Source organism: Streptomyces prunicolor NBRC 13075, assembly GCF_000367365.1.
Lineage (GTDB): Bacteria > Actinomycetota > Actinomycetes > Streptomycetales > Streptomycetaceae > Streptomyces > Streptomyces prunicolor.
Genome location: NZ_BARF01000005.1, coordinates 1 through 107,349 on the forward strand (window position 1 = coordinate 1; position 107,349 = coordinate 107,349).

Below are 107,349 nucleotides of genomic sequence, written 5' to 3' on the forward strand. Positions count from 1 at the left end.
GCTCAACTCCCTTTCAGGAATGGAGTGTTGGGGGTGTGTCGCGTCACGCGGCGAGGGTGTCGGACCGGTGTCCGGCGGTAGTGAGGGTGTGCAGTGCGGCTACGGCCTGTTGCGGCATGACGCCGTTGCCCAGCGCTTTGAGCTGTGCGGAGCGGGACAGGCCGGGTACGTCGGTGACGTGTCCGGCGTCCAGGCCCATGAGCCATTCGACGAAGGGCGGGTTCAGCCGTCCCAGAGCGTCAGTTGGCCGGGGAGCGGGGCGTCCGAGGACGGCTTCCCAGCGCGTGACCGCCGGGGCGTAGGCGCCGAAGTCGGCAGGCTGGCCACTTCCGCAGCGAGGCACTTGCCGTGCGTTCCGGCTTCCTGCGACGGAGTCCGGCGTGTCTGCCGGTTCTCGTTCGCCGACGCGCGGGGAGTCGGCAGCAGTGCCCCGCTGAACGTCACGTCCGTCAGCGTCGGGGAACTGCTGCGGGGGTTCGGGGCTGTCGACTGGCGGGCGCCCTTGGAGTCCCCGACCACTGGTGTCGGCAGGAGGGAGACGACGTGGCGCAGGTTCATCCCGCCTTGCGCCGCGTGCCCCGGACCGGTGTTCTCCGATGTCGAGGGCGTCGGCAGCAGCGAGGTGACGGCCGTCGGAAGCTGCCCCCGCTGCCCGCCGCCCCGCCAGTCCCGCGCCGCCGGTGTCGGCAGGCCACGCAAGGACGAAGAGCCGTTTGCGCTGGTGGGCGGCGCCGAGGTCGGACGCGCGAAGAGTGCACCACTGCGCATCGAACCCGAGGGCGGCAAGGTCGGCGAGGACGGTGTCGAATCCGAGAGAAAGGTGCCCTGCGACGTTTTCAAAGACCGCGTAGCGGGGTCGTAGAACCCGAAGGGCATGGGCGATGTGGGGCCAGATGTGCCGGGCATCGGCGGTTCCCTTCCGTTTTCCGGCGGAGCTGAACGGCTGGCACGGATACCCGCCGATGTAGATGTCGACGGGTTCCACGTCGTGCCAGCCGAGGGCGGTGATGTCCCCGAGGTTGGGCACGCCCGGCTGGTGGTGGGCGAGGATGCGGGCGGCACCGGGGTCGTTGTCCGCCACCCACGCCAGCTCCCCGCCGAACACCTCCCGCACGGCCATGTCCAGCCCGCCGTAACCGGTGCACACCGAACCGATACGCAACGGGGTCATCACGGCGTCCCGACAGCGGCAACGCGCTCGGCAAGGATCGTGTCGCGCAGCATGCGGGCGTTGGCCGGTGAGGTGTGGATCTCGCGGCGGATGCCCTCTGCGGTCACCTTCGCGTCCGGCAGGTTGGCAGTCGCCTTGCGGGCCTCATCGAGCAACTCGGCTTCGGTGCGCCTGGGTTGGGGCGAGCGCGCCACGTTGGGAACCCGGCCGGTCGCCGCGCGGGGGCGGGTCGATGCCGCCGCGACCGTGCGCTGGGGAGTCGACCCGATCGGCTTGGCCGGGGCCGACCCGAGGGCGGGTACGGGCTTGAGCGGCAGAGTCGACTTCACGAAGCCGACCGGCACCGGATCGGGCATCCGGACCGGGTTCGCCACGGCGGGCGTGATGATCGGTGCGGGGGTCGATTCGGGCAGATCAGCCGTAGACCGTTTGATTACTGTCTCGGTAGATTCCTCCGCATTCACGATGGGAGCGGGAATCGGGGTGGGCTGGTGGTGCAGGACCTTCGCGACGAGATCGGAGCCGAAGTAGATCGACCCGACCGGCAGCGACGTGGCGAGCAGGACCAGGGCCCAGTTGGCGGGGTCCCAGTCGGCAAGCCGTCCCCAGTCGACCGTGGCCCCGTGCAGAGCGGGGACCAGGCCATGCACGTAGTTGAGGACCAGCGAGGCGCCCGTGTAGGTGCCCAGCACCCGCAGTGCGAACCTGCGGTCGTCGCCCGTGAGGACGAGGGTGGCGACCAGGGCCAGGGCCATCAGGCCGTCGACCACGAACGGGTAGAGGGTCGCGGCGGTGTGATCCGCCCCGATCGCGTTCGCGATATCCCGCAACGCGTTCCAGGACACCCGGAACGCCATCCCGACCACCGCGACCAACGCGGCGACGAGCAGCTTCCTGCCGTTGGAGTTCATCACGCCACCTCCTTGCCGGTGGTGCCGGGCCGTCCAGTGCGGCGCCCGGCGGTGGTCGTGCAGCCGGGCGTGGCGGCGGCGGGGTCGTACCAGCCGCCGCCGGCGCGTTTGGCCGTGTACATGGCCTCATCCGCAAGCCGCATCAGCAGCGACAACGCCACCGGACCCCCCTGAGGGGCATCGGGGAGAAGGTCGCTGGAGAGCGAGGCACCGATAGAGACACCGACCGACAGGTCGGTGCCCTCGAAATGGAACGGGGCGGTGATCGCGTCGTGCAGCGCGTCCAGCAGCCACGGCAGAGTGTGCGTGCCGGGCAGCGGGACAGCGGCCACGAACTCGTCTCCCCCCAGCCGTCCTACGACCGCGCCGGGATACGCGGACACGGCGTCGGTCAGGCTCGCGGCGGTGGCGCGGATCGCCGCGTCCCCCGCCGCGTGGCCGGCCGTGTCGTTGAGGGCCTTGAAGCCGTCCAGGTCGACCAGGACCACCGCCGTGTGCATCTGGCTGCCCAGAATCCGCAGGGCCCGCCGCTCGAACGCGGCACGGGTCCACAGACCCGACAGCGGGTCCCGGCGAGCCTGTGTGAGGCGGCGGCCCATCAGTAGTCCGTGAACGCCCCACCCGCAGGCCAGCGGGCCCGCCACCGAAACAGCCGTGAGCAGCCCGTTCATGCCGCACCCCCCACCGCGATCAGCACGGCGAGAACGAGCAGGGCGCCGCCGGCCTGGGTCAGGTCGACCGCGCGGCGCAGGCCCGTGTACTTGGCGACCGCCAGGCGGGACAGCCCCGCGATGTCGGCAGCAAGGTCGCCGGATACCGCGTCGGCGATCTGCTCGGAGGTGAGGGTGGCCCACAGTGGGAAGCCGTGCCGGCCGCTCAGGTTGGGGCGTACCGAGCGCAGCAGCAGTCCCGCCGCCGCGACCAGCAGCCCCATACCGAGCGCGCCAACTACCACGGCGGGCGGGGTGAGCGGGAGGGAACTGCCGATGGTCCAGGCGCCGGCCATCACTGCGCCGACGAACGCCAGCAGCAGCGCGGTCTTGTTGTCGGTCCGCGCGATCTCCGCCTTCACCTCAGCGTGCGCGGCGGTCAGGTTCTGGTCGGTGGTGGCGCTCATGCCACACCGCCCGACGTGCCCTCGGCACCCTGGTTGGCCAGCTCGCGGCGGGCGGTGAGCAGACGGCGCCGGGCACGGCGGATGCGCTGCTGGTCCAGCTCGCTCGGGGTGCGGTCCAAGGTGATGAGCTGCGCGTCGAGCAGGTCGAGGTCCGCCAGGATGACGGGCATCTCGATGTTGATCGCGTCCAGTTCCGCGTTGGTGGGCTCACCCCATTCGGCGAACGCGGTAACAACCTCGTGAACAGTGACGATGTGCTTCATTGGGTCGTGGTTCCTTCCACAGGTGGAACGGCCCGAACAGCGGCCCCGGGTCTAGCCACCCGGGGCCGCGCGCCGTTAATAGGGATGTAGATCTGTCAGGGGCGGGGCGGCTCGTCAGTCCTTGACGGTCACGTCGACGACCGCGACGTCCTTGTAGCCCTGGCACTCCAGGTCCTGGCTGATGACCTCGGGGTAGTGGTGGTGCGAGACCCAGTGGCTGACCGTGGTCTCACCGGTGCCGTGGCCCCTCTCGCCGGTCTTGGCGTCGGTGGCGAACGCAGAAAACTTGACCTTCGGCATGAGGTGGTCCTCTCATGTGGTGGAAGTGGAACCCTCCGGCTCCCCGCGCTCCCATCCGTACGACCACCGCAGGTGTGCGGGCCGGACGGATGGGAGAGGCAGCCGGCCGCGGCGTGTTCCTGCCGCGACGCCGAGAACGGACCGGATCAGAGGGTGGTGCGGCGCCGCCGGCCGGTCCGTACGGCGGCGCCCGGGTATGTCGTCGGCTCATGCCGACCTCCCGCAGGTTGCAGGGACACGGCTTTCACCTGCGCGCCGTTGCCACGGTGTGCAGGTCCCGAGCCGGTGAATCGGGTGCGTCATCGTCACTGCTCTGACGCCAGCAGGGCGGCGCGTATCAGGTGGCGCGCCCGGAGGTCGGTTCCCACCGATCCCCGGGGCGTTTCTCCAGAGCTGACACGCAGGGCGGGAAAGGTTCACCCGCCGCGAAGTGGCCGCCAACGGCCATCACCCGGGCCGTCGCGGGGACGGGGAGTTGAACCCCGTCGAACTTGAATCCCTATTGAATTCTCAACCAACTGACGCTGCCTTCGTACTCACCCCTGCGGGCTTTCCTCCGGGCGTTGACGCTGCTCCGAGCCGGTACGCCCGCCATCAATGCGGGCATACCGGGGCACGATGACCCTCGGTCGACGTTCCGACCGGCGGGCACATCCCTAAGGTTCCCTAGGGTTCCCTGCGGTGTCAAGCGGTAGGGTAGGGAACCGCAGGGAACTGGTGAGAGGGAGCAGGCGACATGGCAGGTCAGGCCGACAATCGGGCGCCGTACGCGAAAATTGCCGCCCACTACACGGAGTTGATCGAGTCCGGTGAGATGTCGCCCGGAGAACTTCTGCCGAGCATCAAGAACCTCTCGGAGAAGTGGGGCGTGAGCACCGCAACGGCTGAGAAGGCGCTGCGCAAGCTGCGCAACGAGGGTCTAGTCAGGGGTATTCACGGCATCGGGACGGAAGTCCTTGACCGGCCCTCTTCGATGTCCTCGGGATCTCAGCGCCAGGATCGGGGCCGCCGTACCGGATCAAGTTGGGGGTCAGGCGAAAGGTCCGACTCGCATCAGGCCGCCATCGTTCCTGCGCCCCCGGAGGTGGCCCAAGCTCTGGGCGTCGCCCCTCAGTCCGACGTAATCCGCCGATGCCGGGTGTACCGAGACCGGCACGGCATCGTGGCGCACAGTACGTCTTGGATTCCCGCTCAGTACGGGAGGCTGATCCCGCAACTGGCGAACAGCGAGCGGCTGAGCGGAGGAACATCCCTCCAGCTCATCGCAGAGGCAACGGGCCTCCCGATCAGTCATCGGATCGACAGTGCATCGGCGCGGCTACTGACTGCGGAGGATGCTCAGCTCTTGGAGCTGGACTCTGAGAACCCGCCGGCGGAACCCGTGGTCGTGATGACTGCGAAGTTCATCGACAGTGAGGGGAATGTCGTCGAGTACGGTGTCGACCTTGGAGGCCCTGGTCGTACCTGGCGGACGGAATCGGAGGTTTCCCAGTGAGGACCATGGACGACACGCTCATGAGCGTGCTCGAAGTCCGCATGGGCAACCTGCTTGCCGCTCGCCGTGACGGCTTGCTCACTCCTGAAGCTGAAGCCGAGATGACTGCCATCTCCCAGACTCTGACGAGACCGATGTTCCTGCGCCCACCGTTCTGTGTCCTGATGGCTGGACTCCCCGGCTCCGGCAAGACCACTCTTGCCCGTGTTCTCACTGATCGCGGGTTCGTGCGCCTGTGCCCGGATGAGGAGATGTACCGCCGCCATGGCGTGTATGGGGTGGACTTCCCACGAGGCACTTTCCCCACCCTTGAGCGTCCGGTGCTTGAGGACGTGGCGGCTGAACTTCGCGAACACCTCATGGCGGGGCGCGATGTTGTGGTTGATCACGGTTTTTGGACCCCGGATGACCGCACCCGGTGGCGAATCATCGCGACCGACGCAGGCGCAACTCCGGTACTCGTCTACCTCGAAGCAAGCCACGACGAACTCTGGTCAAGGATCAACAAGCGCAACGCGGACCATGAGCACGATCCCAATTCGGTCTACTTCTCGGAGAGCGACCTCCAGCGCTACCGCACCCGATTCGTGCCACCCGAGTCGGATGAACCGCACGTCACCTTCGATGGTGACCCTGCGACCCTGATTGCAGTGCTGGAAGAGGCCGACGAGTAGGGCCGTTTCCCCCAGGCGTCCCCCGGCGGTTGCGTTTTCTAGAGAAACCCCTGGTCACGGGCGACGAATGGAGCCCGCTGTAAATCTGCCGGCTTAGCCTACCCAGGTTCGAACCCTGGCGCCGCCACATGATCGAAGGGTCTGTGATCAGCAGCAATGCTGATCACAGACCCTTTCGTCGTTCCTGGAGCGTTCTCCGCGGCATTCCCTTGCCCCGCCGCCGGTCTTGACGTGCCCGTGCCACGGTCCTACTGTCGCGACACCGCGTTCATGTTGAAACACAAAGTTCATCTATATGAACACATGGGCGTGCGCCAACCGAGTCCACAGAGCAGACAGGAAGGCACCCCCCCATGCGCATGCGTACGCTGCTCACCTCCCTGGCCACCGTCGTCGCCGTCACCGGCGGCCTCGCCCTCACGGCCCCCGCCGCATCGGGCAGTACCGCCGTCGGCAACACCACCCACGCCGTCGCCGCACCCCTGGCGGACCCGACCGTCGCGCCCGGCGGGAACTTCGACCTGGGGGTGTGGCAGCTCCAGGAGCCGATCGGTTCCCCCGGCTCGCCCACGACGATCTCGTCGTCCCGGCTCCAGGGGGCCAACGGGTTCCAGGACTCGTACTTCTACACGGACACCCGCGACGGAGCGATGACCTTCTGGGCGCCGGAGAAGGGCGTCACCACCCCCAACTCGAACTACGCCCGCTCCGAACTGCGCGAGATGAACCGCAGCGGCAGCGCCGCCGACTGGTCGCTCAGCGGCACCCACACGATGAAGGCGACGCTACGGGTCGTATCCGTCACCTCGAACGTCTGCGTCGGCCAGATCCACCTCGGCAGCGGAGGCACGTCCACCAAGCCGCTGCTGGAGCTGTACTACCGGTCGAGCGGCGACATCGTCCTCGGCACGGAGAACTCGCCCTCCGGCGGCCAGACCCTGCACACCGTCGGCAACGTGTCGGTCGGCAAGACGTGGAGCTACACGATCGGCGTCTCGGGCGGGAACACCATCAACCTGACGGTCAACGGGAGCACCACGCACTACGCCATCCCGTCGTCCTTCAACGCCTACAAGCAGTACTTCAAGGCCGGTTCCTACAACCAGTCGTCCTCCGACAGCACCACCAAGGGCGCCCGCGTCGCCTTCTACGGACTCACCGTCGCCCACAGCTGAACGCGCCCGAGCGAGCCTCGACGGCCGACCCGGCCTGCGGCGGGGCAGACTGATCCCATGTCGTCCCGCCGCAGAAGCTGCCCCGAGTGCCGTCGTGAAATCGCCGTCGTGGCCGGCCGGTTCGCGCGGCACGACCCGCCCGGCGCGCGGGAGAGCGGGGACCTCGTGTCATGCCCCGGGTCCCGCCGCCAGGCGGAACTCGGGGCGGCACAGCCCGCGTTGGACGGGTACGTGGTCCCGGAGTTCCCCGGCCAGATGCCACTCTTCTGAACGGCGGCCCACCCCGCCGCCGGGGAACCCCAGTTGCTCAGCTCCTCAGTTCCCCGCCACCGACTTCACCGCCACCGACACCGGCGCGGACCCACCGATCAGTTCCAGCGTCAGGCCGGCCGTCGCCGGGGTCTCCACCAACTCCGCGAGTACGGCGGCCACATCGTCGCGCGGGATCGACCCGAGACCGGTGTGCGCCTCCAGCCGGACCAGCCCGGTGCCGGCGTCGTTCGTGAGTGAACCGGGGCGCAGAATCGTCCAGTCCAGGGCGTCCAGGCCCCGTACATGCGCGTCGGCCTCGCCCTTGGCCCGCAGATACACGTCGAAGACGCCGTCCCCGGAGTGCGTCGGATCCGCGCCCATCGAGGACACGACGACATGCCGTCGTACGCCCGCCAGGACCGCCGCGTCGGCGAACAGCACCGCCGAACCCCGGTCCACCGTGTCCTTGCGGGCCGTGCCGCTGTTCGGGCCCGCGCCCGCCGCGAAGACCGCCGCGTCCGCGCCCCGTAGCAGGGCCGCGACCTCCTCGACCGAGGCCGACTCCAGGTCGAGCAGCAGCGGTTCGGCGCCGGCCGCCCGTAGATCGTCGCTCTGTTCGGCGTTGCGGATGATGCCCGCGACCTCTTCACCGCGCGCGGCGAGCAGGCGCTCCAGCCGCAGCGCGATCTGACCATGACCTCCAGCGATGACAATGCGCATGCCTTCGACCGTACGCCCGGACGGCCGCACGCGCCGCACAACTTCAGCCGCGTCCCAGCGGCGCACACCCGCGAGGGACGCGCCGGGCGTGCGGACCCGAGCCGCAGCGCCTCAGGCGTACGCCCCGGCGCAACAGCAGCCGCTCACGACAACTCGCCCCGCCCCTGCCGGGGCAGCCCCAACTCCGAGCCCGCCGCCGTGTTGCAGTACTCCCGCACCGCGCTGGTCCGTGCCACCACGCGCCCCCGGTGCACCACGATCCGGCTGTACGCCAGCGAGAGCGCGCCCGCGAGCCGGTCGCCGCGCACCGCGAGCAGTTCGGCCGGAAATCCCGCCTCGACCCGCACCTCGGGCAGACCGAGCGCCGCGCGTGCAGACGAACTCACCGTGTCGTAGGCATCCTCGGGCCGCATCCCGTGCCGCGAGGCCAGCAGGTAGGCCGCCTCCAAGGGGTCCCCGCGGCCCACCGGGTTGGACACATCGCGCAGGGCGCCGCTGCCCGCGGCCACCTGGACGCCGGCCGAGCGCAGCAGTCGTACGGGAGCCGTGCCCCGGCGGTCGACGCCGCCGCAGCCGCCCTGCGGCAGACAGACCACCGTCACACCGGCCGCGGCCAGTTGGTCCGCGATCCGCGTGACCGTGTCCGCAGGCAGCCGCCCCAGGCCGCCGCACGGGCCGAGTGTCACCCCGGGGCGCATCCCGCCCGCGACCGCCGCCAGCCGGGCCAGGCGGGTCGGGTCGGCGGCGTCCGTGTGCAGGTCGACCGGGCAGCCGTGCTCGGCCGCGACCTCCAGGACGGCCTCCACGTACCCGGTCGGATCGGGGTCCAGATCTGGACAACCGCCCACTACGGAGGCACCCATTTTCAACGCGTCCCGCAGCATCGCGAGCCCGTCCGCCCCCGCCACCCCGGTCAGCAGCCGAGGCATCGCCACCGCCGTCAACTCCGCCAGCCCCCGCAGCGCCCGCCGCGCCCGCAGTACGGCGGCCAGCGCGCTCAGCCCCTGAACGTCCCCCACGCGCACGTGTGCCCGCTGCGCCGTGGCCCCGTGCCCGAGTTGCAGCAGCGCGGCCTCCGTGGCGCGGCGCTGGACGTCCTGGGGGTCGTAGGAGACCGGTCCGCCGTTCTCGGCCGACAGGGCGGTGTCACTGTGCGTGTGCGGCTCGGCCGGGGCCGGGAGGAGGAGGTAGCCGCTGAGGTCCACGCGCGCGCCGCACGCGCGCGTGGCGTCCGTCGCCAGGCTGCCGGCCGTGCCGACCGCCTCGATGCGCCCGCCGCCCAGCCGTACGTCCACGGTCCGGCCGTCGGTCAGCCGGGCCCCGCACAGCAGGAGCGCGGCCGGGTCGGCCGGTCCCGACGAGCCTGAGGAACCCGACGGGCCAGACGACGAATGGGACGGCTGGGGCTGGCTGTCGGGCATCGCGCTCCAGGGGCTCAGGGCTTCGCGGGCTCGGGGCTTCGGGGCTCAGGACTGGGGACCGCGCAAAGGGGCGCAAGATCACGCAGAGTGAGTCGAGCCTAGGGCGGTGATCCGCTCACGGCCGGGAGGAGCGCAATAGTCGTACCGGTGTGGTCCCCCATATGGGAGGGGCCCTTGAGGCCTCTGGGAGGGCCCTGGAAGCGGCTGGAGCGGTGCCGCGAAACGGATTTGGGCGAACGGCTGCGGAGCGTGTAATGTCTTCATCGCTCGCCCCAATAGCTCAGTCGGTAGAGCGTCTCCATGGTAAGGAGAAGGTCTACGGTTCGATTCCGTATTGGGGCTCTGGTGTGAAAGGTTCTCGTCGCAAGATGGGAACCGATCGCATCACAGCGGTGTAGCTCAGTCGGTAGAGCAAGCGGCTCATAATCGCTGTGTCACCGGTTCAAGTCCGGTCACCGCTACTGACAGTAGCCGATTGCGGGGTCGGTCCTTCGATCGGCTACTCTGTTATGCGTTCATAGTCCCATCCGTTCGTCAAGGAGCACTCCTGTGGCTGCCACCGACGTCCGCCCGAAGATCACGCTGGCCTGCGTGGAGTGCAAGGAGCGGAACTACATCACCAAGAAGAACCGGCGTAACGACCCGGACCGTCTTGAGATGAAGAAGCACTGCCCGCGTTGCAATGCGCACACCGCGCATCGCGAAACGCGATAAGAATCAGGCTCGTACACGAGGCCGTCCCCGAAGTCTGGGGGCGGCCTCGCGTCGTTCTCCACACAGCAGGCCACTCAGCAGCAGGCCACTCAGCAGCAGGCCACACGGCAGCAGGAACATCAGGAGGTACGGGCCATGGCGCTCGACCAGTCCTTCGTGGGGCGGACCTACCCGCCCACCGACCCCTACGAGGTGGGCCGGGAGAAGATCCGCGAGTTCGCGGAGGCGGTGGGCGACGCCAACCCGGCGTACACGGATCCGGAGGCCGCCAAGGCGCTCGGTCACCCCGATGTGATCGCCCCGCCGACCTTCGTCTTCTCCATCACGTTCAAGGCCGCCGGACAGGTCGTCCAGGACCCGCAGCTGGGCCTCGACTACACCCGGGTCGTGCACGGCGACCAGAAGTTCGTCTACGTCCGCCCGGTGCGCGCCGGCGACCGCCTCACCGTCACCTCCACGATCGAGGCGGTCAAGTCGATGGCGGGCAACGACATCCTGGACATCCGCGGCGAGGTCCACGACGAGGCCGGCGAGCACGTCGTGACCGCTTGGACCAAGCTTGTGGCCCGCGCGGCGGAGGAGAACTGACATGACGGCGAAGATCGCGTACGACGACGTCGAGGTCGGCACCGAGCTGCCGGCCCAGACCTTCCCCGTGACCCGCGCGGCCCTCGTCCAGTACGCGGGTGCCTCCGGGGACTTCAACCCGATCCACTGGAACGAGAAGTTCGCCAAGGGGGTCGGGCTCCCGGACGTCATCGCGCACGGCATGTTCACCATGGCCGAGGTGATCCGCGTGGTCACCGACTGGACCGGCGACCCGGGCGCGGTCGCCGAGTACGGCGTCCGCTTCACCAAGCCCGTCGTCGTCCCGAACGACGACCAGGGCGCGACCGTAGAGGTCAGCGCCAAGGTCGCCGCCAAGCTCGACGACAACACGGTCCGCGTGGACCTGGTGGCGATGAGCGCCGGGCAGAAGGTGCTCGGGATGTCGCGGGCGGTCGTACGACTGGCGTGAGCTGAGGTACGGGGCGTCCGCAATGGCGGGCGCCCCTTACGTGCGGGTCGGCCAGGGCCGATTCGGTCCCGGTCACTGGCAGTGACGCCGGCCAGTATCGGAGCCGTCCCGCCTGTGCGTCGCGTCACAGCGCGGAACGGCGTGCCACTCCCTGGAAGCCCGCCGCGCGGTACCCCTTGACGTAGTTAGTGATTGAGTACTAACTTTCTCGCATGGTCAGGATGAGCGCAGAAGAGAGGCGCGAAAGCGTCGTCCGCGCGGCGATCGCCGAGTTCGCGCAGCGGGGGTACTACGGCACCTCCACCGAGGCGATCGCCAAGCGGGTCGGTGTCTCGCAGCCGTATCTCTTCCGGCTCTTCCCGGGCAAGAAGGCGATCTTCGCGGCGGCCTCGCTGCGGTGCGTGGACGACGTGTGCCGGGCGCTGGAGGAGGCGGGCAAGGGGCTGGAGGGCGAGGAAGCCCTGCATGCCATGGCCGACGCCTATGTGCGGCTCATCACGGAGAATCCCGAGAAGCTCCAGATGCAGATGCAGACGTACATCACCGTGGCCGCCGCCGAGGCGGAGGGTGACCACGAGTTCGGCGAGGTCGTGCGGAACGGCTGGATGAAGCTCTGGGAGATCGTGCATCTGCCGCTCGGGGCGGACGTCGAGGAGACCACGACCTTCATGGCGTACGGAATGCTGATCAACACCCTTGCGGCCATGGGTTTTCCACCCGAGCACCGGGTCTGGGAAGGGCTGTATCCGGAGGCCCGGGTCACCGGTCGGCTGGAGAAGTCGTAGTAGCGGGCAAGGGGCGGATTCTGCGCCTTTTCCTGCCCGGCAAAGTTAGTCATCAATAACTAATCATCGGTACGAGCACCCTTTGGGGGAGCGATGTCACAACCAACCGCACGTCGCGGGGGAATGGTCTGGGCCCTCGTCATCACCAGCGTCGCCGGATTCATGGCGGCCCTGGACAACCTCGTCGTCACCACCGCCCTGCCGTCCATCCGCAAGGACCTCGGGGGCGCGCTGGGCGACCTGGAATGGACCGTGAGCGCCTACACGCTCACCTTCGCCGTCCTGCTGATGTTCGGCGCGGCACTCGGCGACCGGTTCGGGCGCCGCCGGCTCTTCCTCGTCGGCATCACCGTCTTCACCGTCGCCTCCGCCGCCGCGGCCATGGCGCCCGGGATCGAGTCCCTGATCGCGGCCCGCGCGGTCCAAGGCGTCGGCGCGGCGATCATGATGCCGCTGACGCTGACCCTGCTGACGGCGGCCGTGCCCGTCGCCAAGCGCGGGATGGCGTACGGCATATGGGGCGCGGTGAACGGACTCGCCGTCGCCTCCGGACCCCTCATCGGCGGCAGCCTCACCGAGCACATCTCCTGGCACTGGATCTTCTGGCTGAACGTCCCGCTCGGCCTGGCCCTGCTGCCGCTGGCCCGACTGCGCCTCTCCGAGTCGCACGGCACCGGCGCCCCGCTGGACTTCCCCGGCACCCTGCTCGTCAGCGGCGGCCTCTTCGGCATCGTCTACGGCCTGGTCCGCGGGCCCGCCGACGGCTGGACCAGCTCGCTCGTCCTCACCGGGCTGTTCGCGGGGAGCGCGCTGTTCGCCGGGTTCATCATCTACAGCGTCAACGCCAAGAACCCCATGCTCCCGATGCGGCTGTTCCGCTCCCGCGCCTTCTCCGGGATCAACGCGGCGAGCCTGCTGATGTTCCTCGGGATGTTCGGCTCGATCTTCCTGCTCAGCCAGTACATGCAGGGCGTCCTCGGCTACTCGCCCACCGAGGCGGGCCTGCGGATGCTCCCCTGGACCGGTATGCCGATGCTCGTCGCCCCCATCGCGGGCATCCTCTCCGACCGCATCGGCGGCCGCCCGGTCGTCGCCGCGGGCCTCTTCCTCCAGGCGGCCGGTCTCGGCTGGATGTCCTACGTAGTCACCACGAAAGTCTCCTACGGCGCTCAGCTCCCCGGTCTGATCCTCAGCGGCATCGGCATGGCCCTGTTCTTCGCGCCGGCCTCCAACCTGGTCATGTCCAGCGTCCGCCCCCAGGAGCAGGGCATCGCCTCCGGCGCCAACAACGCGCTCCGCGAGGTGGGCGGCGCCCTCGGCATCGCGATCATGGCGTCGATCTTCTCGGCCCAGGGCGGCTACCAGACCGCACAGACCTTCGTCGACGGCCTGAAGCCCGCGCTGGTCACCGGGGCCGCGGTGGTCGCCCTCGCCGGGGTCGCGACGCTGCTGATCCCGACGAAGCGGCGGGCGGCGGAGCTTGCGGCGACGTCTGGTTCGGCGGGGGCTTCGGACTCCGTCGGGGCTTCGGAGTCCGACTCGGTACTGGAGAACGCCGGTCGCTGAGCCGGACACCTGGCACGCACGCGTGGGGCCCCACCTTGCCGGTGGGGCCCACGCGCGTGTGCGGCTTCGCCGGTGGGGCTTCATGTGGGGCGGTGTCTGCCGTTGCCGGGGGGGAGCTTCACGCGTGCGTGGACTTGTCGTCGTTGGTGAGGCTCTACGCGTGCGGGCGTGCGGGCGTGCGGGCGTGCGGGCGTGCGGGCGTGCGGGCGTGCGGGCGTGCGGGCGTGCGGCTTCGGTGGCGTGGTCGGACGGATGCGTGTGCTCGGCTTTGTCGCGGGCGTCAAGGCCGTGGTGGTCAAGGAGTTGGCTGTGCGGGGGTGAGCGATCCGGACGAATGCCGGGGGCTCGCGCCGGATACGGCGAACGGTGCCGGAGGCGTTGGTCGCGCCGGTGCCGGTGCCGGTGCCGGCGCCGGTGCCAGTGCCAGTGCCAGTGCCGGAGGTGTGACCCGTGCCGGGTGGGATGCTGGTGCTGGACACGCCTCGCGCCGAAACCGCGGGCCACACCCCGCCGCCCCCGGCGTTGTCAGTCCCGTCTCGTACGCTTGGCCCCGTGCAGGAACTCCACGACGCTCCCCTCGCCCCCCTCACCACCTTCCGGCTGGGCGGTCCCGCGACCCGGTTGATCACCGCGAGCACCGACGCCGAGGTGATCGACGCCGTGCGCGCGGCCGACGATGCCGGGACGCCGTTGCTGGTCATCGGAGGCGGGTCGAACCTCGTCATCGGGGACAAGGGCTTCGAGGGCACCGCCCTGCGCATCGTCACACAGGGTTTCGAACTGGACGGCACGCGGCTGGAGTTGGCGGCCGGTGAGGTGTGGAGCGACGCCGTCGCCCGCACCGTGGAGGCCGGGCTCGCCGGGGTCGAGTGCCTCGCCGGGATCCCCGGGTCGGCCGGTGCGACCCCGATCCAGAACGTGGGGGCGTACGGCCAGGAGGTCTCCGCCACCATCACCGAGGTCGTCGCCTACGACCGCACCACCCGCGAGACGGTCACCCTCACCAACGAGGAGTGCGCCTTCTCCTACCGGCACAGCCGCTTCAAGGCCGACCCCGAGCGCTATGTAGTGCTGCGGGTCCGCTTCGAACTGGAAGACGCGGACGGCCTGTCGGCGCCGGTGAAGTACGCCGAGACGGCCCGTGTCCTCGGAGTCGAGCCCGGCGACCGGGTACCGCTCGCGAAGGCCCGCGAGACCGTCCTCGCGTTGCGCGCCGGCAAGGGCATGGTCCTGGACCCCGAGGACCACGACACCTGGTCGGCCGGTTCCTTCTTCACCAACCCGATCCTCACCGACGAGCAGTTCTCTGCGTTCCACGCGCGCGTGAAGGAGCGCCTCGGGGACAGCGTGGAGCCGCCCGCGTACCCGGCGGGGGAGGGGCACACCAAGACCTCCGCCGCCTGGCTGATCGACAAGGCCGGCTTCACCAAGGGGTACGGCAGCGGACCCGCCCGTATCTCCACCAAGCACACCCTCGCCCTCACCAACCGCGGCGCGGCGACCACCGAGGACCTGCTCACCCTCGCGCGCGAGGTCGTCGCCGGTGTGCACGGCACCTTCGGGATCACCCTGGTCAACGAACCGGTGACGGTCGGCGTCAGCCTCTAGGGACGTCCCGGACGCGAGTGCTGGTGCCTCCGTGACACCGTCTCTCGCCCGGCTCGCCAGTACGCCCCTCAGGGCAGGATGACGTCGATGATCTCCCGTACCCGTTCCGCGAGGTCCTTGCGGTCGTGCAGGACCCAGGAGATGTGCTGGCCACCGAAGAAGGCGGCGACCACGACCCGGGCCATCGCCTGGGGGTCGGAGGAGGCCGGGAGCTGGCCGTCGGACTGGGCCTGTGCCAGCAGGTCGGCGATGAGGTGCGTGTACTCGGTGAACGGCGTCGGCATGGCCGCCTCGACCAGGTGCCGCTCGATCTGCAGGCGTGCGCCCGCCTGGATCATCCGGTTGTCCCGGAACGCGGTCGCGGTCCGGATCAGCAGCTCGGCGACGGCGTCGAGCGGCGCGATCGGCTCGGTCCTGACCGTCTCGGCGATGGCCGGAAGCAGCGCGTAGAACTCCTCGGCGACCGCGACCGCCAGGGCCTCCTTGTTGGCGAAATGGAAGTAGACCGCTCCCTTGGTCACGCCGGCCAGTTCGGCGACGTCCAGGATCGTGACGGCGGGGAAGCCCGTGCCGGCGAAGGCCTCGGCGGCGGCGTTGAGGATCTGGTCCCGGGTGCGCGCGGCTCGTTCCTGCTTCAGCTCGCGGGGGCGGGAGGCAGCCCCGGCCGTGGGCCGGAGACCGGTGTTCTGGGTGCTCCTTCTCCGACCTGGAACTCGACTCGCTCGTGATGGTCGAGCTCTCGGTGATCCTGCAGCGGCAGTACGGCGTGCTCGTCCCCGAGGAGGAACTCGCCGACGCCCGGGACGTGAACGACATCGTGTCCCTGATGGAGGACCGGCGCACCGCGGCCGCCTAGCCGACCGACCCCGTCCCCGGGTGCGGCCGCCGACCGAGTCGGCGGCCGCACCCGTACGAGAAGGAGGAGCTCATGAACTCCCCGCAGACCACCTCACCGGCGACCGTCCCGACGACGGCCGACCGACTCGACCTGATCACCGTCTGCTCGCGGCTCGGGCACCACGTCGACTTCCGCGAATGGGACCGGCTGCCCGCCCTGTTCGCCCCGTCCGTACTCGTGCGCCACACCGGTTCCGACACCCCGGGCGAGCCCGTGCCGACACCCCGCGACGCCGTCGTGGCGCAGTGGCGCGAGGCCCGCGAGAGGGTGCTGGCCACCCATCACCTCGTGACCAACCACCTGGTGTCCGTGACCGGCGACACCGCCACGGCCACCGCCATGTTCCAGTCCACCCATGTCGTCCCCGGCGAGAGCGGCCCGCGTCGGCTGGCCCGAGGCGGCCGCTACGTCTACGGGTTCGCCCGCACCGCCACCGGCTGGCAGATCACCGCGATCACCATCGAGGTCCTCTGGGACGACCGCACCCTGGCATGACCGAACCCCGCCCGGCCGCGATGGCGCGGCTGGGCGGGGCCGGAGGACCGCCGGGCGGACGGACGGGGGAACGGACGCCCGCCCGACGGCCGGCCTCAGCCGGCGGTGGCCCGTCGGCCCGGCAGCAGGAACACGGCCGCCAGCGCGGACGCCGTGAGCAGCACCGCGGCCACGGCCAGGCTCACCCGCATCCCGTCGGTGAAGGACGCGCCGCTGCCGATCAGGGCCCCGAAGACGGCCACGGAGAGCGCGCCGCCGACCTGCCGGGCGGTGTTGAGCACACCCGCCGCCGTACCGGCACGGTCCGCCGGGACGCCGTCGAGCATCGTCGCGGTGAGCGGCGGCACCGCGAGCGCACCGGCGATGCCCAGCGGGATCACGGTGAGCGCCAGCAGCGCGGTGGGCGTGGCCCGGTCGACCGTCAGCAGCCCGAGCAGACCCAGCGCCGTACCGATCTGCCCGGCCACCAACGGCACCTTCGGTCCGAACCGGCGTGCGGCCCAGGCCGCCACGAACAGGTTGACCACCGCCACCAGTGCCGTCATGGGCACGAACATCAGCCCCGCGCTCAGCGCCGACTGCCCGCGGACCTGCTGGAAGAAGAGGCTCAGCACGAACACGATCCCGTAGAACACCGCGTTGATGGCGAAGCCCACCGCCACGCACACCGACACCGTGCGCGACCTGAACAGCGACAGCGGCACCATCGGCTGCTTCTGACGGGCCTCGACGACCAGGAAGACGACCGCCGCGGCCACCGCGACCAGCAGCGTCAGCAGCACGGCGGGCGAACCGAACCCGTGCGCCCCGCCGTCGATCACGCCGTACGTCAGGGCGCCCAGCGCGACCACACCGGCCAGCTGACCGGGCAGGTCCACCGGAGCGGGCCGACCGGCCGAGCGCGGCACCCGGGCCAGCAGCACCAGCGCGAGCACGCCCACCGGCAGATTGATGAAGAAGACCCCGCGCCAGCTCCACGCGCTGGTCAGCGCACCGCCCAGCACCGGCCCCAGCGCGCCCGCGATGGCACCTCCGGCGGTCCACACGGCGATGGCCCTGGCACGTGCGCCCGCCTCCGGGAACGCCTGCCGGACCAGTGCCAGCGAGGCCGGCATCATGACCGCGGCGGCGGCACCCTGCACCAGTCGCGCCACGACCAGCAGAGACAGCGACGGCGCAAGACCGCAGGCGGCCGACGCCAGTGTGAAGACCACCATCCCGCCGCCGAAGGCACGGCTCGCCCCGATCCGGTCGGACAGCGCCCCCGCGGACACCATCAGGGCGGCGAACATCAGCGTGTAGCCGTCCACCACCCACTGCAGTCCGGTCATGCCCCCGCTGAGGCTGTGACCGATGGCGGGCAGCGACACGTTGACGACGAGCGCGTCGAGCGCGATGACGAAGAAGCCCAGCAACGAGGCCACCAGGACCGTCGCCGGGCTGGCACCCCTGGGGCTGGCGGGCGCCGCCTGGCGGCGGGCCGGTGTGGTGACAGTGGACATCGGAGTCTCCCTGAGTCGGAAGGGGGCGGGTCGGACGGACCGGAAGGAGTGGCCCGACCGGACGTCCTCCACGCTGCCCGGGACGCCGGAAACCAGGAAGACCGCGCTCGTCCGGGACCCGACGAGGGGGGATCCGGCAGGTCCCCCTTCGACCTTCCACACGGCGCGGGGCCTTGCGAGACTGGGGGCATGAGCGATCAGGCGAACCAGTCGAGCCAGGCCAACGCGCTGGGGACGTTCCTGCGCGCCCGCCGCGCGGCCCTGCGTCCCGAACAGCTGGGACTGCCCGTCGGCACCAGCACCAGGCGGGCCCCGGGGCTGCGCCGTGAGGAACTGGCCGCGCTCGCCGGAGTGAGCGTCGACTACTACATCCGGCTGGAGCGCGGCAAGGACACCCGGCCGGGCCCCGCGGTCGTCAACGCCCTCGCCACCGTGCTGCGCCTGTCCGAGGAGGAGGTGGACCACCTGCACGGTCTCGTCGCCCAGAGCGCGACCGGTGCCACGCCGGCTGCCGCCCGCCCTGGTGTCTCCCGCTCCGTGCGCCCCGGTGTGAAACAGCTGATGGAGGGGCTGCGGCCGTTCCCCGCCTACGTCGTCAGCCGGACGAACGACCTGCTGGCCGCCAACCCCGCGGGGCTGCGGCTGCTGGCCGGCATGGAGAGCTGGCCCGCCCGGCGCCGCAACATCGTCCGGCACATGTTCCTGCACCCGGGCGCCCGCCGGCTGTACGTCGACTGGGAGCAGCTCGCCCCGGGCACGGTCGCCCACCTGCGCGCCATGTCGGCCGCGGATCCCGACTCCCCCGAACTGACCGAGCTGGTGGACGAGTTGATGGTCAAGAGCGAGGACTTCGCCCGTCTCTGGGAGCGGTACGAGGTCCGCTCGCGTGACGCGGGCAAGAAGCGCTTCCACCACCCGTCGGTCGGCTCCCTCACCCTCGGGTTTGAGGTGATGCACCTTTCCCATGCCGAGGGCCAGCGGCTCATCGCCTTCCACGCGGTGCCGGGCAGCGCCGATCACGACGCCGTGGTTCTGCTCGACATGGCGATGACCCCCGCCGAGTCGGCCTCCGTCGACACCTGACCGTCGGCAGGCCCGCTCAGTAGGCCACGCCCACCCCCTGTTTCACCGTCCGGGGATCGTCGGTCATCGCCAGCATCGCGTGGGCGACATCGGCCCGCGCGATGAACCGGCCCTTGTCCGGGAAGCCGCCCACGACCGTCCTGTACGTGCCCGTCACCGGCTTGTTCTGCAGGCGTGGCGGGCGGACGCTCGTCCAGTCGGTGGCGCCGGCGGCGAGGGCCGCCTCCATCTCGCGTAGGTCGTCGTAGACGTCCTTCAGGAGGGCCGAGATCAGCCCGCGCGCGGTGCGGTCGAGGAGCCCGGCGCCCTCCGGGTCCGGGCCGATCGGACCGGCGCTCACCACCAGCACCCGGCGCACCCCCTCCGCCTCCATGGCCGCCAGGACCGTCCGTGTGAGCCGGGTCGCGACCCCCGCGTCCTTGCGGCTGCGCGCCCCGAGCCCGGACAGGACCGCGTCCCGGCCCGCGACCGCCGGGCGCACCGCCTCCGGGTCGGTGAGGTCCGCGCGGAACACCTCGAGGCCCGCGCCCCGCACGGTCAGCCGCGCCGGGTCCCGTACGACCGCCGTGACCTCGTGGCCCGAGGCCAGCGCCTGGCGGACGATCTCCTGACCGATGCCTCCAGTGGCACCGAAAACGGTGAGCTTCATGGCGCACTCCTGTCGCTGAACGAGGTGGGTGAGCATTCACTCACCCCTGCCTCCCTCTAGAGTGGGTAAGCGCTCACCCACCCGTCAAGCCCGAACGGACCGGACATGGAATCCTTGGGCCCCATGCAGCAGAAACAGGCCGCGGAGCCCGCCGCGCAGAAACCCGCCAGGGTCCGCATCCTCGACGCCGCCCACGAGTTGATGCTCACCATCGGCCTGGCCAAGGCGACCACCAAGGAGATCGCGAAGGCAGCGGGCTGCTCCGAAGCCGCGCTCTACAAGTACTTCGCCGGCAAGGAGGAGCTGTTCATCCACGTCCTCATGGAACGGCTGCCCCAGCTGACCCCACTGCTGCGCAGCCTCGCCGCCGAACCCGGACGGCACTCCCTGGAGGACAACCTCACCGAGATCGCCCGCCAGGCGGCCCTCTTCTACGAGCAGAGCTTCCCGATCGCGGCCTCCTTGTACGCCGAGACCCAGCTCAAGCGCCGCCACGACGAGGCGCTGCGACAGCTCGGCTCGGGCCCCCACAAGCCGATCGAGGCCCTGGACGCCTATCTCCGCGCCGAACAGACCGCAGGCCGCGTCCGCCCCGACGCGGACACCTTCGCGGCCGCGTCCCTCCTCCTGGGCGCCTGCGCACAGCGCGCGTTCGCCTACGAGGCGGCGGAGAACGGCGTACGCCCGCCCGTCGACGAGTTCGCGTCCCGCCTGGCCCGGACGCTGCTGGGCGGAATCTCCGTTGCCGAGGACCCCTCCTGACCGGGACCCTTGACCTATGAGGCACCCCACATGGAGCTGAGACTCCGCCAGTTCAGACCCCGGATCGGCCCGCACGAACACCGTGTCGTCCAGCCCGGGCAACCCCTGCGCCACACCTCACTGCGCGACCCGGCGCCGTACGGGACGCTCCTGGGGGACCACGACGGGCTGAGCCGGCTGGCCGGGCTGTTCTCCTTCGCCGCGTACTCCCGGCACACCATCGTGCATGTCCCGCTGCGCGAGAGCGTGCCGCCCGACGAGGGGTGCGGGGAGCTGGTCGATCTGGTGGTGGCCCACCAGGAGGCGGGGCTACGGCCCTCCAAGTGGCCCGAGCTGCGGCGGTCGCTCGGGCGCGGTACACCGCTCACCGTGCGCACGGACGAGGCCCGTACCGAGCGCCACGCGCGCGCGTGGGAGGAGCGGCCGTACGCCCGCGGTCAGTTGCGGCACACCACGCACGCGCGTACGTACTTCCTCATCGGCGACCGTGACGTCCTCGCCACCGCCGCCACCCACTTCGCCTACGCGGCCGGCTGGGGGCCGCGGGAGAAACGGGTCGTCAAAGGGCACCCGGCGTATGTGACCTCCCTGAGCAGCGAACTGCTTCCCTACCCGCACGGCTCGCGCCGCCCCGAGGTCGCGATCTGCTTCAAGCCGTATGCGCCCTACGCGCACTTCAAGCGACCGGGGCACTGAGCCAGTCGTCGATGCCCGACAGCAGCTTGGTCTTCATGTCCTCTGGGGCCGCCGATCCGCGGACCGACTGCCGGGCCAGTTCGGCCAGTTCGCGGTCCGAGAAGCCGTGGTACCGGCGGGCGATCTCGTACTGGGCAGCCAGCCGGGAGCCGAACAGGAGCGGGTCGTCGGCGCCGAGCGCCAGCGGGACGCCCGCCTCGAAGAGGGTCCGCAGAGGCACGTCCTCGTGCTTCTCGTAGACGCCCAGCGCCACGTTCGACGCGGGGCACACCTCGCAGGTGATGCCCCGGTCGGCGAGCCGCTTCAGCAGCCGCGGGTCCTCCGCGGCGCGCACCCCGTGGCCGATCCGGGTCGCGTACAGGTCGTCCAGGCAGTCCCGCACCGAGGACGGGCCCGCCAGCTCGCCGCCGTGCGGTGCCGACAGCAGGCCGCCCTCCTGGGCGATCGCGAAGGCCCGGTCGAAGTCCCGTGCCATGCCCCGGCGTTCGTCGTTCGAGAGGCCGAAGCCGACCACGCCCTGGTCCGCGTACCGCACGGCCAGCCGGGCCAGCGTGCGCGCGTCCAGCGGGTGCTTCATCCGGTTCGCGGCCACCAGCACCCGCATCCCGAGCCCGGTCTCACGGGAGGTGGTCTCCACCGCGTCAAGGATGACCTCAAGGGCCGGGATCAGCCCGCCCAGGCGCGGTGCGTACGACGTCGGGTCCACCTGGATCTCCAGCCAGCCCGAGCCGTCCCTGACGTCCTCCTCGGCGGCCTCGCGGACCAGCCGCTGAATGTCCTCGGGCTCCCGCAGGCACGACCGCGCCGCGTCGTACAGCCGCTGGAAACGGAACCAGCCCCGCTCATCGGTCGCCCGCAGCTTCGGCGGCTCCCCACTGGTCAGCGCCTCGGTCAGGGCGTCGGGCAACCGCACCCCGTACTTGTCGGCGAGCTCCAGCACGGTGGTGGGCCGCATGGACCCGGTGAAGTGCAGGTGCAGATGGGCTTTCGGCAGTTCAGAGACATCACGTACGTGCTCCATCCGGGAATCCTGCCGTACGTTCCTGTCGTCCCGGTACCGCTTTCCCCGATCGTGGTCTTGCTCGCACAAAGCAGCGGGCCGCCTCCCCGGAGGGAAACGGCCCGCACACGCGCGTGGAGCACGAAAAACGTCAGCCCTTGGCCTCCGCCAGCAGCTTCTGGATACGGCTGACGCCCTCGACGAGGTCCTCGTCACCCAGGGCGTACGACAGCCGCAGGTAACCGGGGGTCCCGAAGGCCTCGCCCGGGACGACCGCGACCTCGGCCTCCTCCAGGATCAGCGCGGCCAGCTCGACCGAGTCCTGCGGGCGCTTGCCGCGGATCTCCTTGCCGAGCAGCTCCTTGACCGACGGGTAGACGTAGAACGCGCCCTCGGGCTCCGGGCAGAGCACGCCGTCGATCTCGTTGAGCATCCGCACGATCGTCTTGCGGCGCCGGTCGAAGGCCTCGCCCATCTTCGCGACGGCGTCCAGGTTGCCGGAGACGGCGGCCAGCGCGGCGACCTGGGCCACGTTCGAGACGTTCGAGGTGGCGTGCGACTGGAGGTTGGTCGCGGCCTTGACGACGTCCTTCGGGCCGATGATCCAGCCCACCCGCCAGCCGGTCATGGCGTACGTCTTGGCGACGCCGTTGACCACGATGCACTTGTCGCGCAGCTCGGGGAGGATCGCGGGCAGCGAGGTGAACTTCGCGTCGCCGTAGACGAGGTGCTCGTAGATCTCGTCCGTCATGACCCACAGGCCGTGCTCGACGGCCCAGCGGCCGATCGCCTCGGCCTCGGCCTCGCTGTAGACGGCGCCGGTCGGGTTGGACGGCGAGACGAAGAGGACGACCTTGGTGTTCTCGGTGCGGGCCGCCTCCAACTGCTCGACGGAGACGCGGTACCCGGTCGTCTCGTCGGCGACGACGTCCACCGGGACACCGCCCGCGAGCCGGATCGACTCCGGGTACGTCGTCCAGTACGGCGCCGGGACGATGACCTCGTCGCCCGGGTCGAGGATCGCGGCGAAGGCCTCGTAGATGGCCTGCTTGCCGCCGTTGGTGACCAGGATCTGCGAGGCGTCCACCTCGTAGCCCGAGTCGCGCAGCGTCTTCGCGGCGATCGCGGCCTTCAGCTCCGGCAGACCGCCGGCCGGGGTGTAGCGGTGGTACTTGGGGTTCGAGCAGGCCTCGATGGCGGCCTGGACGACATAGTCCGGAGTCGGGAAGTCCGGTTCACCGGCGCCGAAGCCGATCACCGGACGTCCGGCGGCCTTGAGGGCCTTGGCCTTGGCGTCCACGGCGAGGGTGGCGGACTCGGAGATCGCGCCGACTCGGGCGGAGACCCGGCGCTCGGTGGGAGGGGTTGAGGCGCTCATGGGGCCCATCGTTTCAGACCGGAAACGCGCCCGGCACACCGGTTTCACAGACTGAACAGGATCGGGCAAGCGTGGAACAACCGTCCGGATTCCCGCCCCGGCCTGGGCGATCTTCCTCCGGCAATCCCCGTACAGGCACTTTCTGTTCGACGACCGGCCCCGGAACACGTACACTCCTAGCTCGTTGGCCTTCAGCAGCCGCGCCCTATCTGGTGCACACCGAGCACCCGGGCGGATGCGGTACGTTGGGGACGTCACAAAGGGTCGTAGCTCAATTGGTAGAGCACCGGTCTCCAAAACCGGCGGTTGGGGGTTCAAGTCCCTCCGGCCCTGCTACACACACCTTCACCAGGATGTGTGCGCAGCGCATGTACGTATAGCAATGTATCGCCGTGCGGCTCAGACCGGGCGCGGCACGGCCACGACCCGGGAACAGGTGAGGATGAATGGCGGACGCCGTGGGCTCCATCGACATGCCTGATGCCCAGGACGAGGTGTCGGAGTCCAAGAAGAAGGCTCGCAAGGGCGGCAAGCGCGCCAAGAAGGGCCCGCTGAAGCGCCTCGGCATCTTCTACCGCCAGATCGTCGCGGAGCTCCGCAAGGTCGTCTGGCCGACGCGCAACCAGCTGACGACGTACACGACGGTGGTCATCGTCTTCGTCGTCATCATGATCGGTCTTGTGACCGTGATTGACTATGGACTCAATCACGCCGCGAAGTACGTCTTCGGCTGAGGCCGGAAGCGAAGGGCGCCCTGACCGGCGCCCCTTTCGCGTGTTCCACCCCCATGTATCCAGGAAGAAGCAGCCACGTGTCTGACCCGAACCTGAACGAGGCCGTCGAGCCGGACGAGTCCGTGGAAGACGAACTCGACATCGTCGAGGGCGCGGACGAGGACCTTGACGAGGTCGAGGCTGCAGACGCCGACGCGGGCGAGCCCGCCGAGGAAGCCGCCGTACACGTCGAGGACGAGGACGCGGAAGCGACCGAGGACCTCGACGACGAGGCCACGGCCGAGGACGACGAGGAAGAGGCCGAGCCGGCCGAACCCGTCGACCCCGTCGTCGCCCTGCGCGAGGAACTGCGTCTCCTGCCCGGCGAGTGGTACGTCATCCACACGTACGCCGGTTACGAGAACCGCGTGAAGACCAACCTGGAGCAGCGCGCCGTCTCGCTGAACGTCGAGGACTACATCTTCGCGGCCGAGGTGCCGCAAGAAGAGGTCGTCCAGATCAAGAACGGCGACCGCAAGACCATCAAGCAGAACAAGCTCCCGGGCTACGTCCTGGTCCGCATGGACCTGACGAACGAGTCCTGGGGCGTCGTCCGCAACACCCCCGGCGTCACCGGCTTCGTGGGCAACGCCTACGACCCGTACCCGCTGACCCTGGACGAGATCGTCAAGATGCTCGCCCCGGAGGCCGAGGAGAAGGCCGCGCGTGAGGCCGCCGAGGCCGAGGGCAAGCCGATGCCGCAGCGCAAGGTCGAGGTCCAGGTGCTGGACTTCGAGGTGGGCGACTCGGTCACCGTCACGGACGGGCCGTTCGCGACGCTGCAGGCGACCATCAACGAGATCAACGCCGACTCGAAGAAGGTCAAGGGTCTCGTCGAGATCTTCGGCCGTGAGACGCCCGTTGAGCTTTCGTTCGATCAGATTCAGAAGAACTAGTCGGCGATTCGTCGGCTGCGGGTGCGTTGGGGCTGGTCGCTCCCACGCGACGGAAGTCGCATATCGGCACAGCCCCGCGCCCCTAGGTGGGTCAGGTCAGGTAGGCCTTCAAGCGGGCCTCCTGACCTGCTTCGTTTTTGACCGCGCATCTATACCCGCTATCGTTGTGCGGTATGCCTGCGTTCGGGTGGTCCCTTGACGCAGGCAGGACCCGAATCGAAAGGACCCGGAGAGCAATGCCTCCCAAGAAGAAGAAGGTCACGGGGCTCATCAAGCTCCAGATCAACGCCGGTGCGGCGAACCCGGCCCCGCCGGTCGGCCCCGCGCTCGGTCAGCACGGCGTCAACATCATGGAGTTCTGCAAGGCCTACAACGCGGCGACCGAGTCGCAGCGTGGCTGGGTGATCCCGGTGGAGATCACGGTCTACGAAGACCGCTCCTTCACCTTCATCACCAAGACGCCGCCGGCCGCGAAGATGATCCTCAAGGCCGCGGGTGTCGAGAAGGGCTCGGGCGAGCCGCACAAGACCAAGGTCGCCAAGATCACCCAGGCACAGGTCCGTGAGATCGCCACGACCAAGCTTCCCGACCTGAACGCCAACGACCTTGACGCCGCGTCGAAGATCATCGCCGGCACCGCCCGTTCCATGGGCATCACGGTCGAGGGCTGACCTTCACCCCGTAGAAGTACCGTGGCGGGGCCTGCTCGGCCCGTACCACGACTCCTCAGACACACACAGGAGCAGTAGTGAGCAAGCGCAGCAAGTCTCTCCGCGCTGCGGACGCCAAGATCGACCGGGAGAAGCTCTACGCCCCGCTCGAGGCCGTCCGTCTCGCCAAGGAGACCTCCACCTCCAAGTTCGACGGCACCGTCGAGGTCGCCTTCCGTCTGGGTGTCGACCCGCGCAAGGCCGACCAGATGGTCCGTGGCACCGTGAACCTCCCGCACGGCACCGGCAAGACCGCCCGGGTCCTGGTCTTCGCGACCGGTGACCGTGCCGAGGCCGCGACCGCCGCCGGCGCCGACATCGTCGGTTCCGACGAACTCATCGACGAGGTGGCGAAGGGCCGGCTGGACTTCGACGCCGTCGTCGCCACCCCGGACCTCATGGGCAAGGTCGGCCGCCTGGGCCGCGTGCTCGGTCCCCGTGGTCTCATGCCGAACCCCAAGACCGGCACCGTGACGCCGGACGTGGTCAAGGCCGTCAACGAGATCAAGGGCGGCAAGATCGAGTTCCGCGTCGACAAGCACTCGAACCTGCACTTCATCATCGGCAAGTCGTCCTTCGACGACACCCAGCTGGTGGAGAACTACGGCGCGGCCCTGGACGAGATCCTCCGTCTGAAGCCGTCCGCCGCCAAGGGTCGCTACATCAAGAAGGCCGCGATCAGCACCACGATCGGCCCCGGCATTCCGCTCGACCCGAACCGCACCCGCAACCTCCTCGTCGAGGAGGACCCGGCCTCCGTCTGAGCCTCGCGCTCACTCCGGTAGCCGCGTCGCGTACGCGTCAGCACTTGGGCGAGCCCCGCAACCTTCGGGTTGCGGGGCTCGCCCCTTTTCGTACGGGGTGTCAGTGGGCTGCGCTAGCGTTCCTGGCAGGCACAGCAATGGCATAGGGGTGGGGACGGATGAAGAGCACGACCGTGCGCCGGGTGGGCCTCTCGATCGCGGTGGCGACCGCGCTGGCCTCGGTGGCCGCCTGTGACTCCATGGGGTCCTCCGAGGGGTCCGGCAAGGACGACAAGGCCGCGGGCAAGAGCGCGACCCTGGTGAGCTCCATAGCGGCCCTGCGCAGCGCCGAGCAGTCCACCGACAGGGCGGACTCCGCCAAGGTCGAGTCCTCCACCGTCCTGGGCTCGGTGATGTCCATGGACGCCAAGGGCAACCTCGCCTGGGACGACGGCATCACCGGCACCCTCACCATGACGTACACCGGCGGCACGGTGGCCCGGACGATGCGCGCGGCCGGCAACACATCGATGGAGGCCCGCTATCTGCCGGACGCCTACTACGCGAAGATGGGCGAGAAGTTCGCCGCGCAGGCGGGCGGCAGGCACTGGCTCAAGTACGACTACGACGACCTGGCCAAGCTCGGCGGCAGCTCCGGTGCGTACCTCAGGGACCAGATGCAGAACTCCACGCCGAACCAGTCGGTGAAGCTCCTGCTCGCCTCCGGGGACGTCGAGAAGGTCGGTACGGAGTCGGTGCGCGGCCGGCGGACCACGCACTACTCGGGCACGGTGAACGTCGCCGACCTCGCCACCAAGAACTCCAACCTCACCGCGAGCCAGCTCGCCGGCCTGAAGAAGCAGCTCACTGCGGCCGGCGTCGCCACGGAGCAGGTCGACATCTGGGTCGACGCCCAGAATCTGCTGGTCAAGAAGGTGGAGAAGGGCGCTATGTCGTCCGGCCGGTACAGCCAGACCGCCTACTACAGCGACTACGGCGTGAAGGTCGACGCGACCGTGCCCCCGGCGGACGACACCGAGGACTTCACGGCACTGCTGAAGAAGCAGGGCCTGACACCGGGCAGCGGCGACACGGCGACGGGGTCCGGCACGGGCTCCTGAGCCGGGCTCAACTCCGGTGCGGGGGACGGGGATTGGGAGGGGCACCTGTCGCTCTGCTGCTCACCGGTGGAGCCGTTGAGACGGTGGCGCCGCTGAGCCGTACGGGCGGATTTGCTTGGGAGTATGGGGGTCCCGTACTCTTCGGGAGAAGCCAAAGACCGCTGGTCGTTGCCGCGCCTGTCACAGGGTGTGGTGACCGAAGGATCCGCTGAACAGTGGACGACCCGCGCAGGTGAACTGGATGTGTTCCCGGGAACGTTGTTTCCGGTCGAGCTACGCCCCGTGCGCCTGCGCCGGGGTGTTTTTTCTGTCCCAGCCCCTTCTGAGCGGTCCTCATCACCCGGAAGGAGGCCGACGCTCTATGGCAAGGCCCGACAAGGCTGCCGCGGTAGCCGAGCTCGCGGACCAGTTCCGCGACTCGAACGCCGCCGTGCTGACCGAGTACCGGGGTCTCACCGTGGCGCAGCTCAAGACGCTGCGTCGTTCGCTCGGTGAGAACGCCCAGTACGCCGTGGTGAAGAACACGCTGACCAAGATTGCGGCCAACGAGGCCGGGATCTCTACGCTCGACGACCTGTTCAACGGTCCGACGGCGGTCGCCTTCATCACCGGTGACCCGGTGGAGTCGGCGAAGGGTCTTCGTGACTTCGCCAAGGACAACCCGAACCTCGTCATCAAGGGCGGTGTCCTTGACGGCAAGGCGCTGTCCGCCGACGAGATCAAGAAGCTCGCGGACCTCGAGTCCCGCGAGGTTCTGCTCTCCAAGCTGGCGGGTGCCTTCAAGGGCAAGCAGACTCAGGCTGCGCAGCTCTTCCAGGCGCTTCCGTCGAAGCTCGTCCGCACGGTGGACGCCCTTCGCGCCAAGCAAGAAGAGCAGGGCGGTGCCGAGTAATTCGGCTCGCAGCATGACCGCCGCCTGAGGCTCCGCGCCCAGGGCAACGGTCGTAGCGGGCCGAACGTACGCCCGCCAGACATGTACACACCGGCACCAGCCGAAATTAGTGGAAGGAAGCCATCGTGGCTCTCACCCAGGACGAACTGCTCGCCGAGTTCGAGACCATGACCCTCATCCAGCTTTCCGAGTTCGTGAAGGCGTTCGAGGAGAAGTTCGACGTCACCGCCGCCGCCGCGGTTGCCGCCGCCCCCGCGGGCCCGGCCGCTGCTGTCGAGGCCGAGGCCGAGCAGGACGAGTTCGACGTCATCCTCACGGGTGCCGGCGAGAAGAAGATCCAGGTCATCAAGGTCGTGCGTGAGCTGACCTCGCTGGGCCTGAAGGAGGCCAAGGACCTCGTGGACGGCGCCCCGAAGCCCGTCGTCGAGAAGGTCGCCAAGGACGTCGCCGAGAAGGCCGCCGAGTCCCTCAAGGCCGCCGGCGCCTCGGTCGAGGTCAAGTAACTCCGTCCAGGTCGTGAACGAGGTCCCAAGGACCTTGTAACGCCTGAGCACTGAAGAGCGATCATCCATCTGGGTGGTCGCTCTTCGGCGTTCCTGGGTCGGGTGAGCGGCAGCCTTGCGATCAGGGGTTCGCGGAGTATGGTGATCTTCTTCGTGCCTCCGAGCATCCCTGGTGGTATGTGGTGTGGGCCATGGAGGCCTTGACGAACCGCACGCAGCGCGCAATTCTCAGGACGCGTCGTCACAACGATCCGAATCCGAGGCATGGATCGGCGGCGAAGAGGGCAGTATCAACGCGTTGAGGACGTGAGCTTGCCGAGGGTGTTGAGCACGACGAGGGTCTCAAAAAAGCGGGGCTGGACATCAGTGCGCCAAGTGGCTACACTGACCCTTTGCGCTGCCTGTTAGCTGCTCCCTGCCCGTCACCAGGGGCATGCCCTCACTTGAGCATCGATGACCGGACCAACTCTGACCTGGCCTTTCCGGGCCGTCTCAGGAAGTCCATGTCTCTTTGCCCCTGAGAGGGGCCGGTACGCGCGTAGTGAGTCCGAGCCCTCGGAAGGACCCCCTCTTGGCCGCCTCGCGCACTGCCTCGACCGCGAATATGAACAACGGCGCCAGCACCGCCCCGCTGCGCATCTCCTTTGCAAAGATCAAGGAGCCCCTCGAGGTTCCCAACCTGCTCGCGTTGCAGACCGAGAGCTTCGACTGGCTGCTCGGCAACTCCGCCTGGCAGAGTCGGGTCGAGGCGGCTCTGGAGTCGGGTCAGGACGTCCCCACGAAGTCCGGTCTGGAGGAGATCTTCGAGGAGATCTCTCCGATCGAGGACTTCTCCGGGTCGATGTCGCTGACCTTCCGCGACCACCGTTTCGAACCTCCCAAGAACAGCATCGACGAGTGCAAGGAGCGCGACTTCACGTACGCCGCCCCGCTCTTCGTAACCGCTGAGTTCACCAACAACGAGACCGGCGAGATCAAGTCCCAGACGGTCTTCATGGGCGACTTCCCGCTCATGACCAACAAGGGCACCTTCGTCATCAACGGCACCGAGCGTGTCGTCGTGTCGCAGCTGGTCCGCTCGCCGGGCGTCTACTTCGACTCCTCGATCGACAAGACGTCCGACAAGGACATCTTCTCCACCAAGGTGATCCCGTCCCGGGGTGCCTGGCTGGAGATGGAGATCGACAAGCGCGACATGGTCGGTGTCCGCATCGACCGCAAGCGCAAGCAGTCCGTCACCGTCCTGCTCAAGGCTCTCGGTTGGACGACCGAGCAGATCCTGGAGGAGTTCGGCGAGTACGAGTCCATGCGCGCCACCCTGGAGAAGGACCACACCCAGGGCCAGGACGACGCGCTCCTCGACATCTACCGCAAGCTGCGTCCGGGCGAGCCCCCGACCCGCGAGGCCGCGCAGACGCTTCTTGAGAACCTCTACTTCAACCCGAAGCGCTACGACCTCGCCAAGGTCGGCCGCTACAAGGTGAACAAGAAGCTGGGCAGCGAGGCCCCGCTGGACGCCGGTGTGCTGACCGTCGAGGACATCATCTCGTCGATCAAGTACCTGGTGAAGCTGCACGCCGGTGAGACCGAGACGGTTGGTGACAACGGCACGACGATCGTCGTCGAGACCGACGACATCGACCACTTCGGCAACCGTCGTCTGCGCAACGTCGGCGAGCTCATCCAGAACCAGGTCCGTACGGGCCTGGCGCGTATGGAGCGAGTCGTCCGCGAGCGGATGACGACCCAGGACGTCGAGGCGATCACGCCGCAGACCCTGATCAACATCCGGCCGGTCGTCGCCTCCATCAAGGAGTTCTTCGGCACCAGCCAGCTGTCGCAGTTCATGGACCAGAACAACCCGCTGTCGGGTCTCACCCACAAGCGCCGTCTGTCGGCTCTTGGCCCGGGTGGTCTCTCCCGTGAGCGGGCCGGCTTCGAGGTCCGTGACGTGCACCCCTCGCACTACGGCCGCATGTGCCCGATCGAGACCCCTGAAGGCCCGAACATCGGCCTGATCGGCTCGCTCGCCTCCTACGGCCGGGTCAACGCGTTCGGTTTCGTCGAGACGCCGTACCGCCGGGTCACCGACGGTGTCGTCACCGACGAGGTCGACTACCTGACCGCCGACGAAGAGGACCGATTCGTCATCGCGCAGGCCAACGCGCCGCTCGGGGACGACTTCCGGTTCGAGGAGTCCCGCGTCCTGGTCCGCCGTCGTGGCGGAGAGGTCGACTACGTCCCCGGTGACGACGTCGACTACATGGACGTCTCCCCGCGCCAGATGGTGTCCGTCGCGACCGCGATGATCCCCTTCCTGGAGCACGACGACGCCAACCGTGCCCTCATGGGCGCGAACATGATGCGTCAGGCCGTGCCGCTGATTAAGTCCGAGGCGCCGCTGGTCGGCACCGGCATGGAGTACCGCTGTGCGGTCGACGCCGGTGACGTCCTGAAGTCGGAGAAGGACGGTGTGGTCCAGGAGGTCTCCGCGGACTACATCACCACCGCCAACGACGACGGCACGTACACGACGTACCGCCTCGCGAAGTTCTCCCGCTCCAACCAGGGCACGTCCGTCAACCAGAAGGTTGTCGTGGACGAGGGTTCCCGGATCGTCGCCAACCAGGTGTTGGCGGACGGCCCGGCGACCGAGAACGGCGAGATGGCGCTCGGCAAGAACCTGCTCGTGGCGTTCATGCCGTGGGAGGGTCACAACTACGAGGACGCGATCATCCTGTCGCAGCGCCTCGTACAGGACGACGTCCTCTCCTCGATCCACATCGAGGAGCACGAGGTCGACGCCCGTGACACCAAGCTCGGCCCCGAGGAGATCACCCGGGACATCCCGAACGTCTCCGAGGAGGTCCTCGCCGACCTCGACGAGCGCGGCATCATCCGTATCGGTGCCGAGGTCGTCGCCGGTGACATCCTCGTCGGCAAGGTCACGCCCAAGGGTGAGACCGAGCTGACCCCCGAGGAGCGCCTGCTCCGCGCGATCTTCGGTGAGAAGGCGCGCGAGGTGCGCGACACCTCGCTGAAGGTGCCGCACGGCGAGATCGGCAAGGTCATCGGCGTCCGCGTCTTCGACCGCGAGGAGGGCGACGAACTGCCGCCCGGCGTCAACCAGTTGGTCCGGGTGTATGTTGCGCAGAAGCGCAAGATCACCGACGGCGACAAGCTGGCCGGCCGGCACGGCAACAAGGGTGTTATTTCGAAGATCCTGCCCATCGAGGACATGCCGTTCCTCGAGGACGGGACTCCGGTCGACATCATCCTGAACCCGCTGGGTGTCCCGTCCCGAATGAACCCGGGACAGGTCCTGGAGATCCACCTCGGCTGGCTCGCCAGTCGCGGCTGGGACGTCTCCGGCTTCAGCGAGGACTGGGCGAAGCGCCTCCAGGTCATCGGCGCCGACCAGGTCGCTCCGGGTACCAACGTCGCGACCCCGGTCTTCGACGGTGCCCGCGAGGACGAGATCTCCGGTCTCTTCGAGGCCACGATCCCGAACCGCGACGGCGACCGCCTGGTCCAGGCCTCCGGAAAGGCCAACCTGTTCGACGGCCGCTCCGGCGAGCCGTTCCCGGAGCCGGTCTCGATCGGCTACATGTACATCCTGAAGCTGCACCACCTGGTCGACGACAAGCTGCACGCCCGTTCGACCGGTCCGTACTCGATGATCACCCAGCAGCCGCTGGGTGGTAAGGCGCAGTTCGGTGGTCAGCGCTTCGGCGAGATGGAGGTGTGGGCGCTTGAGGCTTATGGCGCCGCTTACGCCCTCCAGGAGCTGCTGACGATCAAGTCCGACGACGTGACCGGCCGCGTGAAGGTCTACGAGGCCATCGTCAAGGGCGAGAACATCCCCGAGCCCGGCATCCCCGAGTCCTTCAAGGTGCTCATCAAGGAGATGCAGTCGCTCTGCCTGAACGTGGAGGTGCTGTCCAGTGACGGTATGTCCATCGAGATGCGCGACACCGACGAGGATGTCTTCCGCGCGGCGGAAGAGCTCGGCATCGACCTGTCCCGGCGTGAGCCGAGCAGCGTCGAAGAGGTCTGACGGGAGTCCGGAGACCTGCGCCACGCAGGTCTCCGGCCCCAGGACCCCCGTATCAGACCCCAAGACTTACAACCCTGAGAGGGATTGACGCATAGTGCTCGACGTCAACTTCTTCGATGAGCTCCGGATCGGTCTGGCCACCGCTGACGACATCCGTCAGTGGAGCCACGGCGAGGTCAAGAAGCCTGAGACCATCAACTACCGCACGCTCAAGCCCGAAAAGGACGGACTCTTCTGCGAGAAGATCTTCGGTCCGACCCGGGACTGGGAGTGCTACTGCGGCAAGTACAAGCGCGTTCGCTTCAAGGGCATCATCTGTGAGCGCTGCGGCGTCGAGGTGACCCGCGCCAAGGTGCGCCGTGAGCGGATGGGCCACATCGAACTGGCCGCTCCTGTCACCCACATCTGGTACTTCAAGGGTGTTCCGTCGCGTCTGGGATACCTGCTCGACCTCGCCCCGAAGGACCTCGAGAAGGTCATCTACTTCGCGGCGTACATGATCACGTTCGTCGACGAAGAGCGCCGTACGCGTGACCTGCCCTCGCTGGAGGCGCATGTCTCCGTGGAGCGTCAGCAGGTCGAGAACCGGCGTGACTCCGACCTCGAGGCCCGCGCCAAGAAGCTCGAGACCGACCTGGCCGAGCTTGAGGCCGAGGGTGCCAAGGCCGACGTGCGCCGCAAGGTGCGCGAAGGTGCCGAGCGCGAGATGAAGCAGCTGCGCGACCGTGCGCAGCGCGAGATCGACCGCCTGGACGAGGTGTGGACCCGGTTCAAGAACCTCAAGGTCCAGGACCTCGAAGGTGACGAGCTCCTCTACCGCGAGCTGCGTGACCGCTTCGGCACGTACTTCGACGGTTCGATGGGTGCCGCGGCGCTGCAGAAGCGCCTGGAGTCCTTCGACCTGGACGAAGAGGCCGAGCGGCTTCGCGAGATCATCCGTACCGGCAAGGGCCAGAAGAAGACCCGTGCGCTGAAGCGGCTGAAGGTCGTGTCTGCGTTCCTGCAGACCTCCAACAGCCCCAAGGGCATGGTCCTCGACTGCGTCCCGGTCATCCCGCCGGACCTTCGCCCGATGGTGCAGCTGGACGGTGGCCGCTTCGCGACCTCCGACCTGAACGACCTGTACCGCCGTGTGATCAACCGCAACAACCGCCTGAAGCGACTCCTCGACCTCGGCGCCCCCGAGATCATCGTGAACAACGAGAAGCGCATGCTTCAGGAGGCCGTCGACGCGCTCTTCGACAACGGCCGTCGTGGCCGCCCGGTGACGGGCCCCGGCAACCGTCCGCTGAAGTCGCTGTCCGACATGCTCAAGGGCAAGCAGGGTCGCTTCCGTCAGAACCTGCTCGGCAAGCGTGTGGACTACTCCGCGCGTTCCGTGATCGTCGTCGGCCCGCAGCTGAAGCTGCACCAGTGCGGTCTGCCGAAGGCCATGGCGCTGGAGCTCTTCAAGCCGTTCGTGATGAAGCGCCTGGTGGACCTGAACCACGCGCAGAACATCAAGAGCGCCAAGCGGATGGTCGAGCGCGGCCGCACGGTCGTCTACGACGTCCTCGAAGAGGTCATCGCCGAGCACCCGGTTCTGCTGAACCGTGCGCCCACGCTGCACCGCCTCGGCATCCAGGCCTTCGAGCCGCAGCTGGTCGAGGGCAAGGCCATCCAGATCCACCCGCTCGTCTGCACCGCGTTCAACGCGGACTTCGACGGTGACCAGATGGCCGTACACCTGCCGCTCTCCGCGGAGGCGCAGGCCGAGGCCCGCATCCTGATGCTGTCCTCGAACAACATCCTGAAGCCGGCCGACGGTCGTCCCGTCACCATGCCGACCCAGGACATGGTGCTGGGTCTGTTCTTCCTCACCACCGACGGTGAACTCCGCGACGTCAAGGGCGAGGGCCGCGCGTTCGGCTCCACGGCCGAGGCGACGATGGCGTTCGACGGCGGCGAGCTGGCGCTCCAGTCGGCCGTGGACATCCGCTTCCCGGTGGGCACCATCCCGCCGCGTGGCTGGGTGCCGCCGGTCCGCGAGGAGGGCGAGCCCGAGTGGCAGCAGGGTGACACCTTCCGCCTGCGTACGACCCTGGGCCGCGCGCTCTTCAACGAGCTGCTGCCCGAGGACTACCCGTTCGTCGACTACTCGGTGGGCAAGAAGCAGCTCTCCGAGATCGTCAACGACCTGGCCGAGCGCTACCCCAAGGTCATCGTGGCGGCGACGCTCGACAACCTGAAGGCGGCCGGCTTCTTCTGGGCGACCCGTTCCGGCGTCACCGTGGCCGTCTCCGACATCGTCGTTCCCGAGGCGAAGATCGAGATCGTCAAGGGCTACGAGGCGCAGGACGAGAAGGTCCAGAAGCAGTACGAGCGCGGTCTGATCACCAAGGAAGAGCGCACGCAGGAGCTCATCGCGATCTGGACCAAGGCGACCAACGAGGTCGCCGAGGCGATGAACGCGAACTTCCCGAAGACCAACCCCATCTTCATGATGGTCGACTCGGGTGCCCGAGGAAACATGATGCAGATGCGTCAGATCGCGGGTATGCGTGGTCTGGTGTCGAACGCCAAGAACGAGACGATCCCGCGTCCGATCAAGGCCTCCTTCCGTGAGGGCCTGTCGGTGCTGGAGTACTTCATCTCGACTCACGGTGCTCGTAAGGGTCTGGCGGACACGGCTCTGCGTACCGCCGACTCGGGTTACCTCACCCGTCGTCTGGTCGACGTCTCCCAGGACGTCATCATCCGCGAGGAGGACTGCGGCACCGACCGCGGCCTCAAGCTGCACATCGCGGAGCGCGGCGCGGACGGTGTCCTGCGCAAGGCCGACAACGTCGAGACCAGCGTGTACGCCCGTGCGCTGGCCGAGGACATCACCGTCGACGGCAAGGTGCTGGCCCCGGCCAACACCGACCTCGGCGACGTCCTCATCGACGAGCTGGTCAAGCACGGCATCGAGACGGTCAAGACCCGCTCGGTCCTGACCTGCGAGTCCGCCGTCGGCACCTGCGCCATGTGCTACGGCCGCTCGCTGGCCACCGGCAAGCTGGTCGACATCGGTGAGGCGGTCGGCATCATCGCCGCCCAGTCCATCGGTGAGCCCGGTACCCAGCTGACGATGCGTACCTTCCACACCGGTGGTGTGGCCGGTGACGACATCACCCAGGGTCTGCCCCGTGTCGTCGAGCTCTTCGAGGCTCGTACGCCGAAGGGTGTCGCCCCGATCTCCGAGGCCCAGGGCCGCGTGCGGATCGAGGAGACCGAGAAGACCAAGAAGCTCGTCGTCACCCCGGACGACGGCAGCGACGAGACGGCGTTCCCGATCTCGAAGCGTGCCCGTCTCCTGGTCAGCGAGGGCGAGCACGTCGAGGTGGGCCAGAAGCTCACCGTGGGTGCCACCAACCCGCACGACGTGCTGCGCATCCTGGGTCAGCGTGCCGTCCAGGTCCACCTGGTCGGCGAGGTCCAGAAGGTCTACAACTCGCAGGGTGTGTCGATCCACGACAAGCACATCGAGATCATCATCCGGCAGATGCTCCGCCGCGTGACGATCATCGAGTCCGGCGACGCCGAGCTGCTGCCCGGCGAGCTGGTCGAGCGCTCGCGCTTCGAGCAGGAGAACCGTCGTGTGGTCCAGGAGGGCGGTCACCCGGCCTCCGGTCGTCCGCAGCTCATGGGTATCACCAAGGCCTCGCTGGCCACGGAGTCCTGGCTGTCGGCGGCGTCCTTCCAGGAGACGACCAGGGTCCTGACGGACGCGGCGATCAACGCCAAGTCCGACTCCCTGATCGGCCTCAAGGAGAACGTCATCATCGGTAAGCTCATCCCGGCCGGTACGGGCCTGTCCCGCTACCGCAACATCCGGGTCGAGCCGACCGAGGAAGCCAAGGCCGCGATGTACTCGGCCGTCGGCTACGACGACATCGACTACTCGCCGTTCGGCACGGGCTCCGGCCAGGCCGTCCCGCTGGAGGACTACGACTACGGTCCGTACAACCAGTAGGCGAGCAGCCTGAGTTGAACTGAAGGGCGGTCACCCCGTTTCGTACGGGGTGACCGCCCTTCGGCGTGTCAGCGCTTGCGTTCCAGATACGCCTGGAGGTGATGCATGCGCGTGTGGACGTCCGGGTGCGAGTCCAGTAATCGTAGGATCGCTCCTTCCTCGGTGATCGGGACACCTGCTGCCGCGGCGGCGGCCCGCGTGGTCTCCTCCCTGTCGTGCTCCTTGCGCAGGACGGCCAGGAGCTGGGCCGCGAAGCCGAGATGCGCGGCGTGCTCGTCGGCCCGCAGTTCCGACCGGCGGGAGACCGCAGCCACCAGGTACGGCGTGGCCAGCGGCAGGAGGATCAAGCCGTAGGTGGCGGTCGCCAGCGCGATCACGACCGCCACTGTTACGACGACCACCAGGGTCGTGGCGCCTGCCGAGAGGTGTTCGACGCGGGAGGCCAGCCTGAGCAGCAGGCGCCAGGCCTGCCGCGCGGGGAGCGCGTACCAGAAGGCGAGCAGAGAGGTCCAGGCATGGCCCCGGGTGTGATGGGCGAGCTCGTGGGCGAGTACGCCGCCGAGTTGGGCCGGGGTGAGGGCCCTCATCGAGTGGCTGGTGACACTGACTATGTGGCCGGCCGCTGCCAGGGCGTTGATCTCGTCGCTGTTCTCTATCCACAGCTGATACGCGGTCGCGTCGACGCCGGCACGGCCTGCCACCTCCTGCCAGACGGGCTTAAGCTTTTTGGCCTCCTCCGGGGAGGGGTAGCGCAGCCGAAGCAGTAGACGGGCCAGGAGGCGCTCGCTGGGCCGATGGAAGACCAGGATGCCGCTAAGCACCCAGCAGCCGAACGGCAGCCACCAGGGCAGGCCGCTCAGGACGTCGACGAGGTAGGACAGCACGAAGACCACGCCCAGGCTGCCCACCAGATGGGGGAGGTGCAGTGCGAGATGGCCGAGGGCGGTGGCGTCCACGCCCCGTTGCCGGGCGGCGATGTGGACGCGGCCGCGCCGGAGCGGTAAGTCCTCGTCCGGGCCCGGTGGGGAGGAGCCGGAGTCCTCCGGCCGCCACGGTTCCTCGGGTTCCTTGGATTTCCGCTGTTTCTCCGGTTCCCCGGCTTCGTACGGCAGAGACATGGCGTTCCTTCCGGGTGGGGACGAGGTGCGACGGGTGGAGCGGTTCAGGCCACGAGCAGTGATCCGGGGAGCAGTAGTGCCGCGCCGCCGAAGGCGATCAGGCCGGTGCGGATCCAGAAGTGCTTGCGGACGGTGATGCGGCTGGTCTCGGCGAGGGCGGCGCACAACGCCTGGGCGGGGGCGCGTTCCGTGTCCGCGAGGGCCGTGGCGAGTCGGTCGGTGCTGACGGCGCGCCGTATGTCACCGAAGTACGTGAGCGGCAGGCCGGGAGCCCAGCGGCTCCGGCGGTAGCGCGGCAACACGGCGAGCAGTAGGGCGAACAGCGAGGTGACCAGCAGCGCCGCTCCGGCCCACCACAGGAGGGCGGCCGGAGCCGGAAGCAGGGTGGGGCTCCAGCGGCGGTCGATCAGCACCGCGCTCAGCACACCCGTCGTGATGCCGAGCATGGCCACCAGGATCGAGGCTTTGGCGTCGGCGCGGGCGATCTCGCTGCGGAGGTCGGCGAGCAGTTGCGGGCCGGGGGCCGGCCACCGGCCGACCGGTTCCGTGCTCATGTGCCGGACTCCGGGCTATCTTTGCGCGGCAACTCGCCGTAGGACGGCGGAGGTTCGGCTGCCGGGGGAGTCTCCTTCGCGTGCAGGATGGCCGCCATGCGTTCGGCGATGAGCTGGTGGGGCTCTGCGAGTTGGTAGTCCTCCAGCCGTTTGCCGTCCAGCGCCTGGTCGATCAAGTGCAGTTGGTTCTTGACCAGTTCCGCCTCTTCGGTGCGGAGGTGTTCCATGACCACCTGGGTGTCCTCGGGGTGTGCGGCCAGGTGCAGGGCGAGGGCGGCCGTTCGGCTCCTGGCCAGTTGAGCGTCGTAGAACTCGATCTTCTCGGCCAGCCGTGCCGTCTCGAACCGGGCGCGGAGCGTGGCGGCCCGGTGTTCCGGCTCGGCGGCTTCCCAGTCGTGTCGGGCGGTCCGCAGGCGGGCCTGGTGCGAGCGTTCGGTGGCGTCGCGCCGTAGCCGTACGAAACAGGTGACCTCCAGACCCGCGGTCGCGCCGACGGGTGAGGCAGCCTCCACCGCGCTGCGTACGGCCTCCTCGGCGGCGGGGCTGTCCTCGATGGGGTGGCTCCGGCTCGCCGCGCGGAAGACGGGCAGGAGGCGGCGGCTGACGAGGCCGGGCACATCGCGCTCCTGGCTCGCGACGAACAGGTCCGGCCGTATGACGCGCCAGGTGATGTCGGCGGTGGCCTCGAACTCGGAGGCGTCGTCCCGACTGGGCAGGGGCACGTTCAGCCGGAAGGTGTGGGTGTCCGTGTTCACCTCGTACAGGGCCACGCAGCCTCGTACGGAGGTGGGCCGCTCGGGAGGCAGGAACGCCCGGTACGACCCCTTCCGGGTGACGAGGACCAGCGCGTGATCGACACGTCCCGTGAAGCGTCGGTTGCCGAGGCGGAAGCGGGGGAGCTGCCAGACGGTCCGGACGGGGTCCGCGTCGTCGTGACCCGGCATGGAGGGCTCGGGCCGCTGAAGGAACCAGTCGAGCCGTTCGTCCTGCGCGGCGTCCTCAGGCCGCTCGGCGTGCGCGGGCTGTGGGTCGGGGTGTTCCATGGTCGACCTCCTTGATGTGTTTCGGCTCTCCAGGTCTGGGGATCAGCGGGTGGTGATACGCGCCAGCAGCCGCTCCGCCACCGGCGAGGCGTGCTTCGTGGCGTCGCGGACCGTGCGCAGCAGATGGCTGATGCGCCGACGGTTGGTCGGCTGGGCGGCGAGGGCGGGCAGCAGCGAGGTGAGGGCCGCCTCGGACGCCGGGTCGGCGCCGGCCGTGAGCACCCAGCCGCGCAGAATGCGCAGGGCTTCGGACGTGCTCGCGCGATCGGTCAGCGCCGCCTCGAAGAACCCGACCAGGTGCCGGGCGATGGTGTCGTCGACGGCCGCGGCGGCCTCCGCGTACCAGTCGAGGACGATGGGGCGGCCGGTGTGCTCGTCGGACTGTTTGCAGGCCTGGAGGAAGGCGAGCAGCGCGTGTGCACGCAGCGCGCGGTCGTCGGCGAGGCGCTCGGCGAGGGCGCTCAGTACGGGATCCCGTACTGCGAGGAGCAGGAGTTCGAGTGCGTCGGCGAACTGGTGGGTCTCTTCCTTCGCGTACTCCGCGGCTTCCTCCTCGGTGTCCTCCGGATCGTCGTGGGGGCGCGGTCGGTGGATGGCGTCCAGCAGGGCGTCCAGGGCGCGTTCGTAGTGCACCGGGCCCAGCAGGCCGTACGCGCGGATGGCGGTCCAGCGGCGGCCTTCGAGCTCGCCGTAGTCCTCGGTGCACCAGTCGTGGAGGATCTTGAGGACGGTGGGCACCGACAGCAGCTGGGCCATGGTCAGTGCGTTGGCCGCCGTCAGCCATGAGCCGAAGTGGTCGTCGTCCGCCCACGGCTCGATGAGGAGCGCCATGGCCGACGACAGATCGGCCTGTGCGAGCAGAGCGGTCGCCGAGGCCGCCCGGGTCCGTACCAGGGGACGGCCGTCGTCCGCGAGATCCTGGATCCACTCGACAAGGGCCGGGCGTGCGGACGGATGGAGGTTCCACACCTGTTCCAGGAGGACCCGGGCCGTGTCCTCCTCCCGGAACTGGGCGAAGTACCTGCCGATGAGAGGACCCCACTCGGTGACCTCGGTGCCGACGTAGCCCCGGGCCTGGGCCAGGCCGAGCCGCTGTTCGCGGGAGCTGCCGAAGACCGGGATGACGGCCGGCTCGCGGGGGTTGGCCGTGCGCTGCAGCTCTGTGTAGAGCGTGTCGGCGCACTCGGCAGCGACCGCGTATGGGGCTTTGTCGAAGACGGCGAGCGAGATGAGGAAGGCCTTCTCGCGCAGGTGCCGCTCGCTGTCGGTGAGCCAGGCGGAGACCTGGGCCGCCACGGCCGCCTTGCCGTAGGCGGCGAGCGTCTCCTCGTTGGTCTCCCCGCGGTGGAGGGCGACGAGCTGCTCCGCGAACTGCTCGATCTCGCCCGGCTGTTGGTGCCGGGCGAGGAATTCCTTCACCGGGGCCAGCCCGCACAGCCCGGCCCACGCCTCCTCACCGGTGCGTGGGGTCACGTGGGAGCGCAGCATGTCCTCGGCCACCGGCGGCTCCCAGCGGACGTACGGTACGTCCTCCAGGGCCGCCGACGGCTCGACCGTTATCACCAGGTGGCCGTCGGCGTGTTCCAGGCGCTCGCGCAGGCCCAGCAGGTGCGGCTCGCGCAGGGGATGGCTTCGGCTGGTGGTCAGGTTGAGCAGCAGGTAACCGGCCGCCCCGTCCAACTGCTCGGGCAGGGCCGTGAGAGAGCCGGGCGGGTCGAGGATGCGCATGGGCGCGATGCCGAGGGCGCGGAGCAGCATCAGCGCGGCCGAGCGGCGGCCGGTGCCCCGGCCGCCGGACAGGACGACGACCCGGTCGCCGCGCTTTAGCCGGGCCAGCGCCTCGTCGAAGCTCGGGCAGCCGTGGAAGACCTGCGCCAGTTCGTCGGCCTCGTCCGTGCGCACCTCTCCGGAGAGGTGCTCGGAACGCTGGTACGGGAGGCCGAAGTTATAGTTCACGTTGCCCTTCACCAGGCCACCGGTGGGACCGTACTGGTCGCGGGCGATGTCCGTGGCGGTCCGGGCAAGCGGGGTGACGAACTCGGGGCCGTGGGCGATCAGGGCCCGGCGGGCGGCCCAGGCCTCCTGCCGCTGCTGTTCCTGAGCGTCGGCCGTCTCGTCCTGCTTCTTCTGCTCGCCGTCCGCGGGTGCTCCGCCGGCAGGTGCCGCGGTGCCCGCCGACGCCTCGTCCTGGCTCATGTGCGCTCGCCGCCTTCCGACCGGCCGAACGTGAAGTTGAGATCGCCTTGGGTCGTGCCGCCGCTGGGGCCGTAGTGGTCGCGTCCGACGTGGACCTCGTTGTGCTGGGCGGGCGGGAGTCCACCGGCCGCGTCCGGGAGCGCGGAGGCGCCTGTGGAGGAGCCGGGCGCGCGAGGCGTCCCGTGGACCCAAGCCACCGTCGGCCCTTCCTTCGTCTCCACCGTGATCCGGTGGAAGTCCTCCGGGCGGACACCCAGTGGGCCATTGCGTACGACCCCGTCGTAGACGCCGTCGGACGTGCACAGGACGCAGTCCTCGCCGCGGTCCTTCAGCGCGTCGCGCAGCGGATCGGAGTTCAGCAGCCGCACCGCGTGGTTGAGGTCCCGGCCGACCCAGCCGCCGAGCTCGTCGATGGCGACGTAGCCGGCGGAGAGCACGATGCGCAGCCGCATCCGCGTGCTGTCGGCGATCAGCCGGTTCTTGCTGTGCAGAAGCGCCGGGGTCTCCGTCAGGAGGGTCTTTGTCAGTGTCGGCACGGAGACCCCGGTGTCGATGAGTTCCATCACGGAGTCGCCGCGGTCCGCGCGCAGCCGGGACGTCTCGTCGACGTCGGCCGCGAGGAGTGTGGCGTCGACGACGTCGTAGAGAACTCGGCGCAGGTATGCCTGCTCCACGTTGTCGCGTTTGCCGAATTGTTCGATGTCGAAGAGAAGGATCGTTCGGTACACGGGGTCGGTCATGGTCGCCTCTCGCGAGTCGGACGGTTGCCCAGCACGATGGCGGGTCCGGGACGCGCGGCAGAGGACCGATGACACGGAGGAACTGTGACCGTGTGCACAGACGGCCACCTGACCTTGTGCGGTCGTACGGTCAGGTGGGGTGGCCGCCGACGATACGGCGCAGCACGTCGGGGCGGAGGACGACGATGCGACGGCGCTCGGTGGTGACGACCTTTCGGGTACGCAACTCCCTGAGCAGCCGGGCCACGGCCTCACGGGACGAGCCGACCGAGCCGGCGAACTCCTGCTGGCTGAGGCCGATGGTAAGTTCTATGCCCTCGTCGGTGCGGTGGCCGTGGGTACGGACGAGTTCGAGCAGAAGGACGGCCAGCCGCTCACGCACGGTGAGGGCCGCCCATTCGAGTCTGCGGCGATCGGTCGACCGTTGCCGGTCGGTGGCGAGGCCGAGCAGATGAAGTGCCACCCGGGGATGGTCGGCGAGGAAGTTGGTGAAACGACTCTGCTCGATGACCACGGCCTCGATCGGTTCCAGGGCGGTGACGGTCGCCGAGCGCTGGCGTCGGCTGAGGGCCGCGCCTTCGCCGACGATGTCACCCGGTCCGCGCAGGGCAAGGAGGGCCTCGTATCCGTTGGCGGCGATCGCCGTGACCTTGGTCCAGCCGTGCAGGATCAGCAGGACGTGGGCGGACGGTTCATCCTGGCGCAGGATGACGTTTCTCGCCTGATAGCGCAGCGGCCGGCCGACGGCGAGGAGACCGATCCGGTCGTCTTTCTCCAGCCGGGCGAGGAATGGCACCCGATCGTCGAAACCGTCGTCGTCCCACGCGTGCGTCTGGCCCCCGACCATCCCGCTGCCCCCGTGTTCACCTGCGCCGATGTCATTGGCTTCGCAACCAGTCAACCTACTTGAAGGGGACGTGCGGGAAACGAGCGACAACCGGCCATCGTGGCCGAATGGCCGTCCTCCGTCGTTGTGGGGGGAACCCGTGCCGTTTTCGGTGCGTTGGAGCATCATGGAGGCATTCGGTCTCCGGCGCCGGGGGAGGTGTTCCGTGTCGTACCCGACACCGTGGCAGGGGCAGTGGCCAGGACCGCACCAGCCGTCGCCGGCCCAGGCCGGGGCGTCGATGCTGGCCGCGACCGCGGACCGGGAGCGCGCGGTGGACGTGCTCCGGGCCGGTTTCGCCGAGGGCCGGCTGCGCGAGGACGAGCTGGAGAAGCGGGTCGCCCGGGCCTACGGCGCCCGTACGGTGGGCGAGTTGATGCTGCTGGTCGCCGATCTGCCCCAGGGCCCACAGGTGGCGCCCGTCCTCCAGGGGCCGCCGCCGGGTTTCCGGCCGGTGCCGCCGACGTTCCTGCCGCCCCGGGTGCCACCGACCAACGGCAAGGCGGTCGGCTCGCTGGTCTGCGGCCTCCTCATCGTGCCGACGCTGGGCCTCACCGGCATCCCCGCGGTGATCCTCGGCCACACCGCCCGCGCCGAGATACAGCGAACCGACGAGGGCGGCGACGGCCTCGCCCTGACCGGCCTGATCTTCGGCTGGCTCGCGGTGACGGGCTGGGCACTGATGCTGCTCCTGATGATCGCGGCGACGGCGAGCTCGACGTGACGCCTCCCGCTGAGGGTGACCGGGGGCTCCGGGCGAGGTCCCGGGCGAGGCCCTCGTCCGAGGGTGCCGGCCGAGGGCTCCAGTTGAGGGCGCCGTTCGAGGGTTCCAGCTGAGGGCGCTGCCCGAGGGCTCAGTCTGAGGGCCGGGTCTGAGGGTTCGGTCTGAGGGCCCCGCATCGCAGATCCGAGTGCCTCGCGCTGTGAGGCCGAGGAGCGCGTGTCGCAGCTCCGGGGGCTCCGCGATGCGGAAGTGAGACCTCCGTGCCGTAGGCCTGCCTCCTCTGTGCCGTGGGCCTGAGGGCTCCGTGCCGTAGACCTGCCTGCTCCGTGCCGTAGGCCCGAGTCCTCCGCGTTGCAGAGCCGAGGACCTCGCGCCGCAGGGATCCGAGTGCTCCGCGCTGTGGACCCGACGGCCCCGCGCACTGGATCCGAGTGCTCCGCGTCGTACGGCTGAAGGCCCCGTGCCGTGGATCTGAGGACCTCGTGTCGCAGCTCCGAGTCCTCCGCCCCGCGGATCCGGGAGCCCCGCCCCGTGGGAATCCCCCCCACCCCGCCCCTCCAGACCCACCCCTCCCCGCCGTAGATTCGAAGATCGCGGACGGGGCGTGGCTTCGGCATCTTGCGTGTCGAGCCGTGGGTGGCATCCATTTGTTTTGACCGCAGCGAATGAGGTAGGTACGCTCAGACCTTGTGCCTGGGGTGTGCCCTGGCTCTCGTGCGTGCCTTGAACCGCACTAAGGGAGTCGACACCGGCCACCGCGATCTGCGCCCCTTTTGCTTACCGGCGAAAGTCTGCGCGATCCGACACACCCGACCGCGTGGGTCGGCGATGTTCCAGGTTAGCTTCACCATCGGCACACAGAAACCGGAGAAGTAGTGCCTACGATCCAGCAGCTGGTCCGGAAGGGCCGGCAGGACAAGGTCGAGAAGAACAAGACGCCCGCACTCGAGGGTTCGCCCCAGCGTCGTGGCGTCTGCACGCGTGTGTTCACGACCACCCCGAAGAAGCCGAACTCGGCCCTGCGTAAGGTCGCGCGTGTGCGTCTGACCAGCGGGATCGAAGTCACCGCTTACATTCCGGGTGAGGGACACAACCTGCAGGAGCACTCCATCGTGCTCGTGCGTGGCGGTCGTGTGAAGGACCTGCCCGGTGTTCGCTACAAGATCATCCGCGGTTCGCTCGACACCCAGGGTGTCAAGAACCGCAAGCAGGCCCGCAGCCGCTACGGCGCCAAGAAGGAGAAGTAGAAAATGCCTCGTAAGGGCCCCGCCCCGAAGCGCCCGGTCATCATCGACCCGGTCTACGGTTCTCCTCTTGTCACCTCCCTGATCAACAAGGTGCTGCTGAACGGCAAGCGCTCCACCGCCGAGCGCATCGTGTACGGCGCCATGGAGGGCCTGCGCGAGAAGACCAGCAACGACCCGGTCATCACGCTGAAGCGCGCGCTGGAGAACATCAAGCCCACGCTTGAGGTCAAGTCCCGCCGAGTCGGCGGTGCGACGTACCAGGTTCCGATCGAGGTCAAGCCCGGTCGCGCCAACACGCTCGCGCTGCGCTGGCTGGTCGGTTACTCCCGCGCCCGTCGCGAGAAGACCATGACCGAGCGTCTGCTCAACGAGCTTCTGGACGCTTCGAACGGCCTCGGTGCGGCCGTCAAGAAGCGCGAGGACACCCACAAGATGGCCGAGTCCAACAAGGCCTTCGCGCACTACCGCTGGTAGTCGCTACCCACGACGAGACCGAGAGAAGACCGAAGCCTTATGGCTACCACTTCACTTGACCTGGCCAGGGTCCGCAACATCGGGATCATGGCTCACATCGACGCGGGCAAGACGACCACCACTGAGCGGATCCTCTTCTACACCGGCGTCAGCTACAAGATCGGTGAAGTCCACGACGGCGCCGCCACCATGGACTGGATGGAGCAGGAGCAGGAGCGTGGCATCACGATCACCTCTGCTGCCACCACCTGTCACTGGCCGCTTGAGGACGACGACTACACCATCAACATCATCGACACCCCGGGGCACGTCGACTTCACCGTCGAGGTGGAGCGTTCGCTGCGCGTCCTCGACGGTGCCGTCACGGTGTTCGACGGTGTCGCCGGTGTCGAGCCGCAGTCCGAGACGGTGTGGCGTCAGGCCGACCGTTACGGCGTGCCCCGCATCTGCTTCGTGAACAAGCTCGACCGGACCGGCGCGGAGTTCCACCGCTGCGTCGACATGATCAAGGACCGCCTCGGTGCGGTACCGCTGATCATGCAGCTTCCGATCGGCGCCGAGATGGACTTCAAGGGCGTTGTGGACCTGGTCCGCATGAAGGCGCTCGTGTGGTCCGCCGAGGCGGCGAAGGGCGAGATGTACGACGTCGTCGACATCCCGGCCACGCACGCCGAGGCCGCCGAGGAGTACCGCGGCAAGCTGGTCGAGGCCGTCGCGGAGAACGACGACGACATCATGGAGCTGTTCCTGGAGGGCATCGAGCCCACCGAGGAGCAGCTGTACGCCGCGATCCGTCGCGTCACCATCGAGACCGGCAAGTCCAACGGCATCACCGTCACCCCGGTGTTCTGTGGCACCGCGTTCAAGAACAAGGGCGTCCAGCCCTTGCTCGACGCGGTCGTGCGCTACCTGCCGACCCCCCTGGACGTCGAGGCCATCGAAGGCCACGACGTCAAGGACCCCGAGGTCGTCGTCAAGCGCAAGCCGTCCGTGGACGAGCCGCTGTCCGCGCTCGCGTTCAAGATCATGAGCGACCCGCACCTGGGCAAGCTCACCTTCGTCCGGGTCTACTCGGGCCGCCTGGAGACTGGCACCGCGGTGCTGAACTCCGTCAAGGGCAAGAAGGAGCGCATCGGCAAGATCTACCGCATGCACGCGAACAAGCGTGAGGAGATCGAGGCGGTGGGCGCCGGCGACATCGTCGCCGTCATGGGCCTGAAGCAGACCACCACCGGTGAGACGCTGTGCGACGACAAGAACCCGGTGATCCTGGAGTCCATGGACTTCCCGGCGCCGGTCATCCAGGTCGCCATCGAGCCCAAGTCCAAGGGTGACCAGGAGAAGCTGGGTATTGCCATCCAGCGTCTCGCGGAGGAGGACCCCTCCTTCCACGTTCACTCGGACGAGGAGACGGGCCAGACCATCCTCGGCGGTATGGGCGAGCTGCACCTCGAGGTGCTGGTCGACCGTATGAAGCGCGAGTTCAAGGTCGAGGCCAACGTCGGCAAGCCGCAGGTCGCGTACCGTGAGACGATCCGTAAGGCCGTCGAGCGCGTGGACTACACCCACAAGAAGCAGACCGGTGGTACCGGTCAGTTCGCCAAGGTGCAGATCGCGATCGAGCCGATCACCGAGTCGGACGGCCCGGCGTACGAGTTCGTGAACAAGGTCACCGGTGGCCGTATCCCGCGGGAGTACATCCCGTCGGTGGACGCCGGTGCGCAGGAGGCCATGCAGTTCGGCATCCTCGCCGGGTACGAGATGACGGGTGTCCGCATCACGCTGCTCGACGGTGCCTACCACGAGGTCGACTCGTCCGAGCTCGCCTTCAAGATCGCCGGATCGCAGGCCTTCAAGGAGGCCGCGCGCAAGGCGTCCCCCGTGCTCCTTGAGCCGATGATGGCCGTCGAGGTCACCACGCCCGAGGACTACATGGGTGAGGTCATCGGCGACATCAACTCCCGCCGTGGCCAGATCCAGGCCATGGAGGAGCGTGCCGGTGCGCGCGTCGTGAAGGGCCTCGTGCCCCTCTCGGAGATGTTCGGCTACGTCGGCGACCTCCGCAGCAAGACCTCGGGTCGCGCAAGCTACTCGATGCAGTTCGACTCCTACGCCGAGGTTCCCCGGAACGTCGCCGAGGAGATCATCGCGAAGGCCAAGGGCGAGTAACACACACCGTTTGCACGCTTTAGGCTTGACACCGACCGCCGGGGTTCACCCGGGAGGGCAGACCTCGGCGGGCGGCATCCCAGCAAAGATCACCTGGCGCCGATGAGTAAGGCGTACCAGAACCACTCCGCAGGAGGACCCCAGTGGCGAAGGCAAAGTTCGAGCGGACTAAGCCGCACGTCAACATCGGCACCATCGGTCACATCGACCACGGTAAGACGACCCTCACGGCCGCCATTACCAAGGTGCTGCACGACGCGTACCCGGACCTGAACGAGGCCTCGGCCTTCGACCAGATCGACAAGGCTCCTGAGGAGCGCCAGCGCGGTATCACGATCTCGATCGCGCACGTCGAGTACCAGACCGAGACGCGTCACTACGCCCACGTCGACTGCCCCGGTCACGCGGACTACATCAAGAACATGATCACGGGTGCCGCGCAGATGGACGGCGCGATCCTCGTGGTCGCGGCCACCGACGGCCCGATGCCGCAGACCAAGGAGCACGTGCTCCTGGCCCGCCAGGTCGGCGTTCCGTACATCGTCGTCGCCCTGAACAAGGCCGACATGGTGGACGACGAGGAGATCCTGGAGCTCGTCGAGCTCGAGGTCCGTGAGCTCCTCTCCGAGTACGAGTTCCCGGGCGACGACCTGCCGGTCGTCAAGGTCTCGGCGCTCAAGGCGCTCGAGGGCGACAAGGAGTGGGGCCAGACGGTCCTCGACCTGATGGCCGCCGTCGACGAGGCGATCCCGACCCCGCCGCGTGACACCGAGAAGCCGTTCCTCATGCCCGTCGAGGACGTCTTCACGATCACCGGTCGCGGTACGGTCGTCACCGGCCGTATCGAGCGTGGTGTCCTGAAGGTCAACGAGACCGTTGACATCATCGGCATCAAGCAGGAGAAGACCACCACCACGGTCACCGGCATCGAGATGTTCCGCAAGCTGCTCGACGAGGGTCAGGCGGGCGAGAACGTCGGCCTGCTCCTCCGTGGCATCAAGCGCGAGGACGTCGAGCGCGGCCAGGTCATCATCAAGCCCGGCTCGGTCACCCCGCACACGGAGTTCGAGGCCCAGGCGTACATCCTGTCCAAGGACGAGGGTGGCCGTCACACGCCGTTCTTCAACAACTACCGTCCCCAGTTCTACTTCCGCACCACGGACGTGACCGGCGTCGTGACCCTCCCCGAGGGCACCGAGATGGTCATGCCGGGCGACAACACTGAGATGACGGTTTCGCTCATCCAGCCCGTCGCCATGGAAGAGGGCCTGAAGTTCGCCATCCGCGAGGGTGGTCGCACGGTGGGCGCCGGCCAGGTCACCAAGATCAACAAGTAGTCTTGGCTGCTTGTCTTGGCTGATCCGACCGGTCTCTGACTGGTAGGTCTCGAAGGGGCCCGTACGACTTCGGTCGTACGGGCCCCTTTGTCGTTCCCGCTGCTCCCGGTCGGCTGTTACGAAACTATTCGGCGGGTACGACCCGTTGTCCCCTCCCTCCACTCGCCCCACCATTTGTCATGCCGCTGACCAAATTAGGTGTGGAGGGGTGTGCCATGTCTGCGTCCGTCAGTCGAAGGGCCGTTCTGGGGGCGGGAGTTGCCGCGGTGCCGGTGCTGGCGTCGAGGGCCCCGCGGCCCGTTGATGCCGGTGCGTACATCTCCTTCTCGCGTACGACGGGTGCGTTCCCCCTCGTCGGCGCACCGGTCGTGGTGGACCCTGACGATCACCCCGGAGTCGTACGGGTGGCAGGGGACTTGAGGGACGACATCGAACGCGTCACCGGCGTACGTCCTGGGAGCGCGCTCGCGCGTGAGGTGGTGCTGGTCGGGACGATCGGGCGCAGCGCGCTGATCGACGGGTTGGTGGCCGCCGGGAAGCTGGACGTGTCCGGGGTGCGGGGGCGTTGGGAGACCTCGCTGCAAACGGTGGTCGAGCGGCCGATGCCGGGGGTGGAGCGGGCGTTCGTCGTCGCGGGGAGCGACCCGCGCGGCACGATCTTCGGTGCGTACGACGTGTCGTACGGCATCGGGGTCTCGCCCTGGCACTGGTGGGACGATGTGCCGCCGACGCGGCGGGGCGAGGTGTGGGTGCTGCCGGGGCGGTACTCGCAGGGAACGCCGGTCGTGAAATACCGCGGCTTCTTCATCAACGACGAGAACCCGGCGCTCGGGACGTGGGCGCCGGAGTACTTCGGGCCGGGTAAGGCGCCGGGGTATCCGGGCGGCTTCAACGCGGACTTCTACGGCCGGGTCTTCGAGGTGCTGCTGCGGCTGAAGGGGAACTACCTCTGGCCGGCGGTGTGGGGGCGGGCCTTCGCGGAGGACGACCCGGAGAACCATTGGCGGGCCTCGGAGTACGGGGTTGTCATGGGCACGTCGCACGAGGCGCCGATGATGCGGGGGATCGAGGAGTGGAACCGGCATGCCGTGGCCGCCGTTCGGGACTCTTCGGGTGTGATCGTGACGCCGGGGCGTGATCCGTACGGCGGGACGGGGGAGTGGTCGTACCGGCTCAACTCCCCGGCGATACGCGCCTATTGGCGGGCCGGTGTGCAGCGGATGGTCGACCAGGGCTTCGAGGGTGTCGTCACGCTCGGCATGCGCGGGAACGGCGACACGAGCCTTCCGGACGGCGACGGCATCGAACTGATGCGGGAGATCATCGCGGCGCAGCGGCAGATCATCGAGGAGGTGACGGGGCGGCCGGCGGCGGAGACTCCGCAGGTGTGGACGTTGTACAAGGAGGTGCAGCGGTACTGGGACCGGGGGTTGAGGGCGCCGGACGACGTGACGGTCGTGCTGACCGATGACAACTGGGGGAACGTTCGCAAGCATCCCGATGCGGGGGATGGTGAGCGGGCTGGGGGCTACGGCCTGTACTACCACTTCGACTACGTGGGCGCCGGGCGGAACTACAAGTGGGTGGACACGGCGAACCTGCGGAACGTGTGGGAGCAGCTGCACGCGGCGTACGCGTACGGGAATCGGGGGTTGTGGGTCGCGAACGTGGGCGACCTGAAGGGGAACGAACTGCCGACCGAGTTCTTCCTCAACTACGCCTGGAATCCGGAGGGTTGGGACGCCGATGAGCTACCGCGATGGGAACTCCGTTACGCGCGGCAGAACTTCGGGGCGGGGCAGGCGCGGGAGATCGCTTCCGTGCTGGCGGCGTACGGGCAGTTGCAGGCGCGTCGCAAGCCGGAGTTGCTGAACCGGCGGATCAGTCTCGTGGACGGCCAGGTGGTCTACGACGATCAGCAGACGCCGTTCGCCTTCGGGCACCGGGAGTTGGAGCGGGTCACGGAGGAATGGCGGGAGCTGGGGCGACGGGCCGAGCGGATCGGGCAGCGGTTGCCGGCCGGGGTGCGGGACGCGTGGTTCGAACTCGTCGGGTACGAGGTGCAGGCCACCGCCAATCTGTACGGGTTGAGGTCGGCCGAGTTCACCAACCTGCTGTACGCGGCGCAGGGCCGGGCCGCGACGAACGACCTCGCGGATGCGGCGGAGGCGGGGTTGGCACGGGACTTCGCGCTGGCCGACCGTTTCAACTCGGCGGTGGCGGGCGGGAAATGGGCCGGTTTCCAGACGCAGCCGCACATCGACTACGGGGATGTGGAGCGGTACGGGCCGATTGCCGGGTGGCAGCAGCCGGAGAGGGACAACGTGGCGTTGCCGGATGTGTTGTTCCCGGCGGTGCGGCGGATTGGGGTGCCGGTGGGGGCGCGGTTGGGGGTGGCGGTCGATGGTGCGTCGGAGGCGGAGGCGGAGGCGGAGGCGGAGGCGGAGGTGTGGTGGCCGGGGGGTGCGTCTGGGGTGGCGGCCGTACTGCCTGCCTTCAGTCCGTATCAGACGCGGCCGCAGCAGTTCGTCGAGGTGTTCAACCGGGGGCGTACGGCCTTCGATTACCGGATCGAGACGTCGGTGCCGTGGTTGGTGGTGGATCGGCCGCGGGGGCGGGTCGAGCGGCAGGTTCGGGTGGAGGTGGGGGTGAACTGGGCTCGGGTGCCGGGGAGTTGGGGTGGTTCGGGTGCGCGGGGGACGCTGACGGTGTACGGGGCGGGGGAGTCGGTCACCGTTTCGTGTGTGGCTGAGGTGCCGTCGGGGCGGGGGCTGCGGGGGTTTGTGGAGGCGGGCGGTTACGTGGCGATCGACGCGGAGCACCACGACCGGGTGGTCGGCGGGTGGCGTCGTATCGACGGCATCGGGCGTGCGGGGCGTACGGGTCGTACGGGGCGTACCGGGGCGGGGATGACGCCGTGGCCGGTGACGCTGCCCAGGCAGACGCCGGGTGGGGTGAATTCACCGCGGTTGGAGTACGAGGTGAGTCTGGTGTCGGTGCCTTCCGGGGGTGAGGTGACGGTGTGGGCGTACCTGTCCCCTCGTAACCCTGCGTTGCCGACGGGCGGTCTGCGCTACGGCGTCTCCCTCGACGCCGGGCCGATCGAGACCGTCGACATCAACGTCGGTGCAGATGACGGGCTGTTGAACGCGGTGTGGGCCCGTAACACCTCCGACAACGTCAACGCGACGGCGACGAAACACTCCGTGACGAAGGCCGGGGTTCACCGGTTGAAGTTCTGGATGGTGGATCCGACGGTGGTGCTGCAGCGGCTCGTGATCGACACGGGGGGTCTGCCGGCGCTGTATCTGGGGCCGTTGGAGAGTCGGCGGGTGTAGCGAGGGGACTTCAGTGGGCGTGTGGAGCGGGCCGAGTGGGTCGAGTGGGTCGAGCGCGCTGCGGGTGTCGGATGTGGGGGGTGTGCCGGGCGAGTTGGGGGTTTCGGCGCCGAGGAAGGATCTTGCCTCCTCGCCGGGTGAGAAGCGGGCGGCGGCGCGGGCGATCGAGGATCACATCGAGCCCGGTACGCGTGCGGCGGGGCGTTGGGTGGACGACGAAAACGGTGCCGCTGTACGGGAGTTCGCCGCGAAGGACGGGGACGGCTGGGTCACTTCGGGGGCTCTGAAGAAGGCGCACGGGGCGTGGGCGGACCAGGTGAGGAACCTGATGGACCGGCTGGGTGCGGAGAAGGGCGCGTTGCGGAGTGGGAGCGCGGTGCTGACGAGTACGGATCTGGCGGCGGGGTCGAGGCTGCGGGAGCAGTCCGCGTTGGACACGCTCTGAGGGCAGTGGCTGGTTTGTTGGCTGGTTTGGCGGAGTCACCGGAGTTATTGGGGCAACTGGGCGCATGCCGACGTATCACGAGATCATGACCACCGACCTCGCCGCGCTGACCACGGCGGCCGAGCGCTGGGACGGAATGGCGGGCGAGTTCGAGAGGCAGGAGGCGGCGTACCGGCGGGATGTGCACGGCATCTCCATGAGTACGTCGTGGATCGGGCTCAGCGCCGACGCGGCGAACGCCCGCTTCGACGTCACGCTCAAGGAGTTCCAGTACGCGCAGACGGAGGCCAAGGGGATCGCGTCGTTGCTGCGGGACGCGCACGAGCGGTTCGTGGAGCTGCGGGGCCGGGTGGTGGCGGTGCGGTGGGAGGCGGTCCGGGCGGGCATGAAGGTGTCGGAGGCCGGGGTGGTGAGCCCGGGTTCGGGCCAGCCGGACACCCCCGGTGATCCTCACGCCGTACAGCCGTGGCAGGACCGGATCACCAAGGCGGTCCACGATGTGACGGACGCGGACGAGGGCGTCCGGATCGCGCTGGCGGGGGTCGTGATCGACTCCGAACTGCTGGCCGGCGGGCGGGGGTTCAACGGCAGGGCGATGGGTGACGTCGAAGCGTACGAGGCCGAGGAGACGGAGAGGTACCTGCGGAAGCTGGGCAGGGGCGGTGAGTTGACGGGCACTCAACTCGCCGAACTGCAACGATCGTTCCGTGACAACAGCGAGGACGAGGGGTTCTCGCGGATGGTCCTGGACGACCTGGGCCCCACCGGCACGATCAAGCTCACGAACGAACTGAACGACCGCATCCACGTCCAGGGTGGTGCGGGTGCGGGTACGTACTCGGCGATCGAGACGGGCCTGGCGAACGCGCTCGCCACGGCCACGAAGCACACGAAGTCGGACTGGTACCGGAAGTGGCGTGCGGGTATGCGGCACGCGGGTCTGGAGCACTTCGCCACGGATGCGCAGGGCCTCCACCTGGACAAGGCCGTCGGGTACCAGTCCCTCGTCACGCTGATGCAGAAGGGGCACGGGTACGCGCCGGGGGTGGTCGAGGATCTCACCGACGACATGATCGCGGCGGAGAAGAAACACCCCGGAGTCTGGCAGGTGAAGGGCGCGTACGCCGGGGCGCGTGGCGGTTGGTTCGCCAACGATCCCGTCGACGGGATGCTCGGCATCATGAGCCGTGACCCGGCGGAGGCAGCGCGCTATCTCCATTCCGACGCCCATATGAAGTACCTGATGAATGACCGCGACTGGAATGTCACCCTGAACGACGAGGGGACGTCGAAGGGCGGTCATTACGTACCCCGGTTGGACGGGGACGACCGGGTGGGATTCGGGGCGGCGTTGCAGGCGGGGGCCACGGGGATCGATCCTGCGCATCCGCATGGGGGTCGGGTGGGGGATCGGGCGACCAATGATGCGGTGTTCAAGTCGGCGCTCACATATTTGGCGGACAAGGGGGATGAGTTTCCGGCGTCGTTGAGGGAGCCGATGGCCAACGTGCTTGTTAATCATGGGGATGCGGTGCATGCGGCCATGAGTGAGGTCGACGTTGCCCATTCTCCCCTGGACCAGCGTCAGCTTTTCGAGGTTGCGAAGCAGGTGTCCAAGGATGAGGGGGCGTACGGCACGTTGAACGGGGGGATGAACCAGGCCATGGTGGCAGCAATTCACAACGACCACTCGAAATCGGCCGATTCCCTGAGTGGGGCCGGCCGGACCGTTGGATTTCTGGAGGAGGCCCGGGTTCAGGCTGCGGGGGATCCCAAGGTCGCGGAGTTCGAGACGAAGCCGTTCTTTGACAAGGCGATCAGCTATATCCCTGTGGGCAGTAGTGATGTGCAGGCAGGGTTTGACTATGTGACGGAGCAGTGGCTGGCGGACGAACAGAAGAGGCTCGACGACAAGCAGACCGAAGACAATGTCAAGGTCTACTACAGAAGGAACGGCCAGCTCATGGGTTTCTCGGACGAGTGGAGTAAGACGCATGAAGTCGCCCACGATTCCTACTTCAATCCACGGCAGGAAATTCGTCGATCCGCGAGTGACGGGATCACGAACGCCAAAGGTGTGTCCGGGGAACAGCCCAAGTGAACTCAATTATCCGAGCCGTTCTCATCGGCCTGTCCGCACTTGCTGTCGCGGTCTTCGCGGTGTCCTGCGACGACCCGGCCGACCACGAGATTCCGAAAGCCATTTGTGGTACGCATGTCGATCCCTCGGTGAGTCGTCCGTTGGTGACATCCGACGAGGACTTGCACGAGTTCAACCGTGTGGATCGTTCCGAAGCGATCACGGCCCCCTGCGTGTTGTTGTCCGGCCCCGACCCGGTCCTTGACTTCGGGTTCTCGTGGGACCCGAACGCGACTGACCTGATGTACCTGGCCCAGGGCGCTGGATCGGTCTCGCACGTGACGGATCCCCACGCCATCGACTTCACCTACAAGACGATCGTCGGCACTGATGGAGCCATCTCGACCACCCCCTGTAAAACGAACGGCGGCAAATACTTCACCCTCACCCTCCAAGTCCCCCAAATCGGCCTCATGGACCAGACCCACCGCAAGGACATCGAGAAGTTCATGCGGGCCTACTTCCCGGCGACGCTCAAGACCTTGGGGTGCAGGTGAGGTTGCCGCGGTGTGCGGCGAGTACATGAATGAGTACGAGCGCTCATGTGCCGCCCCGCGCCCTGCAGTTGGCTGGACGCATGTCGATCACACAGGGCACTTCGGTACGCGGTACATGGGTCGGGCCGCTGATGGCGACGGTCGTCACCCTGCCCGCCGCCCTCGTCGCCTACGTCATCGGCGGCCTCTCACCCATGGCCTGCGACGCCTGCGACGGAGCGGAGGCGGAGCGCTTCACCGGGAGGTTCGACACCGCCTTCACGTTCCTTCAGGTGGGGCTTCTGGCCTCCGTCGCGCTGTTGCTGGTCAGTTGGGGCCTGCCGCGGACCGAGGAGAACGTCACCCGGCGCCGCCTGTTCGCCGCTCTCGCACCCGGCACGGTCGTACTCTCGGTGATCCTCTTCGCGGGGATCGTCCCCTGGCCCAACTGACCGGTCCGTTTCGGCGTTCCCCCGCGCAGCCGCCCGAGTCGGCCCTGGCGTGGGTGTGTGGCTCCTCGAAACCTTCACCGGGTGTCAAGGCGGCATAAAGCCGACAAGTACGGAGTTGCTTTGCCTGCGCTTTGCTAGCGTCATACCAACTGATGTGGATACGGGGGAGGCGCTCACTCATGCCGTGGGACGAGTGGGAACAGCTCAAGGCCAAGCACACGCCGGTCGGTACGCAACTGAACAGCGTGCCCGACGGGGGTGGCACGTACGGGCCGTACGTCACGCCGAGCGAGACGGGCGATCTGAAGGTCGGGCACGACGATCTGGTCAAGATCGGCAAGGGTTCCCACGAGTTGTACAACCAGCTGTGGGACAGGGCGCGCGTCAGCATTCCCAGCAGTGACACCGCGGCGGGCAATCTGTCGCAGCAGGGGTTCGCCCTCGGGGGCGGTTTGCGGCATGTGTCCGATCGCTGGGGCGAGCAGTTGAAGTCGCTCATGGACGCCTGCGCTCAGATCTCGAACCATATGCAGACCACCAAGAAGGTGCATGCCGGCGACGAGCACTACATCCAACGCCAGATGAGCAGCATCGACACCCTGGATGCCGGTTTCGACGAGCGGGTCGGTGCGCCGGGGGCGAAGAACGACTACAGCAAGCAGGACAAGGGCGAAGGCGGCGGAGGGGGCGGAGGGTGACGGGACGGGAACGTCCGTCGGCTCATCGCTCGCATCTCGTTTGAGGACCGTTACCTGTGGATCTCGATACCCTGCGCTTCGCCAATTTCTCCGCCGTCGACGAGGCCGTCACCGACTGGTCGACACTCGTCAGCAATCTCGCGGACCTGAAGAAACAGGCGGAGGACGGCTTGCATCAGGCCGCCAACACCGCCAACTGGGCCGGGATGAACGCTCAGATCACGAAGGAGTTCATCGGCAAGACCGCCGGTGAGTTCACGGATGCCCACACCCAGGCGAGAACGATCCACCGCATTCTGAGTGACACGGTCGGTGAGCTGAAGCAGTATCAGAAAGATCTCAACGCGGCCATCGATCGCGGTCTGAAGAAGAACCTGACCGTGGTGGGCACCGGTGACGGACGTTTCACGGTCACCATGAACATCCATCCTGACCGGGCGGCGAAGGGCACCACCGTCCCGGACCATGACGAGAGCGACGTCACGGCACTGCGCGATGAGGTGCAGGAGATCCTCAGGAAGGCCGGCGAAAGCGACAGCTCCGCCGAGACCGTCCTCAAAGCCATCGCCGACCAGGCCACGACGGGCTTCGCCGACACCGACTACAAAGACCGTGACACCGCGGCGAACGCGGTCCGGGAAGCCGATGAGTTGGCGAAGCTGGCGAAGAAGGACCCGGACGAGCTCACGGTCCAGGAATTCGACCGTTTGAATGCCGGGCTGAAGGAATATCACGACGATCCACTGTTCGCGGAGCGCTTCGCCACCGACCTCGGGCCGAAGAAGACTCTGGAGTTCTGGGCCGGTGTCGCGGATCCGCAGGTGGCGCCCGATCTCACCCGGGAACGGCGCGAACAACTGGGTGAGTTGCAGAAGAACCTGAGTCTGACGCTGGCGACGGCGAGCCAGAGCGATGGGGCCGCGATGACGCAGTGGAAACGCGACGTGATCGAACTCGGTGACCAGCGGGTCGGTCATCGGGGCAACATCCTGGGCTTCCAGGTCATGAGCAACCTCATGCGCGCGGGCGACTACGACGACTCCTTCATGACCGAATACGGCGACCGACTCATGGCCACGGAGCGGAAGTTCACCGGCGACGGCAAGCACACCGCCTGGCAGCAGCTGGGATTCGACCCCTATCTCAACCGGATGGCCGGCGATACGGGGTGGGACCCGATGAGTGGATATCTGAAGGGACTCTCCAACAGCCCGGATGCCGCCACCGAGTTCTTCAACGACGACTTCATCCCGAAGGACGACGACCGCAAGGAGGCCGTCTCCAACTTCAAGTACCTTTTCGAAGAACGCCACTGGCCGGACGCGATGGAGAACGACTTCAGCGGCGACGGCAGCGACGACGGGCGGAACAACCTCGCGTCGGCCCTGGAAGCCGCGACGACCGGGCACCCGGCCGGTGAAATCCCGACACTGGACACCCCGGCGCACGACAAGGAACAGGCCAGGCTCTTCAATGCCATCGTTTCCTCGGTGGGTGACGATCCGGAACGGCTCACCGAGCGCGACTACATGTCGGACAGCATGGGGCAGATGGCTTCCGAATATCTCCCGGACATCAACCGGGCCACGACCGACGTGAGCAGGGATTCGGAAGACTGGGACCAGATCCAGAAGCTCTATCCGATCGCCGGCACGGACTCCGGAGTCCACCATCGGGACGTGAGCAAGTTCCTTTTCGCCGTCGGCCAGAACTCCGCGGGATATGCCGCCGTCGAAGTCGGTCAAGAAGCCTACATGTCCAAGCTCATGGCGTATCACCTAGATCCGGATCTTCCGGCGGATCAGCGGTTCTCCCAGGACCAGGAGACCACCGTCAAGTACATCTCCGAGCGGACCGGTGAAGTGTCGGGCGTGCTGGGCCTCGGGCGGCAGGAGGAGGTGGCGAAACCGGGCGGCGACCAGGACGACGCCTACGACTACAGCATCTCGCAGCGGAAGAACTGGATCTCCGGCAGCGTCGGAACGGTCGTCGGCGTCGGGACGTCGTTCGTCGCGACACCCTGGGTCGGTGCGGCTGCCGGCGGTGCGGCGGGAACGGTCACCAGCGTGGTTCTGGAAAGGGTGTTCAAGGACGCCGAAGGGCATGCGCTTGCCGCTGCCGCCAATGAAATGGGAAATCGCTGGCAAGCGGGCCTGGCCCAGAACAACGAATACGTCGCCCTCGGCGCGCAGTCCGCGGCCGACAGATACCACTTGGCGAACTCCGACGACATAGGAACCTGGGCCCGAGAGGGTTCTCGTCAGGGTTACATCAACGCCCGCGCCATTTTGGACGGCCAAGCTCCCGGCAGCACGACCACTCCCTGACTTCCAACCAGTTGCGAGAACGCCATGAATCCGATCCTGACCCCTGGTCGCGGCCGTCGCGCAGTGGCTGCCACGGCACTGTCCGCACTCCTCATCGGGATCTCGGGCTGCTCCGAGCCCGAGCAGAAACGCGAGTACGCCACACCCAAGTCCCTGTGTGGCATCGCCGTCGACGCGGGAGAGCTCGCCGAGTTCCTTCCGGCCGGCAGGAGTGCTTCGACCAAGGAGACGGTCCACACCGCCACAGCCACACGATGCGCCGTGTCGGTGGACGGCAAGCGGATCGTCTACGCCGCTCAAGAGTGGTGGAACGACATGACCGTGCTCCAGTTCGCCCAGGGGCTGACTCAGGACAACCCGGAGCACCGGACGGACGACGGCCGTTTCGCCTACTCCGGCAACCAGGCGTTCGGCAAGACGGAGAACTGCCGTAGCAGCGAGCACGACGACCAGATCCTCTACACAGCCATCCAGGCCTCCGGCTCGGAGCACGAGGACGCGGCCGCGATGAAGAAACTGATCACCGCGTACACCAAGGAAGTTGAGCGCTCCCCGGCGTGCCGGTGAACACGGCGCGACCCGGCACTCGACAGAGGGAGGAGGCCGGGAGCTCGCGGACCGGGACGGTCTGTTCAACAACGACAAGAGCCACCTCCCCGACTTCGGCGGGCCGGCGACACCTACGAGACCGTCTCGGCGACGTAGAGGGAGCGGTCAACCGGGAGTTGGAGAAACAGGGCGAGTGGCGCAACTCCGTGGCCGGTGCCGCGATCGGCGTCGGGGTGGGAGTGGCTTCCGAGGTGCGGGACCTGACCTGGCAGGCGCAGTCCGTGTACCAGGCCGGTGGCAGCAAGAGCGACACCGACGACGCGCGGGGCTGGTGACATGCGGCGGCTCCTTGCCCTACCCCTCCTCATGGCACTGCTGCTCGGATCGGCGGCGTGCAGTTCCGACGGCACGAGGGACACCGGAACCGGCGACAGGACCCGGGAGACCTGCCAGGACCTGCTGGGCACGGCCGGTGAGAGGTGGGTCAAGGAGAGCAGCGCGCGGCAGACCGGGCTGGTGGACGTCAAGGACCTCAAGACCGCCAAGGCCGCCTTCTACGACGACGCCAGGTCATGGGATCCCGGCAGCAAGGCGGTCTCCTCCTTCCTGCCCTCCGAGCTGTGCCGCATCGTGGTCCAGGACCAGAAGCCGCACACCAGCCGCCTGTCGATCAGCTACGGCGCGTCCGTCTTCCCCTTCGACTCCCCGTTCGGCGAGAAGTCCGACGTGTCCGGCGCATCCGGTGCATCCGGCGAGGAGACCCTGGTGAGGGTCAACTCCGACGTCAAGCTGATGGTGCGGAAGAACAACGGCACCTACGACTACGCCGGCTACGTCAAGTGCCGGGTACCCGGCGCCCCCGCGACCCAGGAGACGGGTGTGCCGCTGGCGGGCTCCATGACCGACACCCTCACCGGCGACACGGGGACCGGACCCCACCTGCGGTACCTGCTGAACTCCGCCCGTGTGGTGGCGAAGGCATTCGCCTGCGGGAACAACCCCACGATCCCCACGAAGCTGCCCGCCACCTAGCCGCGGGTCATGGCGTGCACCGCCCGGTCGAACGCCGAGTCCCGCCCCTCCCCGAACTCCTCCTCCGTGAACACCGGCACCGACACCTCCGGCGGAATCCCCGTCCCGTCGAACGTGCGGCCCGAGTCGGTCAGGTACTCCTCGTTCGGGAGCCAGGCCGTCATGCCGTTGGGGAGCCTGCGTTCCATGACGTCGGAGAAGACACCCTGCGTGGGCTGCCCGATGCGGACCGTCCGGCCGGGGCGGTCGATCAGCGCCTGGGTGAAGGTCTCGCCCGCGCTCACCGTCGAGCCGCCGGTCAGCACGGCCACCGGTCCGGTGTAGCGCGGGGCGTGGGCCGGAAGCACCGGGACCGGCTCGGGGCGCGTGTGCCGGCTCGGGTCCTTCGGGTCGTTGCGGGCGCGCTTGGCGTAGGCGACGTGGGGGGTGTCGGTCAGACGTTCCGCGATGTGGATGCCGAGGGCGTCGGAACCGCCGCCGTTGACGCGCAGGTCGATGATCAGTCCGTGCAGCTGACGGGACCGTTCCGGCGTGAGGACGGTGTTCAACGCCCGGTCCAACTCGGCCAGTTGGGCCGCGTACGACGCCTTCTCGTCGGCCAGGTAACCACCGAAGCCGGAGATCCGCAGATAGCCGAGACGACCGCCGCCCGCCAGATCCGCGTACGTGATACGGCCGTTGGCGAAGTCCCGTCGGTAGGGGGCGCCCGCCAGATCCCGCGCCACGATGAACTTCTTGACCCTGGCGTCCAGTTGCTCGCCCGGCACCTCCGTGCCAGGACGGCCCTCGGCGAACACGCGGTCGCCGTCCTGCACCGCGACGTGGGCGTCGTACAGCGGACGCACCATCCTGCTGAAGATGTCGAACAGTTCCGCCCCGGTCGTGTCCTTGTGCACCTGCGGGCGGTACTCGTCCCGTACGGCGTGCCAGTCGATGCCCTTGGCCGCGAAGAACGGGTAGTTCTCCTCGTAGGACTGCCAGAAGACGTCGAAGGAGGCCGGCGGGTCCTTCGGGGCCGGACGGGTGCAGGCGGTCGGCAGGGCGGAGACGCGGACCAGCTTGCGGTGACCCACCGCGCTGGCCGCACCGAGCGTGGCGTGGTCGCGGTCGCGGGCGAGCCGTACGGTCAGGACGTCGCCGCCCGCCGTGTACGTCCCCGGGCCGGTCTGCCGTGCGGAGTCACCCCTGAGGCAGCTGACGGCGGTGGTCTGGTACTCCTGATACGTCCCGTGGCCGAGGGCGAGGACCGTGCCGTAGCCGTCCATGCGCCACAGGCCGTTCGTACTCGGCTCGGCACCGCCGGCGAAGGCGGCCGGTGCGGCTGCGCCGACGGCGAGAGTCAGGACGGTGGCGGTGGCGGCGGCGATACGCACGTTCGGTTCTCCCCGTGGTGTGGCTTTCGGTACCTGTTGCCCCACCACCGTGACCGACCGGACGCCACCCGAACCATCCGGCAAACCGGTGCGTCGGGGTGAGGCAAACCCCCCACCTCGTGACCCACGGCCTACGGATTCGCCCGGCATCCCGCCTCCGGCTGAGTACGGATACTCAGACGCCGTGGTGGCCGATGCGGATGAGGCGGGGGGTGCGGTGTCGCTACGGTACGTTTCGAACGTTGAGCGGTGCGATCGTGTGTTCGCATCGCTCAGTGGCATGCCGAGCGACACGGGGAGGGGCTACGCATGGCGTGGGAGGAGTGGGAGCAGCTCAAAACCGCGGCGGCTGAACGGAGTTCCGCCCGGATGCAGCTGAACCACGTACCGATGGACCCGGGCGGTTCCGGCGGCCAGCTGGTGTCGAACCGACGCGACTGGGCCAAGGCGGGGGACGACGTCGGCTCGCTCCGTGAGGACATCGGCAAGGCGTTCGGGAAGCTGACGGACGGGCAGAAGGGTCTCGGCGAAGACTCCGGCTGCGTGACCGCGGCGGCTCAGAAGGAGGTCTACGGCTCGTGGGAGACCTACGTCAAGAACGTCAGCGCGCGTTGCGGGAAGCTCTCGGGGCTGCTGGAGAAGGCGGGCAACGAGCAGCTGAAGACCGATGAGGCGGTCGAGGCCGAGCTCGGCAACCTGGAGGTCGAGTACGCGGACACCCCGGCTGTCGGCGGCCAGGACAAGGGGCGGTGACGAGTCGTCATGGATCTCGCGACACTCAAGACCCTGAAGCCGACCGAGTACTCGGAGGCGGCCGACGGATACCGCAGCACTTCCGACATGGCGAGCGCGGCCAAGGACCGCATCGAGAACCAGATCGCCGTGGCCATGAGGAACTCGCTGAAGGGCGAGGCCGCGACCGCGGCCGTCAAACAGCTGACGGAGCTGGGCAAGAACTTCCACTGCATCCAGGTCGAGTGCGGTCTTGTCAGTACGGCGCTGGAGGCGTTCTCGTACGAGATGGGCGCGGCCAGGAGCAAGCTCGACGCGGCGCTCGAAGGCGCGCGGGCGGCGAAGCTCACCGTGAACGCCGACGGTTCGATCACCTATCCGCCGGCGGGGGAGAAGGACCAGGACGGCAAGATCCCCGACGGCGGCACGGTGGGCGGCCTCACGGACGGCACGGCCTCCGCGATCGGTCGCCAGGCGGCCAACTTCGACCCCAATCCCCACCACCGCCTCGCACAGGACTACGCGGACCAGATCGCCGGTGCCCTCAAGGAAGCTACTGAGGCGGACGAGAAGTGGGCCCCGAAGCTGCGGGCGTTGAAGGCCGACGACGACCTGACCGTGTCCGACAAGGACTGGGCCGACGCGTCCTCGGACACGAAGGGCGTGACCGAGGCCGGCAAGAAGTACCTCGACTCGCTGCCCCAGCCGCCCAAGAACGGCAGTACGAAGGACAACGCGGAGTGGTGGAAGGGGCTCACCGCGGAGGAGCAGGCCGCGTGGATCTCCATGCGCCCCGACAGCGTGGGCGCGATTGACGGGCTGCCCGCCACGGTCCGGGACGAGGCGAACCGGACCGTGCTCGCCGAGGCGCACGGTGTCGCGCAGGGCGAGTACGACACCTGGCTGAAGCAGCACCCTGAACCCTCGCCGCGCTATCAGCCCTACATCGATCCCTACACCGGGACCATCATGAAGAGCATCAGCGTGGAGACGCAGGAGTGGAAGGACTGGGAAGAGTCCAGAAAGTCCGCCCATAAATCCCTCGACGGCATGAATGCGATTCAGACACGTTTCGACGCGACCGGCACCAACGGACTTCCCGATGCATACCTCCTGGGATTCAGCACCGAAGGAGACGGCCGCGCGATCGTCGCCAACGGAAACCCGGACACGGCGGATCACACAGCGGTATATGTTCCGGGTACGACGGCGGAGCTGGGAAATATTGACGGCAACATCAACCGGATGGTCAATGTCTGGCACGCAGCCGACGTCAAAGCTGCCGGGCAATCCGTTTCCACGATCACCTGGCTCGGCTACGACGCACCTGACAGCGTCGTCAAAGACGCACCGTTCGAACACTACGCATACGACGGTGCACCAGCACTCCGTAATTTCATGGACGGTCTTGACACGTCACATTCCGGAGATTCACCGGCGCACACCACAGTGATTGCGCATTCGTACGGAACGACCCTGGTCGGCGCAGCCGCAGAGACGGGGCATCTCAACGCCGATGACGTCGTGTTCGCCGGCAGCCCCGGCGTGAAGGTGTCCGGCGCCGATGCGATGGACGTGCCCAAGGGACACGTGTGGAACGAGGAGGCCGACGGGGACGTGGTGCCGGATCTCGGCCGCTGGGGCCACGGCGGGGACCGCTTCGTCATCCCCAGTGATCCGGAATTCGGTGCCAACCAGCTGACCACCGATACCGAAGGGCACAGTGGTTACTGGAATGAGAGCTCCCAGAGTCTGATGAACCAAGCCCTGGTGGTCGTCGGGAAGGGCGATGAGGTGGAACTGAAGCCGCCGCCCGATCCGTGGTCGCACATGAGGTAGGAAAGCCCCCGACTCAGCCCGACGAAGTAAGGCTCCCTGACGTGAAGACCAAACCGAGCGCTCTGGCGCTCGCCGTACCCCTTGCACTCACTACCCTCACGGGATGCAGCATGACTGACAACGAATCCGCCGACAAAACTCCGTCCGCTGGTACGAGCACGTCACGTGACGCCTCCGACGCGATGGAAAAGGTGTCCAGCGGTATTTACGACCTGATCGGTGTCAAGGGGAAGACGTCCGACAGCCGTCCGGGAGTCATGGACTGCTCGGGCAAGGATACGAAGACGTACTTCCGTATCTTCCACCCGTGGAGCTTTACCCCTGCCTCGGCAGGCGATCTCGACGAAGCGATGGAGCGGCTCAAGACGGAACTGCCGAAGCACGGGTGGAAGATCGTAGAATACGGGCCAGACACCAGCAAGAACAAGAACATCAAAATGACCGCTGACAACGACAAGAAGAAGGTCGGCGTAAACATCGTCAAAAGGTCGAAGTACGACCCTCCGATTCTGGACCTGACCGTCGTGTCCGGTTGCTACAAGGTCCCGGACGGAGAAGAGGTCGAACGCTTCTGAAGACCCAGACCTGACACGAGTCGTTGCCTGTCCCGTCCGGTTTTCCTCTCCCGGCACCGTATAGACGAATGGCATTTCTGATGAAGTGCGTGAAGATCGCGCCGGTTCTGATCGCTGTGGCTCTCACTACGGCGAGCTGCCAGGGTGGGGGATCGAAGGTCGCGGATTCGGCGAGCCCGAGCGAGGCGGTGAGTGGATCCTGCGACAAGTCCTTGAGCGCTCCGGTCAACGCGGCCATGAAGCGGCATCGCCTTCTGCGGAGCCTACAAAGGCTCGTCTGGACTGGATTCCGTGATGGTCAGCTACGACCTGCCTCAATCCACCCCCGAAAAAGGCAAGGCTGCCGAGATCTTTAAAGAATACCGAATGGGGAAGAAGGCCCTCGCCGGTGTCAAAGTCGGAGTTCTCTATTTCGAGTGCAGCAGCGGCAAGTTGGGCGGGAGTGCAGGAACGGCCGTTCTGATCCGGGGAGAAGTGCGGAGCCGGTACGAGGCGAGCGAATCAGCCGGTGCGGCACGCAAGGACAACCTGCACATCCTGCACGACTCGAGCCGCACGCTCGCGAGCCTGCTCGACTGCACGTCGGACTCCGGCCTTTCAAGCACCTTCAGCATGCCGTCGGAGGCGTAGTAGGCGGCTCGTGCGTCTCGCCCACCCGGGCAACCAGGTCCAGCCCCTCAGCCCCGAACTCCTCGTTCGGGAGCCAGGCCGCCATGACGTTCGGTAGGCGGCGGGTCAGGGTGTCCGAGAAGACGTCCTGGGTGGGCCGGCCGATGCGGAACGTCTCGCCGGGACGGCTCAAGGGCGAGGCGTACGAGCCGGGTTGGGAGGTGGATCCCGACGGTGAGTGGGGGCTCGCGGTCATTGCGACCGTGGGGCGGCAGTTGACTTCTGCGGGCGGCGGCGGGCCACTCAAGAGCAGCCACAGCAACGGCAGCCACAGCAACGGCAGCGAGGGTGACTTTTGCGTCGAGGCCGCCGCTGCCCCCTCGTACGCATCAGGAGGCTCCTTGAGCCGATCGCTCCTCCTCGATCTCTGCGGCCTGTTCCGCCAGGTACGCCCGTGCCGCCGCCTCCTGGTTCGCGCGTTCGCCAGGGGAGAGGCTGTCGTACTCGCGAAAGCTCTGGACCATGCGATTACCCAGTGCCTCCGCGTAGGCGGGGACCCGGGCGGCCTCGCGCAGGCCCGTCCGGCCGCTGAGGACCTCGCGGGCCAGCTCGCGCAGCGGATCGTCGGGAGCGCGGTCGTCGGCGAGTTTCTGAAGGGCCTTGCGAAGCGACCGGGCGCGGGCTTGATCGCCGCCGGTGATGTTCATCAAGTCCGCGTCGCCGATGCGTAGTTCGTCGGGCATGCGCATCCTTCTCGTAGCGGGGGGGTGTCGGGTGCTGGGCGCGGTGTCAGATCGACGGGTTCGGATGGTCGTACTCGCCGATCTTCGTGAACTCGGAGATCGTTCCGTAGAGGGTCGCGCCGATGGTCTCCACCACACCGACGGCGCCGTTCACGATGCCCTGCACGTTGCCGAGGGCCTGGGTGGCCTGGCCCCACAGACGGAGCATGTTGGCGATCTCCAGTGCCGCGAGGCCGTAGCCCACCGCCGCGCCGACGCCGGTCCACGACAGTGTGGTCGCGGCTGCCATCTCGACGGCCGTGATCAACAGGCCGTCGATGATGCCGCTCAGGTAGCCGTTGACGGCCTGGGCCGTGGAGTAGGCGGAGTGGGCCAGGTGGTCGTACTCCGTCCTCAGCTTGTCGAACTCGCCCCTGATCTCTTCGAGTTTCGCCGCGCAGGTGTGGAAGTACGTGTACGCCGCGTCGGCGGCACGGCCGTCCCACGCCCTGTCGAGCGTCCTGTTGCCGGACCTGATGTTGCCGGAGACCGCCTCGACGGCCTGGCCCAACTGGCCCCAGACATCACCGCACTTGGCGAACGACTCCCAGTCGCCGGCGAACCACTTGATCGCTTCGCCGAGCGGATTGAAGCCGAAGACCGCGCTGTACGCCTCTGTCAGCCAGTACGTCGGGCTCATCAGATCGCCGCAGCTGTTGAACGTGTCGAGGATCGGGCCCTGGGCGTACTCGTCCGGGGCGGACGGGGCCCTGAGCAGAGCTGTCGGTTCGATGACGTCGGCGAAGTCGGACATGGGGTTACTCGGCCGGGCGCTCGACGACGGGGTAGGTCGCGTCGACGCGTGCCGCCACGGCCAGGTCCGTGTGGGCGTAGTACTTCTTGTTGCGGTCCAGCTCCGAACTCGCCGCCCCCAAGACCTCCCACAGCCTGTCCATCGCCAGGTTGACCGTCTTCACCGTCGACGTGTGGGTTGTCAGGAAGAGGTTCAGCAGGCCCTGGTCCGAGGCGTCGACGTCGGTGTACCTGGTGCAGTGGGTCTTGAAATCCGCCGCGTCGAGTGCCGCGCGGCCCACCTGACGTGCGTATCCACTGAGGGCCCAAGGGCTCACCCTGAGGTTCATGCAGAGCCTTCCGTGCTCGTGGCCGTGTTGTCGCCTCTGCCAACTCCCGTAAGGGGGCGCGCGTTTCGCGATTCGCCGGAAGAAACCGGAAGGAATGAGCGAACGGGGCGATCTGTGTCAGTAAAGTGCCCGCCGTGACGAACCACGGGAGCCGGGCGAACAACCAGAACGGGGTCGGCCTGGACGACAGCACAGATGCGCCGGCCGCGGTCGACGACCGAGGTCGGAGCCTGTTCACCGGCCTCACCTGCATCTTCGTGACACTGCTCGCCGTAGGCCTGCTGGCGGTCCTCCGCCGGACCGCGACAGGCCAGGGGGAGGCGCCCGGCGGTCTTCAGGTGATCGCGGCCGTCATGGGGCTCGCGGTGGACGCGGTCGCGGTGTGGTTGGTCGTCCGGGCCCGGCGAGCCCAGAGCTGGGCGCCGCTGCTCGTCGCGTGCGGGAGCTGCGTGGGCTGGATGGGCATCATGGCTCTCGCGGGGAGGGTCTAGGTGTGCAGGCCGTCCAGGCATGTTGGTGACGGGGGCTGTCGTGTGCCGCGTCGTCGTCGCTCTGCTGCGCCCTGATCCGCCGGACAGGCCCTGGCCTCGGAGTTTCCGGCAGGTGTGCGTGGGCCTCGTGTCGGTGCCGATGGGCATGACCTGCGCGGAGTCATCAGGCTCGGCCTCGGGCACCTTGCGTCAGCCCCGGGGGCTCGCCGCGTGCGTGTGTTTGACCTGCGTCACTCCGGGGGTAATCTCTACGCCCCGATTGGCCAGCCCCCTGCCCCATATGGCAGACTGTCCGAGTTGCTCGGTCGAGTGTTGATGCTGCGCGCCTCCCGTCGGGAGGACCGGAAGCGAGTCCCACGGTACTCGTCGTCCCAACTGCCTCACGGCAGCGCTGGGGCGGACGTACGGGAATCTTTCGGGAAGTGTCAGTGCGGCGCCGGCCAGGCACCCGGTGGGCTTCTTCGCCCTCGGCTTGCGGTTCCGGAAGGGCCGTGCTTTCCCAGTAGGGAAGTTCCGAACCTTGGGACTTCTGTGTCGGTGAGAGCGCGACACACCCGACCGCGTGGGTCGGAGGAATCGAAGCGAGCAGGAGGGCTTACCGGGGTGCAGAGCGTTACTAGAGACAGGACTACTGAGTAGCCATGGCGGGACAGAAGATCCGCATCCGGCTCAAGGCCTACGACCACGAGGTCATCGATTCCTCGGCGAAGAAGATCGTCGAGACGGTGACGCGCACTGGTGCGTCGGTCGCGGGCCCGGTGCCGCTGCCCACTGAGAAGAACGTGTACTGCGTCATCAAGTCGCCGCACAAGTACAAGGACTCGCGCGAGCACTTCGAGATGCGCACGCACAAGCGCCTGATCGACATCCTCGACCCCACCCCCAAGACCGTTGACTCTCTGATGCGACTCGACCTCCCGGCCGGTGTCGACATCGAGATCAAGCTCTAGGGGCCGGTGAGCTGAAGATGGCTAAGCAGATCAAGGGCATCCTGGGCGAGAAGCTCGGCATGACGCAGGTGTGGGACGAGAACAACCGTGTTGTTCCGGTCACCGTCGTCAAGGCCGGACCCAACGTCGTGACCCAGGTCCGTACGAATGACTCCGACGGCTACGAGTCGGTCCAGATCGCCTTCGGCGAGATCGACCCGCGCAAGGTGAACAAGCCCCTCAAGGGCCACTTCGCCAAGGCCGATGTCACGCCGCGTCGCCACCTCGTCGAGATCCGCACCGCGGCCGCCTCCGAGTACACGCTCGGCCAGGAGATCACCGCTGAGGTGTTCGAGGCCGGCGTCAAGGTCGACGTGACCGGCAAGAGCAAGGGCAAGGGCTTCGCCGGTGTCATGAAGCGTCACAACTTCCATGGCCTCGGCGCCGGCCACGGTGTCCAGCGCAAGCACCGCTCTCCCGGCTCCATCGGTGGCTGCGCCACCCCTGGCCGTGTCTTCAAGGGCATGCGCATGGCGGGCCGTATGGGCAATGAGCGGGTCACCACCCAGAACCTGACCGTTCACGCCGTTGACGCGGAGAAGGGACTGCTCCTCATCAAGGGAGCCATCCCGGGTCCGAACGGCGGCCTCGTCCTGGTCCGTACCGCGGCCAAGGGGGCCTGAGGACTATGAGCACCATTGACATTCAGTCGCCCTCCGGCGACACCGCCGGGACTGTAGAGCTCCCGGCCGAGATCTTCGACGTAGAGAAGATCAGCATCCCGCTGCTTCACCAGGTCGTCGTCGCACAGCTGGCCGCCGCCCGTCAGGGCACGCACAAGGTCAAGCGTCGTGGCGAGGTCCGCGGTGGTGGTAAGAAGCCGTACCGCCAGAAGGGCACCGGCCGCGCCCGTCAGGGTTCGACCCGCGCCCCGCAGTTCGCCGGCGGTGGCGTCGTCCACGGCCCCACGCCGCGCGACTACTCGCAGCGGACCCCGAAGAAGATGAAGGCCGCGGCCCTGCGCCACGCCCTCACCGACCGGGCCCGCAACGCTCGCATCCACGTCATCACCGGCGTGATCGAGGGCGAGACCCCCTCCACCAAGGCCGCCAAGAGCTTCCTCGGCAAGGTCAGCGAGCGCAAGAACGTGCTCCTGGTCATCGAGCGCTCCGACGAGGCCGCGCTGCTTTCCGCGCGCAACCTGCCCCAGGTCCACATCCTGGAGCCGGGCCAGCTGAACACGTACGACGTTCTCGTCTCGGACGACGTGGTCTTCACCCAGGCCGCTTTCGAGTCCTTCGTGTCTGGCCCCCAGGCCGCTGACACCGAAGGGAGCGAAGCCTGATGGCTACGCGTCACCCGAGCATTGCCTCCAAGGCCGCCAAGGCCAAGAAGGTCGCGCGCATCGCCAAGGCGAAGCGCCACGAGACCGAGGGCAAGAACACTGTCGAGACGCCGATCAGCAAGTCGTTCACGGACCCCCGTGACGTGCTGCTGAAGCCGGTCGTCTCGGAGAAGAGCTACGCGCTCCTCGACGAGGGCAAGTACACCTTCATCGTGGCCCCGGGCGCCAACAAGACCCAGATCAAGCAGGCCGTCCAGGCGGTCTTCGAGGTCAAGGTCACCGGGGTCAACACGATCAACCGCCAGGGCAAGCGCAAGCGCACCAAGACCGGTTTCGGTCAGCGCGCGGGCTCCAAGCGCGCGATCGTGACCCTCGCTGAGGGCGACCGTATCGACATCTTCGGCGGTCCGGCCGCGTAAGCGGGTCGGATCGTCCGATATCGGACGAGGACTGAGAAATGGGAATCCGCAAGTACAAGCCGACTACGCCGGGCCGCCGTGGCTCCAGCGTCGCCGACTTCGTCGAGGTCACGCGGTCCACGCCGGAGAAGTCGCTGGTTCGCCCCCTGCACAGCAAGGGCGGCCGTAACAATTCCGGTCGTGTGACCGTTCGCCACCAGGGTGGCGGACACAAGCGCGCCTACCGCGTCATCGACTTCCGTCGCCATGACAAGGACGGCGTGCCGGCGAAGGTCGCGCACATCGAGTACGACCCCAACCGCACCGCGCGCATCGCGCTGCTGCACTACGCGGACGGCGAGAAGCGCTACATCCTCGCCCCGCGCAACCTGCAGCAGGGTGACCGCGTGGAGAACGGTCCCGGGGCCGACATCAAGCCGGGCAACAACCTGGCGCTCCGCAACATCCCGGTCGGTACCACGATCCACGCGATCGAGCTCCGTCCGGGTGGCGGCGCCAAGTTCGCCCGCTCCGCCGGTGCCTCCGTGCAGCTGCTGGCGAAGGAGGGCACGATGGCCCACCTTCGTATGCCCTCCGGTGAGATCCGCCTGGTCGACCAGCGCTGCCGCGCCACGGTCGGCGAGGTCGGCAACGCCGAGCAGAGCAACATCAACTGGGGCAAGGCAGGCCGCAAGCGCTGGCTGGGCGTTCGCCCGTCCGTCCGCGGTGTTGCGATGAACCCGGTCGACCACCCGCACGGTGGTGGTGAGGGCAAGACCTCCGGTGGTCGCCACCCGGTCAGCCCGTGGGGTCAGAAGGAGGGTCGTACTCGCTCGCCGAAGAAGGCATCGAGCAAGTACATCGTCCGCCGCCGCAAGACGAACAAGAAGCGCTAGGAGCGGGTTTAGATGCCGCGCAGTCTCAAGAAGGGGCCCTTCGTCGACGGCCACCTCATCAAGAAGGTGGACGTACAGAACGAGGCCGGCTCCAAGAACGTCATCAAGACCTGGTCCCGCCGCTCGATGATCGTCCCGGCCATGCTCGGCCACACGATCGCGGTGCACAACGGCAAGACCCACATCCCGGTGTTTGTCACCGAGTCGATGGTCGGCCACAAGCTCGGCGAGTTCTCGCCGACGCGCACCTTCCGGGGTCACGTCAAGGACGACCGGAAGTCGAAGCGCCGCTAGCGCGGGGTGACCGACCATGACAAACACTGAAGGGACAACCATGGAAGCCAGGGCCCAGGCGCGGTACATCCGCGTCACGCCCATGAAGGCCCGCCGAGTGGTGGACCTCATCCGTGGCATGGACGCCACGGAGGCTCAGGCGGTCCTGCGTTTCGCCCCGCAGGCCGCGAGCGTGCCGGTCGGCAAGGTGCTTGACAGCGCCATTGCCAACGCCGCACACAACTACGACCACACCGACGCCGGCAGCCTCGTCATTTCCGAGGCGTACGTCGACGAGGGTCCGACCCTGAAGCGGTTCCGGCCGCGTGCCCAGGGCCGCGCCTACCGGATCCGCAAGCGGACCAGCCACATCACCGTGGTCGTCAGCAGCAAGGAAGGAACCCGGTAATGGGCCAGAAGGTTAACCCGCACGGGTTCCGGCTCGGCATCACCACGGACTTCAAGTCCCGGTGGTACGCCGACAAGCTGTACAAGGACTACGTCAAGGAAGACGTCGCCATCCGTCGGATGATGACGTCCGGCATGGAGCGCGCCGGCATCTCGAAGGTTGAGATCGAGCGCACCCGTGACCGCGTCCGCGTGGACATCCACACGGCACGTCCGGGCATCGTCATCGGCCGCCGTGGCGCCGAGGCCGACCGCATCCGCGGCGACCTCGAGAAGCTCACGGGCAAGCAGGTCCAGCTGAACATCCTCGAGGTCAAGAACCCCGAGACGGATGCCCAGCTGGTCGCCCAGGCCGTCGCCGAGCAGCTCTCCTCCCGCGTCTCCTTCCGTCGGGCCATGCGTAAGAGCATGCAGTCCGCCATGAAGGCCGGCGCCAAGGGCATCAAGATCCAGTGCGGCGGTCGCCTCGGCGGCGCCGAGATGTCCCGCTCGGAGTTCTACCGCGAGGGCCGCGTGCCCCTGCACACGCTCCGCGCGAACGTGGACTACGGCTTCTTCGAGGCCAAGACGACCTTCGGCCGTATCGGTGTGAAGGTCTGGATCTACAAGGGCGACGTCAAGAACATCGCCGAGGTCCGCGCCGAGAACGCCGCTGCCCGTGCGGGTAACCGCCCGGCGCGCGGTGGCGCGGGTGGCGGCGGCGACCGCCCCGCCCGCGGCGGTGGCCGTGGTGGCGAGCGTGGCGGCCGCGGCCGCAAGCCGCAGCAGCAGTCCGCGCCGGCTGCCGAGGCCCCCAAGGCCGAGGCTCCCGCCGCCGCTGCCGCGCCGGCTGAGGCTGCGTCCTCTTCTACTGGCGGAACGGAGGCCTGACCGAAATGCTGATCCCCCGTAGGGTCAAGCACCGCAAGCAGCACCACCCCAAGCGTCGTGGTCAGGCCAAGGGCGGTACGCAGGTTTCGTTCGGCGAGTACGGCATTCAGGCCCTCACGCCGGCGTACGTGACGAACCGCCAGATCGAGGCCGCCCGTATCGCGATGACCCGCCACATCAAGCGTGGCGGCAAGGTCTGGATCAACATCTACCCGGACCGCCCGCTCACGAAGAAGCCTGCCGAGACCCGCATGGGTTCCGGTAAGGGTTCTCCCGAGTGGTGGATCGCGAACGTGCACCCGGGCCGGGTCATGTTCGAGCTGTCCTACCCCAACGAGAAGATCGCCCGTGAGGCCCTCACTCGCGCAGCGCACAAGCTGCCGATGAAGTGCCGGATCGTCAAGCGCGAGGCAGGTGAAGCGTGATGTCGGCCGGTACCAAGGCGTCCGAGCTGCGCGAACTGGGTGACGAGGAGCTTCTCAACAAGCTCCGCGAAGCCAAGGAAGAGCTGTTCAACCTCCGCTTCCAGGCGGCGACCGGTCAGCTCGAGAACCACGGTCGGCTCAAGGCCGTCCGGAAGGACATCGCGCGGATCTACACCCTGATGCGTGAGCGCGAGCTGGGCATCGAGACGGTGGAGAGCGCCTGATGAGCGAGAGCAACGTGACTGAAGAGCAGACCGCGAGCCGCGGCTTCCGCAAGACCCGTGAGGGTCTCGTCGTCAGCGACAAGATGGACAAGACCGTCGTCGTCGCCGTCGAGGACCGCGTGAAGCACGCGCTGTACGGCAAGGTCATCCGCCGTACGAACAAGCTCAAGGCCCACGACGAGCAGAACGCCGCCGGCGTCGGCGACCGCGTCCTCCTCATGGAGACGCGTCCGCTGTCCTCGACGAAGCGCTGGCGCATCGTCGAGATCCTCGAGAAGGCCAAGTAGGTAATTCCCGCAAGGGAATTCCAAGTAACGCAGCCTGCGGGCAATCCCGCAGGACAGTTCCGCCAGGCTCCAAGGGCCGTTCACTGAACGGCCCTTGGGGAACCGGCAGACGATCAGGAGATAGACGTGATCCAGCAGGAGTCGCGACTGCGTGTCGCCGACAACACTGGTGCGAAGGAAATCCTTTGCATCCGTGTGCTCGGTGGCTCCGGTCGCCGCTACGCGGGCATCGGTGACGTCATCGTCGCCACCGTCAAGGACGCGATCCCCGGTGGCAACGTGAAGAAGGGTGACGTCGTCAAGGCCGTCATCGTTCGCACCGTCAAGGAGCGCCGCCGTCCGGACGGCTCGTACATCCGCTTCGACGAGAACGCCGCCGTCATTCTGAAGAACGACGGCGACCCTCGTGGTACCCGCATCTTCGGCCCGGTCGGGCGCGAGCTGCGCGAGAAGAAGTTCATGAAGATCATCTCGCTGGCTCCGGAGGTGCTGTAAGCATGAAGATCAAGAAGGGTGACACGGTTCAGGTCATCACCGGCAAGGACAAGGGCAAGCAGGGCAAGGTCATTGCGGCCTACCCCCGCGAGGACCGCGTCCTGGTCGAGGGTGTCAACCGGGTCAAGAAGCACACCAAGGCCGGCCCCACCGCCAAGGGTTCGCAGGCCGGCGGCATCGTCACGACCGAGGCGCCCGTCCACGTCTCCAACGTCCAGCTGGTCGTTGAGAAGGACGGCAACAAGGTTGTCACGCGTGTCGGTTACCGCTTCGACGACGAGGGCAACAAGGTTCGCGTTGCCAAGCGGACGGGTGAGGACATCTGATGACTACCACCACCAGCCCGCGTCTCAAGACGAAGTACCGCGAGGAGATCGCGGGCAAGCTGCGTGAGGAGTTCTCCTACGAGAACGTCATGCAGATCCCCGGCCTCGTCAAGATCGTGGTGAACATGGGTGTCGGCGACGCCGCCCGTGACTCCAAGCTCATGGACGGTGCCGTCCGTGACCTGACCACGATCACCGGTCAGAAGCCGGCCATCACCAAGGCCCGCAAGTCCATCGCGCAGTTCAAGCTGCGCGAGGGTCAGCCGATCGGTGCCCACGTCACGCTCCGTGGCGACCGCATGTGGGAGTTCCTGGACCGCACCCTGTCGCTCGCGCTTCCGCGCATCCGCGACTTCCGCGGTCTGTCTCCCAAGCAGTTCGACGGTCGTGGCAACTACACCTTCGGTCTCACCGAGCAGGTCATGTTCCACGAGATCGACCAGGACAAGATCGACCGCGTCCGGGGTATGGACATCACCGTGGTGACCACGGCGACCAACGACGCCGAAGGCCGCGCCCTTCTCCGTCACCTCGGCTTCCCCTTCAAGGAGGCGTAAGCGAGATGGCGAAGAAGGCTCTGATTGCCAAGGCTGCTCGTAAGCCCAAGTTCGGAGTACGCGGCTACACGCGCTGCCAGCGCTGCGGCCGTCCGCACTCCGTGTACCGCAAGTTCGGCCTCTGCCGCGTGTGCCTTCGTGAGATGGCTCACCGTGGCGAGCTGCCGGGCGTGACCAAGAGCTCCTGGTAGTCCGGTACTTCCGGACTCCCGAAGCTCTCGGTAAGCAGAGGGCACGGTCAGGTGCCCACCCCTCCATGGCTTAGGCTAGGAGGGTTGGGCGCCTGATTGCCGCCCATACGACTTACTACGCCGTAGGTCCACCGCGCCGCACCCGCCCCGTCTCGGTTCAGGGAGAGGGATGGCGCACCAGGAAACCCCGGCGAGAGAGGCCGAAGGCCAATTCATGACCATGACTGATCCGATCGCAGACATGCTTACGCGTCTGCGGAACGCGAACTCGGCATACCACGACTCCGTGACGATGCCGGCATCGAAGATCAAGTCGCACATCGCGGAGATCCTCCAGCAGGAGGGCTTCATCACGGGCTGGAAGGTCGAGGACGCCGAGGTCGGCAAGAACCTCGTCCTCGAGCTGAAGTTCGGTCCGAACCGTGAGCGCTCCATCGCGGGCATCAAGCGGATCTCCAAGCCCGGTCTCCGGGTTTACGCGAAGTCCACCTCCCTGCCCAAGGTGCTCGGTGGCCTCGGCGTGGCGATCATCTCCACGTCGCACGGTCTCCTCACCGACAAGCAGGCCGGCAAGAAGGGCGTAGGCGGAGAAGTTCTCGCCTACGTCTGGTAGCGGAAAGGAATCGGAAGAAGCTATGTCGCGTATTGGCAAGCTCCCCATCACGGTTCCCGCCGGCGTGGACGTCACCATCGACGGCCGTACGGTCTCGGTCAAGGGCCCCAAGGGCTCGCTGACCCACACCGTCGCTGCGCCGATCGACATCGCCAAGGGTGAGGACGGCGTGCTCAGCGTCACCCGCCCCAACGACGAGCGTCAGAACAAGGCCCTGCACGGCCTGTCCCGCACGCTGGTGGCGAACATGATCACCGGCGTGACCGAGGGTTACGTGAAGAAGCTCGAAATCAGTGGTGTCGGTTACCGCGTCGCGGCCAAGGGTTCCACCCTTGAGTTCGCGCTCGGCTACAGCCACTCGATCACGGTCGAGGCGCCCGAGGGCATCTCGTTCAAGGTCGAGAACCCGACGCACTTCTCGGTCGAGGGCATCGACAAGCAGAAGGTCGGCGAGGTTGCGGCGAACATCCGCAAGCTGCGCAAGCCCGACCCGTACAAGGCCAAGGGCGTCAAGTACGAGGGCGAAGTCATCCGGCGCAAGGTCGGAAAGGCGGGTAAGTAAGCCATGGCATACGGTACGAAGATCGCTAAGGGCGACGCTTACAAGCGTGCTGCCATCAAGCGTCGTCACATCCGCATCCGGAAGCACATTTCCGGTACGGCTGAGCGTCCGCGCCTGGTCGTGACCCGCTCCAACCGCCACATCGTGGCCCAGGTCATCGACGACATCAAGGGTCACACCCTGGCGTCGGCGTCGACCCTGGACACCTCGATCCGCGGCGGCGAGAGCGACAAGTCCGCGCAGGCCAAGTCGGTCGGCGCCCTGGTCGCCGAGCGCGCCAAGGCCGCCGGTGTCGAGGCTGTCGTATTCGACCGCGGTGGCAATCAGTACGCGGGGCGCATCGCCGCCCTGGCGGACGCCGCCCGCGAAGCCGGACTGAAGTTCTAGTCGCTTCCGTAGCTAGCGGAAAGAGAGAGGTAATCCAATGGCTGGACCCCAGCGCCGTGGAAGCGGTGCCGGTGGCGGCGAGCGGCGGGACCGGAAGGGCCGTGACGGCGGCGCTGCTGCCGCCGAGAAGACCGCGTACGTTGAGCGCGTAGTCGCGATCAACCGCGTCGCCAAGGTTGTCAAGGGTGGTCGTCGCTTCAGCTTCACCGCGCTCGTCGTGGTGGGCGACGGTGACGGCACCGTCGGTGTCGGTTACGGCAAGGCCAAGGAGGTGCCGGCCGCGATCGCCAAGGGTGTTGAAGAGGCCAAGAAGCACTTCTTCAAGGTCCCCCGTATCCAGGGCACCATCCCGCACCCGATCACGGGCGAGAAGGCCGCGGGCGTCGTCCTGCTCAAGCCTGCTTCCCCCGGTACCGGCGTTATCGCCGGTGGCCCGGTGCGAGCTGTCCTGGAGTGCGCCGGCGTTCACGACATCCTGTCGAAGTCGCTCGGTTCGTCCAACGCGATCAACATCGTGCACGCGACCGTGGCGGCCCTCAAGGGCCTGCAGCGTCCCGAGGAGATCGCGGCCCGCCGCGGTCTGCCCCTCGAGGACGTTGCCCCCGCGGCTCTCCTTCGTGCACGTGCCGGGGCGGGTGCGTAATGGCTCGCCTCAAGGTCACGCAGACGAAGTCGTACATCGGCAGCAAGCAGAACCACCGTGACACGCTGCGGTCGCTTGGTCTCAAGGGGATCAACACCGTGGTCGTCAAGGAGGACCGCCCCGAGTTCCGCGGAATGGTGCACACCGTCCGCCACCTCGTGACGGTTGAGGAGGTCGACTGATCATGGCGGAGAACAACCCGCTCAAGATCCACAACCTCCGTCCCGCCCCGGGCGCCAAGACCGCCAAGACCCGTGTGGGTCGTGGTGAGGCGTCGAAGGGTAAGACGGCCGGTCGTGGAACCAAGGGTACGAAGGCCCGTTACCAGGTGCCGGAGCGCTTCGAGGGTGGCCAGATGCCCCTCCACATGCGTCTTCCGAAGCTCAAGGGCTTCCGCAACCCGTTCAAGACCGAGTTCCAGGTCGTGAACCTCGACAAGCTGGGCGCGCTGTACCCCGAGGGTGGCGAGGTCACCGTAGAGGGTCTCGTCGCCAAGGGTGCCGTTCGCAAGAACAGCCTCGTCAAGGTGCTCGGCCAGGGCGAGATCTCCGTGGCGCTGCAGGTTTCGGTTGACGCCGTCTCCGGCTCCGCCAAGGAGAAGATCACTGCCGCGGGCGGTACGGTCACCGAGCTCGTCTGACATTTCGGACCGAGCCTGACCAACGTCAGCAACGGCGGCCGGGGTTGGCCCTCTACAGAGGGTCGACCCCGGCCGTTTTTTCAGTAGTCGTGACTCATGGGACGTTCGATCGGTATCCCCTAGGGGCGTCGATGTAGGTAGGCTGTGCGGCTGGTACCCAGCGTCGTCTTGGCATGCCGTAATCTCGTTCCACAGGCCATCAACCACACTTAGTCGTCACCTCACGCGCGCACACGCGGGGGTCGCAGGAGGCACCGTGCTCACCGCGTTCGCCCGGGCGTTCAGGACACCCGACCTGCGCAAGAAGCTGCTCTTCACGCTCGCCATCATCGTGGTGTATCGAGTCGGTACGCACATCCCGATCCCGGGCGTCGATTACAAGAACGTCCAGACCTGTATCGACGTCTCGAACGGCAACCAGGGTCTGTTCGGTCTGGTCAACATGTTCAGCGGTGGCGCGCTGCTCCAGATCACGATCTTCGCGCTCGGCATCATGCCGTACATCACCGCGAGCATCATTCTGCAGCTGCTGACCGTCGTGATCCCACGCCTCGAAGCCCTCAAGAAGGAGGGCCAGGCCGGTACGGCGAAGATCACGCAGTACACGCGTTATCTGACGGTGGCCCTCGCCATCCTCCAGGGCACCGGTCTGGTGGCCACCGCCCGCAGCGGCGCCCTCTTCTCGGGCTGCCCGACGGCGAATCAGATCGTCCCGGACCAGTCGATCTTCACCACCATCACCATGGTGGTCTGCATGACCGCCGGCACCTGCGTCGTGATGTGGCTCGGCGAGCTCATCACCGACCGCGGCATCGGCAACGGCATGTCGATCCTCATGTTCATCTCGATCGCCGCGACCTTCCCGTCCGCGCTGTGGGCCATCAAGAAGCAGGGCACGCTGGCCGGCGGCTGGATCGAGTTCGGCACCGTCATCCTCGTCGGCCTGGTGATGGTCGGCCTCGTGGTCTTCGTCGAGCAGGCCCAGCGCCGCATCCCGGTCCAGTACGCGAAGCGCATGATCGGCCGCCGTTCCTACGGTGGTACGTCGACCTACATCCCGCTGAAGGTCAATCAGGCCGGTGTGATTCCGGTCATCTTCGCGTCGTCGCTGCTCTACATCCCGGCTCTGGTGGCTCAGTTCTCCGGCGGTACGTCCGGCTGGAAGACCTGGATCGAGACCAACCTGACCAAGGGCGACCACCCGATTTACCTGGTCAGCTACTTCCTCCTGATCGTTTTCTTCGCGTTCTTCTACGTGGCGATCTCGTTCAACCCCGAGGAAGTCGCCGACAACATGAAGAAGTATGGTGGCTTCATCCCGGGCATCCGGGCTGGCCGGCCCACCGCTGAGTACCTGAGTTACGTACTCAACCGGATCACCTGGCCGGGTTCGCTGTATCTGGGTCTGATCGCTCTCGTACCGACGATGGCGTTGGTCGGTTTCAACGCAAGCGGCAACTTCCCGTTCGGCGGGACCAGCATCCTGATCATCGTGGGTGTCGGTCTCGAGACGGTGAAGCAGATCGAGAGCCAGCTCCAGCAGCGCAATTACGAAGGGTTCCTCCGCTGATGCGAATCGTCCTCGTCGGGCCGCCGGGTGCCGGTAAGGGAACGCAGGCTGTGCGCCTCGCCAAGACGCTGCACATCCCGCACATCTCCACGGGCGACCTCTTCCGTGCCAACATCAGTCAGGCCACGGAACTCGGCAAACTGGCGAAGTCCTACATGGACGCGGGCAACCTGGTCCCGGACGAGGTCACCATCGCGATGGCCAAGGACCGCATGGAGCAGCCGGACGCCGTCAACGGCTTCCTGCTGGACGGTTTCCCGCGCAACGTGTCGCAGGCCGAGGCGCTGGACGAGCTGCTGAAGACCGAGGACATCAAGCTGGACGCGGTCCTCGACCTGGAGGTCTCCGAGGACGAGGTGGTCAAGCGCATCGCCGGCCGCCGCATCTGCCGCAAGGACTCCAGTCACGTCTTCCACGTGACGTACAGCCCGCCGAAGCAGGACGGCGTCTGTGACGTCTGCGGCGGCGAGCTCTACCAGCGCGACGACGACTCCGAGGACACGGTCCGCACCCGGCTGGAGGTCTACCACACGCAGACCGAGCCGATCATCGACTACTACAAGGCCCAGGGCCTGGTGGTCACGATCTCCTCGCTCGGTCCGGTGGACGAGATCACGCAGCGGGCGCTGGACGCGCTGCAGCGCGAGGACGAGAGCGCGAAGTAGTCAGCTGACAGATCCGGCCGCGGTGCCCGCAGGGGTGCCGCGGTCGTACTGTTGTGTACAGCCATTTTTGGTGCACGGCCGTTCTTTGTGTCGTACGGCCATTCCTTTGTGTCGCGGAAGACGGAGAGCGCAGGCCCCCATGGTGCAGATCAAGACCCCCGAGCAGATCGCCAAGATGCGCGAGGCGGGGCTGGTCGTCGCCGCGATCCACGCGGCCACGCGTGAGGCGGCCGTACCCGGCGCCAGCACGAAGGATCTGGACGAGGTCGCCCGCAAGGTCCTCGCGGACCACAACGCGAAGCCGAACTTCCTCGGCTACGGCGGCTTCCCGGCCACGATCTGCACCTCGGTGAACGAGGTCGTCGTGCACGGGATCCCGTCCGAGGAAGTGGTGCTGAAGGACGGCGACATCATCTCCATCGACTGCGGCGCGATCATCGACGGGTGGCACGGGGACGCGGCGTACACCGCGTTCGTGGGGTCGGGGCACTCCCCGGAGCTGCTTGAGCTGTCGCGGGTGACCGAGGGGTCGATGTGGGCCGGGATCGCTGCGATGAAGCTGGGCAATCGGCTTGTGGACATCTCCCGGGCGATCGAGACGTACATCCGGCGGCAGCCGAAGCCGGGTGGGGGTAAGTACGGGATCGTCGAGGACTACGGCGGTCACGGCATCGGTACCGAGATGCACATGGATCCTCACCTGCTGAACTACGTCGAGAAGCGGCGGGGTAAGGGGCCGAAGCTGGTGTCGGGGTTCTGCCTCGCCATCGAGCCGATGGTGTCGCTGGGTACCCCGAAGACCGAGGTTCTCTCGGATGACTGGACGGTCATCACTACGGACGGGACGTGGTCGTCCCACTGGGAGCACTCGGTTGCTCTGACGGAGGAGGGGCCGCTTGTGCTGACGGCTCCCGATGGTGGTAAGGCGAAGTTGGCTGAGTATGGGATCACGGCTGCGCCGGATCCGCTCGCGTAGTTCTTCGTCCGCGGGCCCGGTGGGGGCTGATCGCGCAGTTCCCCGCGCCCCTTTGGGGCGCGTCCCTCAAGGGCGATATATAGGGCCGCGTGCTTAATGATCTATGCCTCGGGGCATCCTTCCTCGATTCGTCTTTCCGAGTGGCCTGACGTAGACTGACTCGTCGGCTCTCGTGCAGCCGCATGTCCGCATGCACCCCGTAAGGGGACGCACAGAGTCGATCAAGGTAGTCGATTCGAAGGGCGAAGCGTGGCCAAGAAGCAAGGTGCCATCGAGATCGAAGGCACTGTCGTCGAGTCTCTCCCGAACGCCATGTTCAAGGTGGAGCTCCAGAACGGCCACCAGGTCCTGGCACACATCAGCGGCAAGATGCGTATGCACTACATCCGCATCCTCCCTGACGACCGGGTCGTGGTGGAGCTGTCTCCGTACGACCTGACGCGTGGCCGGATCGTCTACCGCTACAAGTAGATCTTGCCCAGGTTCCGCGCAAGCGGCGCCGCAGGCAACTGACCCGGAGAACCTCACCAATGAAGGTCAAGCCGAGCGTCAAGAAGATCTGCGACAAGTGCAGGGTGATCCGCCGTCACGGTCGGGTCATGGTCATTTGCGAGAACCCGCGCCACAAGCAGCGCCAGGGCTGACGCAGGACCTTCCCTCTGCATCTTTCGCAGAGTTTCGCGCGACGCGAGCAATACATGTTCATACGCAGGACCCGGGCGTAGTAGGCGCCCGACACCCCCGGCTCGGAGGCTGGGGACCCACGCCGTACCAATTCTTCGAACGAAGAGGCCGGCGGCTGGGATCCGGTTCTGCGGAAGACCTCCGAAGATCAACTGGAGCCATTGAATGGCACGCGTTTCCGGTGTCGACATCCCGCGCGAAAAGCGCGTGGAGGTCGCCCTCACCTACGTGTTCGGCATTGGTCGGACCCTTTCCCAGCTGACGCTGGCCGAGACCGGCATCGACCCCAACACCCGCGTTCGCGACCTCTCGGAAGAGCAGCTCGTCGCGATTCGTGAGTACGTCGACGCCAACATCAAGACCGAGGGTGACCTCCGTCGCGAGATCCAGGCCGACATCCGCCGCAAGGTGGAGATCGGTTGCTACCAGGGTCTCCGTCACCGTCGTGGTCTGCCCGTTCGCGGTCAGCGCACCAGCACGAACGCTCGTACCCGCAAGGGTCCGCGTCGCGCCATCGCCGGCAAGAAGAAGCCGGGCAAGAAGTAGTCCGCAGCGGACAACGCTTCACCAGCGGTCTTCGCTGTAGGACCGACCACCTCCCCGTAGGAGTAATAGATGCCCCCCAAGGGTCGTCAGGGCGCTGCCAAGAAGGTGCGCCGCAAGGAAAAGAAGAACGTCGCTCACGGCCACGCGCACATCAAGAGCACGTTCAACAACACGATCGTCTCGATCACGGACCCCTCGGGCAACGTGATCTCCTGGGCCTCCGCCGGCCACGTCGGCTTCAAGGGCTCGCGCAAGTCCACCCCCTTCGCCGCGCAGATGGCCGCCGAGTCGGCCGCCCGTCGCGCGCAGGAGCACGGCATGCGCAAGGTCGACGTCTTCGTGAAGGGCCCGGGCTCGGGTCGCGAGACGGCCATCCGTTCGCTTCAGGCGACCGGTCTTGAGGTCGGCTCCATCCAGGACGTCACCCCCACCCCGCACAACGGCTGCCGTCCGCCGAAGCGCCGCCGCGTCTGACGCACGGTTGTCTCAGGTTTCGGGCGGTATGGCCTTTCGGGGCTGTGCCGCCCGTACCCTTGCAGTACTAGTCGGACATCAAATAGTGGGTGTCCATGACTGAAGGACTCACTTCATGCTGATCGCTCAGCGCCCCTCGTTGACCGAAGAGGTCGTCGACGAATTCCGCTCCCGGTTCGTGATCGAGCCGCTGGAGCCGGGCTTCGGCTACACCCTCGGCAACTCCCTGCGTCGTACGCTCCTCTCCTCGATCCCCGGTGCGGCTGTCACCAGCATCCGGATCGACGGTGTCCTGCACGAGTTCACCACCGTGCCGGGCGTCAAGGAGGACGTCACCGACCTGATCCTCAACATCAAGCAGCTGGTCGTCTCCTCGGAGCACGACGAGCCGGTCGTGATGTACCTGCGCAAGCAGGGTCCGGGTCTGGTCACCGCCGCCGACATCGCGCCCCCGGCCGGTGTCGAGGTGCACAACCCCGACCTCGTCCTCGCCACGCTCAACGGCAAGGGCAAGCTGGAGATGGAGCTCACGGTCGAGCGTGGCCGCGGTTACGTCTCCGCCGTGCAGAACAAGCAGGTGGGCCAGGAGATCGGCCGTATCCCGGTCGACTCCATCTACAGCCCGGTGCTGAAGGTCACGTACAAGGTCGAGGCCACGCGTGTCGAGCAGCGGACCGACTTCGACAAGCTCATCGTCGACGTCGAGACGAAGCAGGCCATGCGTCCCCGTGATGCCATGGCGTCGGCCGGTAAGACGCTGGTCGAGCTGTTCGGTCTCGCCCGCGAGCTGAACATCGACGCCGAGGGCATCGACATGGGCCCGTCCCCGACGGACGCCGCCCTTGCCGCTGATCTCGCCCTGCCGATCGAGGAGCTCGAGCTCACCGTTCGGTCGTACAACTGCCTCAAGCGCGAGGGCATCCACTCCGTGGGTGAGCTCGTGGCTCGTTCCGAGGCCGACCTCCTGGACATCCGCAACTTCGGTGCGAAGTCCATCGACGAGGTCAAGGCGAAGCTGGCCGGCATGGGCCTGGCCCTGAAGGACAGCCCGCCCGGATTCGACCCGACCGCTGCCGCCGACGCCTTTGGCGCCGACGACGACGTGGACGCGGGTTTCGTGGAGACCGAGCAGTACTGATCGGTTGTTGCCGGTGAGCGTCCGCTCGCCGGGTCCTGACCCCGGTACCTGATACGGCCGGGGCAGATACCAAGGAGAAAGAAATGCCGAAGCCCACCAAGGGTGCCCGTCTGGGCGGCAGTGCCTCGCACGAGAAGCTGCTCCTCGCGAACCTCGCGAAGTCGCTTTTCGAGCACGGCCGTATCACCACCACCGAGGCGAAGGCCCGCAAGCTGCGGCCGTACGCCGAGCGTCTGATCACCAAGGGCAAGAAGGGCGACCTTCACAACCGCCGTCAGGTGCTTCAGGTGATCACGGACAAGAGCATCGTCCACACGCTCTTCACCGAGATCGGCCCGCGCTACGAGAACCGTCCCGGTGGCTACACCCGTATCACCAAGATCGGTAACCGTCGTGGTGACAACGCGCCCATGGCTGTCATCGAGCTTGTCGAGGCCCTGACCGTCGCGCAGGCTGCGACCGGTGAGGCCGAGGCCGCGACCAAGCGTGCGGCGAAGGACACCGAGGCTGCGGCTCCGGTTGAGGTCGTCGAGGATGCGAAGCCGGCTGAGGTTGAGGCCGACGAGGAGTCGAAGGACGCGTAACACCGTTCTTTGGCTGCCGCGCCGTCGTGGCTGGTCGCGCAGTTCCCCGCGCCCCTAAAAGCAAAAGCAGGGCGTGTGGCGGGTCCGTTCCTTTCTAGGGGCGGGCCCGCTTTTGTGTACCTGAAAGGATCTCGGTGTGAGTGATGACGTAGAGGCCGGGTTTGTTCGTGTGCGGCTTGATCTCTCCTACGACGGGACCGCGTTCTCCGGGTGGGCCAAGCAGGCCGGGGGGCGGCGGACCGTGCAGGGGGAGGTTGAGGATGCGTTGCGGACTGTGACGCGGTCGGGGGCGGTGGCGTACGACCTGACCGTGGCGGGGCGGACCGATGCCGGGGTGCATGCTCGGGGGCAGGTGGCGCATGTCGATCTGCCGGGGGAGTTGTGGGCGGAGCACCGGGAGAAGCTGCTGAAGCGGCTTGCGGGGCGGTTGCCGAAGGATGTGCGGGTGTGGGGCGTGGCGGAGGCTCCGGAGGGCTTCAACGCGCGGTTCGCGGCCCTGTGGCGGCGTTACGTGTACCGGGTGGGGGATCGGCCGGGGGGAGTCGATCCGTTGCTGCGGAACCATGTGCTGTGGCACGACTGGGAGTTGGACGTCGATGTGATGGACGCCGCTGCCAAGTCCCTTGTGGGGGAGCATGACTTCGCCGCCTATGCGAAGAAGCGCGAGGGAGCGTCGACCGTCCGGGAGATTTTTGACTTCGGGGTGCGGCGGCGGGGCGATGGTGTCGTCGAGATCGAGGTTCGGGCCGACGCCTTCTGCCATAACCAAGTGCGGTCCATGGTGGGCGCGTTGGTGTTCGTCGGGGACGGGCACCGGGGGGCTGAGTGGCCGCGGAAGGTGCTGGACGCCGGGGTGCGGGACAGTGCCGTGCATGTTGTACGGCCGCATGGGCTGACCCTGGAGGAAGTCGCTTACCCGGCGGACGAGTTGCTGGCAGAGCGGCAGGTGCTGGCCCGGCGGGTACGGGGCACTGTGCACTGAGGAGTTGGGCCCGCAGGCCCAACTCCGGTTCCCTCTACGTCGGTTACGCCTTGTCCGTCCAGCTGGCGACGAGCTTGTACGTGTCGGGGTTGTTCTGCTTCGTGTAGGAGTAGGCGTCGATCTTGAGCTTGTGGCCGTTCTTGAAGCTCATGTTGCAGGTCTTCGTCTTGCCCTTGCCCAGGACGGCGCACGTGTCCAGCGTCGGGTTCTTCGCGGACTCGTCCTCGACGAAGACCAGGATGCCGGTCTTGCCCGCCTTGGTGTCCCAGACCTTGAGGATCTCGCCCTTGGACGTGAACTTGGCCTTGCCGCCGGTGAACGCGTAGTACGTCGACGCGGACGCCGTCCCGGCGGTGGCCAGCGTCAGGGCGACGCCGGCTGCCATGATCGAAGCGGTGACGCTCTTGCGGAACTTCATTTGTGAACCCCGTGTTTGTGCAGGTCGGTTGGCTGATCGCACGCCTGATGGCGCGTGCGGCCGACCCTATCGAAGCCCCGGGGTGAAGTGGATCAAGGGGGCGCCGCGCCCACCTGCACGGGGGTGCCGAACCCGTATCCCGGTTACTGCTGGGCCGCCGCCGAAGCCTGGGCCTCGCCGCGGGCGCGGATCTGGTCGAAGGCGAACTTGCCCAGGTCGTCGCCGATCGCGAAGACCTTGGTGTCCTTCGCCGTCACGTCCGTGCCGCTGGTGAAGCCGGCGACCGTGAAGTAGGCGTAGCGGCCGTAGGCGTTGGTCGTCGTACGGCAGATCGAGCCGTTGCAGAAGGTCTTGATGCCCTTGCCGGACAGTGACCTGACGGCGCTCTTGTCGTCCGCCTGGGCCTTGGCCTTCGTCGCCTGTGCCTCGGTGTCGAAGAGGGCCACACCGACCGTGACCGCGATGTTGTCCTTGGTGTACGTGACCCGCATGACGCGGGTGCAGCCGTTCCCGGTGAGGACCTTGGGGAGGGTGCCCGAGGCGACCGAGGCGCAGTTCGTGGTGTCGGCCGTCGGGCCCTTCTTGTACACCGTCGAGACGACCGTCAGCTGGGTGCCCGGGAAGAGGGTCGCGGGGCTGAGCGGTGCTGTGTCCTTCGCCTTGCTGGAGATGAACTCCTCGGGGTTCAGCGGCGGGGGCGCGCTGGTCGGCGCGAAGGACGGCGAGGTGGCGTCGGCGCTGGGCACGGAGGCGCTCGCGGGCAGGTTGGTGGGCTTGCCCGACGCGCTCGTGTCGTCGTTCGCCGACATGACGGCCATGGCCACGGCCGTACCGACGGCCACGGTCGCGAGCGCGCCGCCGCCTATCAGCAGCAGCCGCTTGCGCCTGTTGCGCGTCTCCGCCTGGTCGGCGAGCGCGGCCCAGTCCGGGGTCTCGTCGTCGACGTTGCCGCCCCACGGCTGCTGCGAATTGGGTTTCCAGGGATCCCACTGGGACTGGGGTCCCCCCTGTCCGAAGCTCATGGGTCGCATCCTAGACGGGGCGACGGCGGTACCGGTGCGCCTCAATGAGGCCTGTGGCAACTGACGTTGGGGATCTCACGGTAAGTGGTTTCGTGATTGCTGTCCGCTGTCGGTGTCAGCCGGTCTCACCGCGTTTTGACCCGTCCGGGGCGGCGCGGGTACTCTTACGGTTTGTTATGCGTATCGGCTTGGTCGTTCTCACACGAGAAGCCCTTACGTAGGTTCCCTGGAGCAGTTTCCAGTGGGCGGCATACGGGCATCGTCCCCGGCCATTGTCGTCCCCAGCTGCACGATCGCTTCAGTGATGCCATGTGTCAGCACCCATCCACTGAAGAAGAAGGCTGCGAAGTGCGTACGTACAGCCCCAAGCCCGGCGATGTGACTCGCCAGTGGCACGTCATCGACGCTCAGGACATCGTCCTGGGCCGTCTGGCTACCACTGCCGCGAACCTCCTCCGTGGCAAGCACAAGCCGACCTATGCCCCGCACATGGACATGGGCGACTTCGTCATCATCATCAACGCCGACAAGGTTCACCTGTCCGGCAACAAGAAGACCCAGAAGCTGGCGTACCGCCACTCCGGTTACCCGGGTGGTCTGCGCTCCGTCCGCTACGACGAGCTGCTGGCGAAGAACCCCGAGAAGGCCGTCGAGAAGGCCATCAAGGGCATGATCCCCAAGAACACCCTGGGCCGTCAGATGATCAGCAAGCTGAAGGTCTACTCGGGCGACCAGCACCCGCACGCTGCCCAGCAGCCGGTGCCGTTCGAGATCACCCAGGTCGCGCAGTAGTTCCGGCCACACCCCCTAAGACAGAAAAGAATCTGAGGAGAACCGTGGCCGAGACCACCGTTGAGCAGCCGGTCGAAGAGACCGAGACCGAGCTCGTCGACATCGAGAGCTACACGACCGAGTCCGACGTCCCCGTCGAGGGTGAGTACACGTCGGAGTCGCTCGCCGGCCGCTTCGGCGACCCGCAGCCGGCCGCCGGCCTGGGCCGTCGCAAGAACGCCATCGCGCGCGTTCGCATCGTGCCCGGCACCGGCAAGTGGAAGGTCAACGGGCGCACGCTCGAGGACTACTTCCCGAACAAGGTCCACCAGCAGGAAGTCAACGAGCCCTTCAAGGTGCTCGAGCTCGACGGCCGCTACGACGTCATCGCCCGCATCTCGGGTGGCGGCGTCTCCGGTCAGGCCGGTGCCCTGCGCCTCGGCGTGGCCCGCGCGCTGAACGAGGCCGACGTGGACAACAACCGCGCCGCCCTCAAGAAGGCCGGTTACCTCCGTCGCGACGACCGTGCGGTCGAGCGCAAGAAGGCCGGTCTCAAGAAGGCCCGCAAGGCCCCGCAGTACAGCAAGCGCTAAATCTCGCCTGCTGTCTGTACTCCGAACGCCCCGGCGGCACGCCACTCGTGCCGTCGGGGCGTTCGTTTATCACAGCCGGGGGCGTATAACGGCACAAGACGCTCAAAGGCTTGTGTGATCGGATCAACAGGCATCGTATGTCTGGAACGCGGGACTTCGGCGTTGCGGGACTTTCAGCGGTGCAGGACTTTCAGCTTTGCAGGACTTCGGCCTTGCAGGACTTTCGCCTTCCTCAGGAGGACAAGTGGGACGACTCTTCGGCACGGACGGCGTGCGCGGTGTCGCCAACGCGGATCTGACGGCCGAGATGGCCCTCGGGCTCTCCGTCGCGGCGGCGCATGTGCTGGCGGAGGCGGGCACCTTCGCGGGCCACCGGGCGACGGCCGTGGTCGGGCGGGACCCGCGCGCGTCCGGGGAGTTCCTGGAGGCCGCCGTGGTCGCGGGCCTGGCCAGCTCGGGAGTGGACGTACTGCTCGTCGGTGTGCTGCCCACCCCCGCGGTGGCGTATCTCACCGGCGTGCTGGGCGCCGACCTCGGTGTGATGCTCTCCGCCAGCCACAACGCCATGCCCGACAACGGGCTGAAGTTCCTCGCGCGCGGCGGGCACAAGCTCGACGACGAGCTGGAGGACCGGATCGAGAAGGTCTACGACGAGCACCGCACCGGCGCCCCCTGGGACCGCCCGACCGGCTCGGGCGTCGGCCGGGTCCGGCACTACAACGAAGGCTTCGACCAGTACGTCGCCCACCTCATCGGCGTGCTCCCGAACCGGCTCGACGGCCTGAAGATCGTCCTCGACGAGGCGCACGGCGCCGCCGCCCGGGTCTCCCCGGAGGCGTTCTCGCGCGCGGGCGCCGAGGTCATCACGATCGGCGCGGACCCCAACGGGCTGAACATCAACGACGGTTGCGGCTCGACCCACCTGGGTCTGCTCAAGGCCGCCGTCGTCGAGCACGGCGCCGACTTCGGCATCGCGCACGACGGTGACGCCGACCGCTGCCTGGCCGTGGATCACACCGGTGAAGAGGTCGACGGGGACCAGATCATGGCCGTGATCGCGCTGGCGATGCGGGAGCGTTCCGCACTGCGCTCCGACACCGTCGTCGCGACCGTCATGTCGAACCTCGGCTTCAAACTGGCCATGGAGCGCGAGGGGTTGACGCTCGTCCAGACCGCGGTCGGCGACCGCTACGTCCTGGAGGAGATGAAGGAGCACGGCTACGCGCTGGGCGGCGAGCAGTCCGGCCACGTCATCATCCTGGACCACGCGACCACCGGCGACGGCACGCTGACCGGCCTGATGCTGGCGGCGCGGGTCGCCGACACCGGTCGTACGCTCAAGGACCTCGCGTCCGTGATGACGCGGTTGCCGCAGGTGCTCATCAATGTGCCCGACGTGGACCGCACGCGGGTGGGTACGTCTGCCGATCTGGCCGCCGCGGTTGCGGAGGCGGAGCGTGAACTCGGGTCCACCGGGCGGGTGTTGCTGCGTCCGTCGGGTACCGAGCCGCTGGTGCGGGTGATGGTGGAGGCCGCCGACATCGACCAGGCGCGGTCGGTGGCGGGGCGGTTGGCGGATGCGGTGAAGTCGGCGCTGGGCTAAGCCGGTTCGGGGGTGCGCTTGCGCTGCCAGGCCCAGAACGCCTTCTGGGCGAGCAGCGTGAGCGTGCCGGCCAGCACGATGCCGCCGAGGTTGGCGAGGAGCTGCCAGGTGGAGCCCCAAGTCTGGGAGTAGTCCGTGTAGTTGAGGGAGACGGCGGCATTCGCGGCGGCCGGGACCGTCGTCACCGAGATCGCCACGCCGATCAGGGCACCCGACTTCGCGGACGTGAGCGACAGGGTGCCCGCGATGCCGGCCAGGAAGGCGACGACGAAGGACATCCAGTCGGGATTCCAGATGAAGGCCGTGTTGGGCCGGGGCCCGTCGATCATCGACCGGTCGAAGAGTCCCAGGACGTCCATCAGCCAACTGAAGCCCGCCGTAAGCACCATGGCGGCGGCGAACCCGGCCAGCAACGCCCACAGCGACCGCCACACCAGTCGCGGCGCCCGCTGCACCAACGCCGTCGAGATCCCCGCGAGCGGCCCGAACTCCGGTCCCACGGCCATCGCGCCCACGATCAGGATCGCGTTGTCCAGCATCACGCCGCAGGCCGCGAGCATGGTCGCCACCGTCAGGAACGCGACGTAGGTGACGTTGAGCGTCGACTCCTCGTGCGTCGCGTCCACCAGGTGCTCCCACAGCACCGCGTCCGCGCCTTCGCCGGGTGCGTCGTCCTCCGCCTTGTCCGCCCGCTCCGACAGCGACAGGTCGATGTTCTCGACGGCGATGGAACCGGTCCGGTCCACCCCCAACTCCCGTAGCGCGCCGATGAGTTCGTCGCCGGCCTCGCGGGCCACGTCGCACATGACGACATCGCCGGCGGGGTTGCGGGCGGCGCCGGGGAGGACGACGAGGTGCGTGGTGCCGACGGTCGTCTCGATCAGCCGGACGACGTCATCGGTCCGGTCGGCGGGGGTGATCAGGCGCAGGTGCAGCATGACGCACTTCTATCAGGCCGCTCTACAGCTTGCGCAGGCTGAGCCGTTGGACCTTGTGGTCGGTGCCCTTGCGGATGACGAGGGTGGCGCGGCCCCGGGTGGGGGCGATGTTCTCCACCAGGTTGGGCTTGTTGATGGTGCGCCAGAGGGTGCGGGCGTAGTCGACGGCCTCGTCCTCGGAGACCTGGGTGTACTTGCGGAAGTACGAGTCGGGGTTCTGGAACGCGGTGGCGCGCAGTTTGCGGAACCGGTTCAGATACCAGCGCTCGATGTCCTCGGCGCTCGCGTCGACGTACACGCTGAAGTCGAAGTAGTCGGCGAGCCCGACGCGGGTACGGCCGTCCTTGCCCGGGAGCGCGGGCTGGAGCACGTTGAGCCCCTCGACGATCAGGATGTCGGGGCGACGGACCGTGAGCCGCTGGTCGGGGACGATGTCGTAGATGAGATGCGAATAGACGGGCGCGGTGACCTCGTCCTTGCCCGCCTTGATGTCGGCGACGAAGCGGGTGAGCGCGCGGCGGTCGTACGACTCGGGGAAGCCCTTGCGCGACATGAGCCCGCGCGCTTCCAGCTCCCGTGTGGGGAGCAGGAACCCGTCGGTGGTGACCAGCTCGACGCGGGGGTGCTCGGGCCAGCGGGAGAGCAGCGCCTGGAGGAGCCGGGCCACGGTCGACTTTCCTACGGCCACGGAGCCGGCGACGCCTATGACGAACGGGGTGCCGGACTGGGAGCCCTGTTCGCCCAGGAAGGTGTTCAGGGCGCCTCTGAGGGCGTCCGTGGCGCCGACGTAGAGGTTGAGGAGTCTGGACAGCGGGAGGTAGATGTCACGCACCTCGTCGAGGTCGATGACATCGCCCAGACCGCGCAGTTTCTCGACCTCCTCGGCGGTGAGCGGCAGCGGCGTCTTGTCGCGCAGCGCGCTCCACTCGGCTCGGGTGAGGTCGACGTAGGGAGTCGCCTCCGGCTTGTGCCGGTGGGCGCTCCGGGGCATCGGGGAGACCGGAGAGATCACAGTCCATTGTTAACGGAGTTTGAACGGGGTGGTGGGTGGGGTGCGTCACGTGGGGTGGGGTGGGGACTCATCGAGCAGGTCGCTTCGGGCGTGATCAGGTGAAGTCCGCGTAGGCGAGGTGGGTCTCGCAGACCCGGCACCGGAAGAGGTACGCGATCGGCCCGCCGTCCTTGTCGAGCGAGCCGAGGGAGTCCTCGACTTGGTCGGGCGGCCACGTCCACGCGGCGCACTGCCGGCGGAGGTGGTCGACGGCGTCCGGATGCGCCTTGAGCTCCCTGGCCCCGGCAGGGCCGAGGAAGGTGGCGCCGTAGCCGCAGCGCGTCAGCCGGTGCGGGGACTGCCCGGCGGTGAACCCTGGTGTGCGTTCGAGGATTTCCGTGACGACGTCCCGGGACACGTCGCCCTCGACGGTGTCGGCGAAGCAGGCGTCGTAGCGTTCGGCGGCGGTTCCGAAGGCGGTGCAGTACGAGCAGATACCGGCGTCCGGGGCGTCGGCGGCGTAGACGGGACCGGTGTACACCCAGCCGCGTTCCTGCCCGCAGCACACGCAGGGCCCGTCGGAGGCGGTCACGGAACTGGTGGCCGCCGGGTTCGGGTGGTGCGGGAACTGCGGCAGGATCGGCCGTCGGGGTGGTTCCGGCTGCGGGGAGATGGCCAGCGAGAGCGCCTGCCCGGTCAGGGCCGGGGCGGGGCGGGATCACGATGGCTTCCGCCCGGAAGCCTTCCGGAAGGTGCTTCCGGTGGGCCTCGGCCGACAGGATCGCCGGACCGTCGCCCGGGATGAGCACCGCGCCGGTCCGGCGGGCGAGTTCGGCGATGTGGTCGAGGACGCGTCCGGGGGAGAAGCGGTCGAAGGTGAGCCAGCGGACGTCACCGTGGACGTCCGCCACTCCGCCGTCCTCGGCTTCGAGCCCCCAGGACTCCGACAGGCCGACGGGCGTCATGCCGCCCACGGTGATGGGACCGAGTACGTCGCGTATCGCGGTCTCGTCCATCAGGGCGGGGTCTCCGCAGACGAACCGGCACAGGTGCAGGCTGTACCTTACCCCGCTCCTTTCTGGACGGTGGATTCGACGGTCGGGTTTACCGCTGCGTGAGCCAAGGGGAAAGGATGGCGGAGAACTCTTCGTCGGAAATCGACGTGCCTCCCCAGCCGAACCCCTGCCAGGCCTGGGCGCGCTGCAGGACGGGTAGCGGAATTTCGAAGGCCAGGCGGAAGGAGGCGATGAACGAGATGACGCCGAATGCTGCGCCCAGCTTCTCCCGGGAAAGCAATGCAAGCTCTACGGCATTCTTACCGGAACTGTGGGCCGCTTGCAGCTCGCCCGCCGTTTCCTCCAGGTTGGTCATTTCGCACTCTGCCTTTCATGGTGAATCGGGAGCGACTGTGCGGGGCAGGGTGGGCCTCACGGCCAGGTGAGGCCCACCCTAACTCATGCAGGGTGCTTCTCTGTCGGGTCTATCGGAAGATCACGCCCACGTTCGTATAGTTTCCGTGCATTCCTCTGAGCTCGATGAATTCGACTTTGGAAAAGCCCGCTCGATTGGACATTTTTCCCGTAAACGTCGAGTTCAGTGCCGCATCTTCCAGTGATGCGCCACCTCGCACGGCCGCGTTGAAGGAATTCAGATTGTCGCTGAGTTCACCGCCGTCCTGCCAGTAGGCCTGGACTCCCTTCACCTTGTCGCCGAAGTGATCAAGTGCGGCGTTGAACATTTCGCCACCCTTGGGGGTTTCCTTGTTCGCCTTGATGACGAAAGAGACGAGCCCGTCCTTGTCGATGTCGGCGATGATTCCGAGCCCGTTCGGATAGACATCGACGTAGCTGGGGCAGTTGACGTTGTGAACGAGGACGGGAGTTCTGCCCGCGAGGACGTAGAAGGTGTGGAGATCGGCGACGCTCAGGTCCCACACGCGCTGCGGCGCGTTCACCGGGCGGACGCCGATCAGGTCGTCCGTGGCACCGGCCGGCGTACGGAGCGGGTCCCCCGCGTGCAGGTCGGAGGCCTTGGTCCAGCCACGGCCCGGAACGTACATCCGGTGTCCGGGCGTGGTCCGGATCTGTCCGCCGTCGGCAAGGGTGAGCTGAAGAAGCTGGTTCGCCGGATGGGAGAACGTCGCGGTGACCGGTGCCGAGCGCGTGGTGCCGGCGTTCGGGTCGGTGGCGAGCACTTCGTCGCCGACACCGATCGCGTCGATCGCCTTGGACGTGCCACCGGCCAGCAGCACGCGTGTTCCGGCGGGGAAGCTGTCCTTCATGCACAGTGCCCGCAACTGCTGGAATCCGGCCTTGGCGATGCCTGCGGCGGCATCCTCGGACAGGCCCAGCGCACGCAGCGCGTTCCATGCGTCGGTGAATCCGATGCCGGTCCGAGCAGCCGCGTCCACCGCCTTGACCGCATCCGCGATGGGCCTGAGGATCTTGCCCGCGAACAGGCTCGCGACGTCCACGGCCGCCCACGCGCAGCCGCCCAGGCTTCCGTTCGCGCCGCCCGGGGCGATCTTCTGGGCGCACTTGATCCAGCTGCCGAAGAGGATGTCGACCGGGTCGACGCCCCTTTGGTACTCGGCGATCGTGATGGTGTGCGTGACTTCTCTGGTGAGTTCCTTGGTCCGGTGCTCGCCCAGGTACTTGGTCGCGCCGGAGGGGCAGCGGTACCGCTCCAGATCCAGGTCCTGCGCGGTGCACAGGTACAGGTCGAGGACCGCTTTGAAGTAGATCTTCGTCGTGACCGTGCAGTCGCCGTTGTAGAAGAGCTTGTCGATCCAGCCGTCGCAGCCCGCCGTCTTCTTCGAGACCTCCGGATCGCGGGTCTTCTCGATGTGGTCGACGACGTAGAACATGTTGCCGATGGAGCCGCCGACCTCGTCGAAGACGGTTCCTGTTTCGAGTTGGCCGGCCTTGTCCTGGCGTTCGGCTCTGTCGGCCGCTTCCTGCGCCTCCGTCGCGTACTTGTCCGCGTCCTTCGCCGCCTGTTCCGCCTCCGTCGCCGCCGTGTCGGCGCGGTCGGCCGCCGCTCGGGCGGCGGTGGCCGCCTGTTCGGCCTCGGTGGCTGCCGCGCGGGCGGCGGTGGCGTCGAGGGCTGCCTGGTCGGCGGCGGAGCGGGCGGAGGTGGCGTAGCCCTCGGCGCGGCCGGCTGCCGCGTCGGCCGCTGCGGCGTCCTCGGTGGCCTGGCGGTCGTACTCGACCGTGCGGGTCAGTGACTGGGCGGCCTTGGCGGCGGCGTCCGCCGCGTCGGCCGCGTAGCCGAGGGCCTCCTGGGCGTAGCCGCGGGCGGTCTTGGCGTAGCCGGCGGCGTTGGCCGCGTGCTGGAGGGCGGCCTTGGCGTCGCCCGTCGCCTGGTCGGCGATGGCCTGGGCGGCGGCGGCCTCCTCGGACGCGTTGCGGGCGTGGGCGGCGGCCACGGCCTGCTGCTGCTCGGCGATCGTCTTGGACGACTGCCCGCTCAGGACGACCAGGCCCGCGGCCGAGTCGGTGGTGAGGTAGGGCGAGCCGAGCTGGATCGCGTCGTTGGCCGGGGCCGCGACCTGTTCGGCGGACGTCGTCGCGTCCACCGCCGCCTGGGCGGTGACATGGGCGAAGCCCGCTGCCTTCGCCGCGGCGACCCGGGCGTTGGCGGCCTCCTTGAGCGCCGCGTTCGCGTTGGTTCGTGCGGTCTTGGCCAACTCCTCGGCCTGGTCGGCCAGTTGGACCGCGGTCTTCGCCTCCTCGGCGGCGTGCGCGGCGGCCTTGATGGCGTCGGCGACCGCGGCCGTGGCGGTGCGTACGGCGGCGTCGGCCTTCAGCTTGGCGGCCTGGGCGGCGTCCGAGTCGGCGCGGGCCCGCTTGGCGGCGGCCTCGGCCCGGGTGGCGGCGGCGTCCGCGTCGGCGGCGGCCCGGGTGGCGGCGTTCGCCGCGGTACGGGCGTTCGTGGCGGCCGTCTCGGCCTTGCCGGCCTGGGTGTCGGCCTCGTTCGCGGCACTTCGGGCCGCGTCCGCCGCGTCACCGGCGTCCAGGGAATCGGCGTAGGCACCCTTGGCGTCGGCCTTGGCACGGGCCGCGTCGGCCTTCTGCTCGGCCTCCCACGCGTCGTCCCGCTTGTCCTTGGCCTTGTCGCGGGCGCCGACCGCGTCGTCCCGCCTGCTCTGGGCGGTCTGCTCGGCGGTCTCGGCCTTGTCCTTGGCGTCCTTGGCCTTGGTCGCCTCGGCCTGGGCCGTCTGCTTGTGCTGGTTGGCCTCCGCCTGCTTGGCCTCGGCGGTCTCCTTCTCCGCCTTCGCGGTGGCTTCCTCGGACTCGGCCGCGAGCCGCTTGGCGTGCGCGTCGGCGGCGGCGGCCTTCGCGTCGCCCTCGGCGCCCAGGGCCACGGTGAGCTTGGCCTCCGCGGTCTCCTTGTCCTTCTTGGCGTTGTCGCGGTGGATCTTCGCCGCGTCGGCGGCGGCCTTGGCCTGCAACTCGGCCTTCTCGGCGGCCTTCTTGCGGAACTCGGCCTTCACCTGCGCGGCCTGTGCCAGCGCCCGCTGGGTGATGGTCGCGCTGTCCGCGACGGCGGCGCGGGTGGCCGCCTCGGCGGTCGTGCCGGCCTTCACCATCGCGTCCAGCGCGGCGACCGCGCCCTTGGTGACCTGCGCCTTCTGCTGACCGACCAGCAGTCCGCGGCCCCGGGGCGCGCCGTTCGTGTCCGCGACGGTGTACGCGGCCTGCTCGGCGGTGTCCGAGGCGGTGGCCGCCTTCTGCGCGGCGGTGAGCTGGGCCTTGATGTCGGCGAGCTTGTTGGCCGCCGCCGCGCGGGCCTTGGCGAGGCTGGTCGTGGCCTTGAGGAACTGGGCCGTCGGCGGCACGGTCCCGGTGTGGCCGGACGGCGTCACGTCGTACTGCTGGGGACCGCCGCTGGTGCAGTCCCACAGCCGGCTGTCCTGGCCCACGGTGTACGCGGCCAGGTCGACGCACTTGCCGGTGCCGGTGCTCTTCAGGGCCGAGGTGGCCCGGAGGTTGAACTCCCAGGTCTGCGCGGGCGAGCCGTTGCAGGTGAACTGGCGGATCTTCGTGCCGTTGGCCGGGTTGTTGCCCGCGACGTCCAGGCACCTCAGGGAGTTGAGGTTGCGCAGGTGCACGCCCTTGTCGTCGCCGTAGATCTCCCACTTCTGCGCGGCCGCGGTGGAGCACGTGTTCAGTTGGACCGCGGCGCCGTCGGTCTTGGCGGCGTCCTGGACCTCCAGACACTTGCCGGCGGCCGCGTGCACCTTGATGGCGGTCGGCGCGTCGCCGACCCAGCCGACCCCGCCGTCGGACCAGTAGTCCTGCCAGCGGGTGATGCGGTCGGCGGCCCAGGACTGGCCCAGCAGATCGCCGAGCGACTTGGACGCGGCGGCGAGGGCCTCCACGACCGTCTTGTTCGCGTTCAGGATCTGGTTGCGCTGGGTCGCCTGCGAGGCGATCTCCTGCTGCCACTCGGCGGCGGCGGTGGCACCGGCGGCGCTCAACACCCCGTTCGGGTCGAGCGGATCACGCCACGCACAGGTGGCGAACCTGGTCTTCAGATTCTCTACGGCGATCCGGTACTCGGCGCTGTCCGGTTCGGGCGCGGTGCGCGGGAAGCCGCCGGACTCCAGGAAGATCCGGGCGTCGTCGGCGTCCGTGTGCTGCCCCGGGCCGCCGTGCATCCAGCGGAACGCGTCCCGTTCGGCGAGGGCGCGTTTCCACTCACCGCCCGGCAGGCCGGGGTCGGGGTCGGCGGTGTAGCGCGGGGTCCCCAGGGCGTCGACGGCCTTGAGCGTCGTCGCGTCGACGGGGGGCGTGGAGTCCTCGTAGAAGTCGTCCTCGCGCTGCCAGAAGCGGTCGGAGATCCACTGGGTCAGGCCGGTCTGGCCGTAGAAGCTCTGCTGGCCGTCATTGCTGGTGCCGGGCGGCCAGTGGAAGCCGGTCTCGGTGAAGCCGGCCGGGGTGTTCAGTCCGGTGACGGGTGTCTTCCAGGCGTCGCGCAGGGCGTTGATCGCGTCGAGTTCCGCTGCCGACTGGTCACGGTCCTTCTGATACGCCGTCGACAGCGGCGTCTGCTCCCAGTGGGCGCGGTCGGCCAGGGTGTGCAGGGTGTCCTGCGGCTGGTTGAGGGCGTTCTGCGCGGTCGTGGCCATGTTGGTGCCGCCGAGCCGCAGGACGTCGGTCATCAGGCACTGGTCCTGCCGCAGTTGCTCGGCGGCGGTGTCGTCGTTCCAGGGATAGCTGTCACTCGCGGGGGTGGCGTCCTGCCGGTCGGCGGGCGGGACCTGGCCCGAGCCGACGGCTATGCTGGCGAGGAGTGCGGTGGCGAGGACGGGTGGGAGGAGCCGGGTGAGGGCAGTGGGGAATCGTTTCGACTCCAGTGCTCTCGGTGTTCTCGGTTTTCTCGGTGCTTTTGGTGCTTTTGGTGTTCTCGGCGGTCGGCCGCGTCTGAGGCGCATGCGTGTATCCCCTGTCGGGGGGAAGGCGGCGCGCGGCCACTGCGGTGAGCGCGCATGCGGCAGTGCGGCATGGCGACGTGTCCCCCCGTGGCGCGGCGACACGTGTTCCCCCGGTCGCTGATCACTGGCTTGAACTGAACGCTTATGGCCTGGTCAAGAGCCGGTCAAGCGCGCGCCACTTTAGGCAGGTGGTGAGTGTTCCGAGCAAGGGCTTTGAGTGCCGCTCGGACCGGATGGCGCGAAGTGGCCCACGGCCGGCGGCCGACGTCACGACCCGCGGAACCGTGCCGTCCCTAGGGGAATCCTGTGCCGCACTTGTGTTCGACCTGTGGGGATGACAGGGATGCGGCGCGCAGACTTGGCCGGTTCTCGACCATGGCCGGAATTTCCGAAATCGGGCACGAAGTGCCGTGTTCGGACGGGCTTCGCAGCCTAGGCTGCGGCGCATGTGCGGAATCGTGGGATACGTGGGGTCGCAGTCGGCGCTCGATGTGGTGATGGCCGGACTGAAGCGGCTGGAGTACCGGGGTTACGACTCGTCGGGCGTCGCCGTGCTCGCGGACGGCGGGCTGGCGGCGGCCAAGAAGGCCGGGAAACTCGTCAATCTGGAGAAGGAACTGGTCGACCACCCGCTGCCGGCGGGCTCGACGGGCATCGGGCACACCCGCTGGGCCACACACGGCGGCCCGACGGACGCGAACGCCCACCCGCACCTCGACAACGCGGGGCGCGTGGCGGTCGTCCACAACGGCATCATCGAGAACTTCGCCTGTCTGCGGGCCGAGTTGACCGAGCGCGGGCACGATCTCGCCTCCGACACGGACACCGAGGTGGTCGCGCATCTGCTGGCCGAGGAGTTCTCGGCGTGCGCGGACCTGGCGGAGGCGATGCGGCAGGTGTGCCGGCGTCTTGAGGGCGCGTTCACGCTGGTCGCGGTGCACGCGGACGAGCCGGATGTGGTCGTGGGCGCGCGTCGTAATTCGCCGCTCGTGGTCGGGGTGGGGGAAGGAGAGGCCTTCCTCGCCTCCGACGTGGCCGCGTTCATCGCCCACACGCGCTCCGCGATCGAACTGGGCCAGGACCAGGTCGTCGAGCTGCGCCGCGACGGCGTGACGGTCACCGGTTTCGACGGCGCCCCGGCCGAGGTCCGCTCGTACCACGTCGACTGGGACGCCTCCGCCGCGGAGAAGGGCGGCTACGACTACTTCATGCTCAAGGAGATCGCCGAGCAGCCGAAGGCGGTCGCCGACACGCTGCTGGGCCGCATCGACGCGGCCGGCCTGCTGTCTCTGGACGAAGTCCGCATCCCCGTCCATGAGTTGAGGGAGATCGACAAGGTCGTCATCGTCGCGTGCGGTACGGCCTTCCACGCCGGGCTGATCGCCAAGTACGCCATCGAGCACTGGACGCGGATTCCGTGCGAGGTGGAACTGGCCAGCGAGTTCCGGTACCGGGATCCGATCCTCGGCGCGCGGTCTCTGGTCATCGCCATCTCCCAGTCCGGCGAGACGATGGACACGCTGATGGCGCTACGGCATGCGAGGGAGCAGGGCTCGAAGGTGCTGGCCATCTGCAACACCAACGGGTCGACGATTCCCCGTGAGTCGGACGCGGTGCTGTACACGCACGCCGGGCCGGAGGTCGCCGTGGCGTCGACGAAGGCGTTTCTGACGCAGCTGGTGGCGTGTTATCTGGTCGCGCTGTATCTCGGTCAGGTGCGGGGCACGAAGTGGGGGGACGAGATCCAGGCCGTCATCCGGGACCTTTCGCAGATCTCCGGTGAGGTCGAGCGGGTGCTGGAAACGATGGAGCCGGTACGGGAGTTGGCGCGGTCGGTGGCGTCGAAGAACACCGTGCTGTTCCTGGGCCGGCATGTCGGTTATCCCGTCGCTCTCGAAGGCGCCCTGAAACTCAAGGAGTTGGCGTACATGCACGCCGAGGGCTTCGCGGCGGGGGAGTTGAAGCACGGGCCGATCGCGCTGATCGAGGAGGGGATGCCGGTGGTGGTGGTCGTGCCGTCGCCGCGTGGGCGTTCCGTACTCCACGACAAGATCGTGTCCAACATCCAGGAGATCCGGGCGCGCGGTGCGATGACCATCGTGATCGCGGAGGAGGGGGACGAGACGGTCGTCCCGTACGCCGACCACCTGATCCGGATCCCGGCCACGCCTACGTTGCTGCAGCCGCTGGTGGCGACCGTGCCGTTGCAGGTGTTCGCTTGTGAGTTGGCTACGGCTCGGGGGAATGAGGTTGATCAGCCTCGGAACCTGGCGAAGTCGGTGACGGTGGAGTGAGCGGAGTGAGTTGGCTTCAGGGCCGCGATGAAGGGGGTGAAGGCTCCGGTCGGGAACGTGAGGGTGGCTCTGGCCGGGGTCTTTGAGTCGCGGATGGCTGTGTGGGTGGGGGAGTTCGCGATCTCCACGCAGTCGTTGCCGTCGCCGCCGTCGGAGTAGGACGACTTCCGCCAGTTGCCGGGGGTGTCCTTCAAGGAGTCGATGAAGGTGACGAAAGCGCCGGTCTGAATGGCGAGGACGGCTCTGGCCGGGGCCTTGGAGTCGCGAACGGCTATGTGGGCGAGCGTCGTTGCGACCTCCACGCACTCATTGCCGTCGCCGGGGCCCGAGTAGGAGGACTTCCGCCAGTTGTCCATGGGGTGCCTCACAGCTCCTGAGTCAGCTTGCGGATGAAATCACGCGACCGTTCGGGTTCGAGTGACGCGATCTCTACCTTACGGAAGGCCGTTCGGTAAGTGTCGAGCTGAGCCTCGGAGTCGATGAGGACTGAGCCATGGGGCGCGTCACGCACGACTGTGTCCAGCTTGGATACGGGACCACCTACGTACGTCATCGTGCTTGCGGCGCTGGCAAAGTCGTCCACGTCAAAGGGGATGACGCGCAGGGTGATGTGGTCCGCTTCGGAAAGCTCAAGGAGCTGGGCGAGTTGTGCCTGCGAGGTGGCGCGGTTGCTGACCCTGATCCGTAGGGCCGCCTCATGGAGCACCACCTCGTACGGGACGTTGGTCTTTTGTCGTGTCATCCGGTGCTGGATGCGCAACTCCACTTCCTCATTGGTGAGTTCGGGAAGTCTGGAGGAGAACACCGCACGTGTGTAGTCCTCCGTCTGCAACAGCCCCGGCACGTACAGGATGGCCACGTGGCGTTGGAATCGGGCGTGGTGCTCCAGCTCGGACAGGTCGAGGAACGGCGTCGGCAACAAACCCCGGTACTCCTCCCACCACCCCCGCGTCCGATCCGTGGCCATCGCCACCAGCGCGTCGATGAACTCCTCGTCCGTGCAGGCGTAGTGGGACGCCAGGCGGCGAAGTCGCTGTTCGCTCACGCCTGTCAGCCCGGATTCGATGTGGCTGATCTGGACGCGACCGGTACCGAGCAGGGACGCAGCGTCGACGGCGGTGAGTCCCGCTGCCTCGCGGAGTCTGCGCAACTCGATCCCCAGGCGCATCTGACGTGCCGTTGGTTCGCGCCTCAGGACCATCGGTTGCTCCTCCTCGTTTGGGGGCAGATTACGCGATCGGCTTGCTTGGGATGACAGGTTATCCCTACCGTTGGTGAGGCAACGCACACGCTGCGGAAGTGCACCACTCCGTCCCGCCATGACGGCAGTGGCAGAGCCACCGCACGAAATCTGCCTGAACTCCCCTACACCTCAACGGAGTTGACCCATGCCCGAAACCCAAGAACCCCCCGCCCCCTGGGAGTACTCCCTCTACGTCCCCAACGACCCCCGCGCCGTCACCGTCAGCCGCCGTACCCTCCGACTGATCCTCACCGTCCACGGACTCATCCGCCTCGTCGACACCGCCGAACTCGTCGCCGCCGAGCTGGTCTCCAACGCCGTACGGCATACCGAGGGTCCGGTCGCGTTGCGTGTGGGGTGGGCGGGCGGGGTGCTCAAGATCGGGGCCTGGGACGCCGATCCTCGGCCGCCCGAGCCGCCGGGGACGTTCGATGAGCTGCTCGACGGGCAGGAAGAGGGGCGCGGGTTGGCCCTTGTCAGGGCCTGTGCCGCCCAGTGGGGATGGCAGCCCCTCGCCCGGAACGGCAATCGGGGCAAGTACGTCTGGTGCGAACTCGACGCGGCTTAAGGGGTGTTCAGCCGGATGCCCCGGATACCTCGGATGTCAGCGCATCGGCGAGACTTACTGCCGGGCAGCCCAACATCCCGGTCAGCACGCGACGTTGACGTTGCGTCAGGTCGCCTACGAAGACCGCCGCGTCGGCGTTCGTCCGCTCGCGGAGTGTCGCCGCCTCGCGAACCTTGCCGTACGTCAGAAGAGTTCGCGAGGAATAGGGCAACGCCATCTTCTTGACGCCGCCGGCCGAGACGCCCCGCCGCTGCACGATCCGGCCCACGACCCGCGCACCGCGTTCCTCCAGCGCCCGCGCCGCCGCATCCATCAGCGCGGCCCAGTCCCGCTGCTTGCCGGAGAAGTAGCCGACGATCACCACGTCGGCCCCCTCGACCCCAACTACCGAGGCCGGAACCCGGTGTTGGGCCGCCCCCGCGCGATGAGCGGGTCGCCGGTCGCGCCTTCGAGGCTGATGCATGGCCTTCAGGCTAGTTGCGCTCCGCTGAAAGCGCGCTGAGGGCGTCGTGAAACCCGGTGCGCGCAGGCTCTGTTCCAGAACGAAGGCGACGCGAGCCCCGACCCGGGGTCGTAACGGTCTGACGAATCCAAGGAGCACATCACCATGGGCATCAACCTCACCGACCAGGACAGGCTCACCCTCCGTACCGCCGCGTACGGCGCCATCACGCTCATGGCCGCCGCCGGTGCCACCACCGGCTCGCCGCACCGGATCGCCACCCAGGGCAGCCTCGCCCTGGCCTCGGCGACCGGGCCGATCGGGTACGTGCTCGCCGAGAACTCCAAGATCCCGAACCTGGACGGGAAGTCCGTGGCCGAGATCGCCGATCAGGTGCTGCCGGCCCTCACCACCGGCATGAGCCTGCTCAAGAAGCAGGACCCGGCCGAGGCCGACAACTTCCGCGGCACCGTCCTCGTCGCCCTCGAAGCGGCCGTCCGCCCCAAGAAGGGCGAGCCCGGCCCCGTCATGCTGGAGATGGTCCGCAAGATCACCGGAGCCCTCGACGCCGCCTGATCCCGAGAAGCACGAGAAGCACGAGAAGCCGGAGAAGCACGAGAAGCGCGGGACGCCCCGGAAACCCCCGGATTTCCGGCAGCCGCCCCCGCCCCGACGATGGCCCGAAACCCCGCCCCGACGACGAACCCGACCTGATGGGATGGGATCGTGCCGAGCGGCATACGACGGGCCGCCGGGGACGGGGGAGCCGGGATGCGGGACTGGGCTGGGCGCTGGCCGTTGGTGGGGCGTGGGGTGGAGTTGGAGTACTTCGCAGCCGCGTCGGCGGACCAGGGATGTCGTGGATTCGTCGTCGGCGGAGCGGCGGGCGTGGGCAAGTCGCGGCTGGCGGAGGAGTGTCTGGAGCGAGCGGCGGCAGCCGGGTTCCGGGTGGGGCGGGCCACCGCGAGTGTCGCCGCGGGTGCCGTGCCGTTGGGGGCGATCGCCCATCTGCTGCCGGCCGGGATCGACTTGTCCGATCCTGTTGCCGGATTCGCCGCCGTTGCACGGGGGTTGGCCTCGGGACCCGGGCGGCAGTGGGTGCTGTTCGTCGACGACATGCATCTGCTGGACGCCGTATCGGCCGTACTGCTGCGGCAGTTGATGGACACCGGCGCGTTGCTGCTGATCGGCACGGTGCGCACCGGTGAGCCGTACGGGGATGCCGTGGCCGCGCTGCGGGGCGGGGACTCGGTGTACCGGGTTGATCTGACCGAGCTGAGCCCGGAGCAGGTCGAGGTGTTGTTGCAGGCCGCGTTAGGGAGACCCGTCGCCCGAAGAACCCTGCACGAACTGTCGGCCGCCAGCGGTGGCAACGTGCTCTACCTGCGCGAACTCGTCCTCGGTGCCCTCGCCGCCGGGAACCTGACCGAGGACGGCGAGATGTGGCACCTCGTCGGCGACCGGCTGCCCGGTACCGCCCGGCTGACCGAGATGATCGGCGCGCGGCTGGCCGCCGCCGACCCCGCCGGGCACCCCGTGCTCGAACTCCTGGCGCTGTGCGAGCCGTTGCCCCTGACCGACGCCGAAGCCCTCGCCCCACCGCAGGTGACGGCGGCCCTGGAACAGGCGGGGCTGATCCGCGTCACGCAGGACCGACGGCGTACGACGGTGTCGCTGGCCCACCCCCTGTACGGCGAAGTGCTGCGCGCCGGGCTGCCGTTGCTGCGCCGCCGTGCCCTGCTCCTGGGCCAGGCCGTCCGTGTCCAGGAGCGCGGCGCCCGTCGGCGTGGCGACCTGCTGCACATCGCGACCTGGCGGCTGGCCGCGACCGGCACCGCCGACCCGGCCCTCCTCACCAGGGCCGCCGTACTCGCCCGCCACGCCCACGACTTACCCCGGACGGTCGCCCTGCTGGAAGCCCTGCCGGAGAAGCACCGGACCACCGCCACCGAACTACGGCTCGGCGAGGCCCAGTTCGAGCTCGGCCGTTGGCACCGGGCCGAGGCGACGCTCGCCCAGGCCGATGCTCTCGCCGCCGACGAACAGGAACGGCTCGCGGTCGCCCTCGTCCGGACGACGAACCTGCTGTGGAGCAACGCCCCCGTCGCCGAGGCACTAGCCGTCAACGACGCGGCCCGCGAGCGGATCAGCACTCCGGGCGACCGCCGCAAGCTCACGATCAACGAGGGATTCCTACGGATCGTCGGTGGCCGGCCGGCCGAGGGGCTGGCTCTGCTGGAGGACCTGGAGACCGACGTCGGCTCCGCCCCCGACGTCAACGCCTGGCTGCGCGGCGCCTGGATGAAGCCCGCCGCGCTGGCCCTGGTGGGCCGTACCGTCGAAGCCACCACCTGGGCCCGGCGCGCCCACGACGCGCACCGGCGGGTCGAGGAACGCGCCCTTGCCTCCCACCCCGCCTTCCAGCGCATCCCGCTGGTCCTCGCGCTCACCGAAGCCGGTGTCCCGGCCGCCGAGGTCTGCCGGGTGGGTGAGCCCGCCTACGCCGAACTCACCGCGGCCGGTTCCCGGGTGCGGATCTGGCTGGCGGTCCTCCTCGGCCGTACACACTGGCTGGCCGGTCACCCCGCGACCGCCCGCCGCTGGTGGGCCGAGGCCGCCACCGTGTCCCGCGGCATCGACCACGCGATGGCCCTACGACCGGTGCTCGGCGGGCTCGCCGCGTGCGCGGCCGTACTGGGAGATCTGGACGTGGCCGAGGCGATGCTCGCCGAGCACCGCGAACTACCCCCGGTGGAGCCAGGATTGCTGTCGGCCGGGGAGGAACTCCTCGGCGAGGCATGGCTGTTGGCTGCCCGGGGACAGCTGGGGCGGGCCCGGTCGGTACTCGTCGAAGCCGCCGCCATCGCCCGCGCCTCCGGTCATGTGACTGGTGAGGCGCTGCTGTTGACCGATGTCGCCCGGCTCGGCGGAGCCAAAGAGGTCACCGATCGGCTGACCGCGCTCGCCCGGGTCTGTGACGGTGAACTCGCCCCTGCTCGGGCCGAGTTGGCGGGGGCGCTGGCCGCCGACGACCCCGAGCTGCTCCTCCTGGCCGTCGACGCGTGCCAGGTCGTGGGCGCGGATCTGCTCGCCGCGGAGGCGGCCACCGCCGCCGCGGCCGCCTGGCGTCGGGCCGACCGGCCCCGCCGCGCCGCCGCCGCCGACCGGC

General features: G+C 68.0%; 117 protein-coding genes, 3 tRNA genes and 1 pseudogene. 86 read left to right on the top strand and 35 right to left on the bottom strand.

Features of this window, described 5'->3' with window-relative positions; translation table 11 throughout:
* Positions 1–43: 43 nt before the first annotated feature.
* The 6 genes from SPR02S_RS58830 to SPR02S_RS03010 all read right to left on the bottom strand — a co-directional run bounded on the left by SPR02S_RS58830 (position 44) and on the right by SPR02S_RS03010 (position 3,762).
* Positions 44–1,171 (bottom strand): DNA cytosine methyltransferase, encoded by a 1,128-nt coding sequence (locus SPR02S_RS58830; RefSeq protein WP_019055450.1) that lies wholly within the window; start codon positions 1,169–1,171, stop codon positions 44–46.
* Complete coding sequence (locus SPR02S_RS02990) at positions 1,171–2,082, bottom strand: DUF2637 domain-containing protein (RefSeq protein ID WP_019055451.1); 912 nt, start codon at positions 2,080–2,082, stop codon at positions 1,171–1,173. Before SPR02S_RS02990 ends, SPR02S_RS58830 begins: the two co-directional genes overlap by 1 nt.
* Positions 2,082–2,753, bottom strand: a complete 672-nt coding sequence (locus SPR02S_RS02995) for a GGDEF domain-containing protein (protein WP_026150155.1) — start codon at positions 2,751–2,753, stop codon at positions 2,082–2,084. The genes SPR02S_RS02990 and SPR02S_RS02995 overlap by 1 nt, the downstream gene beginning before the upstream one ends.
* Entirely contained in the window at positions 2,750–3,199 is a 450-nt protein-coding gene (locus tag SPR02S_RS03000; RefSeq protein ID WP_019055453.1) for a Pycsar system effector family protein, read from the bottom strand. The genes SPR02S_RS02995 and SPR02S_RS03000 overlap by 4 nt, the downstream gene beginning before the upstream one ends.
* A complete protein-coding gene (locus tag SPR02S_RS03005) occupies positions 3,196–3,462 on the bottom strand; it encodes a DUF6284 family protein (RefSeq protein ID WP_019055454.1) in 267 nt (88 codons plus the stop codon). Before SPR02S_RS03005 ends, SPR02S_RS03000 begins: the two co-directional genes overlap by 4 nt.
* A 114-nt stretch (positions 3,463–3,576) precedes the next feature.
* Positions 3,577–3,762: a hypothetical protein gene (locus SPR02S_RS03010; RefSeq protein ID WP_019055455.1), complete on the bottom strand. Its 186-nt coding sequence runs from the start codon at positions 3,760–3,762 to the stop codon at positions 3,577–3,579.
* Positions 3,763–4,498: 736 nt separating this feature from the next.
* Between SPR02S_RS03010 and SPR02S_RS03015 the strand changes: the two genes are divergently transcribed.
* The 4 genes from SPR02S_RS03015 (at position 4,499) to SPR02S_RS03030 (ending at position 7,376) form a co-directional block, all read left to right on the top strand.
* Positions 4,499–5,257, top strand: a complete 759-nt coding sequence (locus tag SPR02S_RS03015) for a GntR family transcriptional regulator (protein ID WP_019055456.1) — start codon at positions 4,499–4,501, stop codon at positions 5,255–5,257.
* On the top strand, positions 5,254–5,931 hold the full coding sequence (locus SPR02S_RS03020; protein WP_019055457.1) for a P-loop nucleotide/nucleoside kinase family protein: 678 nt from the start codon (positions 5,254–5,256) through the stop codon (positions 5,929–5,931). The genes SPR02S_RS03015 and SPR02S_RS03020 overlap by 4 nt, the downstream gene beginning before the upstream one ends.
* Before the next feature lie 353 nt (positions 5,932–6,284).
* Positions 6,285–7,106, top strand: coding sequence for a polysaccharide lyase family 7 protein (locus SPR02S_RS03025; protein ID WP_019055458.1), 822 nt, complete (start codon positions 6,285–6,287; stop codon positions 7,104–7,106).
* 57 nt (positions 7,107–7,163) lie between these two features.
* Positions 7,164–7,376, top strand: coding sequence for a hypothetical protein (locus SPR02S_RS03030; protein ID WP_026150157.1), 213 nt, complete (start codon positions 7,164–7,166; stop codon positions 7,374–7,376).
* A gap of 45 nt (positions 7,377–7,421) precedes the next feature.
* Here SPR02S_RS03030 and SPR02S_RS03035 read toward each other — a convergent pair whose 3' ends face one another.
* A complete protein-coding gene (locus tag SPR02S_RS03035) occupies positions 7,422–8,078 on the bottom strand; it encodes an NAD(P)H-binding protein (protein ID WP_019055460.1) in 657 nt (218 codons plus the stop codon).
* 143 nt (positions 8,079–8,221) lie between these two features.
* On the bottom strand, positions 8,222–9,499 hold the full coding sequence (locus SPR02S_RS03040; protein WP_019055461.1) for an amidohydrolase family protein: 1,278 nt from the start codon (positions 9,497–9,499) through the stop codon (positions 8,222–8,224).
* Between the two features lie 269 nt (positions 9,500–9,768).
* Between SPR02S_RS03040 and SPR02S_RS03045 the strand changes: the two genes are divergently transcribed.
* The 8 genes from SPR02S_RS03045 (at position 9,769) to SPR02S_RS03080 (ending at position 15,190) form a co-directional block, all read left to right on the top strand.
* A tRNA-Thr gene (locus SPR02S_RS03045) sits at positions 9,769–9,841 on the top strand.
* Between the two features lie 46 nt (positions 9,842–9,887).
* Positions 9,888–9,960, top strand: a tRNA-Met gene (locus SPR02S_RS03050).
* Positions 9,961–10,048: 88 nt separating this feature from the next.
* On the top strand, positions 10,049–10,213 hold the full coding sequence (gene rpmG / locus SPR02S_RS03055; RefSeq protein ID WP_004571794.1) for a 50S ribosomal protein L33: 165 nt from the start codon (positions 10,049–10,051) through the stop codon (positions 10,211–10,213).
* A gap of 135 nt (positions 10,214–10,348) precedes the next feature.
* Entirely contained in the window at positions 10,349–10,801 is a 453-nt protein-coding gene (locus tag SPR02S_RS03060; protein WP_019055462.1) for a MaoC family dehydratase N-terminal domain-containing protein, read from the top strand.
* Between the two features lies 1 nt (position 10,802).
* Positions 10,803–11,231 carry a MaoC family dehydratase gene (locus SPR02S_RS03065; RefSeq protein ID WP_019055463.1) on the top strand — a complete coding sequence of 143 codons (429 nt, stop codon included), beginning with the start codon at positions 10,803–10,805 and terminating at the stop codon, positions 11,229–11,231.
* Between the two features lie 212 nt (positions 11,232–11,443).
* Positions 11,444–12,016, top strand: a complete 573-nt coding sequence (locus tag SPR02S_RS03070) for a TetR/AcrR family transcriptional regulator (protein WP_019055464.1) — start codon at positions 11,444–11,446, stop codon at positions 12,014–12,016.
* 93 nt (positions 12,017–12,109) lie between these two features.
* Positions 12,110–13,582 (top strand): DHA2 family efflux MFS transporter permease subunit, encoded by a 1,473-nt coding sequence (locus SPR02S_RS03075; protein ID WP_026150158.1) that lies wholly within the window; start codon positions 12,110–12,112, stop codon positions 13,580–13,582.
* A gap of 552 nt (positions 13,583–14,134) precedes the next feature.
* On the top strand, positions 14,135–15,190 hold the full coding sequence (locus tag SPR02S_RS03080; RefSeq protein ID WP_019055466.1) for a UDP-N-acetylmuramate dehydrogenase: 1,056 nt from the start codon (positions 14,135–14,137) through the stop codon (positions 15,188–15,190).
* A 68-nt stretch (positions 15,191–15,258) separates the two neighbouring features.
* On the opposite strand, the gene SPR02S_RS03085 is transcribed toward SPR02S_RS03080, so the two are convergent.
* Positions 15,259–15,828, bottom strand: a complete 570-nt coding sequence (locus SPR02S_RS03085) for a ScbR family autoregulator-binding transcription factor (protein ID WP_052346904.1) — start codon at positions 15,826–15,828, stop codon at positions 15,259–15,261.
* Positions 15,829–15,896: 68 nt separating this feature from the next.
* On the opposite strand from SPR02S_RS03085, the gene SPR02S_RS59835 reads away from it, so the two are divergent.
* Together SPR02S_RS59835 and SPR02S_RS55050 are read left to right on the top strand one after the other, a co-directional pair.
* The gene (locus SPR02S_RS59835; protein WP_281169856.1) at positions 15,897–16,046 is read left to right on the top strand and encodes an acyl carrier protein; all 150 of its coding nucleotides are present in this window, start codon (positions 15,897–15,899) and stop codon (positions 16,044–16,046) included.
* A 72-nt stretch (positions 16,047–16,118) separates the two neighbouring features.
* Positions 16,119–16,583, top strand: coding sequence for a nuclear transport factor 2 family protein (locus SPR02S_RS55050; protein WP_019055469.1), 465 nt, complete (start codon positions 16,119–16,121; stop codon positions 16,581–16,583).
* A gap of 95 nt (positions 16,584–16,678) precedes the next feature.
* Here the strand turns inward: SPR02S_RS55050 and SPR02S_RS03100 are convergent, their stop codons facing one another.
* On the bottom strand, positions 16,679–18,085 hold the full coding sequence (locus SPR02S_RS03100) for an MFS transporter (protein WP_019055470.1): 1,407 nt from the start codon (positions 18,083–18,085) through the stop codon (positions 16,679–16,681).
* Positions 18,086–18,274: 189 nt separating this feature from the next.
* Between SPR02S_RS03100 and SPR02S_RS03105 the strand changes: the two genes are divergently transcribed.
* Positions 18,275–19,168, top strand: a complete 894-nt coding sequence (locus tag SPR02S_RS03105; protein WP_019055471.1) for a helix-turn-helix transcriptional regulator — start codon at positions 18,275–18,277, stop codon at positions 19,166–19,168.
* Positions 19,169–19,184: 16 nt separating this feature from the next.
* Here the strand turns inward: SPR02S_RS03105 and SPR02S_RS03110 are convergent, their stop codons facing one another.
* The gene (locus SPR02S_RS03110) at positions 19,185–19,817 is read right to left on the bottom strand and encodes an NAD(P)-dependent oxidoreductase (protein ID WP_019055472.1); all 633 of its coding nucleotides are present in this window, start codon (positions 19,815–19,817) and stop codon (positions 19,185–19,187) included.
* A 123-nt stretch (positions 19,818–19,940) separates the two neighbouring features.
* On the opposite strand from SPR02S_RS03110, the gene SPR02S_RS55055 reads away from it, so the two are divergent.
* Both SPR02S_RS55055 and SPR02S_RS03120 read left to right on the top strand, forming a co-directional pair.
* Entirely contained in the window at positions 19,941–20,579 is a 639-nt protein-coding gene (locus SPR02S_RS55055) for a TetR/AcrR family transcriptional regulator (protein ID WP_019055473.1), read from the top strand.
* A 30-nt stretch (positions 20,580–20,609) separates the two neighbouring features.
* Complete coding sequence (locus tag SPR02S_RS03120; RefSeq protein WP_019055474.1) at positions 20,610–21,275, top strand: hypothetical protein; 666 nt, start codon at positions 20,610–20,612, stop codon at positions 21,273–21,275.
* Here the strand turns inward: SPR02S_RS03120 and SPR02S_RS03125 are convergent.
* Both SPR02S_RS03125 and SPR02S_RS03130 read right to left on the bottom strand, forming a co-directional pair.
* Positions 21,256–22,296: an adenosine deaminase gene (locus SPR02S_RS03125; protein ID WP_019055475.1), complete on the bottom strand. Its 1,041-nt coding sequence runs from the start codon at positions 22,294–22,296 to the stop codon at positions 21,256–21,258. The two genes, SPR02S_RS03120 and SPR02S_RS03125, sit on opposite strands and share 20 nt — an antisense overlap.
* Before the next feature lie 130 nt (positions 22,297–22,426).
* Positions 22,427–23,653 (bottom strand): pyridoxal phosphate-dependent aminotransferase, encoded by a 1,227-nt coding sequence (locus SPR02S_RS03130; RefSeq protein WP_019055476.1) that lies wholly within the window; start codon positions 23,651–23,653, stop codon positions 22,427–22,429.
* Positions 23,654–23,913: 260 nt separating this feature from the next.
* On the opposite strand from SPR02S_RS03130, the gene SPR02S_RS03135 reads away from it, so the two are divergent.
* From SPR02S_RS03135 to SPR02S_RS03180, 10 genes are all read left to right on the top strand, one after another.
* Positions 23,914–23,986: transfer RNA gene (locus SPR02S_RS03135), tRNA-Trp, on the top strand.
* 113 nt (positions 23,987–24,099) lie between these two features.
* Complete coding sequence (secE, locus tag SPR02S_RS03140) at positions 24,100–24,387, top strand: preprotein translocase subunit SecE (RefSeq protein WP_019055477.1); 288 nt, start codon at positions 24,100–24,102, stop codon at positions 24,385–24,387.
* Positions 24,388–24,464: 77 nt separating this feature from the next.
* Positions 24,465–25,322: a transcription termination/antitermination protein NusG gene (nusG, locus tag SPR02S_RS03145; RefSeq protein WP_019055478.1), complete on the top strand. Its 858-nt coding sequence runs from the start codon at positions 24,465–24,467 to the stop codon at positions 25,320–25,322.
* A 236-nt stretch (positions 25,323–25,558) separates the two neighbouring features.
* Positions 25,559–25,993 (top strand): 50S ribosomal protein L11, encoded by a 435-nt coding sequence (gene rplK / locus SPR02S_RS03150; protein ID WP_006383482.1) that lies wholly within the window; start codon positions 25,559–25,561, stop codon positions 25,991–25,993.
* Positions 25,994–26,070: 77 nt separating this feature from the next.
* The gene (gene rplA / locus SPR02S_RS03155; RefSeq protein WP_019055479.1) at positions 26,071–26,796 is read left to right on the top strand and encodes a 50S ribosomal protein L1; all 726 of its coding nucleotides are present in this window, start codon (positions 26,071–26,073) and stop codon (positions 26,794–26,796) included.
* A gap of 158 nt (positions 26,797–26,954) precedes the next feature.
* Positions 26,955–27,896, top strand: coding sequence for an SCO4651 family lipoprotein (locus SPR02S_RS03160; protein WP_019055480.1), 942 nt, complete (start codon positions 26,955–26,957; stop codon positions 27,894–27,896).
* Between the two features lie 361 nt (positions 27,897–28,257).
* Positions 28,258–28,788, top strand: coding sequence for a 50S ribosomal protein L10 (gene rplJ, locus SPR02S_RS03165; protein ID WP_019055481.1), 531 nt, complete (start codon positions 28,258–28,260; stop codon positions 28,786–28,788).
* A gap of 122 nt (positions 28,789–28,910) precedes the next feature.
* Positions 28,911–29,291, top strand: a complete 381-nt coding sequence (rplL, locus tag SPR02S_RS03170; RefSeq protein WP_086021584.1) for a 50S ribosomal protein L7/L12 — start codon at positions 28,911–28,913, stop codon at positions 29,289–29,291.
* Between the two features lie 571 nt (positions 29,292–29,862).
* Positions 29,863–33,348 carry a DNA-directed RNA polymerase subunit beta gene (gene rpoB, locus SPR02S_RS03175; protein ID WP_026150159.1) on the top strand — a complete coding sequence of 1,162 codons (3,486 nt, stop codon included), beginning with the start codon at positions 29,863–29,865 and terminating at the stop codon, positions 33,346–33,348.
* Between the two features lie 94 nt (positions 33,349–33,442).
* Entirely contained in the window at positions 33,443–37,342 is a 3,900-nt protein-coding gene (locus tag SPR02S_RS03180) for a DNA-directed RNA polymerase subunit beta' (protein WP_019055484.1), read from the top strand.
* 68 nt (positions 37,343–37,410) lie between these two features.
* Here the strand turns inward: SPR02S_RS03180 and SPR02S_RS03185 are convergent, their stop codons facing one another.
* The 6 genes from SPR02S_RS03185 to SPR02S_RS03210 form a co-directional block, all read right to left on the bottom strand.
* Positions 37,411–38,460 (bottom strand): M48 family metalloprotease, encoded by a 1,050-nt coding sequence (locus SPR02S_RS03185; RefSeq protein ID WP_019055485.1) that lies wholly within the window; start codon positions 38,458–38,460, stop codon positions 37,411–37,413.
* 44 nt (positions 38,461–38,504) lie between these two features.
* Positions 38,505–39,014, bottom strand: coding sequence for a Pycsar system effector family protein (locus tag SPR02S_RS03190; protein ID WP_019055486.1), 510 nt, complete (start codon positions 39,012–39,014; stop codon positions 38,505–38,507).
* The gene (locus tag SPR02S_RS03195) at positions 39,011–40,057 is read right to left on the bottom strand and encodes a hypothetical protein (protein WP_019055487.1); all 1,047 of its coding nucleotides are present in this window, start codon (positions 40,055–40,057) and stop codon (positions 39,011–39,013) included. Before SPR02S_RS03195 ends, SPR02S_RS03190 begins: the two co-directional genes overlap by 4 nt.
* 42 nt (positions 40,058–40,099) lie before the next feature.
* Positions 40,100–42,253, bottom strand: coding sequence for a hypothetical protein (locus SPR02S_RS03200; RefSeq protein ID WP_019055488.1), 2,154 nt, complete (start codon positions 42,251–42,253; stop codon positions 40,100–40,102).
* Positions 42,250–42,993, bottom strand: coding sequence for a hypothetical protein (locus SPR02S_RS03205; protein WP_019055489.1), 744 nt, complete (start codon positions 42,991–42,993; stop codon positions 42,250–42,252). The genes SPR02S_RS03200 and SPR02S_RS03205 overlap by 4 nt, the downstream gene beginning before the upstream one ends.
* Positions 42,994–43,123: 130 nt before the next feature.
* The gene (locus SPR02S_RS03210; protein ID WP_019055490.1) at positions 43,124–43,840 is read right to left on the bottom strand and encodes a Crp/Fnr family transcriptional regulator; all 717 of its coding nucleotides are present in this window, start codon (positions 43,838–43,840) and stop codon (positions 43,124–43,126) included.
* A gap of 205 nt (positions 43,841–44,045) precedes the next feature.
* Here SPR02S_RS03210 and SPR02S_RS03215 point away from each other — a divergent pair, with 205 nt between their 5' ends.
* The 15 genes from SPR02S_RS03215 to SPR02S_RS58835 all read left to right on the top strand — a co-directional run bounded on the left by SPR02S_RS03215 (position 44,046) and on the right by SPR02S_RS58835 (position 61,287).
* On the top strand, positions 44,046–44,603 hold the full coding sequence (locus tag SPR02S_RS03215; RefSeq protein WP_019055491.1) for a DUF1707 and DUF4190 domain-containing protein: 558 nt from the start codon (positions 44,046–44,048) through the stop codon (positions 44,601–44,603).
* 875 nt (positions 44,604–45,478) lie between these two features.
* Complete coding sequence (gene rpsL / locus SPR02S_RS03220; protein ID WP_003948652.1) at positions 45,479–45,850, top strand: 30S ribosomal protein S12; 372 nt, start codon at positions 45,479–45,481, stop codon at positions 45,848–45,850.
* A 3-nt stretch (positions 45,851–45,853) separates the two neighbouring features.
* The gene (gene rpsG, locus SPR02S_RS03225) at positions 45,854–46,324 is read left to right on the top strand and encodes a 30S ribosomal protein S7 (RefSeq protein WP_005481264.1); all 471 of its coding nucleotides are present in this window, start codon (positions 45,854–45,856) and stop codon (positions 46,322–46,324) included.
* 39 nt (positions 46,325–46,363) lie between these two features.
* The gene (fusA, locus tag SPR02S_RS03230) at positions 46,364–48,493 is read left to right on the top strand and encodes an elongation factor G (RefSeq protein WP_019055492.1); all 2,130 of its coding nucleotides are present in this window, start codon (positions 46,364–46,366) and stop codon (positions 48,491–48,493) included.
* Between the two features lie 143 nt (positions 48,494–48,636).
* Positions 48,637–49,830 carry an elongation factor Tu gene (gene tuf, locus SPR02S_RS03235; RefSeq protein WP_019055493.1) on the top strand — a complete coding sequence of 398 codons (1,194 nt, stop codon included), beginning with the start codon at positions 48,637–48,639 and terminating at the stop codon, positions 49,828–49,830.
* 215 nt (positions 49,831–50,045) lie between these two features.
* Positions 50,046–53,168 carry a glycosyl hydrolase 115 family protein gene (locus tag SPR02S_RS03240; protein ID WP_026150160.1) on the top strand — a complete coding sequence of 1,041 codons (3,123 nt, stop codon included), beginning with the start codon at positions 50,046–50,048 and terminating at the stop codon, positions 53,166–53,168.
* A 73-nt stretch (positions 53,169–53,241) separates the two neighbouring features.
* Positions 53,242–53,613: a hypothetical protein gene (locus tag SPR02S_RS03245; protein ID WP_245607485.1), complete on the top strand. Its 372-nt coding sequence runs from the start codon at positions 53,242–53,244 to the stop codon at positions 53,611–53,613.
* Positions 53,614–53,677: 64 nt separating this feature from the next.
* A complete protein-coding gene (locus SPR02S_RS03250) occupies positions 53,678–55,714 on the top strand; it encodes a WXG100 family type VII secretion target (protein ID WP_019055496.1) in 2,037 nt (678 codons plus the stop codon).
* Entirely contained in the window at positions 55,711–56,250 is a 540-nt protein-coding gene (locus SPR02S_RS03255; RefSeq protein ID WP_019055497.1) for a hypothetical protein, read from the top strand. Before SPR02S_RS03250 ends, SPR02S_RS03255 begins: the two co-directional genes overlap by 4 nt.
* An 80-nt stretch (positions 56,251–56,330) precedes the next feature.
* Positions 56,331–56,681: a hypothetical protein gene (locus tag SPR02S_RS03260; protein WP_019055498.1), complete on the top strand. Its 351-nt coding sequence runs from the start codon at positions 56,331–56,333 to the stop codon at positions 56,679–56,681.
* A 179-nt stretch (positions 56,682–56,860) separates the two neighbouring features.
* Entirely contained in the window at positions 56,861–57,379 is a 519-nt protein-coding gene (locus SPR02S_RS03265; protein ID WP_019055499.1) for a hypothetical protein, read from the top strand.
* Positions 57,380–57,435: 56 nt separating this feature from the next.
* The gene (locus SPR02S_RS03270; RefSeq protein WP_019055500.1) at positions 57,436–59,706 is read left to right on the top strand and encodes a hypothetical protein; all 2,271 of its coding nucleotides are present in this window, start codon (positions 57,436–57,438) and stop codon (positions 59,704–59,706) included.
* Between the two features lie 63 nt (positions 59,707–59,769).
* Positions 59,770–60,273: a hypothetical protein gene (locus SPR02S_RS03275; RefSeq protein ID WP_019055501.1), complete on the top strand. Its 504-nt coding sequence runs from the start codon at positions 59,770–59,772 to the stop codon at positions 60,271–60,273.
* A gap of 158 nt (positions 60,274–60,431) precedes the next feature.
* Positions 60,432–60,590 carry a hypothetical protein gene (locus SPR02S_RS62830; protein WP_019055502.1) on the top strand — a complete coding sequence of 53 codons (159 nt, stop codon included), beginning with the start codon at positions 60,432–60,434 and terminating at the stop codon, positions 60,588–60,590.
* A 31-nt stretch (positions 60,591–60,621) separates the two neighbouring features.
* A complete protein-coding gene (locus SPR02S_RS58835) occupies positions 60,622–61,287 on the top strand; it encodes a hypothetical protein (protein ID WP_019055503.1) in 666 nt (221 codons plus the stop codon).
* Here the strand turns inward: SPR02S_RS58835 and SPR02S_RS03290 are convergent.
* Positions 61,284–62,660: a S41 family peptidase gene (locus SPR02S_RS03290; RefSeq protein ID WP_019055504.1), complete on the bottom strand. Its 1,377-nt coding sequence runs from the start codon at positions 62,658–62,660 to the stop codon at positions 61,284–61,286. The two genes, SPR02S_RS58835 and SPR02S_RS03290, sit on opposite strands and share 4 nt — an antisense overlap.
* A gap of 309 nt (positions 62,661–62,969) precedes the next feature.
* Between SPR02S_RS03290 and SPR02S_RS03295 the strand changes: the two genes are divergently transcribed.
* The 4 genes from SPR02S_RS03295 (at position 62,970) to SPR02S_RS03310 (ending at position 66,436) form a co-directional block, all read left to right on the top strand.
* Positions 62,970–63,413: a hypothetical protein gene (locus SPR02S_RS03295; protein ID WP_019055505.1), complete on the top strand. Its 444-nt coding sequence runs from the start codon at positions 62,970–62,972 to the stop codon at positions 63,411–63,413.
* A 9-nt stretch (positions 63,414–63,422) separates the two neighbouring features.
* Positions 63,423–65,231 (top strand): alpha/beta hydrolase, encoded by a 1,809-nt coding sequence (locus SPR02S_RS03300; RefSeq protein ID WP_019055506.1) that lies wholly within the window; start codon positions 63,423–63,425, stop codon positions 65,229–65,231.
* A 110-nt stretch (positions 65,232–65,341) separates the two neighbouring features.
* A complete protein-coding gene (locus SPR02S_RS03305) occupies positions 65,342–65,806 on the top strand; it encodes a hypothetical protein (protein ID WP_245607486.1) in 465 nt (154 codons plus the stop codon).
* 291 nt (positions 65,807–66,097) lie between these two features.
* Positions 66,098–66,436: a hypothetical protein gene (locus tag SPR02S_RS03310; RefSeq protein WP_158697770.1), complete on the top strand. Its 339-nt coding sequence runs from the start codon at positions 66,098–66,100 to the stop codon at positions 66,434–66,436.
* Here the strand turns inward: SPR02S_RS03310 and SPR02S_RS65950 are convergent.
* The 4 genes from SPR02S_RS65950 to SPR02S_RS03330 form a co-directional block, all read right to left on the bottom strand.
* Entirely contained in the window at positions 66,414–66,671 is a 258-nt protein-coding gene (locus tag SPR02S_RS65950) for a hypothetical protein (RefSeq protein ID WP_158697771.1), read from the bottom strand. The genes SPR02S_RS03310 and SPR02S_RS65950 overlap by 23 nt on opposite strands.
* A gap of 133 nt (positions 66,672–66,804) precedes the next feature.
* Complete coding sequence (locus SPR02S_RS62840; RefSeq protein WP_019055510.1) at positions 66,805–67,158, bottom strand: hypothetical protein; 354 nt, start codon at positions 67,156–67,158, stop codon at positions 66,805–66,807.
* Between the two features lie 46 nt (positions 67,159–67,204).
* On the bottom strand, positions 67,205–67,951 hold the full coding sequence (locus tag SPR02S_RS03325; protein ID WP_019055511.1) for a WXG100-like domain-containing protein: 747 nt from the start codon (positions 67,949–67,951) through the stop codon (positions 67,205–67,207).
* Between the two features lie 4 nt (positions 67,952–67,955).
* Positions 67,956–68,279: a hypothetical protein gene (locus SPR02S_RS03330; RefSeq protein WP_158697772.1), complete on the bottom strand. Its 324-nt coding sequence runs from the start codon at positions 68,277–68,279 to the stop codon at positions 67,956–67,958.
* 134 nt (positions 68,280–68,413) lie between these two features.
* Here SPR02S_RS03330 and SPR02S_RS03335 point away from each other — a divergent pair, with 134 nt between their 5' ends.
* The 32 genes from SPR02S_RS03335 to truA all read left to right on the top strand — a co-directional run bounded on the left by SPR02S_RS03335 (position 68,414) and on the right by truA (position 86,858).
* Positions 68,414–68,770 carry a hypothetical protein gene (locus tag SPR02S_RS03335; protein ID WP_106436891.1) on the top strand — a complete coding sequence of 119 codons (357 nt, stop codon included), beginning with the start codon at positions 68,414–68,416 and terminating at the stop codon, positions 68,768–68,770.
* Positions 68,771–69,411: 641 nt separating this feature from the next.
* A complete protein-coding gene (gene rpsJ / locus SPR02S_RS03340) occupies positions 69,412–69,720 on the top strand; it encodes a 30S ribosomal protein S10 (protein WP_003948644.1) in 309 nt (102 codons plus the stop codon).
* 17 nt (positions 69,721–69,737) lie between these two features.
* Positions 69,738–70,382, top strand: coding sequence for a 50S ribosomal protein L3 (gene rplC / locus SPR02S_RS03345; protein ID WP_019055514.1), 645 nt, complete (start codon positions 69,738–69,740; stop codon positions 70,380–70,382).
* Positions 70,383–70,387: 5 nt separating this feature from the next.
* Positions 70,388–71,044, top strand: a complete 657-nt coding sequence (gene rplD, locus SPR02S_RS03350; RefSeq protein ID WP_019055515.1) for a 50S ribosomal protein L4 — start codon at positions 70,388–70,390, stop codon at positions 71,042–71,044.
* Positions 71,044–71,463 carry a 50S ribosomal protein L23 gene (gene rplW, locus SPR02S_RS03355; protein WP_019055516.1) on the top strand — a complete coding sequence of 140 codons (420 nt, stop codon included), beginning with the start codon at positions 71,044–71,046 and terminating at the stop codon, positions 71,461–71,463. The genes rplD and rplW overlap by 1 nt, the downstream gene beginning before the upstream one ends.
* A 38-nt stretch (positions 71,464–71,501) precedes the next feature.
* Complete coding sequence (rplB, locus tag SPR02S_RS03360; RefSeq protein ID WP_019055517.1) at positions 71,502–72,338, top strand: 50S ribosomal protein L2; 837 nt, start codon at positions 71,502–71,504, stop codon at positions 72,336–72,338.
* Between the two features lie 12 nt (positions 72,339–72,350).
* Positions 72,351–72,632, top strand: coding sequence for a 30S ribosomal protein S19 (rpsS, locus tag SPR02S_RS03365; RefSeq protein ID WP_019055518.1), 282 nt, complete (start codon positions 72,351–72,353; stop codon positions 72,630–72,632).
* 40 nt (positions 72,633–72,672) lie between these two features.
* Positions 72,673–73,020: a 50S ribosomal protein L22 gene (gene rplV / locus SPR02S_RS03370; RefSeq protein ID WP_006604878.1), complete on the top strand. Its 348-nt coding sequence runs from the start codon at positions 72,673–72,675 to the stop codon at positions 73,018–73,020.
* Positions 73,020–73,889 carry a 30S ribosomal protein S3 gene (gene rpsC / locus SPR02S_RS03375; protein ID WP_019055520.1) on the top strand — a complete coding sequence of 290 codons (870 nt, stop codon included), beginning with the start codon at positions 73,020–73,022 and terminating at the stop codon, positions 73,887–73,889. The genes rplV and rpsC overlap by 1 nt, the downstream gene beginning before the upstream one ends.
* A gap of 5 nt (positions 73,890–73,894) precedes the next feature.
* The gene (gene rplP / locus SPR02S_RS03380; protein ID WP_010986348.1) at positions 73,895–74,314 is read left to right on the top strand and encodes a 50S ribosomal protein L16; all 420 of its coding nucleotides are present in this window, start codon (positions 73,895–73,897) and stop codon (positions 74,312–74,314) included.
* Entirely contained in the window at positions 74,314–74,538 is a 225-nt protein-coding gene (rpmC, locus tag SPR02S_RS03385; RefSeq protein WP_005481220.1) for a 50S ribosomal protein L29, read from the top strand. The genes rplP and rpmC overlap by 1 nt, the downstream gene beginning before the upstream one ends.
* Entirely contained in the window at positions 74,538–74,825 is a 288-nt protein-coding gene (gene rpsQ / locus SPR02S_RS03390; protein WP_019055521.1) for a 30S ribosomal protein S17, read from the top strand. Before rpmC ends, rpsQ begins: the two co-directional genes overlap by 1 nt.
* A 126-nt stretch (positions 74,826–74,951) precedes the next feature.
* Entirely contained in the window at positions 74,952–75,320 is a 369-nt protein-coding gene (gene rplN / locus SPR02S_RS03395) for a 50S ribosomal protein L14 (protein ID WP_003998823.1), read from the top strand.
* A 2-nt stretch (positions 75,321–75,322) separates the two neighbouring features.
* Positions 75,323–75,646, top strand: a complete 324-nt coding sequence (gene rplX / locus SPR02S_RS03400; RefSeq protein ID WP_019055522.1) for a 50S ribosomal protein L24 — start codon at positions 75,323–75,325, stop codon at positions 75,644–75,646.
* Positions 75,646–76,203, top strand: coding sequence for a 50S ribosomal protein L5 (gene rplE / locus SPR02S_RS03405; protein WP_019055523.1), 558 nt, complete (start codon positions 75,646–75,648; stop codon positions 76,201–76,203). Before rplX ends, rplE begins: the two co-directional genes overlap by 1 nt.
* Positions 76,204–76,208: 5 nt before the next feature.
* On the top strand, positions 76,209–76,394 hold the full coding sequence (locus SPR02S_RS03410; RefSeq protein WP_003948630.1) for a type Z 30S ribosomal protein S14: 186 nt from the start codon (positions 76,209–76,211) through the stop codon (positions 76,392–76,394).
* Positions 76,395–76,608: 214 nt separating this feature from the next.
* Positions 76,609–77,007 carry a 30S ribosomal protein S8 gene (rpsH, locus tag SPR02S_RS03415; protein ID WP_013001411.1) on the top strand — a complete coding sequence of 133 codons (399 nt, stop codon included), beginning with the start codon at positions 76,609–76,611 and terminating at the stop codon, positions 77,005–77,007.
* 22 nt (positions 77,008–77,029) lie between these two features.
* Positions 77,030–77,569 carry a 50S ribosomal protein L6 gene (rplF, locus tag SPR02S_RS03420; RefSeq protein WP_019055525.1) on the top strand — a complete coding sequence of 180 codons (540 nt, stop codon included), beginning with the start codon at positions 77,030–77,032 and terminating at the stop codon, positions 77,567–77,569.
* A gap of 3 nt (positions 77,570–77,572) precedes the next feature.
* A complete protein-coding gene (rplR, locus tag SPR02S_RS03425; protein WP_019055526.1) occupies positions 77,573–77,956 on the top strand; it encodes a 50S ribosomal protein L18 in 384 nt (127 codons plus the stop codon).
* 37 nt (positions 77,957–77,993) lie between these two features.
* Positions 77,994–78,599, top strand: coding sequence for a 30S ribosomal protein S5 (rpsE, locus tag SPR02S_RS03430; protein ID WP_006376045.1), 606 nt, complete (start codon positions 77,994–77,996; stop codon positions 78,597–78,599).
* A complete protein-coding gene (gene rpmD / locus SPR02S_RS03435) occupies positions 78,599–78,781 on the top strand; it encodes a 50S ribosomal protein L30 (RefSeq protein WP_006376032.1) in 183 nt (60 codons plus the stop codon). The genes rpsE and rpmD overlap by 1 nt, the downstream gene beginning before the upstream one ends.
* A gap of 2 nt (positions 78,782–78,783) precedes the next feature.
* The gene (rplO, locus tag SPR02S_RS03440; RefSeq protein WP_019055527.1) at positions 78,784–79,239 is read left to right on the top strand and encodes a 50S ribosomal protein L15; all 456 of its coding nucleotides are present in this window, start codon (positions 78,784–78,786) and stop codon (positions 79,237–79,239) included.
* 256 nt (positions 79,240–79,495) lie between these two features.
* Positions 79,496–80,809 carry a preprotein translocase subunit SecY gene (secY, locus tag SPR02S_RS03445; protein WP_019055528.1) on the top strand — a complete coding sequence of 438 codons (1,314 nt, stop codon included), beginning with the start codon at positions 79,496–79,498 and terminating at the stop codon, positions 80,807–80,809.
* Positions 80,809–81,474 carry an adenylate kinase gene (locus SPR02S_RS03450; protein ID WP_026150164.1) on the top strand — a complete coding sequence of 222 codons (666 nt, stop codon included), beginning with the start codon at positions 80,809–80,811 and terminating at the stop codon, positions 81,472–81,474. Before secY ends, SPR02S_RS03450 begins: the two co-directional genes overlap by 1 nt.
* A 139-nt stretch (positions 81,475–81,613) precedes the next feature.
* The gene (gene map, locus SPR02S_RS03455) at positions 81,614–82,450 is read left to right on the top strand and encodes a type I methionyl aminopeptidase (protein WP_019055530.1); all 837 of its coding nucleotides are present in this window, start codon (positions 81,614–81,616) and stop codon (positions 82,448–82,450) included.
* 249 nt (positions 82,451–82,699) lie between these two features.
* Positions 82,700–82,921 carry a translation initiation factor IF-1 gene (gene infA / locus SPR02S_RS03460; protein ID WP_003948620.1) on the top strand — a complete coding sequence of 74 codons (222 nt, stop codon included), beginning with the start codon at positions 82,700–82,702 and terminating at the stop codon, positions 82,919–82,921.
* Positions 82,922–82,980: 59 nt separating this feature from the next.
* Positions 82,981–83,094, top strand: coding sequence for a 50S ribosomal protein L36 (gene rpmJ, locus SPR02S_RS03465; RefSeq protein ID WP_003998809.1), 114 nt, complete (start codon positions 82,981–82,983; stop codon positions 83,092–83,094).
* A 205-nt stretch (positions 83,095–83,299) separates the two neighbouring features.
* The gene (rpsM, locus tag SPR02S_RS03470) at positions 83,300–83,680 is read left to right on the top strand and encodes a 30S ribosomal protein S13 (protein ID WP_019055531.1); all 381 of its coding nucleotides are present in this window, start codon (positions 83,300–83,302) and stop codon (positions 83,678–83,680) included.
* Between the two features lie 69 nt (positions 83,681–83,749).
* Positions 83,750–84,154: a 30S ribosomal protein S11 gene (gene rpsK / locus SPR02S_RS03475; protein ID WP_003956432.1), complete on the top strand. Its 405-nt coding sequence runs from the start codon at positions 83,750–83,752 to the stop codon at positions 84,152–84,154.
* A gap of 115 nt (positions 84,155–84,269) precedes the next feature.
* On the top strand, positions 84,270–85,292 hold the full coding sequence (locus SPR02S_RS03480; protein ID WP_019055532.1) for a DNA-directed RNA polymerase subunit alpha: 1,023 nt from the start codon (positions 84,270–84,272) through the stop codon (positions 85,290–85,292).
* Between the two features lie 83 nt (positions 85,293–85,375).
* Entirely contained in the window at positions 85,376–85,876 is a 501-nt protein-coding gene (gene rplQ, locus SPR02S_RS03485) for a 50S ribosomal protein L17 (RefSeq protein ID WP_019055533.1), read from the top strand.
* Between the two features lie 136 nt (positions 85,877–86,012).
* Positions 86,013–86,858 (top strand): tRNA pseudouridine(38-40) synthase TruA, encoded by an 846-nt coding sequence (truA, locus tag SPR02S_RS03490; protein ID WP_019055534.1) that lies wholly within the window; start codon positions 86,013–86,015, stop codon positions 86,856–86,858.
* Positions 86,859–86,901: 43 nt separating this feature from the next.
* On the opposite strand, the gene SPR02S_RS03495 is transcribed toward truA, so the two are convergent.
* Both SPR02S_RS03495 and SPR02S_RS03500 read right to left on the bottom strand, forming a co-directional pair.
* Positions 86,902–87,276, bottom strand: a complete 375-nt coding sequence (locus SPR02S_RS03495) for a hypothetical protein (protein WP_019055535.1) — start codon at positions 87,274–87,276, stop codon at positions 86,902–86,904.
* A 143-nt stretch (positions 87,277–87,419) separates the two neighbouring features.
* Positions 87,420–88,298, bottom strand: a complete 879-nt coding sequence (locus tag SPR02S_RS03500; protein WP_019055536.1) for a hypothetical protein — start codon at positions 88,296–88,298, stop codon at positions 87,420–87,422.
* A gap of 348 nt (positions 88,299–88,646) precedes the next feature.
* Between SPR02S_RS03500 and rplM the strand changes: the two genes are divergently transcribed.
* The 3 genes from rplM (at position 88,647) to glmM (ending at position 91,265) form a co-directional block, all read left to right on the top strand.
* Positions 88,647–89,090, top strand: coding sequence for a 50S ribosomal protein L13 (gene rplM, locus SPR02S_RS03505; RefSeq protein ID WP_013001400.1), 444 nt, complete (start codon positions 88,647–88,649; stop codon positions 89,088–89,090).
* Between the two features lie 44 nt (positions 89,091–89,134).
* Positions 89,135–89,662 carry a 30S ribosomal protein S9 gene (gene rpsI, locus SPR02S_RS03510; RefSeq protein WP_019055538.1) on the top strand — a complete coding sequence of 176 codons (528 nt, stop codon included), beginning with the start codon at positions 89,135–89,137 and terminating at the stop codon, positions 89,660–89,662.
* A gap of 244 nt (positions 89,663–89,906) precedes the next feature.
* Entirely contained in the window at positions 89,907–91,265 is a 1,359-nt protein-coding gene (gene glmM / locus SPR02S_RS03515) for a phosphoglucosamine mutase (protein WP_019055539.1), read from the top strand.
* On the opposite strand, the gene SPR02S_RS03520 is transcribed toward glmM, so the two are convergent.
* The 3 genes from SPR02S_RS03520 to SPR02S_RS03530 form a co-directional block, all read right to left on the bottom strand.
* Positions 91,262–92,203: a DUF389 domain-containing protein gene (locus SPR02S_RS03520; protein ID WP_019055540.1), complete on the bottom strand. Its 942-nt coding sequence runs from the start codon at positions 92,201–92,203 to the stop codon at positions 91,262–91,264. The genes glmM and SPR02S_RS03520 overlap by 4 nt on opposite strands.
* 22 nt (positions 92,204–92,225) lie before the next feature.
* Positions 92,226–93,194, bottom strand: a complete 969-nt coding sequence (gene coaA, locus SPR02S_RS03525) for a type I pantothenate kinase (protein WP_019055541.1) — start codon at positions 93,192–93,194, stop codon at positions 92,226–92,228.
* A gap of 115 nt (positions 93,195–93,309) precedes the next feature.
* Positions 93,310–93,894 (bottom strand): CbrC family protein, encoded by a 585-nt coding sequence (locus SPR02S_RS03530; RefSeq protein WP_306305712.1) that lies wholly within the window; start codon positions 93,892–93,894, stop codon positions 93,310–93,312.
* Here SPR02S_RS03530 and SPR02S_RS03535 point away from each other — a divergent pair.
* The gene (locus SPR02S_RS03535; protein ID WP_019055543.1) at positions 93,866–94,312 is read left to right on the top strand and encodes a hypothetical protein; all 447 of its coding nucleotides are present in this window, start codon (positions 93,866–93,868) and stop codon (positions 94,310–94,312) included. The genes SPR02S_RS03530 and SPR02S_RS03535 overlap by 29 nt on opposite strands.
* Here the strand turns inward: SPR02S_RS03535 and SPR02S_RS03540 are convergent.
* Together SPR02S_RS03540 and SPR02S_RS03545 are read right to left on the bottom strand one after the other, a co-directional pair.
* The gene (locus tag SPR02S_RS03540; protein WP_019055544.1) at positions 94,299–94,565 is read right to left on the bottom strand and encodes a hypothetical protein; all 267 of its coding nucleotides are present in this window, start codon (positions 94,563–94,565) and stop codon (positions 94,299–94,301) included. The two genes, SPR02S_RS03535 and SPR02S_RS03540, sit on opposite strands and share 14 nt — an antisense overlap.
* 109 nt (positions 94,566–94,674) lie before the next feature.
* A complete protein-coding gene (locus SPR02S_RS03545; protein WP_019055545.1) occupies positions 94,675–99,360 on the bottom strand; it encodes a ricin-type beta-trefoil lectin domain protein in 4,686 nt (1,561 codons plus the stop codon).
* Between the two features lie 719 nt (positions 99,361–100,079).
* Here SPR02S_RS03545 and glmS point away from each other — a divergent pair.
* Positions 100,080–101,927, top strand: a complete 1,848-nt coding sequence (gene glmS, locus SPR02S_RS03550; RefSeq protein ID WP_026150167.1) for a glutamine--fructose-6-phosphate transaminase (isomerizing) — start codon at positions 100,080–100,082, stop codon at positions 101,925–101,927.
* Here the strand turns inward: glmS and SPR02S_RS64680 are convergent.
* From SPR02S_RS64680 to SPR02S_RS03565, 3 genes and pseudogenes are all read right to left on the bottom strand, one after another.
* The gene (locus SPR02S_RS64680) at positions 101,888–102,121 is read right to left on the bottom strand and encodes a DUF397 domain-containing protein (protein WP_026150168.1); all 234 of its coding nucleotides are present in this window, start codon (positions 102,119–102,121) and stop codon (positions 101,888–101,890) included. The two genes, glmS and SPR02S_RS64680, sit on opposite strands and share 40 nt — an antisense overlap.
* A 6-nt stretch (positions 102,122–102,127) precedes the next feature.
* Positions 102,128–102,283 (bottom strand): annotated as a pseudogene (locus tag SPR02S_RS64685) (DUF397 domain-containing protein); the annotation flags it as partial.
* 8 nt (positions 102,284–102,291) lie between these two features.
* Positions 102,292–103,128 carry a helix-turn-helix domain-containing protein gene (locus tag SPR02S_RS03565; RefSeq protein ID WP_019055548.1) on the bottom strand — a complete coding sequence of 279 codons (837 nt, stop codon included), beginning with the start codon at positions 103,126–103,128 and terminating at the stop codon, positions 102,292–102,294.
* 187 nt (positions 103,129–103,315) lie between these two features.
* Here SPR02S_RS03565 and SPR02S_RS03570 point away from each other — a divergent pair, with 187 nt between their 5' ends.
* Complete coding sequence (locus SPR02S_RS03570) at positions 103,316–103,738, top strand: ATP-binding protein (protein WP_019055549.1); 423 nt, start codon at positions 103,316–103,318, stop codon at positions 103,736–103,738.
* Positions 103,739–103,745: 7 nt separating this feature from the next.
* Here the strand turns inward: SPR02S_RS03570 and SPR02S_RS03575 are convergent, their stop codons facing one another.
* Complete coding sequence (locus tag SPR02S_RS03575; RefSeq protein ID WP_245607488.1) at positions 103,746–104,201, bottom strand: hypothetical protein; 456 nt, start codon at positions 104,199–104,201, stop codon at positions 103,746–103,748.
* 144 nt (positions 104,202–104,345) lie between these two features.
* Between SPR02S_RS03575 and SPR02S_RS03580 the strand changes: the two genes are divergently transcribed.
* Together SPR02S_RS03580 and SPR02S_RS03585 are read left to right on the top strand one after the other, a co-directional pair.
* Entirely contained in the window at positions 104,346–104,756 is a 411-nt protein-coding gene (locus SPR02S_RS03580) for a hypothetical protein (RefSeq protein ID WP_019055551.1), read from the top strand.
* A 195-nt stretch (positions 104,757–104,951) separates the two neighbouring features.
* On the top strand, positions 104,952–107,349 hold a 2,398-nt coding region (locus SPR02S_RS03585; protein ID WP_043258053.1), incomplete at its 3' end, for an AAA family ATPase.

Excerpts from the sequence above, each read along its gene's own strand:
- SPR02S_RS58830 (WP_019055450.1), bottom strand. The coding sequence starts at position 1,171 with ATGACCCCGTTGCGTATCGGTTCGGTGTGCACCGGTTACGGCGGGCTG.
- SPR02S_RS02990 (WP_019055451.1), bottom strand. The coding sequence starts at position 2,082 with ATGAACTCCAACGGCAGGAAGCTGCTCGTCGCCGCGTTGGTCGCGGTG.
- SPR02S_RS02995 (WP_026150155.1), bottom strand. The coding sequence starts at position 2,753 with ATGAACGGGCTGCTCACGGCTGTTTCGGTGGCGGGCCCGCTGGCCTGC.
- SPR02S_RS03000 (WP_019055453.1), bottom strand. The coding sequence starts at position 3,199 with ATGAGCGCCACCACCGACCAGAACCTGACCGCCGCGCACGCTGAGGTG.
- SPR02S_RS03005 (WP_019055454.1), bottom strand. The coding sequence starts at position 3,462 with ATGAAGCACATCGTCACTGTTCACGAGGTTGTTACCGCGTTCGCCGAA.
- SPR02S_RS03010 (WP_019055455.1), bottom strand. The coding sequence starts at position 3,762 with ATGCCGAAGGTCAAGTTTTCTGCGTTCGCCACCGACGCCAAGACCGGC.
- SPR02S_RS03015 (WP_019055456.1), top strand. The coding sequence starts at position 4,499 with ATGGCAGGTCAGGCCGACAATCGGGCGCCGTACGCGAAAATTGCCGCC.
- SPR02S_RS03025 (WP_019055458.1), top strand. The coding sequence starts at position 6,285 with ATGCGCATGCGTACGCTGCTCACCTCCCTGGCCACCGTCGTCGCCGTC.
- SPR02S_RS03030 (WP_026150157.1), top strand. The coding sequence starts at position 7,164 with ATGTCGTCCCGCCGCAGAAGCTGCCCCGAGTGCCGTCGTGAAATCGCC.
- SPR02S_RS03035 (WP_019055460.1), bottom strand. The coding sequence starts at position 8,078 with ATGCGCATTGTCATCGCTGGAGGTCATGGTCAGATCGCGCTGCGGCTG.
- SPR02S_RS03040 (WP_019055461.1), bottom strand. The coding sequence starts at position 9,499 with ATGCCCGACAGCCAGCCCCAGCCGTCCCATTCGTCGTCTGGCCCGTCG.
- SPR02S_RS03060 (WP_019055462.1), top strand. The coding sequence starts at position 10,349 with ATGGCGCTCGACCAGTCCTTCGTGGGGCGGACCTACCCGCCCACCGAC.
- SPR02S_RS03065 (WP_019055463.1), top strand. The coding sequence starts at position 10,803 with ATGACGGCGAAGATCGCGTACGACGACGTCGAGGTCGGCACCGAGCTG.
- SPR02S_RS03070 (WP_019055464.1), top strand. The coding sequence starts at position 11,444 with ATGGTCAGGATGAGCGCAGAAGAGAGGCGCGAAAGCGTCGTCCGCGCG.
- SPR02S_RS03075 (WP_026150158.1), top strand. The coding sequence starts at position 12,110 with ATGTCACAACCAACCGCACGTCGCGGGGGAATGGTCTGGGCCCTCGTC.
- SPR02S_RS55050 (WP_019055469.1), top strand. The coding sequence starts at position 16,119 with ATGAACTCCCCGCAGACCACCTCACCGGCGACCGTCCCGACGACGGCC.
- SPR02S_RS03100 (WP_019055470.1), bottom strand. The coding sequence starts at position 18,085 with ATGTCCACTGTCACCACACCGGCCCGCCGCCAGGCGGCGCCCGCCAGC.
- SPR02S_RS03105 (WP_019055471.1), top strand. The coding sequence starts at position 18,275 with ATGAGCGATCAGGCGAACCAGTCGAGCCAGGCCAACGCGCTGGGGACG.
- SPR02S_RS03110 (WP_019055472.1), bottom strand. The coding sequence starts at position 19,817 with ATGAAGCTCACCGTTTTCGGTGCCACTGGAGGCATCGGTCAGGAGATC.
- SPR02S_RS55055 (WP_019055473.1), top strand. The coding sequence starts at position 19,941 with ATGCAGCAGAAACAGGCCGCGGAGCCCGCCGCGCAGAAACCCGCCAGG.
- SPR02S_RS03120 (WP_019055474.1), top strand. The coding sequence starts at position 20,610 with ATGGAGCTGAGACTCCGCCAGTTCAGACCCCGGATCGGCCCGCACGAA.
- SPR02S_RS03125 (WP_019055475.1), bottom strand. The coding sequence starts at position 22,296 with ATGGAGCACGTACGTGATGTCTCTGAACTGCCGAAAGCCCATCTGCAC.
- SPR02S_RS03130 (WP_019055476.1), bottom strand. The coding sequence starts at position 23,653 with ATGAGCGCCTCAACCCCTCCCACCGAGCGCCGGGTCTCCGCCCGAGTC.
- secE (WP_019055477.1), top strand. The coding sequence starts at position 24,100 with ATGGCGGACGCCGTGGGCTCCATCGACATGCCTGATGCCCAGGACGAG.
- rplK (WP_006383482.1), top strand. The coding sequence starts at position 25,559 with ATGCCTCCCAAGAAGAAGAAGGTCACGGGGCTCATCAAGCTCCAGATC.
- SPR02S_RS03160 (WP_019055480.1), top strand. The coding sequence starts at position 26,955 with ATGAAGAGCACGACCGTGCGCCGGGTGGGCCTCTCGATCGCGGTGGCG.
- rplJ (WP_019055481.1), top strand. The coding sequence starts at position 28,258 with ATGGCAAGGCCCGACAAGGCTGCCGCGGTAGCCGAGCTCGCGGACCAG.
- SPR02S_RS03185 (WP_019055485.1), bottom strand. The coding sequence starts at position 38,460 with ATGTCTCTGCCGTACGAAGCCGGGGAACCGGAGAAACAGCGGAAATCC.
- SPR02S_RS03190 (WP_019055486.1), bottom strand. The coding sequence starts at position 39,014 with ATGAGCACGGAACCGGTCGGCCGGTGGCCGGCCCCCGGCCCGCAACTG.
- SPR02S_RS03195 (WP_019055487.1), bottom strand. The coding sequence starts at position 40,057 with ATGGAACACCCCGACCCACAGCCCGCGCACGCCGAGCGGCCTGAGGAC.
- SPR02S_RS03200 (WP_019055488.1), bottom strand. The coding sequence starts at position 42,253 with ATGAGCCAGGACGAGGCGTCGGCGGGCACCGCGGCACCTGCCGGCGGA.
- SPR02S_RS03205 (WP_019055489.1), bottom strand. The coding sequence starts at position 42,993 with ATGACCGACCCCGTGTACCGAACGATCCTTCTCTTCGACATCGAACAA.
- SPR02S_RS03210 (WP_019055490.1), bottom strand. The coding sequence starts at position 43,840 with ATGGTCGGGGGCCAGACGCACGCGTGGGACGACGACGGTTTCGACGAT.
- rpsG (WP_005481264.1), top strand. The coding sequence starts at position 45,854 with ATGCCTCGTAAGGGCCCCGCCCCGAAGCGCCCGGTCATCATCGACCCG.
- fusA (WP_019055492.1), top strand. The coding sequence starts at position 46,364 with ATGGCTACCACTTCACTTGACCTGGCCAGGGTCCGCAACATCGGGATC.
- SPR02S_RS03240 (WP_026150160.1), top strand. The coding sequence starts at position 50,046 with ATGTCTGCGTCCGTCAGTCGAAGGGCCGTTCTGGGGGCGGGAGTTGCC.
- SPR02S_RS03250 (WP_019055496.1), top strand. The coding sequence starts at position 53,678 with ATGCCGACGTATCACGAGATCATGACCACCGACCTCGCCGCGCTGACC.
- SPR02S_RS03260 (WP_019055498.1), top strand. The coding sequence starts at position 56,331 with ATGTCGATCACACAGGGCACTTCGGTACGCGGTACATGGGTCGGGCCG.
- SPR02S_RS03265 (WP_019055499.1), top strand. The coding sequence starts at position 56,861 with ATGCCGTGGGACGAGTGGGAACAGCTCAAGGCCAAGCACACGCCGGTC.
- SPR02S_RS58835 (WP_019055503.1), top strand. The coding sequence starts at position 60,622 with ATGGCACTGCTGCTCGGATCGGCGGCGTGCAGTTCCGACGGCACGAGG.
- SPR02S_RS03295 (WP_019055505.1), top strand. The coding sequence starts at position 62,970 with ATGGCGTGGGAGGAGTGGGAGCAGCTCAAAACCGCGGCGGCTGAACGG.
- SPR02S_RS03300 (WP_019055506.1), top strand. The coding sequence starts at position 63,423 with ATGGATCTCGCGACACTCAAGACCCTGAAGCCGACCGAGTACTCGGAG.
- SPR02S_RS03305 (WP_245607486.1), top strand. The coding sequence starts at position 65,342 with ATGACTGACAACGAATCCGCCGACAAAACTCCGTCCGCTGGTACGAGC.
- SPR02S_RS65950 (WP_158697771.1), bottom strand. The coding sequence starts at position 66,671 with ATGACCGCGAGCCCCCACTCACCGTCGGGATCCACCTCCCAACCCGGC.
- SPR02S_RS62840 (WP_019055510.1), bottom strand. The coding sequence starts at position 67,158 with ATGCCCGACGAACTACGCATCGGCGACGCGGACTTGATGAACATCACC.
- SPR02S_RS03325 (WP_019055511.1), bottom strand. The coding sequence starts at position 67,951 with ATGTCCGACTTCGCCGACGTCATCGAACCGACAGCTCTGCTCAGGGCC.
- SPR02S_RS03330 (WP_158697772.1), bottom strand. The coding sequence starts at position 68,279 with ATGAACCTCAGGGTGAGCCCTTGGGCCCTCAGTGGATACGCACGTCAG.
- rpsJ (WP_003948644.1), top strand. The coding sequence starts at position 69,412 with ATGGCGGGACAGAAGATCCGCATCCGGCTCAAGGCCTACGACCACGAG.
- rplC (WP_019055514.1), top strand. The coding sequence starts at position 69,738 with ATGGCTAAGCAGATCAAGGGCATCCTGGGCGAGAAGCTCGGCATGACG.
- rplD (WP_019055515.1), top strand. The coding sequence starts at position 70,388 with ATGAGCACCATTGACATTCAGTCGCCCTCCGGCGACACCGCCGGGACT.
- rplW (WP_019055516.1), top strand. The coding sequence starts at position 71,044 with ATGGCTACGCGTCACCCGAGCATTGCCTCCAAGGCCGCCAAGGCCAAG.
- rplB (WP_019055517.1), top strand. The coding sequence starts at position 71,502 with ATGGGAATCCGCAAGTACAAGCCGACTACGCCGGGCCGCCGTGGCTCC.
- rpsS (WP_019055518.1), top strand. The coding sequence starts at position 72,351 with ATGCCGCGCAGTCTCAAGAAGGGGCCCTTCGTCGACGGCCACCTCATC.
- rplV (WP_006604878.1), top strand. The coding sequence starts at position 72,673 with ATGGAAGCCAGGGCCCAGGCGCGGTACATCCGCGTCACGCCCATGAAG.
- rpsC (WP_019055520.1), top strand. The coding sequence starts at position 73,020 with ATGGGCCAGAAGGTTAACCCGCACGGGTTCCGGCTCGGCATCACCACG.
- rplP (WP_010986348.1), top strand. The coding sequence starts at position 73,895 with ATGCTGATCCCCCGTAGGGTCAAGCACCGCAAGCAGCACCACCCCAAG.
- rpmC (WP_005481220.1), top strand. The coding sequence starts at position 74,314 with ATGTCGGCCGGTACCAAGGCGTCCGAGCTGCGCGAACTGGGTGACGAG.
- rpsQ (WP_019055521.1), top strand. The coding sequence starts at position 74,538 with ATGAGCGAGAGCAACGTGACTGAAGAGCAGACCGCGAGCCGCGGCTTC.
- rplX (WP_019055522.1), top strand. The coding sequence starts at position 75,323 with ATGAAGATCAAGAAGGGTGACACGGTTCAGGTCATCACCGGCAAGGAC.
- rplE (WP_019055523.1), top strand. The coding sequence starts at position 75,646 with ATGACTACCACCACCAGCCCGCGTCTCAAGACGAAGTACCGCGAGGAG.
- SPR02S_RS03410 (WP_003948630.1), top strand. The coding sequence starts at position 76,209 with ATGGCGAAGAAGGCTCTGATTGCCAAGGCTGCTCGTAAGCCCAAGTTC.
- rpsH (WP_013001411.1), top strand. The coding sequence starts at position 76,609 with ATGACCATGACTGATCCGATCGCAGACATGCTTACGCGTCTGCGGAAC.
- rplF (WP_019055525.1), top strand. The coding sequence starts at position 77,030 with ATGTCGCGTATTGGCAAGCTCCCCATCACGGTTCCCGCCGGCGTGGAC.
- rplR (WP_019055526.1), top strand. The coding sequence starts at position 77,573 with ATGGCATACGGTACGAAGATCGCTAAGGGCGACGCTTACAAGCGTGCT.
- rpsE (WP_006376045.1), top strand. The coding sequence starts at position 77,994 with ATGGCTGGACCCCAGCGCCGTGGAAGCGGTGCCGGTGGCGGCGAGCGG.
- rpmD (WP_006376032.1), top strand. The coding sequence starts at position 78,599 with ATGGCTCGCCTCAAGGTCACGCAGACGAAGTCGTACATCGGCAGCAAG.
- rplO (WP_019055527.1), top strand. The coding sequence starts at position 78,784 with ATGGCGGAGAACAACCCGCTCAAGATCCACAACCTCCGTCCCGCCCCG.
- SPR02S_RS03450 (WP_026150164.1), top strand. The coding sequence starts at position 80,809 with ATGCGAATCGTCCTCGTCGGGCCGCCGGGTGCCGGTAAGGGAACGCAG.
- map (WP_019055530.1), top strand. The coding sequence starts at position 81,614 with ATGGTGCAGATCAAGACCCCCGAGCAGATCGCCAAGATGCGCGAGGCG.
- rpmJ (WP_003998809.1), top strand. The coding sequence starts at position 82,981 with ATGAAGGTCAAGCCGAGCGTCAAGAAGATCTGCGACAAGTGCAGGGTG.
- rpsM (WP_019055531.1), top strand. The coding sequence starts at position 83,300 with ATGGCACGCGTTTCCGGTGTCGACATCCCGCGCGAAAAGCGCGTGGAG.
- rpsK (WP_003956432.1), top strand. The coding sequence starts at position 83,750 with ATGCCCCCCAAGGGTCGTCAGGGCGCTGCCAAGAAGGTGCGCCGCAAG.
- SPR02S_RS03480 (WP_019055532.1), top strand. The coding sequence starts at position 84,270 with ATGCTGATCGCTCAGCGCCCCTCGTTGACCGAAGAGGTCGTCGACGAA.
- rplQ (WP_019055533.1), top strand. The coding sequence starts at position 85,376 with ATGCCGAAGCCCACCAAGGGTGCCCGTCTGGGCGGCAGTGCCTCGCAC.
- SPR02S_RS03495 (WP_019055535.1), bottom strand. The coding sequence starts at position 87,276 with ATGAAGTTCCGCAAGAGCGTCACCGCTTCGATCATGGCAGCCGGCGTC.
- SPR02S_RS03500 (WP_019055536.1), bottom strand. The coding sequence starts at position 88,298 with ATGAGCTTCGGACAGGGGGGACCCCAGTCCCAGTGGGATCCCTGGAAA.
- SPR02S_RS03520 (WP_019055540.1), bottom strand. The coding sequence starts at position 92,203 with ATGCTGCACCTGCGCCTGATCACCCCCGCCGACCGGACCGATGACGTC.
- coaA (WP_019055541.1), bottom strand. The coding sequence starts at position 93,194 with ATGCCCCGGAGCGCCCACCGGCACAAGCCGGAGGCGACTCCCTACGTC.
- SPR02S_RS03535 (WP_019055543.1), top strand. The coding sequence starts at position 93,866 with ATGGCCAGCGAGAGCGCCTGCCCGGTCAGGGCCGGGGCGGGGCGGGAT.
- SPR02S_RS03540 (WP_019055544.1), bottom strand. The coding sequence starts at position 94,565 with ATGACCAACCTGGAGGAAACGGCGGGCGAGCTGCAAGCGGCCCACAGT.
- SPR02S_RS03545 (WP_019055545.1), bottom strand. The coding sequence starts at position 99,360 with ATGACCGACGTCCTGCGGCTCGGCGGCACCAACATGGCCACGACCGCG.
- glmS (WP_026150167.1), top strand. The coding sequence starts at position 100,080 with ATGTGCGGAATCGTGGGATACGTGGGGTCGCAGTCGGCGCTCGATGTG.
- SPR02S_RS03565 (WP_019055548.1), bottom strand. The coding sequence starts at position 103,128 with ATGGTCCTGAGGCGCGAACCAACGGCACGTCAGATGCGCCTGGGGATC.
- SPR02S_RS03570 (WP_019055549.1), top strand. The coding sequence starts at position 103,316 with ATGCCCGAAACCCAAGAACCCCCCGCCCCCTGGGAGTACTCCCTCTAC.
- SPR02S_RS03575 (WP_245607488.1), bottom strand. The coding sequence starts at position 104,201 with ATGCATCAGCCTCGAAGGCGCGACCGGCGACCCGCTCATCGCGCGGGG.
- SPR02S_RS03580 (WP_019055551.1), top strand. The coding sequence starts at position 104,346 with ATGGGCATCAACCTCACCGACCAGGACAGGCTCACCCTCCGTACCGCC.